Source organism: Paenibacillus sp. JT31N11, assembly GCF_056269285.1.
This window is the reverse complement of sequence record NZ_JBWDNQ010000001.1, coordinates 1,326,442-1,441,784: the sequence shown is the minus strand read 5'-3', so window position 1 is coordinate 1,441,784 and position 115,343 is coordinate 1,326,442. Positions and strand designations below refer to the sequence as shown.

Below are 115,343 nucleotides of genomic sequence, written 5' to 3'. Positions count from 1 at the left end.
CCCCCAGTTTCCCGGAGCACCCGGCTCCCATGGACGACCTTTACTCCACTATCCAGGAGCAAACGCTCCAATTTCAATCCAACCTTGGCAGGGCCCTCCGGAAAAAGCCTTTTATTCGTATTGTATAAGTTGATTTTCACCTTATAAAGATCAAGTCCGAGCTGCTCGGCATCTTTACGAACATAATAAGCCATCTCAGAGGCCGTCTCCATACCGCTTATACCTGCTCCCGCGATGGCAACGGTCATCAATCGATCACGCTCTCCCGGATTGGCTTCCGTCGCAGCCAGTTTCAAATTTGCACGCCAAACGTCCCGGATTTTCAGCGCGCTGTCCATTGTCGCAAGCGGCAGCCCCCCTTGCTCGGGGTCGGGCTGCCGGACGATGCTGCCGGCAGCTACGACGAGCATGTCATAGTTCATTGCATGCTCTGTTCCGGCTGCATTGCGCAGCAGCAGCTTTTTCTCTCCCGCTTCGATCTTCACAACTGCAGCCTGTACAATTTCTACCCCTTCGGGAAACATTTTTGCAAAAGGGATCTTGATGTCTTCATTCGTCACAGCTGGCCTGAACAGCAGTACCTTGCGCAGATGATAGGGATTCTTGTCGATCAGGACGAGCCGTAGCTGATGTTTTCCTGATTCATCCCTGAATGCTTTGCGAATCTCCTTCACCGCATGAATGCCCGCATGTCCGCCGCCAACGACGACGCATGTCAATTCTTTCATCCTAATCACTCCTTAAATGCGTTTGCAGATAAAACGATACAGGAGTAATTTTTGTGACATCCATGACGATAGATTTTAAATAAAATAATAACGCGAAATATTTGGTATATAATGGGAGTTTATATGTACAGGAGAATAAAAAGTGAGGGAGTATGCTGAGCGTTCGATGCTGAGGAGGCAGGGATACGGCTAAAAAGATTGGCGCCCTGCAATTTAGAGCTGCAGAACACCAATCATTTGAATCTCGTCTACTTGCTGAAAACCCGTTTCATAAAAGCCAGGCTTGCTGCAAACTCTGTGTCGGGATCATTGACCTTGCATTCCGCCGAGATCATGCCGCTGTAACCGGCAGCATGCAGGGAAGCTTCAAATTCGGCGTAAGGATATTGACCCGTCCCCGGAGAGAGACGCCCCGTATCGGCCAGATGGATATGGGCGAGCCAATCCTTGTTATCGATGAGCGTACCGAGCGGCTCATTCTCCTCATCCATATGATAAAAATCAGCCAACACCCGAATGGAGGGATGATTCACCTGTTTGGCGAACATGACCGCTTCGGATACGCTGCCCACAATGTTGGACTCCTTCGAATTCAGCGGTTCAATAGCAAGCGTGACGCCGGTTCCGGCAAATTCTGCGGCAATCCATTCCAGCAATTGCACAAACTGCTCCTCCGCTTGCTGGCGCTCCCAGCCGTCGGGGATATTGCGGGAGCGTCCGCTGCCGAGTACGGCGATTTCCGCGCCGACTCTGTTCATGGCAGATGCGGCTTTATGGATATAACGCTGAATGCGGTTTACGTCCACTTCCGGACCTACGACTTTAATATCGCCTGGAAAAAAAACATTGAATGCCCGGACCGGAATCGGACTGTCCGCATAGACGGGAATCTTCTCGGCCGCTGCAGCCTCATTTTCCAAATCAAGCGATACAAGCGCGCATTCGATATAATCGAAGCCCAGCCGCTTAAGTCTCTCCCCTTCCTCAATACCACTGCACCAACCAAATGTGTACATATTTTCCCTCCTATTATGAAAGCGTTTCAGTATAAGCTTACTGCGAAATGTCCAGGTTAACAAGTAAATCTCCAACCGTTAACTGCAGATTTTCGCAGCTCGGTTGTCAGTAATACTGCAACCGGTAGCTGCAGGTTTTCGCAGCTCGGTTGTCAGTAATACTGCAACCGGTAGCTGCAGGTTTTCGCAGCTCGGTTGTCAGTATCTCCAACCGGTAACCGCATGGCAAAAAATACTTTGCAAAAACTAATAATAAATGTTAATATACTAATATCATTAGTTTCAGAAAAGGAAGTGTTGATTCATGCGGATCCTTAAGTATAGTACGGTTTATCAATTAACATTTTTACCCCGTGCATTTCCTGTTAATTGTTATTTGGTGGAGGAAGAAACGGAGCTGACTTTAGTCGATGCCGGAATGCCTTTCAGCATCAAAGGCATTCTGGAAGCAGCGGCAGGGATCGGCAAGCCTCTCACCCGGATTGTCCTTACGCATGGGCACGGAGATCATGTCGGCGCTCTCGATGGCTTGAAACAAGCCTTGCCCGAAGCCAAGGTGTATATATCTGCACGCGATGCCCAGTTATTGGCCGGGAATAAATCCTTGCTGCCCGGAGAACCACAATCGCCGATTCGCGGAAGTGTTCCCAAATCCATCCGGACGAAACCCGATGTCCTGCTCGAAGAAGGCGACCGCATTGGGTCGCTTCAAGCCATTGCGACACCCGGGCATACCCCCGGACATATGGCCTTCATTGATGTGAGGAATAATGCGCTCATTGCCGGCGATTCCATGCAGACCCGTGGCGGCGTCGCTGTCTCCGGCAAAGTAAAATGGCGATTCCCCTTCCCGGCCATGGCAACCTGGAACAAGCAGGCTGCCCTGGACAGCGCAAGAAAAATGCGGGCATTAACTCCATCTCTTCTGGCTGTAGGCCATGGCAATGTCATTGTGAATCCTGCTTCAGAGCTGGATCAGGCGATACAACAAGCCGAGAAAGCATGGAGGTGATAGGATGGCTGCCCGCCCTGGCATCAATAAAATGGTTGTGCTGCAAGCTGCAATAGAGCTTGCAGATGAAATGAGTCTCGAACAAATTACATTGGCGCTTATCGCCCAAAAATTAAAAATAAAGACCCCCTCGCTTTATAATCACGTGGAGGGCATGCCCGGCCTTCGCCGGGATCTGGCGCACTGGAGTCTCGGCCAAATGAAGGAATATCTTGCGGACGCGGCTATTGGCGTATCCGGCGAGGATGCATTGATGGCGATGGGACTTGCTTATCTGGCTTTTGCCCGCAAGCATCCCGGCCTGTATGAGGCCTCCTTTTGGGGACCTGAGCGCAATGATGCTCATGCAGTACAACTGGGAGAGGAGATCATCCATTTAATCCTCCGTGTTATGGAGGTGTATGAGCTGTCCGAGGATGAAGCGCTTCATGCGGTTCGGGGACTGCGAAGCATTTTTCACGGATTTGTTTCCCTGGAGATCAATAAAGGCTTCGGTCTCGCCCTGGACCGTGATCAAAGCTTTCGCTATATCCTCCGAACCTTCCTTAGCGGATTAAAGCGTCAGAAGCCATAAATCGTCATGCCTCCATCGACGTAAAGCGTCTGTCCTGTCATGTAGGCCGCTGCGTCGGAAACAAGAAAGACGGCGGGGCCAACCAAATCCGGCAGCTCGCCGATCCGCTTCATCGGCGTACGGGACAGCACGTCCTGCAAGAAGACTTCATCGGACAGAATTTTTTCTGTGAGCGGCGTTTTAAAGTACCAGGGACCGATGGCATTGATGCGAATGCCATATTTCCCCCACTCCAGCGCGAGGATTTTGGTCATTTGGATCAGGGCAGCCTTCGTTGAGCCGTAGACGACCCCCGTGCGCAGCGCAACATGGCCGGCGACGGATGAAATATTGACGATCGATCCGCCTCCGGCCGCCTTCATATGCTCCCCAACCATCTGCGAGAGAAAAAACGCCGATTTTAAATTGGTTTGCATGATCGTATCCCATTCATCCTCGGTTACTTCCAGCGCGGGGGTGCGGATATTCATACCGGCATTATTGATCAGAATATCGATTTTTCCTGCCCAGGCTTCCGCTTCCCTAACGGCTTCCCTCAGATTCGGCTGGTCCTTCAAATCAACCGGCAGCGTCAATGCCCGACGTCCAAGCGATTCAATGATTTTCGCCGTACGCTTCAAATCCTCCGGCGTACGCGCCATCAGCGCCACATCCGCTCCAGCCTCTGCCAGCCCGACGGCCAGGGCTCTTCCGATGCCGCGGCCTGCTCCCGTAACGATTGCTTTTTTTCCCTCTAATTGAAAAGACGGCAAATACATATGATTTCCTCCTATTCTCTCTCCAACAGGCGTTCCTTGATTAATGCGGATGCATACTCAATATCATCGATGGTCGTATAGCGGCCAATCGAGAATCGTACCGTACCGGCCGCGATATCCCGAGACACATTCATAGCTTTTAGAACAGGAGACATATTCTCATCTCCCGTATGGCAGGCTGAACCCGTAGTAGCGGCAATTTCCGGTACCCGATCTAACACCTCTTGACCTGTTTTCCCGATAAAACTGACATTCAACGTATTGGGCAGCCGTTCCTCCGGATGTCCATTCAGAACGATTTGATCATGAAATGCATCTGATAATTTCCTCCAGAGCAGGTCATTCAATTCCTTGATTCGAATCTGATCGTAAAGTGCCGCAGCAAGCTCTGCCGCTTTGCCCAAGCCGACAATATAAGGAACATTCTCGGTACCTGCCCGTCTGCCGGATTCGTGATTCGCGCCGTGGATATGAGGTGTGAGTTCAGTGCCTTCTTTTACGAATAACGCACCGATTCCTTTTGGCGCATACATCTTATGACCTGCAATTGTGATGAGATCAGCCTGAAGTGCATCCGCTTTGACAGCAATCTTCCCTGCAGATTGTGCAGCATCCGAATGGAGCAGAATGCCCCTGCTGCGAGTGATTTTGGCAATCTCATGGAGAGGTTGAATGGTTCCCGTTTCATTATTCGCATGCATCACGGAAACAAGAATCGTGTCTGCTGCTATGGCGGCAGCGATATCGTCCTGATGGACGCGCCCGTATTGATCCACGTCTACATAGGTAACGCGTGCCCCGATGGATTCCAGGAAGGCGCACGGACTCAGCACCGAAGGATGTTCGATTTTCGTTGTGACAATATGATTCCCGCGGTGGCGGTTGGCAAAATAAGCCCCTTTGATAGCAAAATTATTCGATTCGCTGCCGCCGCTCGTAAAAACGATCTCCTGCGGCTTGCATCCGAGCAGGCCCGCTACCCGGCTTCTGGCAAGATCGACGGCATCTTTGATTGTATGCGTTGCCCAATGAGAAGAAGAAGGGTTCCCGTAATGGTTCTGTAAATACGGGAGCATTTCATCCAGCACTTCCTGATCGATTGGCGTGCTTGCGTTATAGTCGAAATAATAGCGGTTCTGTCCGGTCCCGTTTTGCACGACTGCCGTCATTCCTATCCCCCTCCTCAATTCGAAAAGCCCAGCCCGATTACCCCGTTCTTCAGGATTCGGGCTAGGCTCTGTCCAGGCTGCCCACTACCTTCTTACTTTTCATACAATTGCAATTGAACACTCATTGCTTCGCTTATAATCCCTTCAATTTGGGTCATAGCGTCATCTACCGATGCAGCCTTCACGTAAGAAGTGACTTCTTCCTCATGAGTGCTCGAGGAATGGGAATACATAGGATCATAGTAATGAACAAGAAGCAGTTCCACTGCCGCTGCATACTGCTCATTCATCAGGCAGGATTCAATCTCCGCTGCGATGGGTGTATGGATTCTCGATTTTATTTGCTTGAAGGCCCTCATACATGCCTCAGCATTCTCCCAAGGCATATAGTCTTCGATAATTTGCCGTACACGTGCTTCAAGCGGGAGCTCGATTTGAATGTGGTGCCCGCTTGCACGCCTGTCCATAATGAGATCCGGGAGGGTAATTTTCCCGATTCGTCTGCTCTCCGCTTCGAACAGCATATAAGCAGGCTCGCAGTATGTGCGCAAATCATCCATAAGTAGCGCATCAAATGTTTTTTGATTATGGGCTTTTAATCCGATTTCCCCGAATATGGAGCCTCTGTGGCCGGCTAAACCCTCAAGATCGAGAACCGGATAGCCTTTCTCCTTTAATTTTCGCAGAATCGCGGTTTTTCCGCTGCCTGTATTCCCATGAATAACAAAAGCCTGCTGATCCAGCTGCAGCGTATTTAATTGCTCAACGACCCACTGCCGATAGGCGCGATAACCGCCTGTCAACCGATAGGCATGTATACCCATCAGAGACAGCAGCGTCGCCGTGGTTTTACTGCGCATCCCGCCCCGCCAGCAGAATACCGATTTATTCTGGGGAATTTCAGCAAATTGCTTAATGAAAGCAGGCAGTTTGGCAGAGACGATTTCCAGACCTCTTTCCTTTGCTGCCTGTACGCTGACCTGCTTATAAAGCGTACCGATTTCTGCGCGTTCCTGGTCGTCGAACAAAGGAATGTTCAGGCTGCCGGGAATCGTCGCGTCGGCATATTCCGAGGGAGATCTCACATCAATCATGACGAGCTCCTTCCGGTCCCGATACGCCGACCATTCCTCAATCGTGATGTCTTGAAACATGTTTTTAAGACCCCTTCATGCTGTTCGATTTGTACTTAATAGCATTAAATAACGACAATGCGGCCAGCGCCTTCGGCCCCTGCCTCTCCGATAATGCTCGCTTCGACCCCCGCTGCCATGAGCTCTTGCAGCATTTCCTCTGATTGTTCAGCCGCCACAGCGATCAGGAGGCCCCCCGATGTTACAGCATCGCAAAGGATCCAACGGTCGATTTGATCCATCGCTTCGGGAAATGCAACATCATTTTCGATATAGGCAAAATTATTTTTTGTGCCGCCCGGAACAAATCCGGCTTCAGCCAGCTCTCTGACCCGGGGAAGCAGAGGAACCGCTTCTTTTACGATGGTAATCCCTACTTCGCTGCCTTTTGCCATTTCCAGAGCGTGTCCGATCAGACCAAAACCCGTTACATCCGTACACGCACTTACGTCATATTTGCTCATGATCTCGGCTGAGGATTTATTCAGTGTGGCCATAACGCGGGTAACCCGCTCAACTTCTTCGGCACTCAACTGATCTTTCTTAATTGAAGTCGTCATGATGCCCACGCCAATCGGTTTGGTCAGAATCAGCTTGTTCCCAGGCTTTGCGCCTGTGTTCGTTTTGATCTGATCAGGATGGATAAGTCCGGTTACAGCAAGTCCGAATTTAGGCTCTTTATCATCAATTGAATGTCCGCCAACAAGCGTAGCGCCGGCTTCTTTCACTTTATCTGCAGCTCCGCGGAGGATCTCCGCCAGAATCTGTTTATCGAGCGTAGCAATCGGAAATGCAACGATATTTAACACCGTTAACGGTCTCCCGCCCATGGCATAGATGTCGCTTATTGCATTTGCCGCGGCAATTTGACCGAAGGAATAAGGGTCATCCACGATAGGAGTAAAAAAATCCACCGTTTGAACCAATGCCAATTCATCGCTTATTCGAAATACACCGGCGTCGTCGCTGGTCTCGATCCCAACAAGCAGATCAGGGTTGCGCTCTGCCAGGGGGAGGCTCCCGATGACTTGCTTCAAGTCAGCCGGTCCTATTTTGCAGCCGCACCCGCCCTTACTCGATAAGGAGGTTAATTTTACGGTATGATTGATATTCATTATATTCTTCCCTTCTCTGACATCTATTTGTGATGATCTGTATCATAAATGGTACCTGATTGCGCAAGAAAAACGCAAATGCAGATATCCTGCCCTCTCCTTATTATATGATATAATCCAGTGTAGTCATATGAACCTTATAGAATACTGGAGGATAACATGTCAACAATCAGGAATTCGAGTTTACGCACACCCGTCCACACCCGAAAAACATGGATGATGATTAGTTTATTTATCGTGATTACCATCGCCGGATTAACCTATGTAAAATGGGCGCCGTATTATCATAAGGCGATGTCAGCGGCAGATACACATTCGATCGGCTCATCCATTCTGAATGGCTTTCATGCGGATGACACTGTTTCGATATGGCAATCTGCCGCAACATACGCGATGACTTATTTTAAAGCGGTCTGGAAGGCGGCCCTGCTGGGAATGATCGTCGGATCGATGATCCAGGTGCTGCTGCCGGCGAATTGGCTGCTTAAGCTGCTGGGCCGGGCTTCTTTTAAAAGCACCTTGATTGGCGGGGCCTCGTCTCTACCCGGTATGATGTGCTCATGCTGCGCGGCTCCTATTGCATCAGGGATGCGCAAACAGCAAGTGTCCGTCGGAGCAAGTCTGGCTTTCTGGATGGGTAATCCCCTGCTTAACCCGGCTACACTCATTTTTATGACTTTCGTTTTATCCTGGAAATTTACTATTCTCCGTTTGGTTTTCGGTATTGTTATCACCTTCGGCATCAGCTATCTGGCAAACCGCTTCGCCAAACCTGATAACAAGACCGATGAATTGATTTCAAATCATCTGCCTTCAGTGGAAGCCGACAACCGCCCGCTTTGGTCGCGCTGGATTACTAGCTTCGGACGGATGCTCATTCAAGTTATTCCAGCCTATCTTATTTCGGTCTTTATCCTTGGCATTTTACAAAGCTTTATGTTTCCCGAGTGGTTGAATGCAGGCTTCGCAGCGATAATCTTCTTTGCTATCGCCGGGACGTTTTTTGTTATCCCCACTGCTGCCGAAATTCCAATCATCCAATCCTTTCTTTCTTTTGGAATAAGCTCAGGCGCCTCAGCGGCGCTGCTGATTACCCTGCCGGCAATCAGTTTGCCTTCATTGCTGCTCGTCTCCAGAGCTTTTCCGCAAAAAGTGCTCGTATTCGTAACGTCCTCGGTCATTGTTTTAGGGATCATTTGCGGGTGTGTCGGAGCTTTGTGGCTATAGCCGAGGCAGGTCAAGCTGTCGTATCTACGTTATCATAGTCCCCTGTCATACAAGGTGCAGTCCACTGATAGATTCAATATCCGCCCCTGCCGGAACAGAGGAGGACCGCCGCCTTATCAGCGGCGGTCCTCTTCTGCACACCGGCAAGCCAAGCATGCAGCTTCAGCTTAAACTAAGCAATCAACATTGCCCCGTTCACCATACGCTCACCGCTCCATCTGTTCTCGGTTCCGTACCTCCCACCAAAATACCCTCCGGCGTTCTCCAAATAATCTGTCCACGGCCGAATCCCAGGCTTGGAGCATATTGAATCCGATGACCCATCCGTCCCAAAGCACCCGCCATATGTTCGGGAAACGAATGCTCCAGATCCACCATATTGCCTTCCTTCCACTGCCATCTCGGAGCATCCAGGGCAGCCTGCGGATTCAGGTGAAAATCGATGGTGTTCATCACGACCTGCACATGCCCCTGCGGCTGCATGAATGCTCCCATGACCCCAAACGGCCCAACAGGCTGATTGCCTTTTGTCAGGAAACCGGGGATGATCGTATGATAGGTTTTTTTCCCGGGTGCCAGGCTGTTGTCATGCGCCGGGTTCAGCGAAAAAGTATGACCGCGATTCTGCAAGGCGATTCCCGTTCCCGGAATGACAATGCCTGAGCCGAATCCCATGTAATTGCTTTGGATAAAAGAAACCATGTTCCCTTCCCCGTCTGCGGTGGACAAATAAACCGTCCCGCCTTTGGGTGGGCTGCCCGGCTCCGGAAGCAAGGCTTGTCCGCCGATCAGCTTCCTTCTCTCATCCGCATAAGCGTCCGATAACAAAGCCTCGATCGGCATTTTCATTTTGGCGGGATCGGTTATATATTTCAGCCCGTCGGCAAAGGCAAGCTTGATGGCCTCGATCTGCTTGTGATACGTGTCCGGAGAATCCCTGGATGTGAATTCGAAGCCTTTTAATAAATTAAGAGCCATGAGTGCAACGATTCCCTGACCATTAGGCGGTATTTCCCATACATCGTATCCCCGGTAGTTTACTTTGACCGGTCGTACCCATTCAGCCTTGTAGCCCGCCAAATCTTCTTTCGTCAGATAACCGCCGTACTTCTTAAAGAAGGCATCGATCTTCTCGGCCAATTCGCCGCGGTAAAATGCTTCGGCCTTCGTTTCGGCAATCAACTGCAGGGTAGCCGCATGATCTTCCGATTTCCAGACTTCACCGATCCTTGGGGCTCTGCCCTCCGGCGCGAATGTCTGAAACCAGTTTGCATATTCTTCTCCCTTTACATTTCTACTGTAATTATTGAACCCATTGCTCCACCCTATCCCCAGAGTCGGGGTAACGGGGAAACCGTTTCGGGCATAATCAATGGCAGGCTGCATCACTTCGCTGAATGGAAGCCTTCCGAACCGCCCGGATAATTCCGCCCACGCGGCAGGCGCCCCGGGTACGGTTACCGGCACCACCCCATATGCAGGCATTTCCGAATACCCTGCCTTGAGCAGGGCTTGGATAGATATGCTGTCCGGGGCAGGTCCGCTCGCATTTAATCCGTGCAATTCGCCATTCGTCCAGACCAGAGCAAATGCGTCAGAACCGATTCCATTCGATGTAGGCTCAACCACCGTCAAGCAAACCGCGGTCGCTACAGCCGCATCGATGGCATTTCCCCCTTTTTTTAGAATGGCAAGCCCCGCCTCTGCCGCAAACGGCTGCGATGTAGCCACCATGCCATTCTTCGCAAACATGGCATTTCTTCGGGAAGGATACGGATAATAAGCTGAATCAAAATCCATCATTATGACATCTCCTTCTTTTTAGCCTTCATCGTGATCCACCGGAAAGGGCATTCGCTAGTTCTGCGGCCTGCTGCATATCCTCATGCTGACTGGACCAATGCCATGAACCGTAACGGCCGATGCTGTATATTCCGTGATCTTGAAGGTAACAGCGGATCGTCTCGATCACGCTGCTTTCGGCATAGCAATAATTATGTTCCAGGAAAAGCATGTTTTGCGCGACAATATCATCTTCATGCTCTACAAAACCTATTCGCTGTAAATCTTCCAGGATTTGAGGAATGAGCTGCTGTGCTTCCTCACGATTAGTGAAGAAGAGAGGCGAACACTCCACATACATGGAACTGTACCCTTCCGGGGCCAGCAGAGGCTGAATATTGCTATAGAAGCCGACTCTGTAAAAATGATAGCTCATATCCGGTACATAAACCCAGGAAATGTCCCCGTGATGCCGATTTCGCTTCACGCCTAAATTCAGGATCATGCCCTTGCTGGATCTCAGTTGTCCCGATAGCGCTGCGACAGACGGATCAATATCAGGAATGATCCTTATCAAAGAGGGGAGCGGGATCGTCGATATAATCGTTTCCCACTTCTCCAATCGGCCATTGACCCGCATGGTTTTTTTATTGATATCGATTTCCTCCACCACTGCTTCAAAATCAATGTTTACATTGCGTGCCAAAAAAAGTGGAATTCCCTTGGCGCCAACCGTTCCGGCAGGATACAGAAAGTCGCCATTATACCCATTCGGCTGATGATCCAGTCTGACATTCCTTATCCGTTCAAACTTTCCTGTTCGAATTTGCGACAGGTCGTCGAGGCCAAACATCTTTCGGTTGTAATTTTGGAAGAAGGCTCGGAATAGAGTCGGTCCGTAGGATTTCAATAATAAGTCATGATAATGACTGAAGCTCACATCCACATCCTGACCCGCTTCCACTAACTCCTTCTCCACTGCTTCAACAAAATCCTTGTTGGTATGAGCGCGAAAGCTTTGCTGAATAGGAAAATCCAACAGCTGCCCATCCAGCCACACATAGGCATGCCGCGTATGCCCTGCAAGTTCCATTCCCTTCAGGAGCTTCAGCGCCTCGGGAGCATTCTTATGATGAAACCAGTGTCCGCCGCAATCAAAGCGGAACGTTCCCGGACTTGCTTCGATCTGATAAGAGTGCGCTTTCCCGCCCAGATCAGAGGCGCCTTCCAGAATTTTAACCTGATCCTTACCGTATGCATTTGCAAATGCCAGCCCCGTTACTCCCGCCCCTATAACATACAGCTTGATTCACCTCCAACTGACAAAATTACGACGATAATGTCCTGCGGGATTTATGCCGGATTTGTTGCAAGTATAAAGCCGAGACAGCCTCTACCATCGCATCTGCACAAAACGCGGGATAAACCCGCTGTCTTCCTGCATCGCCCATCTGTTTGCTTTTCGAAGGATCCGCCAACAGTTCGCTCACATAGCCAGCCAGTCCCCTGTAATTCCTCGGCTCGGTCAGATAACCGTTGATGCCGTGTTCGACAGCTTCCGGGGCTCCGTCTACATTGGTTGCAACAATCGGGACGCTGCATGCCATTGCTTGAGCAAAAACCTGGGGCAAGCCTTCCCATAACGAGGATAGAACCATTACATCCATCATGGAAATCAACTCCGGTATATCCTGACGCCAGCCGGTTAATATCACTTTTCCGGTTAAATTATTTTGCTCGATGAAGCGTTCGATTTCCCCACGCAGCGGTCCGTCTCCGATTAATAGAAACTTGGTGCCCGGAAATAGCTTCTCCACAATAATGGCCATACGTAGAAAATCCAGCGGGTTTTTCTGTGGTTTGAAATTTCCGACCTGTCCGACTACGAACTCGCCTGCGCCGATGCCCAGTCGTTGCTTACTCAGAGGAGAGACCGCCGCATTCCTGAAGAGTGAAATGTCGATTCCGCTGTGAATGGTCATATATTTATCGCGATGGGCAATTTTATACGACAAGCCTTTTTCAATATTATAGGAGGATACGGCAATCAGTTTGTCCGTGAATACTGAGGCGAGCCTCTCCAGTTGGACATACAGCTGTCGAATGAGCGGAGCCTGATCATCATGAAAGCCGAAGCCGTGTATTGTATGAATGACGACTGGGGTATTTGCCAGTTTGGCTGCAAGTCTTCCAACGATACCCGCCTTTGAGCTGTGGGTATGAATAATATCGATATTATAGTTGTCCAACATACGGGAAAGTTTCCTTATAACCAGAGCGTCATAGAGAGGGTTGATTTCATGCTTCAATTCCGGGATCTCTATAAAAATAACGCCGTTTATCGACCGGGCGTATTCGTTCAGCATCCCTGTACAGGAGGAAGCCAAATATACATTGAACACGGATTTATCCAGCTTCTCCACGGTATGGATCGCCGTCTTCTGAGCCCCGCCCAATTCCAGCTTGGTAATTAAATGCAGAACATTATATTTTCTCATGTTCTCCTCCATACTTCGACTCTTTTGGCTATGGATCGGATCCTTATTTATCGTAATTATTCGCTTCCCGCAGGAGATTCCCTTTTTTTCTCTTTTTTATTTCATATATTCCTTATTGCAAGCTAATCTTGAAATGGGGATCAGGCATTCTTCCAATTTAAGATGGCTTAAAAGAAAAAAACGGCTGCCTTTTGCAGGCAGCCAGGTTCGTGAAGAGCGTCATTTTTTAACGGAATCAATAAATTTCTCCAGAAATGCAACATCCGTAATGCTGGTATTGCAGTGATGATTGTTCAGGCACAAATAATTGCCGAACGCCTTGTAATAATCCGGAGATGATTTCGCCGGTCTTGTTTTGACTGAATAAAAGGCAAGTTCTTCATAATTGTTGCATAAGAAGCAGTAACTCTTCTTATTGGTGGGCGTGAATCTGCCTTCGATACCAATGAATTGTCCATCTGCATGATAAACAATGAACAATTTATCCGTCGAAATGTCCGTCCAGCTCAGATAGGTCAAATACCGGAAATCAATCTGTGACAAATCAGGAAGCTTTAATTTTTTGTTCTTGGGAAACAGCTTCTGAATCTGCTTGTTCGTAATTTGCGGAAATTCTACTATATACGGTTCCAATGAACCCAGAAAATTCTGAAAATCCTCCGCTGTTGCTAGTGTCGGGAATTTCTCCAGCAGCTGTCTCTGGCTGTCGGTCAGGTCGGGAAACAGCTCGAATATTTTGGCTTCTGTACTGTCCCGTACCGATTTCAGCACTTTCAGATCAGAAACGGTTCGCAGAGCCTGCTTCAGCAGTCCGGCTTGCTTCTTGATCACGTTATATTGATGGTTTCTAATAAATGGTACACACATTGATGCTCAGCTCCTTATTTTATAGGGATTGAAAATAAGGTAGCAAAGCCCATTATTAGAAACGATATATGCTGGTTTGGGCGATGTTGTTATTCGTTATCGCGCCTCACGCAAAGTATCGCCCTGTAACAGGCTTTGCATGAGTGGAGCCAATCCGGCAATCTCTAATTGCCATCCATACCAACCCCCATCTCCTGAAGTTGATACCAGTATAAAGGAAAATCCGATTCAGCACAATTCATGGCGGTCGCGCTGATCCGTTGGCGATTCCCCTCTCCTATAAGGAGCGCAGAAGGTCCAATACTTCGCGAGGCTCCATCCGCGACCGGTAATCCGGGTTTACGCTCGCCATGCGGATTATGCCCTGTTGGTCGATCAAGTAGGTTGCGGGAACGGGAAGCTCCCAGGAATCGTCTCCGTTAAAGGCATCCGGAGAAAACCCGAGTGACCGATAAATGCCGCGCAGCTCCTCCGCAAGCTTGAATTTAAGCTGGTAATTCTCTGCCACCTGATTGCGCAGATCACTCAATATGTGAAAGCTTAATTCGTTCTTCTCCTGCATGCTTAACGAATGATCCGGAGTTTGCGGACTGACCGCAAGCAGCCGGGCGCCGGCTTCACGAATGCTGTCCATGATTCGCTGGTATGCCCTAAGCTCCAGATTGCAGAACGGGCACCATTCTCCGCGGTAAAAGGTAAGAATAACAGGACCCTTCGCGATTTCATCAGATAAGGTGACGCCGATGCCTGTCTGATTGCCCAAGGTGAAGTCAGGGGCCGCCGCCCCCACCGCCATGCCCTTAGCGATGCCCGATTCCCGGAGCTCCCGGACCGATTGCTCGAAAGCCTCCACGACCTCCTTCGGAAGAACCTCGATGCCATGTCTGGCCATGGCTTCCAGCTCATTTTGCAATTTCTGCTCCTGTTGGTTCGTCATTGTTCATCTCTCCAATCCACTTAATATGCTTTCAAGCGTACCAGTCCTCCCAATCAAGCCTCTACCGCTGGACGGAGCCAGGTGCTGGTTAGCGGGATTATCCGCAGCCCATACGAAAAAAACCACTCCGAAGAGTGGTTGGAGACAAGCGGTTTATGAACGCCGGACGAATTCGCCGGGGTTGACGCCATATTTTTCCCGAAATGCTTCTGCAAAATAGCTGGGATTCGAATACCCCACCTCGCAAGACACCTCAATCACGCTGGTGCTGCCACTGCGGAGCAGCCGGTACGCTTTCTCCAGGCGTTGCTCCCGCAGGTAACCGAACACCGTGCTGCCGTACATTTCTTTGAAGCCGGTTTTTAATTTATAATCATTCAGGCCGATCAGCCGCGACAGCTCCATAAGCGAGGGAGGCTCCGCCATCCGCTCCAGAATGATCTCCCGGGCATGTTCAATCTTTGATCTGTCGGTCTTGGACAGTTTGGTTGAAGGCGGTTTGCCGTCCAGTAAGAAAGAGCCGAACGCCGAAGACATCAGCTCAAGCATTCTGCACTCCAGCTCAATATTGCGTACAGCCTGACCTCTGGCGGCTTGCAGCATATGCCTCAGGAGGATAATCGTCGCCGGATCTATGGTCTGCTGGAACATACGGTACGGCTTATCCCCGATGATCCGGTCAAATTCGAATGCCCGCGCACCGCCAGCCTCTTCCATAAAGTGATGAAAGGTTGAAACAGGGATCCCGATGCTTAACATTTGAAAAGCTTGATCCCCGCCAAAATGCATGCTGGCCTTTGCAGGATTGACAAACTGCAGAGTGTAGCTGCCGGGGGCTACCTCAAACTCCGCGCCGGAGACCCGTATTTCTCTGGCGCCCTGCAGGCAGTAGCTCAACTCCACCATTGCTGTTTCCGTATGAAGATCCACGGTATGATTGCGGTTCAGCCTGAACTCCGCGATAGCCACTCCCAGGTCGTTGCGCGGCACCAAGCGATGAACGGAGCCCTCTCCCATCTGCGGATGGAGCTTCATCCGCTCCGTCCGGTTATCCGTCTGCCTGTACAATTCAAATCCGTCGAAGAAATGATTGAAATTATGATGAAAGTCGGTACTGCCCATAGCTCCCCCACCCTCATGAAAATAATAATCAATTATACGCGTTTGCTGTCCGGAAGACCACACAGGTTAAAGGATTCCAGTCCATTAGGATGTTCATGGAATTTCCCGGTTCCAGTCGTCAGATCTGTATCCGTCCTGAAGCTTTTTCGGCGCACAGCTCCTCCATGCCTGTTCGAGAAGCTCTTGCAGCTCCGCCGGCTCGACAACCGGAAGGTTAACAAGAACGTATGGATAGCTGCGGTAATGATCCGTAATGTGAAAAACATCTGGATTTACCTGCATCAGAATATCCCTGGTTTCAAAGTCCGTTCTCAGAACCAGCGTTTCCCCGTCTTCAAGCAGCCGGGCAAGCAATTTTCCACGCACCCGGAATGCCGGAGTCCCGTAGGCTGAACCCCCCTCCACTCCAGGCAGTGCAAGAGCGGACGTGCGGACTGTCTTGAGATAAGCCGATTGATGAATAATGATCCCCTCCCAAAATAGAATTCATCAAGCCCTCCGGAACTATTTCTTTCCAATCAGGATGGTCAAGTCAATCGTGATCTCAGTCATATTCATTTCAGGAATTTGCTTCAATCGTTCCGCGGCAGTTCCCCATGACAGCGGGGTCATATGGAGCAGCGGCTCAATAAGAGTATGATCTAGGGGGAACCGATACCGGACCCGCTCCATGTCCATACGCGCAAAATGCTCCCTGAAACGCTCAATCGTGCTGTTGTTTGAATACGACTGTTTCTCCGGCTTATGGGACAGGAAGTCTCTCAATTCTTGAAGATATTCCCGTTCCGGGATTACCTTGATGACAAATCCGTCGTCCGACAGCATTCTCTTAAATTCGGCGTAATTGGATGGCGACAAGAGGTTCAGGATAAAATCGAATTGTTCATTGTCAAATGGACATTTCGCGATATCCGCCACGCACCAGACCAGATCCGGATATTCTCTCGAAGCGCTGGTGATTCCCTCTTTGGAAAGGTCCATGCCTACGCCCAATAGATCAACTGGGATGTTTCGTGCCAGCTTCCCCTGAATGCTGTGCAGATGAGAGCCTTCTCCGCATCCGGCGTCCAATACACGAACCTCTTTGTTTGCCGTATTGAGCACGGCTCCGATCCTGCTGCTTATCCGTTCATTCAATGGCTCGAAAAAGCCGCTTCTGCAAATCGTCCTTCTGGATTCAAACAGGCGTTTATTGTATTTTGTTTTGTAGCCTTGGAGAGCCAAATTTATATATCCCTGCTTCGATAGATCAAAACAATGCTGTTTGGAGCATATCAAGCTCCTGGATTGAACCATTCTCATCGGATTGTAACAAATCGGGCATCTGAAAATGCCTTCACAGGCTGAAATAAGGCCTGCATTTATACTGTTTTTGGACACAAAAAAGCACCCCGTTCATTCGTAGTCGGTGAATGAAAAAAGGTACAGTCAAACAAACCCAAACCATTTTCCTTAAAAATGGCTGAGATTCACTGATCTGCACCTCACATTACCGATAACGAATGAATTGGATTATCATAAAGGTTAATCTCCTGTCAAGTTATGTGGGGACTTTCCCCGCCATTTATTATAACAGATTTATGCCGCCGCCCGGAATGCTTGTCCATCAAGCACTGCTTCTGCCGGAATCTCCCGGGGTACAAGCATTGACGGGAAAAATATTCAGTACTAGTATAAAAGAATTGAGAAAAAAATTATGAAACGAAGGAGTCCGTATCTTGTCAGAGAACCTTGAATATCCAGGACCGCTGCAAGGCGGTAACCGTCTTCATCTGCAAGCGGACTGCGAGAACTGCTTTGGCTTATGCTGCGCGGCGCTGCCCTTCGCAGCTTCCGTAGATTTTGCGATAGACAAAGACGCCGGGCAGCCCTGCCCGAATCTGCAAAGCGACTTCCGCTGCGGCGTCCACAAGAACCTGAGGCAGCTGGGCTTTCGCGGCTGTACGGTTTATGACTGCTTCGGCGCGGGGCAAAAGGTTTCCCAAGTCACCTACCGCGGACGTGACTGGCGGCAAGCACCGGAATCCGCGCAGCAAATGTTCGAAGTGCTGCCGATTATGCGGCATCTCCATGAGCTGCTCTGGTATCTGACCGAAGCGCTGACGCTGCAGCCGGCCCGCTCGATCCGCGGCGAACTCAGCTCCGCGCTCGGCGAGACCGAACGCCTCACGCTTCTTAGTCCCGACTCGCTTTTGGAGCTGAATGTGGCGGCACACCGGGCAGACGTGAATGCTCTGCTCCTGCAGACCAGCGAGCTGGTGCGCACAGAAGCCAGCCGCCAGCAGAAGAACCCGCCAAAACGCCAGAAGGCCTATGGACGGGGCGCCGACCTGATCGGGGCGAAGCTTAGAGGAGCCGATCTCAGAGCAGCCAACCTGCGCGGCGCCTACCTTATTGCCGCTGATCTACGAGAAGCTGACCTGAGGGCTGCCGACCTGATCGGCGCTGACTTCCGGGACGCTGACCTGAGGGGAGCCAACCTCACCGGGAGTATCTTTCTCACCCAGTCCCAGCTTAATGCGGCGAAGGGCGATGCCAATACCAAGCTGCCTCCGCTGCTCACATACCCCGCGCACTGGTAAGCTTGCAATGGATCAAGCGGCCGAAGGCAGCAGCAGTACCCCGGACAGTAACGGATTGGACATGTCCATCCCCGTCAACCATTGATCTAGAGATTCCCATCCCCGTCAAACAGCAGCCTGCATTGATCGACCGCAAATTCTACGAATTCCCGTGTTTGCAGCAGTGCTGCCCCCTCTTCCGCCTCAGGGGATTTCCGCCATACAAGAGCTTGCTCGACAAACGGTTTCCACTGCGGCCATTCCTCCTGAGCCCATAACGCCGCCTGTTTCTTGGAAGCGTGCTCTCCTGTCTGCAGCGTATAGCAGGAGCGGCACATGGTCAGGATTGCATAGGCTTGTGCCCCGCGGTGGGACTCCAGATCCTTGATCCTGCTCCGCCAAGCCATTGCGTTCATGTAGATGTTGGACAGAAATTCTTCCCTGGAAACCGGTCCGATGATGGTTTCTGCCGGAGGTCCGATGATGACACGCCCATATTCACGCACCAGGTACCAGTTTACAAGCCATGACGCTCCCGCCTCTTTGAGGTGAAAAGGCTCACCCGGACTGATGATGCCAATCATGCTGGAGCGGGTGCGGAAGGTTTGCAGCGCGGCTAAACTAAGGTAAGCGACCTCAATCCGGTCATCCCAGCGGCCGTGGCTGCGGGCAAAGTCCTGATGCATCCGGCTTACTTTGTCCGCTTCAGCGTTCTCGAGCCCTGTGGAAATAACGGCCAGCAAATCAATATCGCTAATCTCGGCATCAAAATCCCCGCTGACCAGAGAGCCGTACAAATACAAACCGACGAGTTTATTGCCTAAGACGCGCTGCATTTCAGACAGGAGTTGTCCGATCACTTGATTAACCTCTGAATACGGTGTTGGAGCATGCACAGCCAGCCCTCCTTCATTTCCTCTGCTTCCAAAATAACGAGATAAATTATCTTTACGATAAAGGGCAACTGTAAGCGCAGCAGCGACAATACTGCTATTTTCCGTAAGCCGCCGGATCCATGCTGAATGCAAGACCCTGCCAATTGAAATCCCCGCGATCTCTTCCGAGGCGGTTTGCGTGAGCAATATCCCGATAACGCCGAAGCGCGGCGCGGTCGTCCAACTGCCCGGTATCCTGACCCAGATGCTCGGACAGAAGCTGGCAGCGCAGCTCGCGCACCACCTGCGGATCATGGAATGAAGCATTCATCTCCGTATGGCCGAATAGTGAATTGGAGTGAAGATTGCAGGACCCGATTGTCGCCCATTCATCGTCGACCAGCATGATTTTGGCATGTACGTAGATGCTGCTGCGGCCGCCCCGCCCATCGGGTCCGGCAATCCCGGCAAGCGCGAAATTCTCGTATCGGCCCAGTGCAGCGATCTGCTCGAAGAAGCTTTTGCTGTCGGGACGCTGGCGGTATTTGCGCACATGTTCCTCCGGCTCGGCCGGAACAAGCAGAACGATATCTACGCCCCGCTTCAGAGCCTCTTCCAGCCTCGCGGCGATTTCCGGTACCGGGATAGCTTGATTCTCGATGTAAATCGTGCGGCGAGCGGCGTTAATGGCCTGAACGTACTGGTCGAAAATGGTCCGCTCGCCGCCGGCTATATCGTAGGGACTGCCTCCGGGGGTCGGGCAGCCATCGCTGTAGCGGCCTGCATACACGTGCCGCTGGATTTGCAGCAAACTGCCGCCCCGCGAAGCGGATACGCTCGTCGGGAAGGGCATCTTCTCGTCGCCGTTGTTGCCCCATACACCGTCTTCTTCCGCACGCTCGCTGGCCTCATTCCATCGCTGGACAAAATTGTGATGCACGTCGGTCGCGGATGGTCCCGCCACTTCGACATAGACGTCATGACGCTGACCCTCCCCTGCATGGCCGGGTTCAACGGACCTGAATGTGGGATTAATCCCGCCGACAAATGCCGTCTCGTCAGGTTGGCCGGCATCAATCAGCCAGCTTTTTTGATGCTGGCAGTAGTACCCGTGAGCACGATCCCAGCGGATGCGTAAACGCGAACCACGCGCACCAAGCCCTTCTCGTTCAGCTTGAGATCCCCAGAACGCTTGACCGTAACCGCTGCTCTCCGGATTAGGGCGCCAGAAAATGACGCGAACATCCAGCCCCCGTGCCACCGCACGATCCAGTACGTCGAACAGGCTGCCGCGACCATCCGGCATCTGGAAGTCCGGTGCCATAAAGGTGACCGTAAGCCATACACTATGCCGCGCGGCTTCAACCGCCTCGCAAATCCGCCGGAAGGCAGGTCCGCTGTCCACAAGCGGTCGGATCATATTGCCATTCCGTAAAGGATAAGAGCCTGTGGCGATGAAAGGGATTTGCATTTGGGAACCGGTAGCTGTGACATCGGATTGATTCATAACGGCCTCCTTCTAATGTGCCTGCTTGCCAATTAACCGGCAGCTTGGCCGAATCTGATATTCTGCGGTTTTTTACATAACCCGATTCTCTCCCTATCATCTTATCCTATGAAATTGCAATATTTCTACCCTTCTATATGAGGGATTCCGGGAGCACTCCGGAGCTATCCAAAGTCCTGCATATAGATATTATCTATAATTATATCTATAAAATTAGATTTCTTTTTACACAAACAACCAAAATATTTAACACCTCTCATATAATTCGGCGTTAATCTAGGAAATAGGAACTACATAAGCAGATGAAAGTGAGGCTGTTCGCTCTATGCAATCCCAATTGCAATATAACGTATTCAGATCGGTTGGCGCCAAGCTGTTCCTTTTTCTGTTCTCAGGCATAATCATAAGCGTTCTGTCTGTAGGACTCGTGGCTTATGATATTTCCAAAGGGATCATTGAATCCCAGGTATACTCCGCCGGACAACAGACCCTTGAACAAACCTCCGATAAACTGAATGTCGTCCTTGGCCAATTCGAGGCATTGGCACAGCAGCTGGCCATCGATCAGGTCGTTCAGCAGCAGATGGATGTCCTTCTTAAGGACCAGCAAAGCTCCTATGCCGTGTTCCAGGTCTTCACCTCGCTTATTGAACGCCTGCAAACCTATGCCATGAACAATACAGCCATTACGGACAGCTACCTGATACCCGTCAACGATACGATTACCGGCAATCTGGCAGCAACCTCCTCTCCGATCATCGGTACCTCCTCTATCCTGCTGGATCACATCAAGGAGCAGCCCTGGTACCAATCTGTCATTGAGGCAAAAGGAAATCCGGTGTGGATTCCCGTTACCCCAAGCGTACCCGAAAATATATCAAATTCCTCGCAAGCAGGACATACGATTGGCGTCGCTATTCTGCTGCAAAGCTCGGCGAGCAAGAAGGACACCTTCATCCTGCTGATCGAGCTCAGGCTCAGCGACATCATAAAGTGGTTTGAATCGGTTTCGATTGGCAGCGGCGGCAAAATGATGATTGTGGATGCGGACAATCATTATGTGTACTCTCCCGCTGACCAGTTAATTGGACAACCATCCGATATCGGAACCGGCAATAATCAAACAGGAGTAACGTTTCATACAGAAGATGGCCGGAAGCTGGTCACCTATTCCGGATTGATCAAGCTGAACAACTGGCGTTTAATCGGAACCGTTCCCTATAAGGAATTGATGAAAGGAGCCGATCAGATTGCCTGGTTAACCTGGGGGATTGCGGGACTGGCCGCTCTTCTTGCAGTCGGAATGAGCTGGCTGGCCGTCAGGCTTATCGCGGCGCCTCTCGCCAAGCTTCGGGATCTGATGATTGAAGGGAAGAAAGGCAACTTAAGCGTGAACTCCACGATTCGCTCCCGTGATGAAATCGGTCAGCTTGCCCAAAGCTTCAACGATATGATGTCCCAAATCGGCGGCCTCGTAGGAGAAATGAAAGTCTCCGCACAGGAAGTATTCGATTCCTCCGCTTCTCTTGTGGAGGTGGCGGACAGAACATCCCATTCCGCTAATGAAATTGCGGTACTGACGGGAGAGATAGCCGCCGGCTCAGTTAACCTCGCCTCCGAAGCGGAATCCGGCAGCAATCTGGCCCAAAATCTTCAGAAGCAGATGACGCTTCTTCTGGAATCCAAAACACAGATGGAAGCAGCCGCTTCGGATGTGTCGGCAAAAAGCGAGCAAGGCTCCTCCTTCATGATCGCCTTGATGGCAAATACAGATATTTCGGAGAATAAAATCCGCATTATGGCTGACAAAGTGACTCAACTGGAAAAAAGCACCCTCACTATTCGCAGCATTCTCACATTTCTGAATCAGATCACGAGTCAAACCACGATATTGGCCCTTAATGCGTCAATCGAGGCATCCCGTGCCGGAGCTTCAGGAAACGCGTTTCGGGTTGTAGCGGGCGAAGTGGGTAAGCTTGCGGAGAGCTCAAAGCGATTTATTGAGCAGGCGAACGAAACGACAGACGGGATCGAACAGGAAATACTTCAAACGGTCAGACTGTTCGCGGAAATCTACCCCCTGTTCACCGAGCAGGTCGATTCAGTGAAAGAGGCCGCCCGCAGATTTCTGGAGGTTCGAACGCTGATCGGGGAGCTGTCCCAGCAGCTCCACAAGGTAACCTCTTACATTGAATCCCTGGATCTGACCCAGTCTCAATTAACGGAAACTGTGGGTAATGTTAGCACGGTAGCCGAACAATCATCAGCAGCAACGGAGCAGGTCGCATCTGCCAGTACGGGTCAGAGCGTTGTGAGCGAAAGCTTGTCGTCACAGTCCGTCAAGCTGCAGCAGGTGTCGCAGCGGCTGGAGAAGGCGCTGTCCCAATTTTACTAGGATTCACGGGCTGCTTTATTCAGGGCAACCGCTTCAACGCAAATAAGGAGTCCTGTTGACCCCTTATTTGATCCTATTGTTCTAACCTATCTTAGACGGCAGGAATGGAAAATCGGTCAGGAAATGCGGATGACGATTTTACCGAAAGCTCCGCTGCTCAAATGCCTGTAAGCCTCAATCGCTTCCTCAAATGGATAAACGGTGTCAATCACCGGCTTGATTTTGTACTCATCGAATGCCAGATTCATCTTCTCCAGCGCTTGACGATGTCCGACCAGAATGCCCTGCACCTTGGCCTGCTTGGACAGCAGCGAGAACAGGTTGACCTCGGCCATCATGCTTTTCAGAAATCCGATAATATAGATATATCCCTGCGGAGTAAGAGCGTCGATCGAACGATTGATGCTGTCGCCGCCCACGACCTCGAGGATATGCTGAGCGCCTTTGCCATCCGTTAGCTTCAGCACTTCCTTTTCCCAATCCGGCGTCGTCACATAATTGATAATATCCGATGCGCCCAAAGCTTTTACCCGCTCACCCTTCGCATCGCTGCTGGTGGTGGCAATAACCCGCGCACCCAAAGCCGCGGCGATTTGCACGCCAAAAATCGATACGCCGCCAGTGCCTTGTATCAGCACGGTTTCGCCCGCCTGCAAATTGCCGTACTCCACCAAAGAAAACCAGGCGGTGAGCGCGGCAATCGGCAGCGTCGACGCTTCTTCGTCTGTCAGGTTGGAAGGCGTCAATACGGCGGCGTCCTCTTCCAAAATCATATATTCCGCGAGACCGCCATCATTCGGCCCACCAATCGCATAGGGGGCATCATTATCGTTCGGAGCCCCTTCGATCCATTTGGTGTACAGATGGGATATGACCCGGTCGCCAGCCTGAAACCGTGTCACCTCCGAGCCAACCTCCTCTATAACCCCGGCCGCATCGGACACGGGCACAAATTTCTTGCTCATCATATCCGGCAAATAAATACCGTCGATAATGGCTTTATCTCTGAAGTTGAGCGATACGGCTTTCACCCGCACCAGCAGCTGTTTTGGGCCCGGCTTAGGGGTGCCGATATCCACCAGCTTAAGATTTTCCAAACCGATGCCTTGCTTTTGCCATGCTTTCATTTTATAATTCCTCATTTCTTTTATAGAGTTAATATACTTATTATCGTACCATATTGCCAAGACGCAGCACAAAACAAATAAGCCCGCCATTTAGGCGGACTTGAATTGGATCTGAATCCATAGCGGGAGCTTACATGCAATCAATCGGACTTCTCTTTCTTCTCCACTTTCTTCTCCTCTTCGTCTTCCATTAATTCTTTTGTCCCTTTGCGGAACTCGGAGAAGGTGGAGCCGATCGCTCTGCCGAGCTGCGGCAGTTTTTTGGGTCCGAACAGCAGGATTCCGACTACGATAATCAGTAGAAATCCCGTAACGCCAATACCAAAAGGCATATCATGACCTCCATTTCATATCTCCGATTAAAAATTCACCATCAGCGCCGTTGCATACATCAGCAGAATGCCGAGTGCCAGCCCTCCGAAATTCAGCCAGCTGACAGACGGCATTTCGAAGCGCTTGGCATCCCGGACGATCATTTTGCCGATGACGTAGATGACCTGCGCAATGGCCCCTGCGCCTATGCCGAAGAACAGCGCAGCCAGCGTATCATTGAAGACGAACCCGCCGGTCCACGTCCCGAGAATGGCTGGCGCGCCGGCGATGCAGGCTAAACTCACAAACGTCTTCCAGGTTGGCCGGGCTTTCAGCAGCGGCGCTGCAATTCCTATTCCCTCGGTTATGTTGTGAAGCGTAAATCCGATGACAAGAAACGTTCCAAGCGCCGACTCGCCTGCTGCGAAGGAAGCGCCGATCGCCAGCCCTTCGCCAAAGTTATGAAGGCCGATCCCTCCGGCTATTTTATAGGCGACCTGTTTGCCCCCATCCTCCGCGCTGAGATTTGTTTTACGTTTGCCCGACTGATCGACTGCCACCAGGAACAAGAAGCTGAGCAGCGCTCCGAACCAGACAAGTCCGGTTCCTTGAAATACTCCCGGTGCCTCGACCCCAAGCTCCAGCCCCTCCTGAATCGTATCCACGATAAGGAAGAACAGCAACCCTACTGTAAAAGCCATAACTGCCTGGATTCCCTTTGTTGAGAACCGGCGCATGAACGGGAACCACAACAGACCAAGGCCGACAGGCACGACGCCGACGTAAAAGCCGATCAGCGCATATTGGGTAAAGCGGCCGGCATCCGGTTCAGGCGTTTTCATCGCTGCCGCCACCTGACCGGCAAAAATTAATCCGTTCGAGGTTATGAATCTGATTTCGTGAGAATCCCCTTCCACCCAGGGATAAGGGATATGGACGGTTGCCTGGTCAAACCGGTCCAGAACCGGACCCGGCGTGAATTCCGCATTCCAGAATGCGTCGTCGACGACAACCTGGGCAATGGTCAACTCCTTGGGACCCGAGTTGAGAACAGTCACCTGGAAGCCGTCATCGTCAAGCACGATCCGCTCGATATTAAGAACCTCGATGGGCGCTGCCTGCTGCTCTTCCACTCCTGTTCCGACTTTTAAAATAATTGTGAGAATGATCGCCAGCAAGATCAGCGGGGCAGCTCCCCACAGCCACAATATCTTCTTATTCATCGTCTTTGGAAGCATCGGTTATCCTCCTTTCTATTCGGCCTCGAAGAAACCCATCCAGCCAAGCTCTGTAAACTCGCTTTGATGAGCATGGAACATGTACCTGCCGGGAGCAGGGAAGACGATTTCTACGAGTCCGCGTTCTCCCTGGCACTGCATAACCGTATCCGTAAAATAAGGACGCGCCTCCGGATCCGCTCCGGTCGCATAATAATTAAAGTAACTGGCATGCAGATGAAAGGAGTTAATTAAATCAAATTCCGTCATGTTGCTGATGTAAATCCGAATAAGCTCCCCCGCTTTTACCTTAATGGGACGGGCCATATAAGCAAAAGCAAATCCGTTCACCGTATATACCTCGTTTTCTCCGTCGAGATCCAGATCAAACGCGTTCATCACCATGCTGAATTCCTTGGCCGGTTTCCTTGGCACCTTCGGATCAATAATGAAATTTCCGTATAACCCTTTGTGAATATGCCGCGTGAACGGCTGGACATGGCAATGATAGACCTGCATGCCGGCCGGTTTGGCTTCAAATTCATAAATGAACGTCTCTCCCAGCGCAACAGGCTCAAGCCCATCCATATTCGTCGGGTGAATCCCATGGAAATGGATCGAGTGCGGATGTGCGGAGGCGTTGCGAAAGGTAACGCGGACGATATCCCCTTCCGTACAGCGAAGCGTCGGCCCGGGTATCGTGCCGTTGTAGGCCCATCCCGGAAACTTGATGCCTTTGGCGATCTCCAGATCCCAATCTACCGCAATCATCTCGTAATCGCGTACCGTTCTGCCGTCCGCGCGTGTGCTTACTTTGCCATAATCAAACTGCGAAAGTGCTTTGACAGCACTTTCAAGACCGTCAGACGACCCGGTCCCGGGATCGTAGCCGTGAGACATGCTGTTATGCTTCTGCTCCTGGAGTTTATTATGGTTGTCATGCTTGGCGGCGGCGTCCACTGAATTCGAGAATACGGCAGCCTTGTTCAGGAGCGAGCTTCCCAGCACGCCCAATATGCCGGCAGCTCCAGCCTTCAATAAGCTGCGCCGGGATATTTTAGTCTTCGGATTCAACATCGGAACCCTCCTATATTTTTTGTGTAGGGGAAAATATATTTCCCGAAGGAAAATTTATGGACAAAAAAATATATTTTTCGTTAGGGACAATAAGTTTCCTCCGGGAAACATTATTGATTTAACTATAGGGCATCTTTCGAGCGTTGTAAATCATTTTTTACATCTCCTTGTCCAGGAAGAACCGGCTTTGCCGGTCCTTTGGCGGCAAAGTTAGTTTCTTCCCTCAGAAATAGAAGCAAAGTATGGTGTACAGTTAAAATATACTTAGTTCTATTTCAGGCAGTAATGGCTGCGCCCGTCCTTTGGCGGAACAACAAAAAAACTCCTTGCTGGTACAAGGAGTAAATGGTTTCGCCGGCGGCCAAAATGATGATCGCTGCTTTTTATCCTATTGCCCGTCCTCAATTAGCTTGACCAAAGTATCATAATCAAACGGATTCTGCAGCTTCACATTATTTACGATAATGGTCGGGGTCTGCTCGATCTGAAAGTCTTGCACGAGCTCCTGGTCCCTGCCCACCTGCGGCAATGTCGCCTGCATGTCCAAATCTTGCTGCAGCTTGGCGACATCGATCGGCGGCTCAATCTTATTTGCGATCTCCAATATTTTGTCCGGCGTTATCCAGGGCGCGTCATGATTGTCGGTCGGCTGCGCCTGAAACAGGGCTTTGTGAAACGGCCAGAAGCTTTCCGGATTTTCGGACCATACCGACTCGCCCGCCATGGCTCCTAATTGCGATTCCTCTCCATGGAACAGGACATTGATATAGGAGAATTTCACGATTCCCGTATCGATATAGTCTTTTTTCAGCTTCGGATAGATTTGATCCGACCATGCTTTGCAGGATGGACATTTATAATCTCCGAATTCCATGATGGCAACCTTGGCATCCACGCTGCCTTCAACGGGTTGATTGGCTATATCCGGAGCGGAAGCCAAAGATTCCGTCACTTCAGCCTTCTTGGAGGCTTGATTGAGCATAACCAGCAGAACACATAAAACTACAATGATTAGTGTAAACAGAACCAGATTTTTTGGTCCTTTCTTGGCTTGAGCCATATAAACATTCCTCTCCTTGAATATAAAGTGCAAAAACTTGATATGTACCGGTTCCTTTCCTATTATTCTACGAACTGTAGTTTAATTCGAGACGGTTTACCTTTTTCCTTTTGCCTATGAATAAAATCCAATAATCTGTCATTTTTTAAATCAATGCGGTGAACGGCCCGGCTTGGATGCCTTCAGATACATGGTCCGGTCCCTAACATTGCCAGCATCAGCACCATGATCACGATGGAAATCGATAATGCCCTTTTGTGTACGACGGGGATAACAAGATCTCCCTCCGGGTTGAGAATTTGTTGAATACGGTAGTTGACAGCCCCATCTGCAAACTGGACGCCGATCCGGGGCATTGGCTCGTGTTTAAGCTTAAGCATGGACAATAAGGCGCTTCCCAATGGAGCGGCCCCGTTCATCCGGCTGATCGCGTACCGGTCTGCCAACAGCTCCATCCAGACGGTATAATAACGGGTTAGACCCTTAATCAGGGGCACATATGCAAAACCCCGGCTGGCTATCGTTAAAACCAGCATTTGCAGAGGGTGGCGCTGCTTGCAATGGTAAATCTCATGAAACAGGATGGCTTCCATTTCCGCCGTTGTGAACTTTTCGATGGCGCCCGAGGACAGCAGAATTGCCGGCCTCAACACTCCAAAGGACATTGCCGCAAAAGCAGGCGAATGAATAACATAGATCCGCGTATTTTCCCGCTGATAGTTCCGGTTCCATATAAGCGTCAAATCCCGATGGACATGCTTCCGGATATGTATCCGCAGACGAACATAAACCACCGCCTGGCTCATGCCAAGGTATAGGAGAACGGCCATCGAGTAAATGATGAAGCCGTTGTACAGCCTCTCATAGAACACATGATTATGAAGAACAGCTCTTACCGCGTTTGCAATCCATTGCGACAAATCAGAGCTGTATGCGACATCCCGGAGCTGATGGATCAGACTGTAGCCCATCTGCAATATAAGCCAGCCCGCCGTAAGAAAAATCGCAGCTAACGCCATCTTGGGTTGCATTGGCATCTTAATTCCCTTCATTTCGTTTCAATTCATCCAGTCTTTGTTGAAGTTTCTCAATCCATTCCGGGTCCGCTTTATCGAGCCGGTCAATAAAGTGATTGGCGACCAAGGAGCCGAAATCATCCAGCAGACCATCCGTAACATACTTCGTCTGCTCCATGATGAATTGTTCCCTGCTTTGCACCGGATAAAAAAAGGTAAGCCTGCTGCGTCCGCCGCCGCTCGTCTCCTTGCGCAGATGCCCTTTTTCGGACAAGCGGATCATAACGGTCATCACCGCGTTGAATGAAATCGGCTGCTCAACGCGGATCAGCTCATGTGCCTGCTTGATCGTCAGTTTTTCTTTTTCCCACATAGTATTCATGATTTTAGCCTCGAGGGAACCAAAAAACCGCAGCAGCCCTTCCTCGTTCAAATTCAGCCTGTTTATTCTCAATGATATGGATGCCTCCCGAACCTGCTATAACAATCTATCGATGTCTGACGTTCCTGACATATTCCTCCGGCGGCTGGCCGATCATCGTTTTGAAGTCCTTGATGAAATGGGCCTGGTCGTAAAACCCCAAATCCTGCGACAGCCTGGTCCAGTCTGTGACGCTGCCCTTCTCCATAAGCTCCGCCGCTTCCTGGAGCCGGTAGCGCTGAATCACCCATTTCGGGCTGACGCCGACATAACGGCTGAACAGACGCTGCAGCGTTCGCTTGTTCATGCCGAATAAAGACACGATATCCTCGACCCGCACCATCTCTCGATCCCCTATGATGGCGTCCACAATCCGGTTCACAAGCTCAACATTACCGTCCGGTTCCGGGAGCCGTTCGCGCAGAAATTCCCAGGCGATCCGGGCTTGCTCTTCCTCCTTCGCCTCGCTGAATAGCCGTTCCTCCAGCATCCCGGGGCCGGACCCGAAAATTTCGCGGAAGGGTATGACCTGGTTGGTAAGAGAAGATACAGGCTGGTTCCAGAACGGATAAAATCCTCCTATCCGGAATTTGATGCCGAGCACCTGCCCTTCTCCTTCCAGCACTCTGGTGAAGGTAGTGTCCGGAACACCATATAAGAGTGTTTCGATTTGTTGACCGGTCCTCTCGAACGCCAGCTGGATACTGGGGAATGATAAAACCGTCTGGCTGTGCGGGGCTTGTCCCCGCAGATCCCAGCGGAGGATCCAGAGATGCTCAATGTAAGGAGCCAGGTCCTGCCCAGGCAGCAGCCGCGACAGCGAAAAGCTGCGCATGCCCGATTCGGCATTCAGAATGCCCTTGTTTGACGGCGCTGTATCCGGTTTCAACATTATCGCTCACCTCTTTTGCCATTGTCGCGTTTTTACAATACAGTCTGATGCAGTCATCCTATTATAAAGTAGCAGTTAACCGTTGTTTCCGCAATGCGACAATACTGAAATGGAGAGTGTTATACCTATGGAACCGCTCAAATACGAATTCTATGTCGGGGCTAAGCCCGAGGACGTCTGGCAGATTTTCGTTTCGCCGGAAGGCACCACAGCCATATTTTTCGGCTGTATTCTGAACTCAACCTTCGAAATCGGGGCTCCCTATGAATATGTTGGACCTGGCAACGACGGGGAGAATACGGTGCATGTGTACGGCAAGGTGCTGGAGTTCGAGCAGAACCGGATAATGAGCTATACCGAGCATCCCGGCCCCTCATACCGCGAGAACCACGCCGAGCTTGAGACGAGGGTTACACTGACGCTCGAGACAGTGGGCAATTGCACGAAGATGACGCTGATTAACGACCTGTGGCCGGACAACCACCCTTCCTATGAAAGCACGAAGGGCAGCTGGGCGATGATTCTCAGCAATATCAAGACATACGCCGAAACGGGGAAGACCCTTGATTTTGGCTGGTAAATGGACAAATAACCCTCTCGCATGAGAGGGCACGAAGAGCAGCATCTCCGCTGCTCTTCTTTATGCTTTTATCATTCAATTTCCGTTTCCGGTTAATGCCCGCACCGCTGCGCATCGGAATAACCGGGAGGGCGAGAAGGCATAAATGAGGCCGATCACGGCGAACAGAAAAGCGCTGACCACGAAGGGAAGAGTGAGATGCCCCCCGCCTGCCAGCCAGCTTCCCAGCAGCGGTCCAAAGACGATCCCGAGTCCCTCCACGGACGAGAAAATCCCCCACCCCATTCCTTTGGAGTTCTCCGGCACGTAGCCCGCCAGCAATGAATTCCAGGCCGGAAGCAGCGCGGCATAGGCAATTCCAAGCCCGAGCGCAACCAATTCTGCGGCCAGGAATGTCTTCACTTGAGTCAAGCCATAGAGAGCAAGCGCGAAGGCTCCGAAGCTGCCCGACAGGAACCATTTGCCTCCGAGCTTGTCGTATACCCTGCCCAGCGGAATGAGCAAAACAATCACGCTTGCGCCGCCGGTCATTAACAGAATCGAAAATTGGGTATGGGAGAACGCGAGATGATCAACGGCAAAAGAAGATATAACGGGTACAAGCATGCCTCCGGCCAGCGTTTGGAGCAGCATTCCGGGCAGCAGGAACCCGCCCGTTCTCATTTTACGCCAAAGACCTGTCAATTGCTGACGGAGCGGAGCTTTGTCTTGAGCAGCTGCATTGATCTCTATCGCTGCAGTCCCGACCAGCGCCCAGCCCGCGATACAAAGGCAGAATATAACTGCGAAGGCCGTGCCATAGCCGATATCCATCACATATCCGATCAGGACGGGTCCCAGCCCCAGCCCTGCCAGCCAATAGATATAGAGCTTTCCCATCTGCGCCGCGCGGTTCTCTTCCTCAATCTGGCCAAGGCAGATGAGCCATAGAGGCGAGAAGCCTGCGCCGATCAAACACGCCCCGGCCAGGAACGCCCAGACGCCCGGTGCCGTCATCAGGAGTCCAATGCCCAATAAGGACATTAAGAACCCGACATTCAGGACCATCCGCGGCGGCAGCTTATCGAGCAAATATCCGACGAAGCCTTTTAGCAGAGAATCGATTAAATACTGCAAGGATACGGCCGTTCCGATGACGGAAAGAGAGAAACCGAGGCGGGATGAGCCGTAAGACGGAAGCAATACCACAAGTAAAGCTCCCCGGATGAGCTCCACGAGAAACAGCGCCAATACGAACCTGTGGAACAGGTTTTTCATGCCCGCGCCCAGTCTTGCCTGCCCGTTAACGATATCCATGGACCCGGACCGCCTTTCGGCTCGCCCGAACCGTAACTGCAGGAATAGGGAGATCAGTCTGCTGCGTTACCCGGATGACCTCGTCCGCTATCGTGCGGGCGGCCTCAGGGCGGTAGAGAGCTTGCATCGCTGCGCGGATCCGGTACCAATTCGGCAATTTCTGCATAAGCAGGAGTTCTTTTGTCAAGTCGCCTGGGCTATTCGCAATCCGAACGGCGCCCCTTGCGGATAGCGTCTCCGCATTGCCCTGCTCCTGCCCTGGCAGCGGACGGTAGACGATTGCGGGCAGGGACAGACTCAGGGCTTCAGACAACGTGAGTCCTCCGGCTTTGGTCAGCAGGCAGGTGGAAACGGCCATCAATTCTTCCATATAACTAACGTATCCCAGAATGATCACCCGGGGATCCTCTCCGAAGATGGCCATCAAATGGTCATGCAGCTTCTGGTTGCGCCCGCAAACGATGATTAAATGAAAGTCCGTGCTTCTGAGCGCCTCTTTGGTTACCCGCTCGACATCCGCCAAAACGCCAAAAGCCCCCGCACTGACTAACGCAAACTTCGAACGCGGATTCAGACCATGCTTTCGGAACAAATTTTCTTTGGACAGCGGTTTTTCGAAAGCCTCCCGGACAGGGATGCCGGAAACGATAATGCGGCTGCCTCCGATTCCAGCTGCGAGCAGCTCCTGCTTCAACGCTTCAGTCGCGACGAAATAACGGTCGGTATGCTCATGCAGCCATCTTGTATGGAGTACGAAATCGGTAATGACGGTAAACGTCGGAATGGTGAAAACTTCTTCATCCTTTAAAATCTCCGTCCCGAGGAATGGAAAAGTGTGGACAACCGCATCCGGCTTGATCCGCTTGATGATCTCCTTGAGCTTGCCCTTGCCGATCTGGTGAATCAGTTTGTTGTGAGTCTCATCCGCCTTGACCCGGTTCGTCCTGCTGTACATATAGCCGTAAGCGCCGGGAAGCCAGGACATGCTTTTTATATAACAATACCGGGAGAAAGCGTTCCATACAGGGTGGGCCTCCGCGAGCGGATCAACCAGATGAACCTTGTGGACTCCCATGGATGCCAGCCGGTTCTTGATCGCTAGGGACGCCTGAATATGCCCTTCGCCGAAAGAAGAATAAAGAATTAAGATGCACGGATCTTTTTTCATGGGATCAGCTTCCTCTCGGGATAATCAGACTTCATATCCCTACTTTAATCCCCGATCATAACCCCTATGTGAACAAATTTTTAAATGATTGTTAAGCTTTGCTTTCATTTGCAGGAACAGCTTGGCCGGTTGGTCATATAAGAGACAATAATGCTCCAATGGCTCCACAATACTCGCCATTCTCAATAAACAAGGGTGAGGCCCCTCTCAGCTTCGTATACCGTTTTACAACATCCTGAAGAAGGTCATTCCCGATGAAGGTGGAGCCGATGAAAATAACAGATGAAACTCTGCATTGGCCGGCAGCAAGAACGCTGACTGTCGCTGCCGTTTCCCCCACCAGCCCCATTACGGAAGCCAGCCGTTCTTCCTCCGTCAAATCGTCTATGGATGCCAACTGCAGAACATGACCGAAATTACTTGCTGTCAAATCACCCGGAATTGGAGGCTCAGCCCCCTCGTAAATATGACTTACCTTCAGATCTATCCGTTCTCGGGCGCCCTTGGCTGCCAGCTGTACAATTTCTTCATAGTCTGATAAACCGGTTAACAGCCTCGATAATCCCAATATGGTTCCGCCCCCGACCCCCGTTCCGCCGATCCGCTGCTGCTTGTCGCCTTCCACATGGTGAATCGATGTGCCCGTACCCACATTGGTCAGGATGTAGGATTCCTCGGATATCGCGTTCCTGGCGAGAAGAAAACGCACCCCGCTGCAAGTTGCCTCGAACTCGACCATCTCTGCGGCCTTTTGATTTATTTTGGATTGTAATAACGCTGCTTTGCCTCCGGTCATGCATATCCTGGCGTTCCCCTGCTCGTTGATCCATGCGGCTGCCTCTTCCATCCGGGCTACGGGGAATTTTTTGAATTCGGGCGAGCCCTTCTTCATCCAGGCGACCTTGATCAGCGTGCCGCCGGCATCAATTCCAATATTCATCATGAAGTTCACTTCGCTTCCCTTTGCTCTGGCATGAATAGTATTCCCAATGCTGGATCCATAGCTTCATTGTAGCTCTTAGGGCGAGCTCTAAGTCAATAGGACCACGACAGCAAGAAAAAAAGCCGCTGATTCAGCGGCCCTTCATGAATTATATCCGTTTATTCGGGGGAATGCCAGCCGATCCGGTCAACCAGCCTATCTCACGGGATTATATCACTTCGCAGTCAACCATAACGTGAATGGTATCTCCTTTATGCTCATTCCTCAGCTGGAATGCCCGGGCGATCTCGGCAAGCGGAACGATGTGGGTAATCATTTCCCCCGTGTTGACAAGTCCGTTACGGACCAGCCGCAGTCCTTCATCGAAGTAGCGCCTGTTGTCTATGTCGCGCTTAGGTTCCGTAGACAGAATATCCAGCCGTTTTTTGTGGACCTTGAAGAAATCCACCGGTTTATGACAGGTGCCGATGCAGCCGTACATCACAATACGTCCGTTCTGCGCGGCTGCGTTAACCGCATCAACCATCCCTGCTCCTTCCAGCAGGCAAGGAATGACCACGTCAAAGCCGTCCGGAAAATCTGCCCCCACGATATCCATTGTATCCGCATGTTCATGAGGGATTTTATACGTATGAGTGGCGCCGTATTTGCGTGCAAGCGCCAATTTCTCCTCAAACAGATCCGTCACGACCAAATTCCTCGGGCTAAACATATGGATCACCTGCGTCATCACCAATCCGCTCACGCCCTGCCCTGTGATCAGCACATTCTTATTGGGGGAAATGTCCCCAAGTTCCGCCGCATGGATAATACCGGGAAGCACCTCGATCAGCGAGCCCTCGATCAAGGGCATGTCTGCGGGCAGAACCTTAAGGGAAAAAGGGGTGCAGCATACATATTCGGCGAATGCCCCCCAGACATACCGCAAAGCAGCATGATCTCCTTCCTTGACACCAATGACATGGGGTCCGACCTTATCTACAATCCCTGCAACTTCATGTCCCAGCCTGGTAGGGTACGAAATAAATTCAGGCTCTCGCGCACCGCGGAATACTTCAACATCGCTTCCGCAAATCCCGACCCACTTGACCTTGATGCGCACTTCGCCTTCCTTGGGTTCCGGGATCAAGGCCCGCCTGATGCTAATCTCACCAATCGCGTCCATAACGGCGCACATCTGAGTTCCGGGACCCTCGTATTCTACCAGTTCCATGGGAGGAACGGCCATTTTCGTTACCATCTGTATATGTCTCCTTCCGATAGGACAGAATGCTGTCATTCTGGAACTTCAGCCACTTCTCCGGCTTTTGCCGCCAATCAGGCCATCACTTCCCACATTTTTTCGGTTACTTCATAAGCTGTCTTTTCTCCGCGCTGGCTTCTGATGATATCCTCGACCACTTCCCCCATCAAAGCCAGATGTCCTTGAACCGAGGCTCCGGCAATATGGGGAGTCAGCAGTACATTCGGCAGCGACCGGATCGGATGATCCGCAGCGAGAGGCTCCTTCTCAAACACATCCAGTGCGGCAAAGAAACGCCCGCTTTGCAGCTCTTCCATAAAAGCTTGCTCATCCACCACAGGACCTCTGGACGAGTTGATGAAGACCGCGCCATCCGGAATAAGCGCCAATAATTCCCGGGTAAGCATTCTTTCCGTAGCGGGCAGCTTCGGCGCATGCACTGAAATAATCGGACAGCTCATGACCTCATCCAACGCTGCCTTTCTGGCGTTCAACCGGGCAGCCCCTTCTTCCGTCAAATAGGGATCATAGATAAGAACATTGACCTGAAACGGTGCAAGCAGCTTGATGAAGGCGCGAGCCGTCGAGCTGGCGGAAATAATCCCGACGGTACTGCCTGTAAGCTCGCTTCCCTTCATACCGGCGATCTTCCATTTCCCTTCCCGCATCGAAGAATCGAAGGCCGGCAAAAACCGCAGTGATGCAAGCAGCGCCGCCAGGCAGTATTCCCCCACACTTTGCGCGATCCTCGGGGCCGCCGAGAAGACTTTGACCCCCCGGGAGAAAATCTGCTTCGGGACAAGATTCTTCACCGTTCCGGCCGCATGGCCAATGACGCGGAGCTTGACGGCCTTCTCCAGCATTTCGTCTGTAAGACCGGGGGAGCCCCAACTGGTAATAATCGCTTCCGCATCGGCAACCAGCGCTGATAGCTCTTCCTGTGTATAATCGCGTCCTGTCTCATTCCATACCGGTTCGAAATATTCATACAGTCTCGCACGGCAATCCTCCGAGCAGACTTCATCCAGACGTGATTGCGGTGAAAGCACCAATGTTTTCAACTTCATGGCAATAGTCCTCCTTCATTTTCCCCTCAAGGATTAAAGCTGCACGACCTGACCGGTCCGCATCGATTCAAAGCAGCCATCCATGATCTTCATGACCTGGATCATTTCCCGGCCTGAAGCCAGCGGCTCACGTTCCTCTTGTATGGCATCGGCGAATTCCTCCAGCTGCCATCTGAAATTAGAGAAGGTGCTCTCACAGGCTTCCAGCAGTTCTCCGTTCAAACGCAGCTCATATTCGTCCTTCAGGTGCAAGAGGCCGTTCGAGCCGATTAAATATCGGTCATAGATGCTGTTCTGCGTAGACCAGATACGCTGTCCTGTCAAACCGACTTCATCGGTAGGCCGGCTGCCCGCATTGAATGACATCAGCACATTCGCCATCCGGCCTTCGCCAAAATTCAGGGAAATGGCAACCTCATCCTCCCCCTTCCAATTCGGGTTGTTGGAGTGACCCTGAGCATAGACCGATTGCGGAACTCTGCCATAAGCCCATTGAATGTAATCAAGAATATGGCTTCCCCAAAGCGGGATGATAAAGCCGCCGATTTTCGATTCATCCTTCCACCAATCGGCTGCAGGCTTATCCATATGTGCCAGAAGCAGCGCATTGATATTGATCAGATCACCTATTGCTTTCTCTCTCACCTGGCGGATCGACTCCATTACCGGTTTATAAAAACGGCGGCTTTGCCCGATCATTAAGGTGACGTTATTGGCTTTTGCGGCCTCAACCATCTCCTTGGCTTCCTGCACATTCATCGCCATCGGCTTCTCGACCAGCACATGCTTGCCAGCCTGGAGCGCCTTAATTGAATACTCCGCGTGCATATCATGCGGCAGAAGCAGCAGGAAAGCATCGATATCCGGATCGCTTATCGCATCGTCATAGGACGTGTACGTCTTTACCCCCTCCCACTGATTCGCTTCCTGCCGCAGTTTACCTTCATCACGGGTTACCAGCGCAGCCAAATCAATTATGTCAGCCAGCTCCCTGACCGCCGGAAGATGGGATTTTGATACACGCCCCAATCCGACAACGGCCAATCGCAGTTTTTGCAGCATATGCCTTTCGACTCCTTCAGATTTGTTTATTTGCCGTTTTTCCTATTCTGGTAAGCCTCGTTGAACTCATCGATCATCTTCATGTAATTCGCATCCGCTTTGAACGAATTAACCAGAGCATCCCATGATTCGATCGGCTCTTTGCCCATGATCACTTTAATTTTCATATCGTCCATCTTCTTCTTAAAGTCCGGACCTAATGTCAAATCGATGTCGGACAACAGACCGATTGATACATCCGCTATTCCGTAGTTCGCGCGATCGTCAATGATTTTTTTGTTGCGCTCAAACATCTCCTTCGGCATGCCCACGCGGTAAGCCCACAGGTACGGATCGTACCTAGTGAAGATTTTACCGAACGAGCTTTGCGATGCACTGTCTTTAACCGCTTGTTCGGTTGCCGTTTTGAAGCCGTCGATGATCGTGAAGTGAATATCCTTAAGACCGTAGCAGGCCAATTCAAAGCCTTCCTCGGATGCCCCATAATCCATTAAAGCCAGTATTTTTTTCATTTTAGCTTCAGGGACCGTTTTCGGAATCACATAAAGGCCGGCATATCCGCTGCCTGTCGAAACCATTTTACCTGCCGGGCTTTCAAGATATGTCATCGCCACGAAATCAGCCTTCGGATCAAGCTCTCGCGCCCCTTCCGTAGCACGGTAAACGCCTTCTGTCGTGTCCATTTGGACGCCGGCCTTGCCCGCCTTGGCCATATTCTCAAAATCGGTCGTCTTCAGAACAGCGAAGTCTTCAGGAATTATTTTTTCCTTGTACATTTTGTTGAGATAAATAAGTCCGTCTCTCGTCCCCTGCTCCAGATCGGTGTCAATCAGCTTGCCCCCTGATTCTTTCCACTTCCCGTTGCTGTTGTTGAAAATATCGATGACTTCCTCCCAGCCCTTGCCGTTATATCCGTATGTGTCGGCTTTGCCGTTCTTGTCGGGGTCTTGCTCAACAAATGCCTTTAAGGCCGTATAGAACTCATCCATGGTATGGGGCATTTTCAACCCTACATTATCCAGCCAATCCTGGCGGATATTGAAGAAGCTGCTTCCCTGAAGCGGACGCACGGACGGCAGGATATACTGCTTGCCATCGACTTTTACGCGGTCCATTATTTCCTGCGGGTATTCCGACAGGTTTTTGTAATCCTTCAAATATGGCGTCAAATCCCAAAATGCGCCCTGCTTGATCATGGTGATCGCCTGCGTTTGCTTCATGTCCTTGAGCTTCATCAGATCGGGCATATCGCCCGAGGCCAGCATCACGTTCTGCTTCTCTTCCCATGCGTTTGGCGATGCCCAGGTAATATTGAGCTTGGTGTTCGTGCGTTTCTCGAATTCCCTCGTGACCGGGTTGTCTGCCGCCGGAGGCTCAGGCGTATTGAACTCGGTAAAAATACTGATCTCCGTCGGTTTTTCTTTGTCTGCGGGAGCATTCGCTCCGGAATCCGGGCTGGCGGTACCGCCACTGCAGCCTGACAGGAACGACGCAATCATGACGAATGCCAGCGCTGCAGGCACCGCTTTACGCTTAATGAACTTCCCTTTTCCATTCATACCAAACCCTCCTATTAAATATTCATAGATTATCCCTTCACCGAACCCAGCATTACACCTTTGGCAAAATGCTTTTGCAGGAACGGATAAACACACATGATCGGAATGGTCGCGATGACGACCGCAGCCATTTTCAATGTTTCCGTAGGGATATTTTGTTCAGCCATCATTTCCGCCGCAGAGGCTCCCCCGGCCTGGGTGGAGGAATCGATCAGCATATTGCGCAGGACGAGCTGAAGAGGCCACTTGGTGTAATCGTTAATGTATAAGATCGCGTTGAAGAACGTGTTCCAGTAAGCCACCGCGTAAAATAATCCAAACGCGGCAAGCGCGGGAAGCGACAGCGGAAGCACGATCCGAAAAAAAACGCCGATATCGGTGGAACCGTCGATAACAGCGGATTCCTCCAGCTCCACCGGAATGCTGTCGAAAAAGCTTTTCATCAGGATGACATACCATCCGCTGGTAAGCACCGGCAAAATTAATGACCAAATGCTGTTGATCAGTCCCAAATCGCGGACCAGCAGGTAAGGAGGGATTATGCCCGGACTGAACAAAAGCGTAATGAGAATCATCAGCAAAATGACTCTTCTGCCCTGCAGCCGCTTGCGCGACAAGCCGTAGGCCAGCGCAGCTGTCACTACCAGACTGAGCGCGGTACCGACAACAGCCAGAAACCCGCTGACTAAAGTCGCGTTCTGGAAAGAGGAGGTGGACAACAAGTATTGGTAAGAATCCAATGTCCATTTTTCCGGAAACAGGACATATCCTTGCTTCCGGATGTACTCCGCCGGATCCGTAAAAGATACGGCAAATACATAATAAAGCGGAAAAAGCATGATGATGGAGATGACAGCCAGCACCAAAATATTGGCTGAATCGAATAAACGATCTCCTATGCTTCGTTTCATAATCTCACCCCCGCTGTTTAGCGATTAATAAACGCCTTCTTCACCGAAGCGTTTGGCTATCTTATTGGCTCCTATAACCAGAAGCAGTCCAACCAGGGATTTGAATAAGCCGACAGCGGTACTGAAGCTGAACTGTCCTTGCTGGATGCCCGTTCGATAAACATAGGTTTCAAACACATCCGCGACATCGGACACCGCACCGTTCATCATCAGAAATACTTGCTCGAATCCGACATCCATGATGTGCCCAAGCTTCAATATGAACAAAATGATAATCACACTGCGAATAGCTGGCAGGGTTACGTGCCAAGCCTGACGCAGCCGGTTGGCCCCGTCCATTTTGGCCGCTTCATACTGCTGGGGATCCACGCCGGCGATGGCGGCAAGAAAAATGATCGTCCCCCATCCCGCTTCTTTCCAAATATTCTGAATGGTGAGGAGCAGCCAGAAATTGTTTTCATTGGTGAGAAAGTCATACTTGGCAAACCCTAAGCTGACAAACATCTTATTGATAATGCCCGACGATTGCGACAGGAGCAGGAATGTTATTCCCGCGATAATGACCCACGAAAGAAAGTGAGGCATATACACGACCGATTGAATCCACTTTTTGTAGACCTCACTGCGCAGTTCGTTGAGCAAAAGAGAAAGTAAGATCGGCAGCGGGAAAAAGAACACCAGGTTCAGCAAGCTGATCGCCATCGTGTTTCGGAACAGCAGATAAAAATCCTGGTTGGAAAAAAAGCGGACAAAATGATCAAACCCGACCCATGGGCTATTCATAACACCCATGAAAGGGGAATAATTCTGAAAGGCGATGACTACTCCCCACATGGGAATGTACTTGAATATCACAAAAAACAAGACTCCGGGAGCAATCAGCAAATAAAGAAATTTGTCTCGTTTAAATCCGTTTCTCCTATGCTTCCATCTGCTGACCGGCACGGATTTGGCAGTAGTGCCTAATTGCCATTCATTTTGGGCTGCCACGGTAATTAACCTCCTTTTTAAGAGACTCTGGAGCTTTGGGAATATATTGATTTATGACTCAAAAAGCGACTTCGCGTAAGCAAGATCTTCCGCGATATAACGGTCCTTGTTCTCCAGATCCGTGTACTCCGCAGTCAGGCAGACAACGCCCTTGTAGTTTCGCTGTTTCACATAGCTCGCAATTCGCGGCCAATGCGCCATACCATGCCGGCCGGTAGTGAAATGACGCTTCCACTGGGCTGTTTCGGCTTCAGGTCCATTGCTGCGGTAATAATAACCGTTTTTCAGGTTCACCATTGCCAGATGCGGCCAAACAATCTCCAATCCATATTCAGGCTGCTGGCCTGCGAACGCGTCGTGCGCCGCATCCCAGACGACGCCGACATGGTCGGAGCTAAGCTTATCCATCAAGCGCATAATACCGTTGGAATCGATCACAAAGTTTCCGTAATGCTGCTGGACGCCAACCTTCACGCCATACTTGCCGCATAGCGGGACAAGCTTCTCCAGCTTTCGCCGGGTTCGGTCCTCCGCTGCCTTATATCCGTCCTGATCGATATTGACCATAATCCGGATGACCGGCACTCCAGCCTCCGCACATGCGGCAAAGACAGATTCATCGGTTGAGGCGGCAACGCTGAATATTTTGACGCCGTGTCCACCGAGCAGCCTGGCAAATTCCGGCAGCGTTCTCTGGACGGTTTCAGGCTCAACCTGAAACCCGGCTCGCACGGGAAGCTCGATGCCGTCAAAGCCGATACTGCTTACGAAGCGGGCCAGCTCTTCAGGCGGTTTGTCTTTCCAATGCTTGACAAAGAGTGAGAATGAGAATGGTTTTTCCGGATTTTCCACAGTAGAGCTGCACCTCCTTCGGCCGATTTTTTAAACGCCGATATTTGATTTGGCAATACTGAGCAAATGCTGCACATCATTGTAGCAATGCTGCGCCAGCACAGCGTGTACGGGGAGATCGGAGCCAGGTTTGCTGACACTTTCAACCGTCAGATAACCGCTGTACCCGATTTGCTCCAGACCATGGAACACTTCGTGCCAGTCGATGCCGCCCTGATTAATGAGCCGGTGACAAAAATATTGTTCTTCATACTCGCCTTCTCTCGGTATAACTCTGTGATATCGGCCGATATGCGGAACATAATCGCTATATTCGAATGACCAGGGATACTGCCTTCCTTTCAACAACACGATATCTTTGATATGAACATTAAAGAGGTATGGCTTCAAACGTTTGATCGTTCCTGTACCGTAATCGGCCGGCACCTGATACAGGTTGACCGGGTCCAATATCAGCCCCACATTGCTGCGCCCCACCGCTTCAATAAAGGCGATCGATGAATCCGCATGATCACATAAGGTTCCATGGTGCATTTCAATAACCGTCCGGATATTCCGCTGGCTTGCGGCATCGGCGCATCGTTGAAACCACTTCACCGCTTTTGCATAATCATCCCTGGAAACCTCACTGGAATGCTGGAATCCCGGATTCAATCTCATCATGCCGCAGCCAATCGTTGATGCAAAATTGAGGTAGCGCTCCCATTTCTGAACCTCCGCATGATTCTCCTCCTCTGTGTTACAGGCGAAATTCCCTGCAAATAAAGACAGATTGACAGGTTTGAGACGATTGCCCTCAAGCAGCTCTTTAATCTGCTCGGCCCGTTCTTGCGGAATATGTCCGTCTGCTAGTTCGCCTACACCGCGAATCTCGACGCCTTCATAGCCAATCGCAGCCGCATCCTTCAAAAAATGTTCGATAGTGGAGTCATCATACATATTACCGCCCAATACGATCATCGCTTTCATCCTATCCCCTCCGTAATAGCGCTTACATTTCTGAAGGTATCATAATTTATTCCAGATACTTATGTCAATATATAAATTAAGTTTTGGTTATGAGCGAAATATTGAGACCGATATGGCGAGTAAAGGCAATTTCGCCTTGATCTTTGTTTTGTTTTTTATTAAACTAAACATTAGGTTCAATTAAACCACATAATGATATAGCGATGGTGACGTTCATGATAATTCCTAACAAAAGCGATCAAAAAGGCAGCAAGACCAGCATCATCCAGGCCTTGCGCATGCACGGATCCATGCCCCGGATTAAATTGACCAAAGTAACTGAACTGAGCAGAGCCACCATTTCTTCTACGATTTCCGAGCTTATGGATTGGAATCTTGTAAAAGAAACGGAGAAAGCCCCCTCCACAGGGGGACGCCCTGCCATTTCACTGGAGCTCGTCCCGGGGTCCCATGCTATTATGGGCGCCGATTTAAATGATCAGGTATGGACGCTTGGCGTATTCGATTTACTCGGCAATGTCCTGCATACGACGAAAATACCGGTCAGCTCGTCTCAGCCTGAAGCCGCGATTGATGAATTGACTGATCAAACTTCAAATTTTGTGAAGGAATTCGACAAAGAGGTCATTAAATTGTTCGGTCTGGGTGTGCCAGGCCTTGTTGATACAAGACGAGGTATTATCAGGAGCGCATCGGATTTGGGCTGGTCTAACGTGGACATTGAGGAAATGGTAAATAAAAAGCTTGGTTGGCCTACCGTGGCCATAAACAGGCATCATGCCCGCGGGCTTTCCGAATGCCGGTTTGGCTCTGGAAGCAGCTACAAGCATATGATTTATGTCGGGGTCGGCTCCGGCATAGCTGCCGGAATCTTTAATGACCGGCAGTTGGTGTCCGGTTCCTTCGGCGGGGCCGGCGAGCTCGGACATATTACAGTTGAACCTGATGGACCCGTATGTCCGTGCGGGAATAACGGTTGTCTGCACCTCTATTCTACGGCTTCCGCAATCGAACAGGAAGCCCGCAAACAGCTTCGCTCCGGTCAATATGAAAGCTTGCTGAACGGCGTCATTCCAGGTTACGACCTCCAGCTGCTTCAGGCAAAGGACGTTTGCCTGGCCGCCGACCAGGGCGATGAATTGGCGATGAGAGTCGTGAATCATGCCGCCACCTATCTGGGCATTGCACTGGCTAATCTGGTCAATTTGCTGAATCCCGAAGCTATCATTCTTGGGGGCTCCATACCCAGTATGTGCAGCACTTATGTCCAAACCGCCACAAAAGTTATGAAGCAGCGGTCCATGACGGCTCTCTCTGCCGGAATCGCGGTGGACACCGCCATATTGACAGAGGTCGGCGGCGCTCTCGGCGCAATCAATTATGCGCTTGATCGGCATTTCTCATTTACAATGATCCAGTAAAGACATCCCGTATTATAGCGGCTTCCACACTCTCCTATGTCACGGGCAGCCTTGGACAATGATGGAGCTTACACGAATCGTATCATATCGGCCAGGTCTTGCAGATATGCCAGCTGCAGGGCTCTTTGGTCATCAACAAGATCGTTTGAATAACCGGAGCCAGCATCTTCTTCCGCAATAGACATATATCTATAAGACCAGGCTATTATCGTTGACCACTTGCGGGAGGTTATATTGATGCAATCCCAACTCAGTCCTATAGGGCAATATCGAATGATCTTTCATTGGAGCCGATTGGATTGGAATTTTCCCGACCCTGCCATGAAGCAGGACTTTGAAGCCAATCAATATTGGAAAAAAGCGCCGGCTTGCGGAGTAAAGGTGGATCAGCAAGGGCGCTATTATGTTTCGGTGCCGCGCTGGGCCGCGGGTATTCCCGCCACCATGAACCGAATCGTGATCAAGGACGGAAAACCGCTCCTCGACGCTTTTCCAAGCTGGGAGTGGAATCAGGCGGGGAATGTCCATGCACTTCAATCCGTACTGGGTTACGAGATTGATGAGTTTAACCGGATTTGGCTGCTGGATCAAGGAAAGATCGCTTACGAGCCGTCTCCCGAAGGGTCGCAAAAACTGGTCGTCTGGGATTTGAATACCAATCGGATGATCGATTCCATTAACATCCCGGATGAGATCGCATCTTACCGGACTTCTTTCCTGAATGATCTGGTCGTGGATAACAAGAACGGCTTTGTCTATATAACCGATTCCGGCAGCGGGTGGCCCGATCACCCGCTGGACGGGGGAATCATTGTGTACAACATGAGGACGAGAACGCTCAGACGGGTGCTTGACCGGCATTACAGCACACAGGATTATCCCGGTTTTCAATTTCAAATTGACGACAAACCGATATACAAAAATCAGCCTGTACGAATCGGTGCAGACGGCATCGCTTTATCCGCGGACCGCTCCACCTTGTATTACTGCCCGCTCACAGGTCGCAATCTGTATGCGATTGATACCTCGCGATTAAGAAATTACAATACGCCCTTGGCGGAAATCAGCCAGGCTGTGCGGTCCATCGGCAGCAAGCGAACAACCTCCGGAGGAATTCACGCGGATAATAGAGGTAATGTGTTCTACAGCATGCTTGAAGGCAAGGGAGCAGGCGCCTACAGCCCTTTCAGCAATACCTTCCAGGATTTTGTGTCCGATGACCGAATGCTTTGGGTGGACGGGGTTGCTTTTGACCAGAAAGGCTCTCTTCTCTTCAACAGCAACCGGATTTACGGGATGTTTGGGGGCTATGAAATGGATTGGACCTATCCCTATAACCTGGTCATCTGGAAAGCCTTTGTCGGAAATGGCGTAAAGTCGTATCTGTATGCCCATTGATAACGTAACTTCCGTAGAAGTTAATCAATCAAATCATGCTTCTTCAACGCCGCCTCCTCATCACCCGCGATGTAAGCAAAGATTCTGGGGGTATCCCCGATAAATTGAAGCAGGTAGGTCTCATCAAAATCGATGCTGATCTCCTTCCCATCCTTTTGACGGCAATAGACGGCTCTCCAGTGGATAGCAGCGGCCGCATGCAAATCATCCATCTTGAAGGTATGGATTGACGTGATGCTCATTGACTTTGTCCCGATACGCCGTTGATTCTCGAACGCGGGCTTCAGTGCTTCCGCATATTGTTCATCATTCTGGAAAACTTGAACCCCTTTGGGATTGGCCTCCAGGAAGCTTTCTGTATAAGCGGCAGTCATGGCCGGCACTTCTATGCTTTCGGGGTCTGCAAGGGCATCATTAATTCGCTGCTCATACGCGCGGAAGAACTGTGTTACCGTTTGAGTTCGCATGTTTCGGTCCTCCTCTTGAAATAATTCATTCCTGACTTATTACCCATTATCCCAGGGATAAGGATCCTATCATTAAAAAATCATATCGAAGACCGCCCTTTGGACAGAGCGGTCTGATTCGGGCTGCGTTAGTAAAGGCAGACTCGCTTTTTCGAAATTGTTCAATATTTTTGCAAGAAACGGATCCCCGATATTCATGCGCCTTCATCCTGCCAAGTCCATCCTCCCCTTCGAATCTTCAATACTCGGTTCACCAGCCGAAGAATGCCCTGCATTACCTCTAATTGATGAAATATAAATTAAATATATTTCACAACCCATTGACTTCTTTATCCTGCAGATCTATCATAATTTATGTAATAATAAAGTAAAATAATTTCATAATTTAGTTCGAGGTGAGCGATGCATGTTGATTGTGGAGGGACTGACCAAGGTTTTTGCCAATGGCAAAGGAATAGCGGATGTATCATTCACGGTGAACAGAGGCGAAGTATTCGGATTTCTCGGACCTAACGGTGCGGGCAAATCGACAACTATCCGTCATATTATGGGATTCATGAAGCCGGAACGGGGAAAAGTGTCCATCAAGGGGCTCGACACCTGGACGAAGCAGGGAGTTGTACAGAAGCTGGTCGGTTACCTGCCGGGAGAGATCGCTTTTATCGAAGGCATGACAGGAAAGGATTTTCTTGAATTCATGTCCAGGATGCAAAGAGTCAATAACTCGGCCAAGCGGAGCCGTCTGATCAAAAGACTGCAATTCGACGTCAATACGCCAATCCGCAAGATGTCCAAAGGAATGAAACAAAAGGTCGGTATCGTGGCGGCGTTCATGCATGATCCCGAATTGATCATTCTGGACGAACCGACTTCCGGCCTCGATCCGCTGATGCAGCAAATATTCATTGAGCTTGTGCTTGAAGAGAAAGCGCAAGGGACCACGTTCCTCATGTCCTCCCACAGCTTCCCCGAGGTTGAGCGAACCTGCAACCGCGCCGCCATAATCAAGGATGGCAGGATCATAGCGGTTAAAAACATTCATGAGCTTCAATCCATGCAGCGCAAGCTGGTCGAGATCGTGTTTGAGCATGAGGAGGATGCCGGGAAGTTTGCGTCAGCGGGCAATATGCCGGTCGAATCGCATGACGGCCGCCGAATCACCGTCGCCGTGCAAGGCAATTATAACGATCTGATCCAGGAAACAGCCAAATACCCGGTTCGCAGCCTTGATGTCAAAGCGCAAAATCTTGAGGATGTTTTTATGCATTATTATGACCGGAAGGAGTGCGTTCGATGAACCTCCCTCTTTTCAAGCAAATGATGAAAATCAATCTCAAAGGCATCAGCAATTACGCCTTCGGCTCGGCATTCTATATTCTGCTCATGTTCTGGCTTTATCCCGGAATCGCTGAGAATACAGGTGCTCTCAATGACCTGATGGAAGCGATGCCCGATGGTCTGGTGAACGCGTTCGGCATTCAGGGCGGTTTCGGAAGCATGGAAGCTTTCATCTCCGGGGAGTATTACGGGCTCATCCTCCCCCTCCTGCTTGCTATATTCAGCGTTATGCTTTCGACACAGCTTATGGCAAGGCTGGTTGATCAAGGCTCCATGGCGTATCTGCTGTCAACCCCGACGACCCGGCAGCGCATTGCCGCGACCCAGGCAGGCGTGCTGGCTGCGGGACTTCTGCTGATTATGGTCGTTGCTACAGCGGCGGGCTTTCTTGGATATGCCTGGTTTATCGGCGATCAGTTCGAATTTGACGGCTCCCGTTTCATACTGATGAATGCGGTCGCTTGGACGCTGTTTATTGCGGTCAGCGGGATCTCCTTCCTCGTCTCCTCGCTTGCCAACGATGAGAAGAAAGCATTGGGAATTTCGGGTGTTCTCACCTTCGGCATGTTCGGCCTGGATATGCTCGGCAAAATAAGCGACAGCGTCGAATGGCTCAGGTTCGTTTCAGTCTTTTCTCTATACAAGCCAGGCGAAATTGTAAATGGCGGCGGCGACCCGCTGTTGGCCTCGATTATTCTGCTTGTGATCGGCATAGCCGGCTTCGCCGCCGGTATCGCTGCATTCAGCAAACGGGATCTGCCGCTCTAATTAAAATCCCCCCAGACTGACGATGCCGGGAGTCTTATTATAGACTCCTTGAAGCATTGTCCGTCTTGAGGGGATTTTCCGGGTTTGAGAAGGCCCGGTCCTTCCGCTCTATTTTGTTAATCCGCAGCTTGTCAGCTGCTTGTGGATAGCAGCATCGGCTGCATGCCCGGCCAGTGCCGCCACATATCGATAAGCGGCGCCTTCCAGTCATTCTTGCGGTCGATATGATCGACCCGGAAGTACAGGGAATAGCGGATGCGCTCGGATACGTTCATGCCCCCCGCGTGGATAAGCTGATAATGCGTTAGGATCAAATCCCCGGGCTCCCCCGTAATCTGCACCGGCTTGGGTAGAGGCACATTGGTTGACCGGTGGATCGTCTGAAACCCTTCATCCTGGAATAAAATCTCGGGGCCATGCTCGCGGAAATAAGCCTCATAGGCCCGATGGGTTCCCGGATACACAGTAAAATTCCCTTGGTGCTGCCCGGTTTGATCGCTGAGGATAAGTCCGACAAGGGCAGTGAAGTTCTGCGCAATGCCATCTTTGACGCGAAGAACGCCGTCCAGATGCGCACCATGATGATCATCCGCAGGATGATCCGGATAATCAGGGAAGCGAAGCGCAATCTGTCCGAGCTGAACAGGATGATAGCTGTCTTCCCCGACAAGTGAATCGACAAGCGCTTTGGCTGGTGTTTTATTAAACAAATCCGTAATGATCTGCTCCGTCTCCAGTTCTCTGCAGTAGTTGGCCCCGCGATGATCAGCCGGAATGCCTTTGCCGATCGAATGATTAATCGCCTTCATGGCCTGCTCTACCATGATCCTGGGCACCACACCCGGCACCTTGACATAGCCCTGCTCCAGAAGCTGCTTCTTCTGCTTATACATTAACTGCATTTGATTGCCTCCTTGGAATTTAGGATCATCATTTCATGGTCATGAGCCGAACGGATAGCTCGGCAGCCCTTGTACCCCTGGCTTCAAGCGGAAAATTCCGCCTGACAGCGGCCGCTGTCGAAGCTCCTCTTCGGGCAGCCCCGTCCTTGCCGTCGTAATGTAGAGCTCATCAAGCAGGTCTCCGCCGAAAATGCAAGAGGTTACCCGCGCGGCAGGCACCTCCACTTTAAGCAGCCGCTCTCCGGTTTCCGGATTGAAGCGGGATACGCAGTAACCGTCCCACTGCGCGATCCAGAGCATGCCCTCCATGTCCGTTGTCATGCCGTCCGGCGATCCCTCGCCCTCCGGAATCGTGATGATGACGCGCCCTTCTCCAAGCCGCCCGGTATCGAGGTCAAAGGGATAGGCCTTGACCTGCTTCGTCGGTGAATCGATATAATACATCGTCGTGTGATCAGGGCTCCACGTGATTCCGTTGGAGCATGTAATGCCAGACACCTTCTTCTCGATCTCGCCATTCGGATATAGGCAGTATAAGGCGCCGCCCGGACTCCGCTCGGTCAGCTCCATCGTACCTGCCCAGAACCTTCCCTTTGCGTCGCATTTTCCATCGTTAAACCGGTTGGCCGCTATCCCCGCCTCCGGGTCGCCAATCGGATGCAGCAGGCCGCTTGCGGGATCGAACCGGAAGAATCCGTCCCTGGCGGCAATAACAAATCCGTTATTCCGGTCAGGCACGACCGCCCCGACATACTGGCCAATCTCGTATTTCAGGTCCGTTCCCGACTTGGGATCGAAGATATGGATCTGCGATTCCATAATGTCCACCCAGTAGAGCAGCCCTTTGCCGGCATCCCAGCTAGGTCCTTCGCCAAGCGTCGCCCTGGCGTCCAACACCAATTCCAAATTGTCCATGCCGCATCCCCTTCTCAAATACAGATAATTATTGCACTGCGCGGTCATCACGAAAATGCTGCGGTGTCATCCCGTAATGATTCTTGAACACCTTGGAGAAATATGTGGCGTTCTGATAACCGAGCGAATAAGCGACATCCATGATTTTATGGTCGCTGCTTTTCAGCAGCTGGGCGGCTTTCTCCATCCGCAGCTTCAGCAGATAATGACCGATGCTCTGGCCGGTTTCAAGCTTATAGACTCTGGATAGATATGCGGGATGCAGAAAAATATGATCGGCAATGGATTGAATCGACACATCCTCCGATAGCTTCCGGTTGATGAAAGCATGGATGCGTTCAACGATCCCTGAACGATTGTCTTTCATTTCCCGCTCCAAATGATTCTGGATCCGCTCGAAGACCCGTACTGCCCAGCATTGCAGATTGGGCGGTGCGCGGTGCAGCGGATTACAAATGGGCATGGCGTCTTCCCCGAGGAGCTCGGCTAATGAGAGGCCGCTCTTATGTACGATATAGGCTGCAGAGCTGGACAACAACAGAAAAACCTCCAGATAATGCTCGGCGGACACTTCCTGAAGCTGTTCCAATTCCTCGAATATTGCCCGAAGCTTCACCTGTACCGCATCCCAGCGCCCGGCATCCAGCAAATGCTGCAGGAGAGGCGGCTCATACAGGCTGGATAATGATTGCATCCGGGTCCTTGCATCGCATTCGCGGGCAGCCATGATCATAATGATCTCCCGGTCCCGGCCCAGACGCTCGCGGACCATGGCGAGCAGCTGCTGGTAAAGACCAGCCATATCCGCCGGGAAAATCGCCCATTCTCCAACGACGATCGAGATCCCTCCTTTGAGATAAACCTTCACTTTGCCCTGGATCTGTATGGCAAACTGTTCGAGCAGTTTCTGCCGGACTTCTTCCCCGTTTGCCAGCCCAGTAAGTTCACCGTATTTTGCGGCAGTCAACTTTACGCAGAACACCAGGTGATCGTTAACGTCCTTGCACGACCACAGCTCAAACACGCCTTGGCTGAGCTCCTCCGCAATATTGCCGATCGCATATTCCAGCAGCGACAAGCTCTGAAAGTCATGGCGGGCGAACTCCTCTTCCAACCGCACCAGTATCATGGAGAAAGCATCGCCCGATCCGAACGATAATTCAAACAGCTCCAGTTTTTCATGCAAAGCGTCAGATGTCATCCTCTTGCCCTGCAGAAGCTCGCTGAGCAGATTACCCTTAAGCAGGGGAAGATGGTCACGAAGCGCCGATTGCGCCCGCTGGAATGAACTGATGCTTTCCCATTCACTCTGGATTTGCCCGATAACGTGTTCCACCGCCTGCATGAGATCGCTCTCGCGTATGGGCTTAAGCAAGTAGTCCACGGTATGATTTTGAAGCGCCTGCTTGGCGTAATCGAAATCCGCGAATCCGGATAGAATAAGGCACTTGACCCTGCTCCACCGTTCTGCAATCCTTTTTACGAGTTCCAGACCAGACATGCCGGGCATGCGGATATCGGTGATGACAATATGAATCGGGTGTGCCTCCAGAAGCGTCAGTGCTTCGGGAGCGGAGCAGGCTTTATGAATTTCTGCGATCTGAAGCGTCTCCCACGGCATAGTCAGCATCAAATTATCCACGACCGCTTCTTCGTCATCCACAATAAGCAGCTGATACATCGCTCTCCCCCTCCGCTTGATATCTCCTCCAGGCAAGGACGACCCTGACCCCTCCGGTCGGCAATACATTGATATCCAGACCGGAACCCTCGCCGTATTGGTAGCCAAGCCGTTGATGGACATTCCACATGCCGCATCCCATCTCTTCGTCCATGCTCCGTTTCAAGCTCCCTTTGAGCTCGCGTAAAACCTCCTGCGTCAGGCCAACTCCGTTATCCTCCACGATTACATAATGATAATCGGCATCCTGCCGGCAATGAATCCGGATCGTCCCGCTGCCGGGTTTATTTTCTATGCCGTGGACAACTGCATTTTCCACAATGGGCTGGATAATCAGCCGGGGTACTGTCAGCTCCATCATATGCGGCGGAACATGAATCTCATAGTTGAACCGTTTCATCCGCATTTGCTGAATTTCCAGGTAATTCTCTACGAATCCCAGCTCGCCGCGAAGCGAAACGCTCTGCTTCTCGACACGGGTAGTATAACGGTAATACTCGCCAAGATTCAGCGCCATAGTCTCGGCAAGATCAAGCACGCCCAGCCGGATCATGCTTTGAATATAAAACAGGCAGTTATACAGAAAATGGGGATTGATCTGTGACTGCAGCTGCTTCAGCGTTGCCTCGCGCGTCTGGATCTTCTCCAAATATACTTTTTCCACCAGCACCTGAATCTCCTGCGCCATCTCATTGAATCTGGAGAACACGAATGAAAATTCGCTTGCCCGGCGAGGGTACATCCGTATGGAGAAATTGCCCCGCTTCATCTCCCTGAGGCTGTGTATAAGCTGTTTTATCGGAATCTGGACATTGCGATACAGCATCAGCAGCGCAAGTATGCTCAGGATGAGAAGCAGGCAGACGGACATGTAAAATAAGTTCCGCACCTCATGAATCGGACTCAGAATCTGCTCAATGGGCACGTAATCGACGACATACCAATTCAGGCGCGAAATGAGCGCAACACTGATCATATAATTCTGACCGTCAAGCGTTATCGTCTCGGCCTCTGCATCCCGAAAAGTCCTGCCCACCAGGGCTTGCTTCAGCGCATGGACGAGCTTCTCATCCGATGAGCGGTTCGTTATCAGCCCCTGGGAGGGGTTGAACAGGAACGGATCGTCGCCGCCATTGCGCTTGAAATCATCCATCATCTTGCGAAGATTATCCACGGGGAAGGTGGTCTGAATGATGACATTGGCTTCCCCGGGATGAAGGTACATGGAGAATGGCTCTACGGTATACCTGCTGAAATAATCGTTATTCTGCCCAAGCTCCCTGCTTTTCGGGTGCAGCTTCCAGTCCGTCGTCGACACGTCCTGCATGAAAGCCTTGCGGTCGAAGGGAGCCTCCGAGCCGGTTGTGATCGCCAGATCGCTCGCAGGCAAGTACAACGTGATCCGGTTCTGATAGCTCGATGAGATGCTGCCGAGCAGGAGCTTCTCATAAATGGTGTTGATCGTTTTATCCCGGTCATACCCGCTGCTTGCGTTTATTGCGTTTTGAAATTCAAGCACATCGGAATCCCGCATAAGCTGCATGGAATACATCGACAGCTGCTCGATCTGTGTATTCACCTGATTCATGAAGACGGAGAGCTGCTTCAGCTTGGATTTGCGGATTTCATCCTCGACCAGCCGTGTGCTCCGGTTATTCACATACGTGAATATGATAAGAATCGGGATGAGCAAGCAGCAAATGAGAATGGCGATTTTTCCGAAGATGCTGAACTTGATCCGCATGCCCGCAGCCACCCTTCCGTTGAAAGTGCTTTCACGTCCAATTGTACCAAGCTATCCTTGCCTTCGTATAGACCCTTTATTACTCTTTGACCGAACCAAGCGTCATTCCGTGTACGAAATATTTCTGCAGAAACGGATAAACCACCAGGACCGGCAGAGCGGAAATGAAAATCAGCGACGCTTTGAGCGTCCGGTCGGATAAATTCGAGAATTCCCGCGGGTCCATACTGAGCTTCGTGAAATCCGTTGCGGCAACGACCGTCTGCAGGAAGGTGGACATCGGGTAGTTCCGGAAGTCGGACATATAAATTAATCCGTCGAACCAGGAATTCCAATTCCCAACGATCGTAAACAAACCGATTGTAGCCAGAGACGGCAGGGATATGGGCAGGTAGATTTTGAGAAGGGTCATAAAATGTCCGGCACCATCAATCAGCGCCGCTTCCTCCAGCTCCTTCGGTATGCCGCGGAAAAAGTTCATCATCAGCACGATATTGAAAACATTCACAGCCGACGGAAGAATCAGCGCCGCAAGCGTGTTGTTTAACCCCAGATGGTAGACGACGAGATAAGACGGAATCAGCCCTCCGTTGAACAGCATGGTAAATACAATGATCCAGGCATACAGCGAACGTCCGCGGAATACACGGTCTTCTTTGGAAAGCGCATAGGCCGCCGTGCAGGTAAGCGTCATAGTCAGCAATGTGCTTAACGTTGTCCGTTCCACCGCGATCCAGAACGACCGGATAAAATTCGCATTGTCGAAGGTTTTCGCATAGGCGCTCAGGGTGAATTTCACCGGCCAGAACGTAACCATTCCCGCATCGGCCGGCTCCTTGGAACTGAAGGAAATAGCCAGTACATTGAGCAGCGGCGCAATACAAAGAAGGGCGAGGAATGCAAGAAAGACCATGTTAAGCCAGGTGAATATGCGATAGGATGGCGTGCTGTGCATGGTATCCTCCTTAGAAAATTCTGTAGTTGGCCACTTTCTTGGCTGCCCCGTAGGTCATCACGATCAGGATGAAACCGACCACGGACTTGAAGAGCCCCACAGCAGTCGCAAAGCTGTAATTGGAACCCTGCAAACCCACCCGATAAACGAAGGTGTCGATGATATCCCCCTTTTCATAAACGAGCGGGGAATATAGGTTGAAGATTTGATCAAAGCCTGCATTTAGTATATTGCCCAGAGATAGCGTCGCCAGGACGACGGTAATCGGCAGCAAAGATGGTATGGTAATCCGAATGGTCTGCTGCCAACGGTTCGCCCCGTCAATGCTTGATGCCTCATAAAGAGACGGGTTTATCCCTGTGAGCGCGGCCAGATATACAATCGTCGAGAATCCGAATTCCTTCCAGATATCGCTGATCACCACAGTCGCCCGGAACCAGTTGCCATCACTGAGAAACATGACCGGTTCCACGCCGAACACGGATCCGAGAAGACGGTTAACCAGTCCTTGCATCGAGAGAATATCGGTCAGTATTCCGCCTAATATGACCCAAGAGAGGAAATGCGGCAGATACACCAATGACTGGATGGTGCGTTTGAAGACCATCTTCCTGACTTCATTGAGCAATAGAGCAAACACAAAAGGCACGAACAGGCCGCCAACGATTTTCATAAAAGAAATCACGAAGGTATTCCAGATAACCTGAACGCTGTCCCTGTAAGTAAACATATATACGAAGTGGTCAAAGCCGACCCAAGGTGAGCCCGTAAAGCCAAGCCATGGCTTATAATCCTGGAATGAAATAACCAACCCCAGTATCGGCACATAGTTGAAAATGATCAGGAATACAAGCGTTGGCAGCAGAAGGATGTGCAGCTGCCATGTTTTTTGCAGATAAACCTTCATCAGCGTCAGCACCTTATCCTTTAAATATTCTTACTTCACACTTACCGCCTGCCACCATTCATTGACTTCTTTCGTGATCTCGTCCCCGCCCCCGGCTTTCCATTCCTGAACAAAACGGTCAAACTCATCGACCGGCGCTTTGCCGTATACGATTTTGATGAATGTCTCCTTCTCATTCTTTTCCAGGAGCTCCGCCTTCGAGCTCATCGTCTTGGTGCTGGCGCCTGTAAAGTTATTCGCAATACTCTTCCCGATCAGATCGTCGTTGATGACCAGTCCCTCCAGTACCGGTTTGGGATCCTGCGCCCTCGATTGCAAGTATGGCGTGGAGACATCACCTGCAAGTACCTTTTTCACCAAATCGTCTTTGGAGAATTGTCCCGCGGATACGCCGCCAACGATCGGAACAGGCGCATTCTTGCCCGGCAGCGATTCCTTCGGCAGGAGCTTGCCATCCTGCAATTTGTAGTCGTAATCCTCCGAATACCCGTATTTAAAAGGGGAATCCGGGTCAAGGAACGCCGGTCCGTATAGGACGTCAAAGTAACTGAAGAAGGCTTCATATTCCTTGAATTCTTTGCTGAATACCATAAAACCGTTTGCGCCTGCGGTTGATTTGCGGGCAACTTGGCCGCCGGCGCCTTCTGGCAATTTGATAGGCGCATAGGTGGCTCCCTTCACATTGGCTGTCACGTCCTGCAGCGGCCAGCCGCCCATCCATGCAGGTCCGGCAATGATGCCTGCCTTGCCCTTCTGCCACCATTCGGCTGCTTTGTAGGCGTCATTCAATGACAAATCCTGAGCCAGGTAGCCTTTGGCATACCAGTCATGCAGCTTGGCAAGTCCTTGCTTGATTGATGGCTGCACGGACGAATACTGAAGCGAGCCGTCGGAACCCTTCGTCCAGATGCCTGGAATCTCATTGCCGAAGGAACCAAATACCCAATCCGTCGAGGCCATCCAATCAAAGAGTGAATCCTTGCCGGCCACTGCGAGCGCGATCGTATCCTTCTTGCCATTGCCGTCCGGGTCCCGGGTTACGAACGCCTCCATCACCTTCTCCAGCTCATCGAACGTTTGTGGAATTTCCATCCCGACCTTCTGCAGCCAATCTGTCCGGATCCACAATATATTATCGAACTGATGGGTCCAGATGAACGGAATGCCATACCGCTTTCCATTAATCGTAACGGAGTTCCATACATCGCTGTTCTCCGCGTACAGATTCTTGAGCCGCTCGGAGGCGTATTTATCGAACATATCGTCAACAGGCTGGATATTGCCGGAATCGACGAGATCCTTCAGAAGCACCTTGTCGCCGAAGTTCAGCACATCCGGCATCGTCTCGCCGCTTGACATGGCCAGCTTGATCTTATTTTCCAGTGTTTCACCCTGCTTGGCGACAACCCACTGGTATTTCAAATCGATTCCAAGATTGTCGTGGGCCCAGCGGATCATCGGGGTATTGTCAATCGAATCCCCATTCACGAACTTCGTGTCTCCGCCGATCCATGCACCAGTAGTAATCGTTACCGGCGGACTGAATCTGCCGTCCTTCATCGTGGAGCCCCCCTCATTGGACGGCAAGTTCTCCGCATCTCCGGCAGCATTCCCATCTGCCGCAGGAATGCTCTCTGCTCCCGGCGGTTCCCCCTTCGCACAACCGGCCAGCAGCAAAATACCGCTTAATAAGAGAACCGAGGCAATTGTAAAGACTTTTCCCTTCCATCCCTTCACGCTGATTCCTCCAATTCAGTTTTTTCTATCGAATCTATTCTGAATTGTAAGTAAACGCTATCGGTTTGTAACCTATAAAAAAACTGACCTGGGTGTAAAAATCATGACTTCTTAGTGTTGAGGCGCTTCCCGTTTCAATAAGAAGAGTCCCGAAGTTTTATATAGTAGTTCCGCGATGCAATGTGCCACTATTAATAAAGTTTCCTTTTAGACGCCTATTGACACCGGAAGCTTTACAAGTTATATTCTGATTAATCGATCAAATTTTTATTTTAATGATCAAATAATTTATCAAAGAATGGATGGTGCTCCACATGAATGAAGAAAACGGGGAACAGCGGGGAACCGGGGAGCCGGACTGGAATGCAAAGCTGCTGCCGCTCATTAGTGCGTTGGCCGGTATTGTCGTCTTGTGGGCGACCTGGTTTTTCTACAATAATGCGCTGGACGATCCCGGATTTCCCTGGTATCGTTGGATACAGCCGGTCCTGATGCTGCTTGGCGGCGTTATGTGCCTTATTGCGGCGGTATTATTGCTGATGCGCAGGGATTCCGGCCGGGATCTACTGCGTATGGCCGTTGTCATCATTCCGGCTATACTCGCTATAAGATTGCTGATTGTCGGCATTCTCTTCCTCGTGAAGCTTGTCAGCAAGCTTTTCGACGGGACAGTAAATGACTGGTTTAGCGGTACAAATGATTTGAATCCGGTCAAAATTGGCATTAACATTGCTGTAGTGGCGGTCGTTATCCTGTTTGTCTTATGGGGTAAGGCCGCCTCTAAAGCCAAACAGACAACCAAGGAGAAATAGCATGACCAAAAAAGCGGACGAAAAACAATCATTCATCACTGAGGCGAGACGCACACAAATTGTCGATGCAGCGATCACCACGCTGGATGAGATCGGCTACGTCCATGCAAGTCTCGCCCAAATCGCCAAAAGAGCCGGAATCAGCACCGCTTTGATCTCTTACCATTTTAAAGACAAAAACGATCTGATGGACCAGACGCTGATCATGCTGGTCACCGATGCCGCAGCTTATGTATTGGAAAGAACCCGGGCTGCAGCAACCGCCCGGGAAAAGCTGCACAGCTTTATCGCCGCAAGTCTCGCTTATCAGGCTACGCGTCCCAAGCACAACACCGCGTTGATCGAGATTGTTTTTCATGCCCAGACGCCTGATAATATTCCCTACTATAAGCTGAGCGACGATGAAGAGGAGCCGCTTCTTCATGAGCTTCATCAGATCTTGTACGATGGGCAATCGAGCGGGGAATTTCGTGAATTCAATGTTCATGTCATGGCGAGCGCTATTCAGGGGGCCATTGGAGAATATATGGCGCATTCGGGCATTGCCGGCAAAGTCGACCTGGAGTCGTATAACGCGGAGCTGGCAGTTCTATTCGATAAAGCGGTTCTTGGCAATAAATAAGGACCGCCAACCAGGAAGGTCAGCGGACCTGACTGTAAATCATACAGCGATCAGGCTGTCGGGCGGGCTGCGGCCACTTCCATGACCGGAACGTACCTGAGCTTCATCTCGCGGGCGACCGCTTCGTGGGTAATGGAGCCGCAGGCGGTATTGATGCCGCGGGCCAGCGATTCGTCAGACGCCGCGGCTGCAGCGATTCCCTGACCGGCGATCTTCAGCGCGTAAGGCAGCGTCGCATTCTCCAACGCGAGCGCCGAGGTGCGCGGAACGGCGCCCGGCATGTTCGCCACGGCATAATGAACAACTCCGTGCTTCACATATGTCGGATCGGAGTGGGTCGTAATCCGGTCGACGGTCTCGATGGAGCCGCCTTGATCGATAGCCACATCGACGATGACTGAACCGGGCGCCATCCTCTTGACCATTTCCTCGCTGACCAGCCTCGGAGCCCTTGCGCCTGGAATGAGAACCGCTCCGATCAGCAGGTCAGCCTTGTGAACCGCCCGTTCCAGCTCGTATGGATTTGACATCAGCGTCGTGACCTGGCCAGTGAACAGATCGTCGATCGTCCGCAGCCGTTCCGCGCTCACATCCAGCACCGTGACGCGAGCTCCCGCTCCCAATGCCCGTTTGGCGGCATTCATTCCGACCATACCTCCTCCCACGATCACGACTTCGCCCGGCTGAACTCCGGGTACGCTTCCCAGCAGGATCCCCTTGCCTCCATGCGTCTTCTCCAGAAATTGCGCGCCGATCTGCACCGCCATGCGTCCCGCCACTTCGCTCATTGGCGAAAGTAGTGGCAGCGAGCGGTTGTCCAGCTGAACCGTCTCGAATGCGACGCCCCATACTTCCCGATCCAGCAACGCACGGGTCAATTCCGGTTCCGGAGCCAGGTGCAGATAAGCGAAGAGAATCAAATTTTTCCGAAAATAACCGTATTCCTCCGGCAGCGGTTCCTTGACCTTCATGATCATATCCGCGTGGCCCCATACCTCTGCAGCCTTGTCCAGAATCCTCGCTCCCCGGGTTATGTATTCCGCATCGGCAAAGCCGCTGCCGGTACCGGCCGAACTTTCCAGCAGTACCTGATGTCCTTGCCGGGTCAATGCACTCACACCTGCGGGCGTTAAAGCTACCCTGTTCTCGTTATTCTTGATCTCTCTCGGTACGCCAATTATCATTTGAATCATCCTCCAACTGGTAAGTTATAATGATTTGAACCCAGTATATAGGAGAAGAAATTTTTCCACATCGTGGCGCACATAGAAAATGCCGGACGGTTTTTGTGAAATTCCACAAACCTTCGCCCGGCATAGCCGTCTGATTGAATGATCTTCAACCGCCGCTCTGCAAATACAGGAAAGCGGCGACCTTGTCCGCCATGCTTTTCAGATTGATGCCGCTTATTTCATTCATCCGCACCATCCGGTAGCCAAGCGTATTCGGATGGATATGCAGCCTCTCGGCCGCTTCGCGGACGCCGCAGTCGCAGTCAAGCAGCACAGAGAGCGTATGGGTCAAATCCGCCTGATGCTCGCGGTCATATTCACGCAGAAGCTTGACGTGGGAATTCACGATAGCTTCCGCTTCAATCGTCTCCGCTACAGCGGGCAGGTAATGCCGGTAGCCCAGCTCTTCATAGACGAGCTCCTGGACTGAAGCCCGCGGAAACCTTCTGCGGATGCCGATCACCTTGAGCGCTTCCGCATAGCTGCGCGGGGCCAGGCTGTACTCCCTTGCCGCCAATCCGCCGGCTCCGACCGTTGCCTGCACATCCGGAAACGCCCTGGCAAGCCGGTCGGCCAAATGTTCCAGCGATGCCTTCCATTCTCCCGGGCTGCTGAGCATCTTCGCATCACCGGCAAGGAACACTACGCGCTCCCCGACTGCTGCATAGGCAAGACTGTAGAGGCCTGTCTCCTCCTCAATCACTCCGGCGGCCTGATTAAGGAGCGGCCATACGGCCGAAGCGTCGAGATTGAAGTCGACTGCAACAATGCGGTAATATTCGGGCAGCGGTCGCTTCAGGCAGCCGGATTGGTGCCGGATCTCGGCCTCCGTAGCAAAATACCCTTCAACGAGCCGGCTCAGGAACATATCCTGGCTCAGATCGGAGCGCCAGCGCGATTCCGTCTGACGCTGCAGCTCGCCCGCGATGGAACCGGCTGCCCGGCGCAGCTTCTCCATATCTGACTCTGACAGAGGCTGGTCTGTCTCAGCCGCCCAAATATAGCCGATGACGCGTTTGCCGCTTCTAACGGCGATGGCCACGCGGGAACCCAGGCCAATCTCTTCATTCGCCTCGATACGCTGCGGACCTTCTTCCTTCTGTAATCTCCGGATGACTCCGCCCTCATGGAAGCTGCGGATGACATGCTCGGGCACCCTCCGGCTCATAATCGTCGCGATCCGGATCGCATCCGTGCTTCCGCTGTGCATGCTGTATGCCAGCACGCGGTGCTCCGCATCCTCGATTGTAACCGGGCATTGCAGCATATGGCTGATCTCGTCGGCCCGGCGCTCCAGCCAGCCGATGTTGCCTGCCGGAGATTCTGCAGATGTCATCGCCCTCACCTTTCCTCTCGCTGAATGTTTCTTGCTGCTTATGACCTGAGGCTGATTCCATGCTCCGACAGATGCGCGCGCAAAAAGGAGAAGACGAATACCTGGGTAGGACGTCCTCTCCCCGCTTTGCGCACTTCCGCCTGCTCTGCCAGACCGGCGTCCGCCCATTGCACCAGCAGACGGTTCGCGCTGCGGGTCGTCAAATCCAGCAGTCCCGCCAGCTCGCCGGCGGTATAGTCCAGCTTGCCATGCCGCGATGCAGAGGCGAACAGGCGGCTTAAGTACGCTGTCGTCAGTCCCGCCTCCTCCGCCGTCTTCAATAACGACGAGTCGCCAAAGCTGAGATCGTACTGAATCGGCTCGGACATTTCGAGCGGCCCGATGAAGGTTTGATCCTCACGGACGATGAAACAGGTGCCTCCACCCGCATCTTTCGTGCTGCGCAGAGCGGCCCGGGCGTTCGTTCCTGCCGCATTGGCCGATACGCCGAAGCCGATGCCTACGCTAAGCGACAGGCCGAACCGTTTCTGGGCTTTCGAAGCAAGCGAGATATATTTGTACCCGCCTGTTTCCCGTTCGAACAGTCCGCGGGTCGTGAAGAACAGGAATTCATTGGGACCAAGCGGCGTCAGGCAGCCGTCCAGCTGTTCGATAAAATCGAGCATGGTCCGCTCCACGTCGAGCCGCAGCTTCTGTACCTCGTGCTCGGAGCTGCAGCTGCGTATGACAGCGTCGAAGTTGTCGATGACAACCATGCCGACAACGATTTGCGATTCCTTGCTTCTCCTGGTTTCCGTGGACAACAGGGCACGCTCCAGGGCAACGACGATATCGTTGTCGGCCGGCTCCATATAGGCACAGGGAATACCGATCGTCTCCAGACGCTCGGCAACGCGGCGGTTCGCCGTCAATGCCGCCGAGCTTGTCCCATCCTGATAATGCCGGAGGTGGAACTGGTACATCTCATCTGCCGAGGACCCGTCTGTCTGGCGAATGCTTATCATTCGCATCGAACCAGGTTCGGTCCCATTGATCATGTGCCTGATCATGTCCTCCGGGAAGGTATCGACCGTCACGCCTTCAAGCACGGCCGATCCTTGCGCAGCCTGCATCAGCAGCCGGCACAGCGCCTTGAAGAAGCCCGCGCCCGATAACGGCAAATAATGCATCGGTATGGCCGATGGCAGTCTCTCCTTCACAAGCCTGAAAGTATCCGGGTCGGTCATGAAAAGCACCTCCACTTCGCCAAGCAGCCCGGCTGCGCTGCGGATCATATCCTCGACATGCTCTGTCTGACGAACAATGGGCCGGAACGATGGAAAAGACCGCAGAACGCGGAGAATGGGTTCCATCAGCTCGTGAGCGCCTATGAGGCCGATTGGAATATCTTTGTTATTATGAAGCTCCAGCATGAAGAGGGCTCCTCCAGTCGAAAGCGGTAGTGCGCTTTTTTCTATATCATAAGTGGCACAGCCGCTCCAGTGCAACTGCCCGCCGCATAATATTTCCTGAATTGGATAATGATAAACAAAACCGCAAGCTGGCTGGTTAGGAGGGCATCATCCTGATTCTCAAAGACACGGGCAGACAGGTCGTCGATCAAATTAAGGAACGGCTCGGACAATCGCCGGATTTGTCAGCCATGAATTCGAGCTGATTTCCGGTTTGAGCTTATCCTGCCTCTATATCTCAACAATCGTATCCTCGGAACAGATTGACGAATTCATCTTAAAGCCTGTAATGGTACGAAGTCAGGGGGCGGAACCGCCGCATGACCCTATCGAGTGGTTGAAATCTTTCATACCCAGGGTGCAATCGAGAGAATGCTCGGGAGCCTCTGAAGGCATCCGCAATCTTCTTGAAGGACACTGCCTGCTTATTCCTGCCTTCGGCGAGTACTATCTTAGCTACGATGTAGCCCAGGCACAGGCGCGAAGCGTATCCGAACCTGCAACAGAGGCCTCCATTCGCGGTCCGCGGGAAGGCTTCGTCGAAGATATCGAGCGGAATGTCGCATTAATCCGAAAAAGATTGAAATCCGAGCATCTGGTGTTTGAGCAATTGGTGATCGGAACTGAAACCCAGACCCAGGTCTATCTGACCTACATCGACAACATCGCTTCGGTGCAAACCGTGGATGAATTCCGCAGACGGCTCAAGTCCATTCATACGGACAGTATTCTGGAGAGTTCTTATATCGAAGAATGGATTCAAGACACGGCGTTGTCGCCGTTTCCCCAGCTCATCAGCACGGAGCGTCCGGATTCGCTCACAGCCAAGCTGCTGGAGGGCCAGATCGGAGTCGTTACGGATGGCACGCCGATTGTGCTTATCGGACCGATTACCTTTTTTCAGCTCTTTACTTCACCCGAAGACTATTATCAGCGGGCGGATATCGCTACGCTGTCGCGCTGGCTGCGGATGCTTGCCTTCCTGCTCTCCATATTCGTGCCTGCTCTCTACATCGCGGTGGTAAGCTATCATCAGGAGCTGCTTCCTACTTCACTGCTAATCAGCTTGGCCGCGCAGCGCGAGGAAGTGCCCTTCCCAGCTTTTGTCGAAGCTACGATCATGATCATTACCTTCGAGATTTTACGCGAAGCGGGACTGCGCATGCCGCGGATTGCCGGACAATCCATATCGATCGTGGGAGCGCTTGTGCTGGGCCAGGCTGCGGTGGAAGCGGGACTTGTCTCTGCTGCAATGGTTATTGTCGTTTCTCTGACTGCCATCTCCAATTTCGTCTCCCCCAACTACAGCTTCGGGATTTCCCAGAGACTCGTACAGTTCGCATTTATGAATCTGGCCGGATTAATGGGTTTATTCGGTTTAATGTGCGGCGTTTTTTTTCTCCTGGTGCATCTCGCTTCATTGCGGTCGTTTGGCGTGAAATATCTCACCCCACTGGCCCCCGTCGTCTTCTCTGACTGGAAAGATACGCTGGTTCGGGTTCCACGGTTTATGATGAAGCGATTTCCCAAAAAACGGATGGTCGATAAATAAGAAGGTGCCTTGATATGAGAGTTATATTCATCGCTGTGCTCATGCTGGTGTTGTGTACCGGCTGCTGGGATTTGAAAGAAATCAATTCACTTGCGATTGCAAGCCTGGCCGGAGTCGATAAGGATCCGGAGTCTGGTGACCTTCTCGCCTATTACCAGGTCATTAATCCGACCGGTCTGTCAACCAGACAAAGCGCTGCGACGAAAGCTGCTGTATACACCTATCACTTTAGGGATTTTAGCCACGGAAGATTCACAGAGCAGACAGGCACCTCTATGCCAAGGCGCTTTTTTACGGCCCATCTGCAGAGCTACCTGATATCCGAACGCTATGCCCGGGAAGGGATACTGGATCTGATCAATTTTATCGAACTTAACCCCGAACGCCGGTCAAGTCTGATTGTTTTTATTACGGATAGTCCAATGCACACGGTCATGAACAGCTTCACTCCTTTGGACAGAGTACCGGGCCGGTTTATCCGCGCCTTGTCGAATCAATATAAACCCAACTTCAGTATGAGTGTTTATCCAATCCGGTTTAAAGACTTGGCCAAGGATATCAATCTTCATACGCCGACTATCCTGCCCATCATTCATTATCATGGAGAGAAGCCTTCCTCCAACAGCGACAGAGTGGAAGAAATCGATGCAAGCGAAGACGGAATCAGCTTCAAAGTAGGAGCCGTGCTCATCCATTCCCGTATGGTTGGCCGTATCGACGAGCAATCAAAGATCCTGTTCTTCATCATGAATAAAAAGTACAGAGAACTGACAGAAACTGTGGAAATCAAGGGCAAGCACGTAGATGTCACGGCGAAGAATTTAAATGTTAAACGCAAATGGATCAAGCCCGCATCGGAGCTTTCTTTCCAAATTACTGGCGACCTGAAAATATTGAACAACCAGCAAACGAGCAAGATGACCGTACAGAATCTGCATTTAATCGAGGAGGCATTTAACCGGAAGCTGGAAGAAAGGGTGCTCGCATTGGATCAGATGGGCAAAACAAAAGGCTGGGATATGCTCGGCATCCAGGAAAAGACATGGCGTCAGACCAAGGTCACGATTAAGGTCAGCTCCAGGATGACAACGACCGGGAACACCAGTACACCATATCTTGAAGAATAGAGGGAGCCAATAGATGGAGAACGCTCAATTGAGTGGGTGGCAGTTATTTAATCTGACCTTTGTATACATCATCGGCACCTCGTTTATCCTGCTGCCGGGGAGCCTCATTGCGAGTGGCAAACAGTACGGCTGGCTTATAATTGTCTGGGCTGCTCTGTACGGCCTGATATTGTCCTGCTTCTGGCTGTATTTGTCCAGCCGGTTTCCCGGGATGAGCATTGTTCAAATCGCAGTCCAAGTGCTTGGCAAATGGGCCGGGGGATTGGTTTCCCTCCTGTACATCCTTTTCTTCATCCAAGTCGCCTCCTGGGTAACGCGCAACCTCAGTGATTTCATGCATATCAATCTGATGCCCCGGACACCGCTGTCGATCTTCAATATCATGATCCTGCTCGTATGTGCGTATGCGGTTGTGAAAGGAATCGAAACCATCGCTATGGTGAGCGAGTTTTTGGCTCCAATTGTTAATCTGGCATTCTGGATTCCCTTCTCGGTGATGATCAGAGAATGGGATTGGCAGAATTTCAACGTTCCTGGCGTCTTTCATCCTTGGGACACGCTCATCCATACCCGCTATGCGCTTGCGTTTCCCTTTATGGAGACTGTCATTTTTATGATGATATTTCCATTTGCCCAGCGCCGGTTAAAAGTTATATTCCTGTCGGGAATCGGGGGTGCGGGACTCCTTCTCAGCATGTGTTTTTTTTTTACGATTGGCATTCTTGGAGTAGAGCGGAGTTCTCACCTTATCTATCCCGTATTTATCATCTTTCGCGAAATGCAGTTTACGAATTTCGTCGAGCACTTGGAATCGATTATTTCCGTGAACATCCTTCTTATTGTCTGCCTTAAATTAAGCCTGCTGTTTTACTGCGCGGTACTTGCCATATGCCAGCTGTTCCAGATTAAAGAGCGAGCCGTTGTAGCCTATCCGCTGGTATGGATCATTTCCGCCTATTCCCTGTTGTTCAAAAACATTGTCGAGAACGTCGATTGGATCCAGAAGTACTTATTCAATTACTACACGCTATATGCGATCGCGTTCCCCGCCATTCTCATTGTATGCTCATGGCTGAGGAAGACAAATCATTCGCAGGGAAGTGAAACGGCGACATGAGCCTGATGATTTTTTTATTCATCTTGTTTCTGGCAGCCGGTATATGGATGATGCGGTCCAATCAATCAGGCAAGAAGGATAAAGCGCTTTTTGTCAGCATTACGACGCTTGGTGCCGCTCTCTGGGGGAGCATCATCGTCCGTCATCCGTTCGATTTGAATAAGTTGATCGCCTGGATGTTTTATTGGCAGTGAAACAAGAAAAAGAACATCCTCACGTTATGCTGCCGCAGAGGATGTTCTTTTTTGCCATCTATCTGATCATTAATTCAAGTGCTGCATGACGCCTTGTGGATAAGTTTCTTCATTTACCGTCTTCTGTTCATAGAGATTGTACCAGGCTTCAGCTACGTAATCAGGATCAAAATTGGTTCCTCGTCTTATTAACGGGCTGATAGAGAGATGGCCTACATAAATCCCCTTCGGTGACAGCTTGTCGTGAAGATTCAGAACATAATTCCGCAGGCCAGCCATCGCGATCCCCACATTGCCGAAGATAGGACTGGGATTCATCGCCGACAGATCGGTTGTGAACAATAAAGCCCCGCTTCCTCTCTCAAGCATACCGGGTATGACTTGTCTTGCACTGTTGACAGCCCCGAGAACCAGATTGTTGTAAGCTTGAATAACCGACTCGTCTGTCGTGTCCAGGATCGAGGTGACCGGCATATTACCGCTGTGAGGGCTGTATTCCAGGACATCAATGGAACCATATGTATGATGAATACGCTGAAAAGCTTGAAGGAGCTGATTCTTATTGGTTATATCGGCTGCGAATCCTGCTGCCTCAATTCCCATTTCCTTTAACTGCTCACAGTATTGATAGAGCTTCTCCTGTGTTCGCGACACCAGCGCAACTTGAAAACCATGATTGCCGAATTTCTTGGCCAATGAAAGTCCAAGACCTGGACCTGCTCCGATGATTGCCAGAGTTTGCAAAATGAATCACTCCTCCCGATGACTTTTTTTCTGGGTTAATTTACCATTATTCAAGACTATTATATCATTTATGTACCTTAAGGTAAATAATTATTTTTTATCTTAGTAATCCAGAAGGCGTCCGTTATCATGCCATTGACCGTACATTTTGTTTTCTTTAGTATTTGTTATGAATTTATCTAATCTGCTCTCAAATAATACCGGCTGATTTATATTGCTTTGTATCGTGTCGATCCGAACTCTTTTATAAAGATCTGAGAATGCCATAAAATTCTCATATCCTTGCTTATCCTCTTTTAGCCTTTGCTCTATAACCCTGTCTATTTTAAAAGAATCGCTGCCCATGTCAGGAAGCACCTTTCTTCCTTCGTCCTGCATTAATCCCAGCTTTTCGAGGCGGCGGACACGTTCTTTATTCAATTCGGTCCATGAACTCTTTTTACTTCTGGGAGACAGTCTCTGCGCAAGCCCCGTTTCAGATATTTTCTTTTTGACTCCATCGATCCATCCAAAGCATAAAGATTCCTCGACCGCGTCCAGATATAACAGACTATCGGGGTTCGGCGTCATACTGACGACTACCCAACAAAATTTTTCAGTCTTACAATTCTCCTGTAACCAATTCCTCAAATCTTCTCTCGATTTTACTGTAATTAGCTTTTCAATTTCCATAGATAACATATGCTCCTTTCCAGGTCGCCCTCCTCTTTGACAGGCTAAGTATGTGAATCACTACTGAGAACATGATATAAGAAGAAGTATGACAACAGACTGTCATACTTCCTCACACAACTGGCACCCGAAAACCATATCGCTCACCTGATATGATTTAACGAATCCTGCAGGTATTGCGTCCAAGCAGTTGATTGATGGCGCATCTTTGCGTGAGTCCCGTGAACAGGAACGGCAGCGAAACAAGACCGGTCAGCTTCCAGTAACCGGGCATAAAATAAAACAGCGACAATAATGCGATACCCAGCAATATGCGAATCAAACGATCTGCTCCTCCAACATTTTTCATGACCAGCGGCTCCTCTCATTTCGATTTGTTTATCTCGCTTCCACAAGACGATAATAACAAATTGAACAAGAGCCATCCGTAACAATGTCACATAACGAGCCAATTACTCTACATACACTTTAAGCCCTTCCCGTCTGATATCGGAAATTCTCCCCCGGGACACGTTAAGGAGACCTTCCTTCTGCAAGGATTTCAAGGTCCGGCTGATCACTTCCCTGGCCGTTCCCAGCTCTACGGACAAGATATCATGGGTTATGGCAAGACTGTCGCTCCCATCCTCTGTCATCAGGACAAGGTATTCGGCAACCCGTCCGCGGATGGATTTGAAATTGATGCTGTCCAGAAGATTGGACATAATGAATAACCGCTTGGCGAACATTTTGAAAATAAACTGTCTGAAGCTTTGTACCGGTCCATCCAATCTCTGAATATCTGTACCGGAATGGCGAGCACAACGCTCGGGCTCTCCACACAGGCCGAGGCTTCATATTCGCTCTCGCCCAGGATGCTGGCCATCATGAGGGGGCAGCACTCGCCGCCGTTGATTCTGTAGAGAGTGATCTCTCTTCCGCTGCTGCTGATTTTATACATTCTTACCGTGCCTTCGAGAATGAGAACCGCATACTCCAGAAACCGGCCTTCGTCAATGACATGATTGGGCTGTATCTCCATGATAGCGATCCCCTCTTCGCTCCAATCCTGAATGGAAATATCGGCTAAGCTCGGGAAAAGCGCGGTTATATGAGAAACATGCTGCAGGATATCGGAAGACATGGATTCCATCCTTTCAAAAATCAGATGTAATAATTCCATCATTATCGAAATTAGCAATATAGCATGTCTCCTGAGAAATTGCAATCGAAAGAACGCTTCGATTCCCCGGGGATTCCGGGGAATGAATGTCAAAAACCCGGGAATCCCTCCCGGGCTACATGTTGATTTGCGTTTTCTTCTTTAACAGCTCAAGCAAATAGGCCTTTACATCAACCATCCGCAAATATTGCGGCTGCTTATTGGTTCCGCTGATGATCAGGGGGACAAGCGATTCCCTTTTGCGGATTGAGCCGTGACCCCCGCCCCCCATATGCGTCGGAGAGCTTCTGTCCGCAAGTTCGTAACCCGGCTTGGCCGTGACCACCAGAAACTCGCCTTGATGCGAATTCAGCGCGCCTGACAGCCGTTTCAGCACATCGGGGTATTCACCGTAAGCCAAGGAATGATCGGCAGCATTCACCTTCAGGTCCAGCACCTCATTGTCCTGCTCGACCTTCCAGGATTGATGATAAGGATCGGTTAGATTTCCGTTTGCTTTGAATCGGAGCTGTTTGGCGGTTGCCCCTTGCTGCGCGTATATCCAGCCCTCTTCCTTCCAGGCAATCAGATCGATGCGCGGATCTTTTTGTAGTCCCTTGGCCACGTCTCTTATCGGACGGTCTGCATGTACGGCATACACATAAGCCATTGTTTCATTGACGGCGAGGACAATGTCGATCCCCTTGTCCACGGTTTCTCCGGGATTTAACACACTCGCGTCTTCAAACATATTGTGGATATTGATTACCGGATTCTGCGCATCCGGCAGGATCTGGGTCATTCCGCTGTCGCCGGCAATGATAATGACCGCGTCCTTCAAGGCTTGTTCCGGCGAGCCGAATGCCTGAAGCAAGGATTGAAGCTGCTGATCCACCTTAATGACCCCATTCTGCTCGGAAGGACCGTTGCGGTGAAGCTTGCGGTCCAAGTCAGGCAGGTATACATACAAAAAATCCGGCAGTTTATTGGATGTAATCAAATATTTGACGGCTTCTACAGCAAAGTCATTATTGAACCCCATTTTATTGATCAGACCATCGGGCAGATCGATGGAGCCTTCAAAGGGATTGGACAATGAACCCAGGGCCAATAAATCCGGTCCCTTCACCTTAATTTCCCTGGGCAAAGAGGTTGGGCCCTGCACCCATGCCGGAATTGATATTGTATGATTAGACATTCCCCGGTAGATCAGCCCGTTGATTGACCCGGATGTCAGCCCCTGTCCGGCCAAATCCTCATAGATCGTGGGCAGCTTGCTGTTTAAGTGACTCCCGTTTAAATGGATCAACGCATCGGCCAGTACCGGGTTGATTCCCTGTCTGGCCACTTCCATCGGCCCGGTCCCGTAATTGATCAGTTTCTTGAGGTCGGCTGAGTACCAGGTGAGACCCGGCACATGATGAGCATCGGGGTATTTTCCGGTAATGAGCGAGCTGTCGATCGTGATGGACATCGTGGGAAAAGAGCTGACAAGCTCTCGGTAATATTGACCATGTTCGATTAGAAATTCAATAGCCGGAAGCTTGTGCTGACGGATTCCCCGGTCGATTGCTTCAGGCATCAAGGAATCCACCAGGAGCAAAATGACCTTTTTCGGATTGTCTTTGTCTGCGGATTTGATCCTCATCAAATCCTGTTCTTCCGGCTTCGGATTGCGGCATCCGATTATCAAGAGCAGCATTAGGATCGCCAGTACGATTCGGTTCTCTTTTTTCAGCAAGGCCATACACCCACTTTATGTATATTTTGCCGCTGGGCTCTGGATGTTATACAGGGCATTTTAGGTCACGGTCTGTTTGAATCGGATAAATTGGCGACAATTTTGCACTGTGCAGAAGACCGTTTTCGCGGTACGCTCCACACCCAACTTTGATACCTTAATGGGTGAAGGGGGTGAAGGCGCTTATTGAATAAAAATCCGCTCATTAAGGAGGATTTTAATGCTCAAAAAGTACATGGTCATGCTGATAGTCTTCATGCTTTTTTCAATGACGCTATATCAAGGCGGTCCAGTCGCGGAGGCGGCTGCGATCACAACCAACACTCCTTCTGCCGATACGGATACACAAAGTGACGGTACTGCCGGCACAAATGCGAATTTGTACACCAGTCAATGGAACAGCATTTTCACAAAATTCAGTTTGACGGGCTTATCCGGAACGGTAACGAATGCGAAGGTCCGAATTTATCATTCCTCACATGTCCTCAACCATACCCTGATCGTCAGCGGCGCGTCGACGGAAAGCTGGAACGAAGGCGGAGCGAAGCCAAGTCTCGGAACGCAAATCGCCAGTCAATCGGTTACAGGCACCGGCTACTATGAATTCGATGTCACCTCTGCCGTTCAAAACAAGCTCAGCGCATCGCAATCTTCCTTGACGCTGGGCTTCAGCACCAATATCGGAACGTGGGAACAATACCAGTCCCGGGAAAGCGGGAATAAGCCGCAGCTTGTCATCACAACAGACAACAATGGCGGCGGCGGTACTGGCTCGATGAAGATCGGCACCAATTTCTGGTTCCTTGCTTCATGGAGTGGAGAAACACCATTCAAAACCAGCGTGAACTGGTCGACCGCGTATGCAAGCGGGACGGATATTTGGAATCCGGTCTTTATCAGCGAGTTGGCTCCGTATTCGACCCTCCGGTTCATGGATTGGGGCGGAACGAATAACTCCAAAATCCAGACCTGGTCGCAGCGGAGGCTGCCGACAGATCCCGGAAACAGCGATATCGGTTATATCGGGTCGGGTGATCCGATGAAAGCGGGTCTCGCCTACGAATGGATGATCGATCTATGCAACAGGACGAATAAGGATATGTGGATCAATCTGCCTCATCTGACAGACGATTCGTATGCACAGCAGCTCGCAACGCTCATCAAGCAGAAGCTCAACGCCAATCTGAAAGTGTATGTCGAATATTCCAATGAGACCTGGAACGGGGGATTCACGCAGTTCCAGTATACCCTCGACCAAGGCGTCATCAATGGTCTGCCGGGCTCCAATCAATGGTATCAGGGCGGCGCATTCAGTCTGTACCGCTCAGTTCATATCTGGCAGCAGTTCGCCAATGTCTTCGGCAGCCAATTGTCTTCAAGAGTCGTGAGAGTAGCCTCGTTCAGCGGCAACTATGATATTTTCGATCAGAGCTACAACAGCGTCATCAACAGCACCGCCTGGAACCCGACTAGTCAAAAAGCGGATTTATTTGCCATTGCGCCATATGTCGGCAGCGGTCTTGACGGGGCAAGCCCGAATATTCAAAGCGCGTTCCATCAGGATATTGATGCAACGTTCAACGACCGGGTACTGCCTGCCGTGACGATCGCTCAAAAATATAATGTCCCGCTTGGCACCTATGAGGGCGGACAGCATCTGCTGGTCAATGCCGACCAGTGGAGCGGCAATCCGGACATTTATAACGAGTACACCTACATGCTGAATAAATTCGCACCTTATTTCATTCTCTTCAGCCACTACACGAATGCTGGAACCTGGTCGACGGGCGGAGCTTGGGGCGCCAAGCAATTTACGGGGCAACCGGCAGCGAATGCGCCTAAATACCGGGCAATTGCCGATTGGATCGCGGCCCATCCATGAGATGAAAGCAGCTGCTTTATGGAAAAAAAGCGGTTGAGGAGGATGTAGCCCTGCTCAGCCGCTTTTCGCTTTTATGTCTGCAAGCCCCCCGCACGGAGATTGCGGTTCATCCAAACTATATGGATTAATTACGGTGTCTGACCTGATATGTTTGCAGAGCTTCCTATTTGCTGCAGGTTTTTGTTCGGCAAATAATGGATCGCCTTGATAAAACGAATGGTTCTCGTTTTGGCGCGCATAACCATCGAATTAGTTTCCGCATGTTGATCAGGGAGGTATCGTACACCCTTGAGAAACTCGCCATCCGTCACGCCGGTGGCCGAGAAAATCACATCATCGTCCCCGACCAAATCCTCCATAGACAGGACTTTGAGCGGATCCAGAATCCCCATCTCGATGCAGCGGTCGTATTGCGCTTGATTCTCGGGCATCAATCTGCCCTGGAATTCACCGCCTAAGCATTTCAATGCTGCTGCAGCCAGCACACCCTCTGGCGCGCCGCCAGAGCCCAGATAAATATCGATCCCAGTCTCCGCGAATGCAGGCGCAATAGCCCCTGCCACATCGCCATCCGACAGGAATTTGATCCGTACTCCGATATCGCGCAAGGTATGAATCAGATCTTGATGCCGTTCGCGGTCCAATATCATAACGCTCAAATCGCAAACCTGTTTATTCAGTATGTCAGCCGCTTTTCTTAAAGTGGTCTCTGCAGGGTCGAGCAGACTGAGCTGCCCGGCCAATGCTGGTCCGACGGCAAGCTTCTCCATATACATATCCGGAGCGTGCAGCAAATTCCCTTTATTGGCGATCGCAATGACAGCCAGGGCATTGTTCAAGCCATTGGCCACGAGTGTCGTGCCTTCCAGGGGATCGACTGCGACATCTACCTCCGGCCCATGCCCGTTACCCAGCTTCTCGCCGATGTACAGCATCGGCGCCTCATCCATTTCGCCTTCTCCGATTACAACGGTTCCTGCCATGGATACAGAATCAAACATAAGCCGCATCGCTGAAGTTGCCGCGTCATCTGCGTTCATCTTATCCCCCCGGCCCATCCAGGGTGCGGATGCCAGCGCTGCTAACTCCGTCACACGAACAACCTCCAACGCTAATTCACGTTCCACTTCTGTAAAGTTTCCTGGATTCTTATTAGTCCATCCTTTGATATTCCGGTCCAGACGTAACCATCCTTGATATTTTGCAGGAATGCTGCCCGAATCATACATCCCCGCATAAAATCATTGCAATTCTGCCATAGCTCTTATTAACAGATGTGTTCGTCCGAGTGTCAGGCATACGCTTCTCTTGGTATCCTTTGAGCGAGGGAAACGGGCTTGCTGTCAAACCACCAATGATTGCCATCCTCCGCGAGCAGAAGATCGGAAGCGTCCGGCCCGTAAGTGCCTGCCGGATAGTGATGAAGAGGAACAAGATCCTCATCGAATGCTTCCAGGATGGGCTGAACCCATTTCCAGGCTAATTCGACCTCATCCCAGTGGGCAAAGAACGTCGGGTCTCCCTGCAGAGCGTCATAAATCAGATTCTCATAAGCTTCAGGCTTGCCGCTCTGATTGAAATGAAGATCCACTGGGATGGTGGAGGTTACACCTTTATTTGGCAGATCTTTATGGTTTATTTGCAAAGTAACGCCTTCGTTCGGGCTAATTTCAAAAATCAGCAGATTCGGTGCCGTCTGCTCCTGCGCTGAATAGCTGCGCTTGAATGGCTTTTTGAATTCAATCACGATACGCGTTGATTTTTCCTTCATTCTTTTTCCTGTACGAATATAAATGGGAATATCCCGCCAGAAAACATCGTCGATTCGTAAACGGACCGCTACGAAGGTATCGTTCGTCGAACACGGATCAATGCCGGGTTCATCCTTATAACCGGCTGCAGGCTTTCCTTGAATGCTGCCGGCAGTGTACTGGCCGCGAACCACATCATTAACAACGTTTTCCTTTAGTAAAGGTTCTACGGATTCCATCACTTGACGTTTGCTGATTCGCCCGTCATTCTTTCCTAGCGTCATTAATAACTGCAGCATATGGTTCTGAAACATATCGCGGATCGCGCCGACATGATCGTAATAGCCGGCCCTCTCCTCAACGCCGACCGTTTCACTGGCTGTTATTTGAACATTGGCAATATATTGATTTGTCCATATGTCCTGAAGGGCAGGATTGGATTGCTCCAGAACATCAAGCTTCTGCACCATAGGCTTGCCGAGGTAATGATCAATACGGAAGATTTCTTCTTCTTTGAACGCTTTGCCCAATTCCTGATTCAATTCCTGGGCCGACTTCAAATCATGTCCAAAAGGCTTTTCGATGATGAGCCGTTTCCAGCCTTTTGCCGAACCAAGCCCGCTTTCCTGGATGCTTGCTGCTATTTTCCCGAAGAATTCAGGACCAACCGACAAGTAGAACATCCGATTGCCCGGCAAATGCAATTCCTGCTCACGCTGCTCGACGACCTGCAGAAGCTTGTGGTAATCTTCAATGCGTTCCACATCCATTACGCTGTAGCGGAAAGCTTTGACAAAAGCCTTGATTGACGCGGAATCGTCAGCTGATCTTCTGGAGAACGTATGCAGCGACTGCTCGACTTGTGCCTGAAAAGCTTCATCAGACCATTCTCTTCTTCCGAGACCAATGATGGTGAATGACTTGCTTAACTTATCATCAAGGAACAAATTATATAATGCAGGATAAATTTTGCGCTTGGCCAAATCTCCTGTGGCTCCAAACAAGACAAATGTTGTTGCCTCCATTTTTATCACTCCTTATGAGAATCATTACGGGTACAACGTAATTAACTAACATTTATATAGTAACACAATTTATTTCATTGTCTAGACTAAAGATATTTTTAGCATTTCTTATGGAGGAGGCTGGAAGAAGGAGCACCAATTCCATACTCATGCTTCCCGGATATGAAGAACTAAATCGAATGTTCGTTCTACTCTGTCCTATCGATTCATCGCAATAAAAATCAGGTTGAAAACCCTGATTTTCGCTCTTTTTACTTGAGAACCGAATTCCAGCAGGATTGAATGATCCTGTGTATATCATCATCTGTCAGCTCGAGATAGTTTTGCAGATGCCCTTTAATCGTGTAAACTGCGGTGCCGATATGCATCTGAACCATCAGCCTGGGTTCGAGATCAATAAACAATTGCTGTTGAACAGCTTCCGCATAAATTTTCGTCATGGGCCCGCACCAGCCGCCCTTATAGGCTTCATCCTTTGAGGACTGATAAATATATGGCGAGAAAGAATACTGCTCAATAAACTGAAAGCCCAGCGGGTATTCCAGGCTGAGCCGAAAATAATTTATCCATGCCCGTTGAAATTTCTCCTGAACGCTATCAAGCTCATGGACACCCTTCATTACGGCTTCCCCGTTAAACATGACAATGCCTTTAAATAATTCATTGATGATATCTTCCTTGCTGCTGAAATAGTGATAAATACTTCCGGTCGATACCCCTGATTCTTTGGCAATGAGAGACATCGAGGTCGCCTGCAGCTCTTTTTCATTAATAATTCGCAGGGTTGTCTCCAGAACAGCTTTCTGCACCTTATTATATCTCTCAAACATATCGCGTTCCTCCATAAAAAATCATTTGCAAAATAAAAGACCGAACGTTCAATCTGAGTATAGTCAGGGCAATTCTTATTGTCAAGATCCCTTTATTCCGTCAAATTTGAGGGCCATGAATATCTGGAACAGCTCTCAAATTATCCCTTGTATATTCTCAGCTCGGTTAAAAACCGGGTGGGTGTGACACTCGTCACTTTTTTGAAAATACGATTGAAATAAGCCTGATCGCAAAAACCGGTCAATTCGGCAACCTCTCTGATCAGGATGGACGGATCGGACAGCATCAAATCCTTTGACTTCGAGATCCTTATATAATGAAGGTATTCAATGGGAGCAGCTCCCGTCACCTCTTTGAACAAGTTGGTGATATAGCTCGGAGAGCGGTCGATCACATGCGAAAGCTCGGTTAACGTAATGGCCTTCCTGTAGTTGTGCTGTATATATTTTTTGAGCTCCTCGACAAGCATGAGCTTTTTGACCGGAATCTGCCTGCGCTCGTGGTCCTGATTCATAATGATCAGCATTTCCAGCAGGATGGCGTGACATAGCAATTCCTGATAAGCTCCCTCCATCAGCGAATGATGGTTCAGAAGCGAGAACCGCTGCTTGAAATAGTCCTCTCCATGTACCCTGGTCTTTAGCCACTTCCCGCTTTTGAGCAAAGGCAGCAGTTCACTATTGTCATCCCCGCTCAGGCTGAAATGGGTTGCAAACCGCTGATGGCCTGCACCGGATGCCGCTTCCCCGCCACGCACCGACCCGGCCGGAATAAACAACACATCGCCTTTCTTCAGATGGATCGTGTCCCCATTGACCCAATAGGTCAAGCTGCCTTCCGAAATATAAATCAGTACGTTCAGCGCGACCTGGGAAGGCTCCATATGCCAGTCTTGTTGATTATCCTGAAAAATGTAGCAAGTATGCAGCTTGAACACGAACAACGCCTCCTGAAAACTCTTTATCTAGTATAACGCAATCATTCATCGGCCGCTATAAATGCTGACTCCATAGCCAGCATTGAATTATACAAAAAATAGCTTGATCGTTAATAGATATTCCCCTATTTCCGATTTAAAATAAAGGGTGAAAGCGAATTCAAATCAATTCCTACAAATTCCAAATCATTGATTTGTACAAGCGGACTCGAAAGGACGGATGACCATGACAATGGAAAACAATAAGCAGACAATGCCCGATGCAAAAAAGCCTTGGTATGAGCGCACTCTTAGATGGGGACAAACGAACCTGACGGAAATGGACCCTGTCAACTGGGACAAGGAGTGGTGGAAGGAATACTGGGAGCAAACGAGCGTACAGGGCGTTATTGTCAATGCAGGCGGCATCGTCGCTTATTATCCCAGCTCCTTCACTCTTCAATATCGGGCTCAAGGTCTCGGAGACCGCGATTTATTGGGAGAATTCGTCGCGGAGGCCAGACAAGCCGGTCTGGCCGTGCTGGCCAGAATGGATATTAACCGGGCTACCCAGGATTTCTATGACGCCCATCCGGACTGGTTTGTCGTCAACGACAAGGGAGAGCCGGTGCAATCAAACGGGCGTTACATCTCCTGTGTGAACAGCGGTTATTACAAGGACTATATCCCTGAGGTATTGAAGGAGATTATAGCAAACTATCGTCCCGACGGTTTCACCGACAACAGCTGGACCGGAGCGTCCCGCAAAATCATTTGCCGCTGCGGCAGCTGCAAGACGAAATTTAAAGCGGAGACGGGACTTGACCTTCCTTCCGCATCCGATTACAACGATCCCGCATACCGGCAGTGGATCAGATGGAGTTATAATTGCCGCATCGAGAACTGGGATTTGTTCAACAGGATCACACATGAGTTTGGCGGACCCGATTGCTTGTGGCTGGGCATGTTCAATGCCGATCCGTTCAACCCTCATACTGCTTTCTGCGATCTGAAGGAGGTAGGAAAGCGCTCGAAAATCATCATGTGCGACCACCAGTCCCGGGATGGGAATACGGGATTCGAGCAGAACGGCCTCAATGGCCATTTGCTTCATAACCTTGCGGGCTGGGATACCGTCATTCCCGAGAGCATGTCCAATTATGTTCGCGGGGTCCGTACGTTCCGTCAGGGCAGCAATCCGCCGGCGGAATCCCGCTTGTGGATGATCGATGGAATTGCAGGGGGCATTTCTCCCTGGTACCATCACGTCGGCGCCCTGCAGGAGGACAGACGCCAGTTCGAGAACGCACCTCCTGTCATGCAATGGCATAAGGATAATGAAGCATACCTGTACAACCGGCGTCCTTGTGCGAATATCGGCCTGGTCTGGAGCCAGGAAAATACGGAATTCTACGGTCGCGAACAGGTCGAGGAACGGGTCGCCCTGCCCTGGCATGGCTTCGTCCAGGCGATGACCCGCGCCAGACTGCCGTTCGTGCCTGTACATGCCGACCATATTGCCAGAGATGCGGATGGTCTGGATGTGTTGATCCTTCCCGATCTGGCGGTAATCACCGATTCGCAGTATGAGGCGATCAGGGATTTTGCGGCAGCCGGGGGCAGTCTGGTCATTACGGGCGCATCCGGCACGCTCGACGAATGGGGGGAACTGCGGGAATACTTCCCGCTGCAGGAGATTACCGGCGTTACGCTGCTGGATAAGGCCAAGGGCGGCGCGGGAAACCTGAGCGGCAGCTGGGAGTTTCATGAAGCGCATAATTATTTCCGGCTGCCGGAGGAACGCCATGCCGTGCTGAAGGGCTTCGAGAAGACAGCCATTCTCCCATTCGGAGGAACAATCCGGCGCGTAGAGTCGAACGGGATGCTGCAGGCGCTTGCGACTTATATCCCCTCCTATCCCATCTATCCGCCGGAGTTCAGCTGGATGAGGGAGCCGCGCACAGACATTCCGGCCATGCTGGCGGGGGAGCATCCCGCAGGCGGACGCATCTTCTATTTTGCCGGAGACGTAGATCGCATTTATGGTCTGTCGCGTCTGCCGGACCTTGGCGATCTGCTTGCCAATGCGGTGAAGTGGGCAGCCGGCGACAAAACTCCCTTCACAGTCGAAGGCCCGGGCTACCTGGACTGCAAGCTGTACAGCCAGGAAGGCAGGCGAATGCTCCATCTGGTTAATCTCAGCGGCAGCCGGAATCCAGGGTATCTGGAAGAAGTTCTGCCGGTTGGCCCCATAGAGGTTTCCATCAAATTGGCTGGCTTTACCCCGGTTCACGCTGCACTCAGGGTGAGCGGCATGATAATAAAGCCTGAAATCCGGAATGGCTGGGCGAAAATCCGAATCGATTCCCTGCATATGCATGAATTAATTGTATGGGAATAAGCCAAGAATCAGCAAAAGAGCTGTCCCCCAGCCGCTTCATGGCTGGGGGACAGCTCTTTGCAGTGAAATATGCGCCAAGGCTCAATCCAATATTATAAGTTCATGGTCGGTTATCGAATCGATTTGGAACGTAACCCAGGAATCCTTTATTTCGGGTTTTACACTTATATTCCGGACCTTCAAGCTTGCGCGGCCCGGAACGATATCATCAACTTTGATAGAAACCGAGATCGGACCTACAGGGAGGTTTTCCTCCAGATAGCCGAGCGTCTGATTAGTCCCGCTAAGATTGACCAGATGAAGGATCAATCTTTCATTCTGGCGATATAATTTGCAATCCAGATAACCGGGTCCCTCCACCTTGAGCGGAATAGTACCGGCTGCTGCCCATTTAACCGCATTGGACAAAAGATCGCCCAGGTCCGGTATTTGCAAGCGGCCGTAACAACGGTCCACATCTCCCGCGAAGTAAAACAGGCGTCCTCCCGCGGCATGCTCTCCGGCAAGCATGGCTGGAATATTGGATCCGGACTCCCTCATCCAGCTAAATTCAGGCGGGTAGATGGGGAAACCCGGGATATAGGCAGCGACGCTTTCCATTTGCGCACCTGTTTGTACAATATGGACTTTTCCGCCAAACGGGAGAATTGCCGTGTTTTCAAAGCTTTGGATCACCGGATGCCGGTCATCGGGCAATCTCAAATAATTATGACCGTCATAAACCTCCAGATTAAAAGGCTTGCTTGCTGAATTTCCCTCTATCTGATGGAGATGCTTCATCCCGGTTATGGATTCCAACGGAAATTCACTTCTTGTTTCACCCCACTGGTCCAGTGTCGCGGTGGCCCCGGTAAATACGAGGCTTCCGCCGGCTTCCACGAATTCCCGGACAGCTTGGCACTGCTCATCGGTCATTGCCGCTAAGTCCGGCAAAATCAGGACATCCAGGCCTTGCGCGTCCCTTGCGATATGATCGGCGTTAACCGGCACATAAGGAATCCTTGCGCGGGTCAGGGACTTCACGAATCCGCTCCATGGGAGCGCGATCTTCTCCTTAACGTCATCCCGGCCGTAGAAATCCGTATTGTCCTGACTCCAAACAAGCCCGATATTTGCTGCCGGCAGGCGGTTATATAAATATTCTTCATTCGCCTCATGCCATTGCATGACTGGAGGAGCATTGTCAAATTGGCGCTTGTCCTCATGGACAGCGCCGATGTGGTGATACCAGGGTGAAATGCCGCCGGAGATTCCCTCGATCATCCACATTCGGGTTTCTTTCGGCGGATTGCTTGCTTTTCGAAACATATGCGGTCCGCGCAAATAACTGGCCATGCTTTCCGTAACTACATTATCCCAGCCTGCAAGCGTGTGAAGAAGGTTACCGCTCAGTCCGTTCATTTCAAACCCGTTCAGAACATCCCGCGACTGATGGTCGCACATGACAATTCTGGATCGTTCCCCGATGACCTTCAAATCGCAGAAGGAATGAGAGTTGATCGGGCTGCCGTGAACCATCCCCAGCCATAAACAATGAGGGCCTCCCGCTTCCTGAGCGGCTTTATTGAACAGGTCCCAGTTTTCCGTCCGGCAGCTATAGCTCCACTTGACCCAGCTCCGGTAAACAGGATCATCCCAATCTTGCGACAGCGGAAGATCATGTCCATACTCCTTCTTGAATTTCTGTTTGCAATTATCGCAAAAACAAATAATCTGCCGGTTGACGCCGGTCCAGCTGTTATCGGCAAAGCCGTCAGGTTGATAAAGGCGGATAATCTCCCGCAGCACCTGAGGAATGTATTCCTTGTAATAAGCGCTGTTCACACAGGAAAAATAGCGGCCGTTGGAAGTATGAGGTTCACCCTGGGCATTCACCACAAACCAGTCGGGGTGCTTATCATAGAAGTCTTTAGTCGCCCTGTTTACATCCATTCTGGCCAGAACGGTCAATCCTTCTTTTCTGGCTGCAGATGTAAACTCGCCGAAAAAATCCCGGTCGCCCAGACCTTGAGCCCGGTACTGCAAGTCAAAGGAGCTGGGATAATAAGCGACAATGCCTCCCGCGTTGACAATAAGCCCCTGAACCCGCGTTTCACGCCAATATTCTTTCCACATGTCCATGTCGATGAGGCCGGGGTCCATTTCCGTAAAATTGGTCTGCCCCCACCGCAAGGTCCGCCGATACCAAGGAGTTTCCGTGGCCGTTTCATCTGTCATATTGGTTACATCTCCTTTATTTTCCAAAGCTGATCAGGTCATTCGACCCTGGCCCCAAGTTACGATACGATTACCACGATCCAACCCGAATCAACTTCGACCGGAAAGGTTTCCACGCCGGGACTTGTCTCGTCATCCTCCCCTGCAACCTCCACTGCATAGGTTTTGACCAGGCAGCGAAACGGATCGAATACGGATTTGCCATTCTTGATATCGAATTCCCAGCCGTGCCAAGGGCAGCGGACGATTTCGCCTTCCCTGCCATACAGATACTCGCCGGGATCTGAGGGCAGCATCATGCCCTGGATTTTCCCTTGGCACAATTCCGCGCCCTGATGAGGGCAGCTGTTGCGAATCGCGTAAAATTCGCCTTTTATATTGTATAACCCTATCGAGCGGTTTTCGATTCTCTCGATTCTGCTCATTCCCGAAGGCAGCTCCTTGACCAAGCACACCTTATGTCTTCCCATTGATCTCCCCCCTTATGGAGCCTGGCTTGTTTCTTTTCCGCTTACAAGCGGTACAATTGTTTTGCATTTTGGGCAAATATTTTGGGCTTGAACGTCTCGGGCAGAAAATGCAAATCCCGGGGAGATGCGCAGTATTGATGCGGATAATTGCTTGCATAGAGGAGCAGGTCCTCGCAATCCATCATGGCCAGCACATCCGTCAAATCCCCGTCCTTCTCGGGACGCTCCAGAGGATGCGTCGTAAAACGGACATGCTCCTTCAAATACAGGCTCGGCATTTGCTTCGTCCAGGGAATTTCCGATCGAAGCCCCTTATATTCCTGATCGAGACGCCACATCAATGCCGGAAGCCAGGCAATGCCGCCTTCTACAAATATCATCTTCAATTCAGGAAAACGCTCGAATACGCCTTCCGTCAGCAAACTGAGCAGATGCACCTGCATCGACAGCGAAAATCCTGCATACCACTCCAGAAAGTGGGATGGATATCCCTGTGATGCCAAAATGTTGACTCCCATGCCGTCTGTGCCTGGATGGACCGCAAGCGGCAGACGATATCGGGCGCATGCTTCATAAATGGGATAATAATGTCTTTGGCCGAACGGAGCGCGCGCTCCCGTATCCATGATGACCTGTACCATATGCGGATGGTCTGCCCATTTTTCAATCTCTTTCGCTGCAGCAGCGGGATCCTGATGCGCGATCGTGATCGAGCCCTTGAACACGCCATCCGGATTATGCGAAGTCAACCAGGTGTCGCTGAGCCAGTTATTATAAGCGCTTGCCTCCATGGCGGCCTGATCGGGATCGTGATGGATGGATACATTTGCCCGTGGCAGGAGAATGGCTTGTGCAACACCTTCCTCCTTGATTAGCTGCCGGATCAGATAATCCGGATCTGTTCCCGGTCCTGCACCATTCGGGGGTACCGTTCGGGTTGTTTCCACCTTCTCCGCATAGTAGGCGTTGTTCCATATATGAAACCGGTGTTTCCACGGCTGCGGCAAATATCGCTTGATTTCCTCCGCATTCCGCGGATAGACATGAACATCGCAATCTATGATTTCCATTGGCACTGCCTCCATTCGGTCCTATAATTTGTAGAACTCCTTGGCGTTTTCGTAGAAGATCCGCCGGTGCAGCGCCTCGGGAAGCTTGGGAAAGGCCAGGCGGGGACTGTCGAAATCCCAATGCGGATAATCGCTGGAAAACATCAGAATATGCTCGGCATCCGCCAGCTCCAGCATTCGAAGAAGATGCCGGTCGTCGTCGGGTCTCTCCAGCGGCTGGGAAGTGATGCGTACATGATCGCGGATATACTCGCTTGGTTTCCGCTTCAGCCATGGAACTTCATTGCGGTATTGCCGATACAGCGTATCCAGTCTCCAAAGCAAGGCGGGGAGCCACGATACTCCTCCTTCAACGAGCACTACCCGCAGACGGGGGAACCGTTCGAACACGCCCTCAATCAGCATGCTGATCAGATGGGTTTGGTAACCGATCGAGTGAGCGGTGCTCCATTCGATATAATGCGACGGATAACCGACGGATGCCTGAAGATTGATGCCCATGCCATCCGTCCCTACATGCGTCGCAAACGGCAAATCATATTTTTGGCAGGCCTCATAGATGGGATCGTACATCCGATTCCCGTATGGAGCCCGCGCTCCTGAATCAGACAGCACTTGCACCATATGGGGATGTCCCGCCCATCTCTCAATTTCCCGTGCGGATGCGGCCGGATCTTGATGGGATATTTGAATCGAGCCCTTGAATACGCCGTCGGCGTTGTATCTTCCGAGCCATGTTTCTGCGACCCAATCGTTATAGGCGCTTGCCTTGGCGGTCGCAAACTCCACGAAGGGCATCGGGTTGCCGAAAGAACGATGCAGCAGAATCGCATGGGTAATCCCGTATTCATCAATTAACTGCTTGCGCAGAAACTCCGGATCGGAACCTGTCGGCAGCCCGTTTGGAGGCGCTGCGTCCGTCCGGTCCACGTAAGTAGGATGGCGGAACAAATCCCGGCCGCCTGTCAGGGGCCGCCAATGCCATTTCGGATCGAGATGCTTTCGTATTTCACCCACATGCTGAGGAGCCACATGTACGTCGCAATCTATTATTTTTTTGCTGCGGGTGGTCATTTTTGTTTATTCCTCCTCTGCGCCAAGAGATTTCGGAGCTTTATGCTTCCATTGTGGAAACATGAATACATTCCCATGTCTTCAGAAGATCCACCTTTATCCTTACCCTGTTCCCCTCTTGTCTCCATTCAGCATCGCCTGCAGACAGAAGCTTCTTAACTTGCTTGGCCTCCCGGTCAAAGGGAAGAGCAAAGGAAACGGCTACATCATGAAGCTGAACACAAGAAGCCAACGGCCGCCGTCCGGTACCGTTCACCAAATGTATCAGGTAATCATTATGCTTTTGGAAGACGCTTGCCTGCACCCCTTCGGCATCCTGGATTTCAATGACCGGCTTATCCTTCAGCAGCATGATTAACGTGTTTGACAGCAAGGTATGGTGGTCAGGCAGCCCGTACTGCCTCAACAGCTGCCCCAGGGAAAATGGAAAGTACATGATGTTTCCCTGTCCGTATGGATTCAGCATCGCCAAGGGAATATCCGTTTTCTCCTCGGGCAGGGAAGCTCTCTCCGGCGGAGCGCCTACACTCTCCAAAGGAGAGAAAGGGGGGACCAGCGTCGCTAATACCTGCGTATTTCTGCCTGGCCGGCAGTACGTTACCCGGCCTCGAAGCGGGATTAGCGAGGTATCTTCCAGACCCCGTCTCAGGGGATTGGCAGTTCCGTCCAGACGGATATAGGCTGCTGCAAGCTCTTCGCTCATTTGCGAGCCCTGAAGACGCAGCATTTCCTTCCATTCATCCGGATGATGACCTTCCAGGACAAGATTTCCGCCCCCGGCTGCATAGCCGGACAGGTGTGCCGCTTGTTTCTCGGAGAGGCTCGTTCCTTCCGGAATAATGACCGCTGCATATTTCGACAAGCGGGCTTTGGAGATATGGCCGGGAATCAGCAGATCGAACAAGAAATGCTTCTGCATCAAGGCATCGGACCATCCTTCTCCAGATGGATCATCATTCCAGACCAGTGCCAGCTCGTAGAGCGGTTTGGCATCCTCCATGTATGGCTCAATGACGGCGGCTGCATGATTGATCGCAGCTACGGATTGAAGAATACGTTTGTCGGCAATGGTATCGGGAATTCCCGTCAAGGAATGCCAGATATGGCCGCCATTCGCCGGAACCTGCGACATCCAGAACCTGTGCTCGGCTGGCGGCAGGCCGGTATGACGCCAATCCATTCCGGGAGAGGTATGAATAATCCCGAATGGACTCGGCAGCCCTTCCATCGTCCTGCCCAGCTTTACCGAAAGCGCAGGATTACACCACTCGGGAAGGCTGCTCCTGCCGCGGGACAATACATCATGCGGTTCGGTGCACATGATGTCTGCCAAGGGTGACCGGTCGAGAATCGATTCCTCCCGGGATAGTTGATAATATAAAATAAGCGGCATTTCCGCGTTCTTGCTCTTAATCGCCGCACGTAACAAGGAAAGGTTATCGTGATAACAACGGGCAGCCCAATCCTGGGCAAACCGCGAAACATCATCAGGCAATTGTTCGCCGTATAGAGCAGTATATTTTTGCTTGCACTCATGGCAGTAACACGTCGTATAATTCGGTGCGTTCAGAAAAATCCCGTCTACCGCGTAATGATCCAGCACCTCCTGCAGGACCTGAACCGCAACCTCGTTACCTCTGTACCCGCCATTGATGCAGGTGTGCAGGAGCAGCGGCCATCCGCCCGGACGAAAAACACCGATATAATTTGGTTTTCCGTCCTGCTGCCTTGCAAACCATTCCGGTCTTTGCAAATAAACGCTGTCTTCCGCCTTGCCGAAGTCAAATCTGGCAACAAATCTCAACTCCTGCTCCCGGCAGGCATCGATTACCTCTTGAAGGAGGTCCCGGTCCTCACTCAAATATTCATTCCTTACATGATAACGAACCTGGCTGGGATACCAGGCATATATTCCCCCGACATTAAAAACAATGGCGTTTGCCCCCAGCTCCTTTAATTGACGGACCAGTTTTCCCGGGTCAATCCTCGCCGTATCTCTCACCTGCAGGTTGGGTTGGATGACTCTTATAGGCTTGCGCCACCACAAGCTGCTATCGGTTCCTTTCGACATATAAGACGCCTCCCCTATGCTATTTGCCAGTCCCTAAAAGAACGGATCGGCTTGTTCACTGCTCAGCAGCAGTCCTGATCAGTATCGCCGCGAAGTCGGTCAATGTCGGTAAATGAACCGTGGCTTCTCCGCCGGCTCCATTGTCGAAATAAACGGCAGCCTGGCCGGCCAGATTGGTCGTTTCAGAGATCGGGCCCATATTGGCAAGCTTCACATGCATGCCCGAAACAGGCAATGGATCGAAATAGGTGACGCCATTGAAGCCTGACAGATTCAATACATGCAAAATGCAGGTATGCGCATCCAAACGGTTGAAAAAAACTTCAACATTCTGCGGTGCGTTCGTTTCCAGTTCCCAAGGCGTTTCCGTCATATGGTCAAGAATATCCAGCACAATTTGCTTATGATCGGCGAACCCGTGATTATAGTAGAGCTGCCCCGGCTGCCAAGGGATATAAGCGGACTTGCGCAGCTCCTCTTTCTTCAGCCCTGCCCCGTAATATTGGCCTGTAATTTGGTGCCCGAATGCGCGTTCAGGCGGACCGAACGTGGAGGAATCCACATAAGGAAGCTGGCGGCCGACATCCGGTTCCAATTCGACCCGATAGAATTGCTCCCCCAGAAAAATCCAGTCGCGTTCCGTAAAGCGCTTGAACACTTGTTTATCCTCCGTAAACAGATAGGCCGATTCTTTCTGGATCAGTTGAAGGCTTTCGGGAATGACCCCAAATATCCGCCGCAAAAAAGCCCGGTTTTCATCGCCCTCGGTAAAGGAACCGCCGGTTGCAATCAGGCATACGCCCTGCAGATGCATATTCGTCAGCAGCTGCATTTCCAGTTCGGACATTTCGGAAATACCGGGGATGACAACCGCTTTGTAACGCTTCAGATCCTCCCCTCTTTCCGCTAATGCATGTTGATGGACCACATCGAACAGGATGTGGCGTTCCTTCAGCATCTTGAATAATCCCAAATACTCATTTCCGTTTTCCGGGGAATGCTTCCCCGGCTTTATCAAAGCAACGTCGGCGACGGACAAGAAACGCCCGTAGTACTGCTCGTTGTCCCGGTGATACTTGAAGATCTCCGCGACCGTATTCAGATTATGGCGGTCCGGATAATCCTCGAACGCGCCGATAATGCAGAAGTCCAATCCTGATCCGCTGCCGAGACTCTCTTTCAAACGAATATTGACCTCATGCGCGGATACGCCCGTAAATCTGTGCACCAGCCCGACAGCATTGATACAGCAGTTGCTGACCAGCTTGTCATCCCAGGAATCCTCGAGAGATTTGACGTTCTCGGAAGCGGAATACGGCCACAGTGGATAAGGTCGGCCAATTTCGGTATTCGATTCCTTGCGGACAATATCGACCTTATGCTCATGATAGGTTGATATGGCAATATCCCTATTCTTGCTTTGGACCAGATCGTAGATGCTGTTAAGCATCGACTTTGTCGTCATTTCCTGAAATTCCCGATATTTCAGATTTCCCGGATCATCCGGTGCAGACAGCTCCAATCCGTATAGATCCCTGAACCGCGATCGGCAATTGTCACAATAGCAGGCCCCATACTGCGTGCCGCTGTAATCCCATGTCTGATAGCCGAACATGTTGAAGAAGATGCCGTCCACCTCGTAATTGGATAGAACCTCGTCAAGAATCTTGAGCGAATATTCCCTTTGGTAGTAGCCGTTCACACAGGTATGGACGATACCGTGATAATTCACTGCCTCGCCTGCCCGCGTTCGGTAAAACCAGTCCGGCTGTCTCTCGTAAATCGTTTCATGCGCTTTGCTGAAATCGAAACGCGCGATGAATTTCATGCCGTTGGCATGGGTCTTCTCGATGGCTTCCCGGAGCAAATCCTTGTTCTGGCCGGCCGCGCGATAATGATACTCGAGCTGAGTCGGATAGAAAGCCACGATACCGCCTGCATTCAGCATGAGCACATTTGCCGATAAGCGGTTCAGATCATCCATTAATCGGTCGACATTCAAGTTGGCATCGGATTCCCGCAGGTTGTTTTGAATCATCCGCAAGTTATTGTTCTTCCACCAGGTCAATGGGACGAGCCCTCCTTCCACTTCTATTCTTTGACGGAGCCAAGTGTAATCCCGTGAATGAAGTAGCGCTGCAAAAACGGATAGACGATCAGGACGGGAATCATGGCGATAAAGATTTTTGAAGCATTCAGGGTGCGATTGGAGATTTGACTAAGCCTTCTGTATTGATCCTCCGTCATCGTGGACGGATCCAGCATGACGACCATCTGTTGAATATAGGTTTGCAGCGGATAGAACTGCTCCCGCGTCATGAATACCAGGCCGTATAGAAACTCATTCCAGTGCATGACAATGCTGAAGAGCGTCACCGTTGCAAGAACCGGAACGGATAAGGGAATAAATACTTTAAACAGTAAGGTCCACGGACCCGCCCCATCCACCAGCCCCGCCTCTTCCAGCTCCTTCGGCAGGTTGCGAAAGAAATTCACCACCAATATCACATTGAACACGAGCCCCTGCGCTCCCGCCACCAGCACAAGCGCCCAAATGCTGTTGATCAAGCCCAATTGCTTGACGGTCAAATATAAGGGAATCAATCCGCCGTTGAACAGCATGGTGAAAACCAGCACCCACATAAGCACATTCCGCTGACCAAAATCCCGGCTGCTCTTCGACAAGGGATAAGCAAGCAGCGCAACCACAAAAAAATTCAATACCGCGCCCAATGCCACGCGTTGTATGGAGATCCAGAAAGAATGAAAAAATTGGTTATCTTTCAAAATCTCATTGTAGGAATTGAAGTTGAATTCAACGGGCCATAGCCAAACCTGACCGGCGGCAGCCGCTGTCTTGGAGCTTAACGAGAGGGCCAATGTATACCAGATCGGCAGTATACATGTGATCGTAATTGCAAGTAAAATCAGAATCAGCAGCACATCAAACACTTTGGAACTGACCGTCGTATCTTTGACCATATCCCTCCACCATCCAATCTGTTCAGAAAATGCGGTAATTCGTAAATCGGTAAGCCAAAATATAAGAGACGGAGATTAAAAGGAATCCGGCGACCGATTTCAGCAAGCCGACAGCCGTAGCCAGGCCATACTGAAGATTCAGCAGACCTGTTCGGTACACCCAGGTGTCGATAATATCCCCGGATGTATAAACAAGAGGATTATACAGGTTGAAAATCTGGTCGAATCCGGCGTTCATGACGTTTCCGAGACTCAATACTGCCAGAAGCACAGTGGTTGTGCGTATGCCAGGCAAGGTCACATGCCAAAGCCGTCTCGCCCTGCTAGCCCCGTCTATGGCGGCTGCCTCATATTGGGACGGATTGATACCGGTCAAGGCTGCCAAATAAATAATGGTGTTAAAGCCGAAATCCTTCCACACGTCACTGCCGACAACCAGGTAAGGAAACAGATCCGCTCTGGCAAAAAACAGCACCGGATCCACGCCGAAAACAGCGAAGATCTGATTGACGGGTCCTTGAAACGAAAAAATGTCCAGAAAAATACCGCCAAGGATGACCCAGGATAAAAAGTGGGGTAAATAAACGACCGTCTGGATCCATCGCTTCATAACGGCGATACGCAGTTCATTCAGCATTAGTGCAAAAATGAGCGGCACAACCAAATTGCCGATGATTTTCAAGACAGCGATAAAGATGGTATTAAAAAAAATGGTCTTGGTATCATTAAGCGTAAACATATAACGGAACGTATCCAGTCCGATCCATTCGGACCCCAGCATGCCCTTGCCCGGAGTGAAATCCTGAAACGCAATGACGATTCCGAACATCGGAATGATGCTGAAGACGATAACCCACAGGTATCCGGGAAGCAGCATGAAATAATAGTGCTTGATAAATGATTTGGTGCTCATCTGTCCCTCTCCTTTCCCTGGACTTGTGCGGCAGAGGCGCTAGGTCAAACCTGCGCCGCTGCCTGGAGTCCGCTTGCTATTCCTTAATGAATTCTTCCACTTCTGCGGTAATTTGGTCGCCGCCTTGTTTTTTCCAATCCGCAACGAATTGATCGAAGGAATCAAGAGGTGTGAAACCCATAATGATATTCATGAACGTTTCGGATTCGAGCTTCTCCAGATTGGCCCATTTGCTTTCCATTGATTTGGTTTGAGAATAAATCAGGCTGCCTACTTTGTTCATCGGCTTGTCGATCAGCGGGGCTACGCCGATCAATCGGCAGTAGGCGCGGGCGAAAGCGCCCCAATCAGCCTCGGGATTCCAATATTCGATGCTGGGGTTGTCATACGGTTCCAGCTTGACTTTCAGAATCGCATCATATTCGTTCGGCAGATTCGGATCATAGGGCTGATCCGCCAAAACCTCCTTCGGCTTCTCGCCGGCAAGCACTTCCTGCAGGAGCTTTACGCTTCCTTCGAATTTATCGTATCTGGACATAACCAGGCGCAGCGGAGAAAGTCCCGGATCCAGACCCGTGTCGCTTTCCAATTTGTCGCTGTCCCGGAAAACCACATTATTAATTTTCGCGATCGCTTCAGGATGTTCGAACCCTTTGCGGACAACCAGGAATTCCGTTGTCGGCGCGTTGATATGCGGATTGTACTCCCCGTCTTTATCAAGCGGCAAGGTATAGGCCAGCATATTGGCATCCGGATTGGTTTTAACCATATCCACGATTGGACCGTAACCCATCCACCAAGGGGCGGAGAACATGCCTGCTTTGCCCGAAACAATGGGCTCGGCTGAATCTTTCCTTATGCCCATCTCCTTATCAATCCATCCTTTGGCATACCAGTCGCGCAGCTTTGCCAGTGCTTCTTTGGTTTCAGGAAGCGTGGAGCCGTACACGGGCTTGCCGTCCGCACCCTCCAGCCAGTAACCCGGATGGGAGTCGAAGGCGGAGAAGATCGGATCAAATCCATAGAGATTATTGCCGGATTCAAGGAATGTAGCATTCAATTTGCCGTCACCGCTTTGCGGACCGGATAAACCGAACGTATCGTTCTGACCGTTGCCATCCGGATCCTTCTCCGTCATCGCCTGAATGGCTTTTTCGAACTCATCTATCGTTTTCGGCGGTTCAAGACCCAGCTTGTCAAGCCAGTCTTTTCTCATATACATCAGGTGAACGCCGTCTGCGCCCCCTTTGGAGCCCGGGATCGCCATCAGTTTACCGTCAAACGTCGCCGCATTAATGCCAAAGCCTTCCGTTGCGTCAATGACATCCTTCACGCCTGGTGCAGCATATTTCTCATATACCTCTGTCATGTCCTCAAGCTGTCCGGCCTCCACCATTGCGCGAAGCGCTAATTGATTGACGACCATCGCATCGGGTAAATCTCCGCTTGCAATGGATATGCCCAATTTTTGATCCCAGTTGGCTCCGCAAGCGACACTCCATGCATACTCGATGTCTACATTGAGCACTTCTTCCACGTTTCTGGTGAATACGTTATCCTCCGGCGTATCCCCTTCCGGCAGACTGTTGTTCGTCGGATCGGTACATTGGCCAATCGAAACCTTGACGGTTTCTTCATACTTGCCGAACGGATCGGGCGCCTCCCCCGTATCTTCCGTATTGCCTGGCGTGGCCGTGGCCGCAGTGTTGCTGCTGCTTGGCGTATCCGACGTGCAAGCGCTTAACAAACTGATCGCAAAAACCATAAGAATGATGAACCCTTTTTTCGCCATCGTTGCAATCTCCCTTCTTGTCTCTGGTAGGAATATTGATTATTCTATCACTGTTGAAAGCGCTCTATATCTGAAGCATGATCATAAAAATGGGTGAACATTGGACGAATATCTCCGGCAGCCGGTCATCTTTCTACCCAATCTCAGCCATTCATCGCCCTGCTCTTGTTTTTTCGGTATTCACTGGGCGTCATGCCGGTAGATTCCCGGAATATGCGGCTGAAATATTTAACATCCACGTACCCCGTCCGCTCAGCGATCCATTGAACCGGTTTTCTTGACTGCAGCAAATATTCTTCGGCCCTTTTCATTCGCATCTGCCGCAAGTACTCGTTGAACGATTGACCGACAATGTCCTTGAAGCATTGATTGAAATAACTTCGGCTCATATTGACCCTTTTGGCAACATCAATGGCATACAGCTGCTGATCCAGCTCATCTTTCACAATCTTGACTGCCGTCATGATGCTATTGACAACTTCCCAGGAATATTCCGTGCCCTGCAGGAGACAAGCCGTTTCACGGACAAGCGCAAGCCAGCTTGCAGCCTCGCCCCAGCTTTTAAAAACGGCGGGAAGCTCGATGTTGGACTCCAATAGCTCGCCGTAGACCCGATTCCAATCCATGGCAATTTCATGAAGGAAGTGATTGAGCCGGGAAGAGGGCAGCCGCAGCCTGATAAGCTCTGACTTCAGACCTTCGAGACTTTCCTGTTGGGTCCAGTCAAAGGACAGCCAGCGAGCCTTTAGCGAGGTGAATTCCTCTTCCTCCAATGATTTTGGTTTGCTCGGCAGCTCATGAATGCTTTTGTGCAGCAGATCGTTACGGCTGTCATCAAAATCATAAAACAAATCCCCCATCCGGTAATTCCTAAGCAGGCTCAACACTTCCTTTTTGGACTTCCCGGCCAGCCCCTCCAGACGCATGACCAGCCATCCGCAGCGATCAAGAGCTTGATTTATGATGATCTCAAAAGATTTTCCACTATCCGGCTCATCCCCGGGAAGCCACAGCCATATATAATGATCAATTCCGTTCAGTACCCAATCGGAGATGCCGATGAGTTGGTATAACCATTCCACATCGTCAGGTTCACCTACTGGTAAAAGCGCAAAACCCGTATCGGTGGCAAAAGGATCCATGCCGGCTGCACTTGAAGAAACAACCGTTTTCTTCATTTGCTCCTGGAGAATGCGGTTGTGAATCCGACCCAGCACTTCCTCGAAACGTTCTTCTTCAAGCTGCACCTTCACAATAAAATCAATCGCTCCGAGCCGCAGGGCTTCCTGGATGTAATCAAAATCCTGGTGCAAAGTAAGGACCGCAATATGGATATCTGGAAACCGATTCCGTACAACCCGCATCAGCTCGAGCCCGTTCATAACGGGCATAGCCAGGTCCGTCAGCAATAAATGAATCCTGTGGGTTTCCAGAAGCTCCAGCGCTTTTTCTCCATTATTGGCTTCTCCAACCACCTTCATGTCGAACTCGTCCCACGGCATGGACGAAATCAAACCCTTGCGGACCAATTTGTCATCATCTACTACAAGCACATTAATCATTTCGCGCCTCCTCTTTCTGCACCGGAAGACTCAAACAAACCGTTGTGCCTTCTCCTGGCATGCTGTTGATGTCTAATCGTGCTCTGCCTTCGTAATGCGAATCTACCATGCGCTTCACATAATTGATGCCAATTCCCATACCGAGCTGCTCCTCTGCCGGGCTGTCCCGATCCAGCAGCTTGTCGATGGTTTCTTGTGACAGGCCGATTCCGTTGTCGAAAACCGAAATCAGGATTCCCTGATCGAATCTCACCTCCACCAGAATGCTGCCGTTATCCTTTATTCCATGATAGAGAGCGTTTTCAACCAAGGGCTGCAGAATAAATCTTGGTACAGGTTCACTCAATATTTTGTCATCCACATGGATTCTAACAACGAATTCAAAATCATAGCGAATTTGCTGCAGTATCAAATAATTTTTTAACGACTCGATTTCCTGAGAAATCGTGGAGACCACTCCCATTTTCCCAAGATTATAATGCAGCAATTTATTAAGCGACAGCACAAGCCGGTCAATTTCTTTCTGACCGTTCATAACGGCCAACCAATGGGCCGTATCCAATGTGTTCATAAGAAAATGAGGGTTAATTTGGTACCGTAGCTTTTCAATTTCCAGATCCATTCTTCGCTTTTCTTTTAGCTCTACTTCTACGAACAGCTCCCTGATCTGTTTTTTCATTTTTTGAAATTGAATGAGCAGAAAGTCGAATTCCGGAATCCTGGTTTCTTCATACCTGGAATCAAAATCGCTGTGAGCCATGCTGCGGATTTCCAGACTGAACCGGTTGAGCGGCTTATATACCATCTTCCATAACATCCAGGCAATCAACAGACTGATGATGGCGAACATAAGAGATAAAACAACCATTTGCGTGATCCAGTGTTGTTTTTCCTTGTTGTATTCGGAAATCGGGATCAGGGTCACGAATTCCCATCCCTGGTTGCTTTTTTTGCCGAACCAATAATAATCGCCAATCATACCGGATTGCTTCCCGGACATACTGCCCTGAAAACGGGAACTAACCGGAAATACCGATTCCAACTCGCTGTATCCGATTTTTCCGTTGTTGTCCATAATCAGGTTAAAGGTATTCTTAGCGCTCCGGTCTGCCTGCAATATGTTCTGGGTAAGCTTATAGCCGGATTCGATATAGATATAGAGGCTTTCTTTGCCGGGGATATCTACCTCCCGCGTAGCCGACAGCACGTATTCATTCGTGAACCGTTGATTGCTGATATGCGGTCCAAAATACGTAATTTTATAATACTTCGCCAGAGCAGGGAGATTCCCGATGTCAAACCTGTCTTTCAGGGGGAAATTTTCGAAAAGCACCTGGCCATTTTCCCGATAATACATGGTTAAACCGATACTGGGATTGGTGAACGTAGCATGATTGATTTCCTGTTTAATTTGATCGACCAAATTGCGGCGTATATTGGGGTTGTCGGTATCCAGATAGGTTTCCAGTTTGACCGCGATACTCCCTGGATAAGCAAGCTGCTGGGAGATATGATTGATATTGTCAATGGAATTTTCAAGCGACAGCACAATTTGATCAAGATTGCTCTCGATACCGGATTCGAGTCTGCTTGTCAGAATCGAATTGATTGCATTGTAGGAAATAACTGCCGTACAGAAAAACGGAATAAAGGTACTGGCGGCAAAAATGAAGACAATTCTTTTTTTCAAAGTGAGTTGGCTGTGGTGATTTAAGATGGATTGATAGAGGTTTACGAAATAGCCATAGATGTTCAATGAATCAGCTCCTGCTCATTGGCGTTGAAAAAACGATTGCCATCGACAATCGCATTGACCTGAGTTGTATGATGTTATCACGGTCTCAAACTCATCTTAAATGTCATCACTCCCTTCCCGGACAGCCGTTCATTATAATGAACGGTGTTTGATGCTATAGTTCAATGTATCACGCACGCTTTAAATTGACTATCTCTATTTGGTAATTATCATTTGAAATTCAGATTATTAGGAGACTATGCCATGCGTTGAAGAAAGCGTAATTGAATGTAGGAACTACTTCTGAATAACAGATTTATATCTATAATAATATGTAATATTATGTTTTTATTTCTTTTATTAGTTATTTATCTGCAAATGAAAGTGGGCAAAAAAAAAAGCCGGCGCTCGCGATCGAGCCCGGCTGCCGTACTTTATCTAAACCGCTTGTACCCATGAAACTCTGCTCAATTTCCCGAAACGGCCCTTTCTTAGAAAGCAATTTTGAAAAGGCCGCACCAGGATTTACGTTACTCGACTTCTTATTCCCAGTGACGTTTCCCGCCTACACGGGATTTTGGCGGAATCGCCGCATCGATACGGTCGAGATCGTCTTGATTCAATTCGACATTAAGCGCACCAAGATTATCGTTCAATTGCTCCATGGTTCTTGGCCCGATAATCGGCGCAGTAACGCCAGGCTGTTGAATCAGCCAGGCCAGAGCCAGTTGGCTTAAAGTAATTCCCTTCTCTTGCGCAATTGGCATCAACGCCTCGATCGCGTTCAGACGATCCACGATGTAGCCCGAATTCAAATCTACATTTTTGCGGGAAACCCGCGTATCCTGCGGGAAAGGCTGATCCTTGCGGTATCTGCCTGTCAGCCAGCCTTCAGCCAATGGCCCCCATGGCATAATGCCAAGTCCGTATTTTTGGCAAACCGGGACCACTTCCTCCTCCACACTGCGGTCAAACAGGTTGTATGGCGGCTGTTCGGCCACAAACTGCTCCAGATTCATTTGCTTGCTGATCATAATGGATTCCATCGTCTGCCAGGCCGGGAACGTGGAAAGACCGATGTAGCGGACTTTTCCCTGACGCACCAGATCATCAAGCGTTTTCAACGTTTCATCAATAGGCGTGTTCAAGTCGGGACGATGAATCCAGTACAAATCGATATAATCGGTTTGCAATCTGCTCAGGCTTTCTTCCACCTGCTTCAAAATATGGACGCGGCTGTTCCCTTGGTCATTGGGCTTCTCGCCCATCCTGCCATGCACTTTGGTTGCCAGAAAAACCTCATCGCGGCGGCCCTTGATCGCTTTGCCGACGAAGCTTTCGGATACTCCCTTGGAGTAGACGTTAGCCGTATCGATGAAATTCAAGCCCTCATCCAAAAAGCGGTGAATGATCTCGACAGATTCCTTTTCTTCCGTTCGCGAACCAAAATTCATCGCACCCAGACAGAGATTCGAAACTCTGGCTCCGGTACGGCCTAATTGACGAAAATCTACCTTATACGTTCCTGCCATTTTGTCATTCCTCCCGAAATATAATGAAAATGCCTGCATAAAGCGCCCAATTCGAGTCTTCTTCCGCCGTAGTTAAGCAGGGAAAGCGTCGCTTAGAAGCTTCATATGTTCCTCGGAAAGCTTCCAGTCAACCGCACCGACATTCTCCTGCAGCTGTTCCAATCGGCTCACGCCCATAATGGCCGAGGACACGGCAGGTCGATTGATGATCCAGTTCAAACTGACCTGCGCCGGTGTTTTGTCCAGCTGCTCCGCTATGTCCTTCAACTGGTTGACCCCATTCTGAAATCTCTGTGCCTTCTCGGCAACCGCAGGCTCGTCAGCGCCTCTGCTTCCTTCCGGAACGCTGCCCTCATATTTCCCCGACAGAATGCCTCCGCCCATCGGGCTGTATAAAATCATCCCGATCCCCTGGTCAACGCACAGCGGCTGCAGCTCCTTCTCCACCGCACGGTTGGTCAGGCTGTAATTGGGCTGCACCGAAACAAAGCTTGACAGCTTGTTCACATCGCTGACCCAAAGCGACTTGGCCAGCACCCAAGCGGGAAAATTCGAGCAGCCGATATACCGCACTTTCCCTTGACGGACCAAATCATCATAGGCGCGCAGCGACTCCTCGAGCGGCGTATCCCAATCTACGTTATGAGCCTGATACAAATCGATATAATCGGTGCCCAGCCGGCGCAGGCTGTTTTCGACTTCCTTCATGATATGGGCCCGGGACTGGCCTTTATCGTTAGGACCTGGACCGACCTCTCCGTGAACCTTCGTAGCTACAATAACCTCATCCCGTTTGCCTTTGATCGCTTTGCCGAGAATTTCCTCAGCTTCTCCGCCTGTGTACCGGTTGGCGTTATCGATCAGATTGATCCCCATGTCGATGGCGGCATGTATAATTTGTATCGAATCCTCGGGAGTGACCTTGCCCGCTTTCCCCCAGGGCGGGTTCGGGCTTCCGAAATTCCAGCAGCCAAGGCTGATTCTCGAAACTTTAAGTCCGGACTTTCCTAATCTGACATATTCCATGATCCGTATTCTCCTCTCTTGAATCCGCGTTAACAGTCTCTTGAAAATGCTTTCAATCTTCTATGCGTTTTTTGCAGCTCAGACTAAGCATCCAAGATTTGCCCTGCCTGTCCCATTATAAATCACATGGAAGCAGGTGGAAATGACTGAATTGTTTGAAACTTAGTAACATTCAGTATAGTGAGTGAAGGCCGGTTTGTGCTTCTTCCTGGATAGCCGTGCAAATGGCCAGTCAAAAAGCCCTTGAAAAGCAAGGGCTTTAACGCAACCTTTTTTGTCATCCGACTGATGCCATCAGATCGAACTTGCGGGTATCTTGCTGCTTTTCGAGTATCGGTCTGCATAAGAAGATGCTCCGAAAGAGTCAGGCTTGATGACGGGCAACCAGCCCAGTGATTCCACACGATCCACCATTTCGGCAACAAAGAACGCAGTTTTGCTGATGAATTTGTCACTGCCGGCATCGATATGGATCGACACCTCGAAAGAGGCTCCCTGATAGACATAGGGCAGGATGATATCCTCCAGTTGACTCCTTTTGCGATTATCAAAATAGCATGCAATTTCCTCGCTCAGGCTGGTCTCCGTGGAAAGTTTGTTGCGCACGGATCGGATCTCCCGCGGTATAATGACCTGCCGGTAGCATGCCCATGCTCCCCTGCTTTCACGGCGGATAATGATCCCCGTGATCAGTTTTGTAAATCCCCGATGCACTTGGCCGTCCGAACCGATGATCAGATTGTAATTGGCATGAGGCTCCTTCTTCATGAAGGACTCAATTCGCGAGAAGACCGTATTCAAGTCCATGCACCGCTCCGTGGTGTTCATAAATTCCATGCTGTGAATCCAGGGTATTTTCGGGTTACTTTTCATATCATCACCTATACCTCAACGGGTCTATCTTCCTTTCCGTGGTTTAATGAAGACGCCGCGTTACCGCCTTTGCTACACCCATATGGTATGACGAAGCCTCCGAACCTATGCGTTTTTTTACAGATACAAGGGTAAGCGGGTTTATGTAATTGGTGCAGAGGGATGGAATTTAACCATCTATGATGCAGGGTGACTGTCTGTCCACCTGCACTCTGCTTCGCACGGGAGAACAATATTCGAACCCGCGCTTGCCAACTGAAAGTTGGCTGCCCCTCTTGGAATCGAACCAAGGATCACGGTGTCAAAGACCGTTGCCTTGCCACTTGGCTAAGGAGCAATATGATTCGTGACGGATAAAGAATGGTCGGAGCAGCAGGACTTGAACCTGCGGCCGCGTACTCCCAACATACGCGCTCTACCAAACTGAGCTATGCCCCGATGGAGGATAGGAGCGGACATGACCCGCAAATCTGTCAGCCGCCGTTTTGAAGCGTCAGCCTATCTGATCATTTCCCATCCGTATGAAAAATTGGGGAGACCAGCGGGAATCGAACCCGCGTTTAACGGTGCCACAAACCGTCGTGTTGCCATTTCACCATGGTCTCCATGGACGATGGATCCGAAAATGGAAGCTTTAATTCCGGGCTTTAATTCCGGGCTTTCACTCTCCGCGTAAACTTCTCATGACTTTATACCGATAGAAGAACATTTGTTCGTTCAAAAGGGTATAATAAAAAGCTACCTTCAACGCTCCTTTCTTCATCTGGGCATGAAGAAAGGCCACCTTGGAGAGCAGCCTTTACGCTTGAAGATATCTTGTTGTCACGAGAGTATCATCCACGGCTGAAATGAAGCGGGACAACCTCATGAAACGAAAGATTTCTACGAAATGCAGCGTAAAAGGCAAATCTGTAAAATTGGGATATATTGAACCAATGCTCGAACGGATTAATATTTTCCTCAGAAAACTGCTGGTTCTGGTTATCCGGATGAATCTTGATCCCGTAGGCATTCATGCTTGTTTCCCTCCTTCATTCTTTTCTTGTGACCGATCTTATCACAGGATATTTTTTACTGTCAACCCTTATTTTTCAATATTATAATTATGTTCTCGAGTTCGTCTCTGAACATAAAAAGGGCCGCCGGGATCGTCTGTTGAACGATCCTGGCAGCCCTCTGGCGTGTTAAAGCGGAGGCAGCTACACCTCGTTAAACTTCCGCTTATATAGGGAGGTCGGGATCGCGATATGCCGGAATAAGGGTTGCTCAAATTGCCCGCATCCGTTCGGCTGATTGTTCTGATGCTGTTCAATGCCGTATCGGTTCCACATACCGTTCTCACTCCCTCTATCCGTTTGGTTTGTTGAAGCCAATGATAATTGAAAGTATTTCTATATGTCAAGAAATTTTTAAAAAAGCCAAAAAATCCCTGGTGCCATGTTCAACTATAGAAAGTATAAATTCCCCACACGTGCTTATAATTCTGAAACAAAAATCTTGCCGTGCCACCAGAGGACGGCGGCATGCGCTTCTTTTTGCTTAACCAAAAAAAAATAATCCCGGCTGCCCATGCTCGCGGGTTAAGCATCTGCCGCTCGAACGGCAGGCTCCCTCTCGTCCATCTGCAGCAGTGATCTCTTCTGCCACGCCCTGCTTCGCCATCGCAGGTAGAGGATGATGCCCCGCATCCATTCGTCGACGATGAAGGCAGACCAGATCCCGATCAAACCGTACCCCATATGTATCCCGAGCAAATATATAACAGGCATGCTGAACAGCCACGATACCGAGATGGACGCCACCATAGCAAAGCGCGCATCACCTGCTGCCTGCAGCGACCGCTCAATGATAATGTTGAAGTTGCGGCCCGGCTCCAGAATAAAGCCGAGCAGCAGCAGCGATGCGCCAATCTGAATAATGGATGCTTCATGTGTGAACAGCCCCATTAACTCTTTGCGGAACGGACTGATCAGGGCAACGGCAGCGAGTGTGATCAGCATGCTTGACCACAAATTGCGGAATACCTGGCGGTAAGCCGTTTCGCTCTCGCCCGCACCTATCAGATGGCCGATAATGATCTGCCCGCCCCGTCCGATGGATATCGCCAGCACCATGATAAGGAACATGATGTTCTGGGTATACACACGGGTTGTGAGCGCCGTCGCGCCAAGCGACGAGATGAATGCCGTCGTCACAAACTGGCTTGCGGAATAGGAGCAATTGACGGCAGATGAAGGCAAACCGACCCGCAGCACTTTGTTCACATGCTCACGCTTCCAATGCAGCAGATGCGACCACTGAATCTGGGCGCCAACGACCTTGCGAAGAATAATCAGATTGACGAGAAGCCCGACCAGCTGTGCAATCGTCGTCGACATCGCCACACCTGCCACGCCAAGCTTGGGGAAGCCGAACGGCCCGTAGATGACGAGATAGTTGCCGCATACATTGAGTATGTTCATGCCAATTGTAACCATCATCGTCTGCCGCGTGAACCCATGCGCTTGAATGATTGCGATGACGGCCGTCAGCACCCCTTGCACGACCAGAGCGCCGCCGGCAATGTAGAGAAAATGCTGCGCCTGCCGGAACAAATCCGGCGTTAGACCGAAAATATCAAGCAATATGCCGCTAAAGCCGACAACCAGCACACTGACCACAAGACCGAACAGGAAGTTGATCGCGATCGAGGATGAGACGAGTCTGCCGATCTCTGAATATCGTTTGGCTCCCAGATATTGCGTGATGACGACGGCGGAGCCGACGGCAATCACATTGAACATCAGGACGGCGAACATGATGATCTGATTGGCGACTCCGACCGATGCCACAGCGTCATCCGATACCTTGCTGAGCATAAAGGTGTCCGAGATCCGCAGCAGCATCTGCAGAGCCGATTCCACGAAGATCGGCCACGTAATCGTGAACAGAGACAGCCTGGCAACGGTTTTGGTGACCATATATATCTCCTTCTTCCAGATGGTTGCTGGCCGTTACAAGCTATAGACGGATTTCACTTTGGCGAGTCCCTGCTTCGCGACTTCCAGCGCAGACAGGCTGCCGAAGTCTTCGATGAAAAGCTCCAGCGACAGGAATCCTCTGTATCCGGATGCATGCAGCAGCTTCGCAAGATTTGCGGAGGGGGCAATCCCCTCCCCCGGGAATACGCGTTGGCTGTCGGCAATCAGTTCACGCGACGGCTCGACTGGATAATCGTTGACATGAACGATGCCGATACTGTCCCCGCTCAGGGAACCGATCCACCCTGCTGCACTGCCGCCCGTGTACATGTGGAAGGGATCAAGGAGGATTTTGGCGTCCTGCACACCGCTCTCCATCGCGACGTACACCGCTTCACTGAGCCGCGACAGCTTTTGCGCCCGGCCCCAGAACTCCAGATAAGGCTCTACCCCTATACTGCGGGCGATTGCCGCAAGCTTGCCGAACTGTTCCGCGATACCGCCCAGCGTCATGGATGCGACATTGCCGAAAGGCGGCGCTGCTGCGGCGACGCAGCCGAGCTCGGCGAGCAGCTCAAGCTCCCGCTTCGCATGCTCGAAGCCCTTCTCACGCTCCGCCGCGTCAGAGTCCGCCCACTTCCAGAACGCGATGGCATTGGCGAAGGTGAGGCCGGATTGTTCGATGCGCTGACGCAAATTGTTCCGTGATCCGCCAGCCGCAAGGTAAGTGTCGATATCGCGGACCCACAGCTCGATGCCTTCATAGCCAGCTTCGGCGGCAACGTCAATCTGCCGGATGACATCAAGTTTGAATGGGAATAACGTCGACATATTCAAGGATGTTTTGAATGGAAATGACATATGGAAGCCTCCTTATTTTCTGCTGAATTAGTGATCAAAACATCGGAAGCTCTGACACCCCGCGGGGTCAGAGCTTCCAACACATCGCATACCGCGCAGACAGCCTGGAACTGCCTTAATTCAATCGTACATATTTCAATTTGCTCCCGCATTATACAGAATCCGGTTCGGCGGATACAGCGAGTCGCCCTCGTTGACGGGAACAAGATCATGATAGATGGGGTTGTAATATTTCTTTCTGTACTTCGTCGCCGTAATGCCCTTCACCGTCTTGAATACGCGGGAGAAATAATTCTCATCGGCGAAGCCGACCGCGTACGCAACATGCTTGACGCTCTGCTCCTCATAGAGCAGCAGCTGGCAGGCTCGTTCGATCCGCCGCTGGATAATCGCTTCGCGCGGCGTACGGCCCATAAAGCGGACGAATGAACGGGAAAAATGCTCATGCGTCCAGCCCACTTTATTGGCAATCTTCTCAACTGACAGCGGCTGTTCCATATGCTTCTCAATGAAATCAAGCGCCTTTACGATCTGCGGCGGAATATGGCTTGATTGCGAAGCGTGCGGCTGATCGACGATATGGCCGTTGATCTCCTCAAGCAGCGCGAGCAGCAGAGAGCTTCCCCGCTGTTGAAGCTTTTCGGGAAACGAATAGGAAATATACAGAATCTGCTTCATCATGCCGACCAGCAGGTCGCTGTCGATCGGGATGCAGGAAGGACCGCCCGGCTGCATAATCTCCAGAGTCGGGATCAGACCGGGATTTCGTTCGAAGCCGAAATGAATGAACATATGCCGCGAATGCTGGTAAGGATCGTATTCATAACGATGATGCTCGCCCGGACGGGTGACGATGAAGCAGGGCTCCTTCAGCATATAGGCTTCGTCTCCGATATGATACATGCTTTTGGACCCGTCGGGAAAGTACAGCAGCTCGTAATCGTGAATTTCACGCGGCCCGAGTCCCGTTCCGGCTTTCTTGACAACATCGCCGGCGACATGGATCGAAGGCAGACAAACATATGGCAGCTGGCTGTCAGTGACGTCCGGAAGGTTCATGAAGGATCCCGCCTTTCTCTTATTGCTCCATGAAGCCAAGCTTCTTCAGATTGGCATAGCTGATGCGAAGGCTGTCGAACGGATCGCGTCGGCTAAGGTCCTGCTCTACGACCATCCACTGAACACCGATCTCTTCGGCAACCCGGGCAATCGCCGGAAAATCGAGAATGCCCTCGCCGATCTCCGCGAAAAATTGCTCCTCTCCCGCTTCTACATCCTTAATATGCAGCATTGGCGCACGGCCCTTGAGCTTGCTGAGATAGGTGACGGGATCCTCTCCGCCCTTCTTGATCCAGAATGTATCCAGTTCCGTCTGCACAAGCTCCGGATCGGTCTCGCGCAGGAGAATGTCCAGCGCGTATTCGCCGTCGAATTTCTCAAATTCCCAGTTATGATTGTGATACAGGAAGGTGATGCCTCTTTTTTTGAACAATTCGCCAATCCGGTTCATTTTCTTCGCTTTCTCCAGCAGGTCTTCCCTGGAATTGAACTTCATCGAAATCGCGACGAATTTGCCGCCATCCACTTCTTCCAGGTAGTCGGCGATCCGGTCGGTGTCGAATTCCAGCGTGTCGAACCCGGCGTGGGTACCGACGACCTTCAGACCCAGGCGGTCCAGCAGCGCCTTCTGCTGAGCAATGGTCATGCCTTCCGGCGGACGGCCGAGCTCAATGCCCTTGAAGCCGATTTCGGCGACTTTCTCCAGCGCGCCGGCATAGTCCTGCGACAGCGCCTCGCGAATGGTGTAAGGTTGAATGGCAACCGGAAATTTCTTCATAAACGGGATTCACCTGTCCTCTCTTATTTGCAGCGGTATGGAATGCTAATGGTTGTTGCGGAATGGTTACGGATTGCTTGCCCTGCTCTGTGGAATCGGCCATATGCAGTATTTCTCCGTAATCGGCCTCAGGCGTCGAGTGTGTTGTACTTCAAGCCGAGCGGCAGCGGCTTCGGACGGTCCACCGTCGATTGAAGATGAACATGCTTCTCTGATGAGGAAGCCTCGAAAATACCGAGCGAAATGTCCAGAACATGACGCGCCAGCTGTCCGCTGGCGCGGTTGGCGCGGCCGGACTGGATGGCATAAGCCATATCGGCGACGCCCATGCCGCGGCCTTCCTCCGCATAAGCATGCGAATGCGGGATTTCCTTCGTCTCGCCGCTGGGAAACTTGATGTAAACAGCGCCGCCGAAGAAGTTTGGATCGGGCACAATCAGATTGCCTTCGGTCCCGAATACTTCAAGCCGCGGCGAATAGCCGAAGCTTTCTTTGGCTGCCTGGAGGCTTGCCACAGCGCCGCTTGCGAAGTCGAGAACGGCGTGTACATTCGTTGGCGCCTCAAGCGGGAAAGTCTGGCCGAACGCATGGGATTGCGGGTTGAGGATGGTTATTTCCCCGTTCAGCTGCTGCGCGGAGCCTGTGACGCGACGGACTGGACCCAGAAGTGCAATGAGTGCGGTCAAATAATAAGGGCCCATATCCATGATGGGATCGCCGCCGAACTTCAGGAAATTCTGGAAATTCGGATGCATCCCTCCTGAGGAATTGCCCATGATAATGGTGCCATTGGCCGAATATGGCGTGCCGATCCAACCGTCGTCGATCAGCTTGATGCAGGTCTGGATGCCTGCTCCAAGGAAGGTATCCGGCGCGCAGCCGACGAGCAGCCCTTTCTGCTGCGCCAGGGCCAGCACCTGATCGGCATCCTCCCGGTTCAGTGCAAAAGGCTTTTCCGTATAGACATGCTTTCCGGCTTCCAGCGCTCTGAGATTAAGCGGCGCGTGCGCGACAGGAGCTGTCAAATTGAGAACGATTTCGATTTCGGAATCCGCCAACAGCTCGTCAACCGTGTAAACATGAGGAATGTTGTACTCGTCCGCGCGCTTGCGCGCGAGCTCCTGCACCAGATCGGCGACGGCTTTGACTTCCACGATATTGCTGAACATGCCGGTCAGGTTTTTGAGATAAATATTGCTGATGACACCTGCACCGATCACACCTGCTTTTATTTTACGCACATTAATCATCCCTTTCCGGTCTGGTCTCTTGCCTGCTCTAATTATGCCGTAATATGTAAGCGATCTCAATGGATCATTCCGACAATAAACTGGACAAACTTGATATTTTGCATATTTCCATCATCTTGAAATTCCGGCAATATGAATTTCTTGTCTTCGATTTGAGTTCTTTTACTCGTTTCCATTTACGGCCAAATAAAAAAAAGAGCTGCCGGAAATCCGACAGCCCTGCAGCTTTGGCTATTTATTGCACTTTGCTTTGCGCCATCGCTTTGTCATACGTTTCAACATAATAATCGAACACTTCCTTGGCTCCTTTGGCCTCGTAATCCTTCAGGAACTTGTCTTTCGCCTTGGCATAATCCGCATCGTTCTTCTGGAAAATAACTTTCGCGATGTTCGCAATCAAGTAGGCGTCAAGCTGCTGCTCCTTTGCCTGAAGCGCCGATCCGGCGGGTGTCGTTATTGAGCCCAGCACGGATGTGTCATACACATACGTCGGCACTTTGGTGAAGGCTTCCGTCACGGTCTTGTAGCCGTAGTGCTCCATGATCCAGCTCGCTCTCATAAACCCGCTCCGGATTCAAATAATTGTTCAGCGTCTGGTCGACGCTGAGCCGATTCACGATGTCCACATAACTGCTTAGCAGCGTCTGAATGTTTCTCGCGGTCTGAACGGAGCTGCCCTGCGTAATATTCGTCGTTTGCTCGATGATTTTCTTGCCTGACATCGACAGAATCACTTGACCGGTCACCAGCAGCGGAATGAAGATCGTCAGGAAATAGAGAATGATGAGCTTGGCGCGCAAATTCAAACGGACATTCTGAAAAAAAACCATCATCGGCAGCCTCCGGTAGCCCGTCATTATCGGGATATGAAAAGCAAAAGCCGCCTGTCCGACGGCGGAAGGGGGCTTTGAACGTTAAGCTAATTGTATGTCAAAATCGTCGGTACGGAAAGGCGCAGCCGGTATTCCATTATTTCCCTTGACGCTGGCTGCCGGCATATTGCTCCAGGCGTATCTGACTGCGACTGGTGCGTCCACTTCCGGGCTGCTGACTTCCACCCGGTTGCCCGAAAATCGGGCATCTGCCGGCACAAAACGGCGATCATCCCCGCAGATTGTAAAACCGGATAACGCGCCGGATGAAGCGCAAGGCTGCACACTGTCCGGATCGAAGGCAATTATAGCCTTCTGCCCTTCCACAGCCATGTCCAGGTATCGGGGACCGCTATAGCTGGCGTCTTCGCCATAGGCCTTCGCGAGAGCCGCCATAGCAAGCCGCTCCGCTACTGTCCGCTTGTCGATAGGGTGGATATCGTCCCGCTCGCCGCAATCGATGGTTACGATCAATGCGGTTTGCGGCACATCATTGGCCACGGCCTCCTGCGCTTCGCGGATGACGGGCCAGATTTCCCCGTCCGGATTGCCAAGCCACGCGAAGGAGCTCAACTGCACGATCAGAAAAGGCAGCTCCGGGCTAGCCCAAGCCTCTCGCCAGTTAGCGATCAAGCTTGTAAGCAGCTCGCGGTACAAAACGGCTTCAGCCCGGTTGGCATTGGCTTCTCCCTGGTACCAGAGAACGCCGCGGACTGCGTAAGGCACAACCGTCTGCAGCATCGTTTCGTACAGTCCGGAAGGACGCTCGGGCGATTTGGGGCCGTAGATCTGATCTGGCCAAACTAACGGATGCGCAGAGACCCATCTTCGATATCCTTCCAGACCGAGCTCTCTGACCTTCCCCACGATATCTCCGCGTTCCTCAATGAGACGGTACATATCCTCAACGTATCGGTCATATTCCCGATCGTATTCATTATTATCGAGGGCAGCCGTATGTTCTGTGAACGCATCCGACAAGGGTTTCAATCGCGGACTGCGTTTAAGCCAGGATTCGCTCATCCAGGCCTGGGCAGGCGTTGCGCCCCAGCTGCAGCTGATGATTCCGACCGGAACATCACGGGCCTGCTGCAGAAATTCAGCAAAATAGTAACCAATCCCTGTAACATGCAGAGCGGTTTCCGGCGTACACACCTGCCAGTCCGCATCTTCCGAGAGCGTCCCGATGAAGTCCCATCCCGGAACGACTGCTCCATGATAAGGCCGCCGCGGCGTGGTGAAGAAGCGTATGCACGGATAGTTTGCCTTCGCTGCTGCCTCAATACCCCCCTCCACGACCAGCAGCGGCTGCACCATATTGGATTGCCCTCCTGCCAGCCAGAGCTCGCCGATCCAGATGTCGGATAATCGTATATTTGAATAGGCGTTTTGATCCGTATCCGCAAACGTATCCGTATCCTTACATCCGGCCGCCGGATTATCGAAGCTTATCGTCATCTCATAGGGTCCGCCGGCCTGCATGGACGCAAGCCGAACAATCCAGTCTCCGCCGCTCACTACGGCCGTTTCCTTCTGTCCTGGCAGGGAAACCGTCACTCTCCCGCCTTCCGGACCGCGTCCCCATACCGGAATTGGCGTCTGCTGCTGCAGGACCATATGATCCGTAAACATCGATGCAATCGTGAACGATTCGCTCATGCCGCCACTCCTCATCCTGTTTCCTCAATCCGCATGAACGGACAGAGTTTGTTCATGATTCGACCGGCAGATTGACCTCCGCGTTCTCCAACAAGGCAGCTCGCGGTTCGCCGCCTTCGAAGCGGTTTCCGGCAATGACCGTATTCCTGGCCGCCCGGAGCTCAATCGTATACGGTCTGCCCCCATGCATCGGATAATTACCGCTTCGCCGGACGACATTGCCTGTAAAAGTGAATCCGTCGATGGAATGGCCATAAACAAGGGGAGATTCGAAGGTGTCAAACACATTTTCTTGAATTCGGATATTCCGGTGGTAGCACTCCCCATACGATTCGGGATTCTCAATCTCCGGATCAATATCGATCACCGCGCGGCCCCAGTCGGGGTAACAATAATTGCAATCCAGAAATGTGTTATGCCGGATCGTTACATCCTGAACCGCACCTGATTCATACCAGGAATTGGCATCTCCCGAAATTTTGATCCCGGCTCCGGGTGCACTGATCGTATTGTGCTCCAGCAGCACACGGCCTGGAGTCGTGATAAGAAACCCCCTCGCCCGGTTCGCTCTGACGGTGCACCGGCGCACCGTCAGATCGGGGTTCCATGTAACATTCTCGATCACATGATATTCTCCGACGGCAGCAGGCAGAGGCTGATCGAAGGTAATCAGCATATATTCCTTATTAACAAGCTCTGCACTGCGGACGCTTGCCTCCGCATAGGGCAGCAGGGAGTGGTTATTCACGAAACGGACAACATCGCCCGCTCCTGCAAAATCGATTCCAACCGTCATATCGTGCATGAACCGGACCAGCAGCGTATCCTCTGATATCCGCTCCGCTACCCGGACATAGATGCCATGAACATTGCACGGATCGTCCAGTTGATTCTCGAACAGACAATCTTCGATCAGGATCGTACCGCGGCAGTTCGTGAAATGCGTTGCATCCGCTGTCGCGGTCACCATCCGGCCGGAATCCGGGTTCAGCTTGACGTCGAAGCGGCGCAGCGTAATATCGGATGATCGCTGAGCTACCAGCCCCATACCGGGTGCATGATACAGCGTTACGTTCTCGATTTCTACCTTATCGCTGCCTTTAATGAAGATGCCCGGATTTTCACGTCTCCCGAAGCGCATCGCAATCATATTGCCGGCACGGGGAATATGTTTGATGTCGCCGGCCACGCGGATCAGACCCGGCCCCGCCTCGCTCAGCTTCAGCTTTCTGAACGAGTCCCAGCTGATCCGGTCTCCGCTCTGATGAGCATGGGTGCGGTTGATCGGATCGATATCGTGAAACCCCCAAACAGGAAGACGACCCCCGCCGAATTCGAAGTAAAGGCCGTCTGATCTCATCTCATAACCGGCATTGGCCGCTAATTGAATATCAAATGACGTCTCCGAAGCCGCCGTTACGATGCCCTGCTCGAACATCGGCCTTGCCCAATCGATCGTGAAATTGCGCAGCGTAATATTTGCGCTATTATCAAGGATAAATGGGATTACAGGACCATGAAAGATAAATTCGGAGCCTTGTCCATCTATAATGAGACCGTTCCGGTTAAGAATGGGAAACGCTGTCCTGCGGGTTCCTCCCTGATCGTGATTGGTTATATAATAGCTTCCCTCAGCCGCTCTCTCGGGGAAAAAGTGATAGCTCCCCTTCGGAAATACGAGCTCCGGATTGTCCGCTGTCCTGCTCGCCGCAAGCGCCCGGAACACGGCCAGCGCCGCATCCGCTTCTTGTCCCGCTTGCAGTCCGAACTCGGAAATATCGATTCTCATTGTTCCTTCCTCCTGCCCTGTCAAACAAAATAGCCCTCGTACCGTCCATTATACAGACGATGCGAGGGCAAAGAACTCCATAAACTTAAGAAAGAAATTGGATAAAATAAAGAACGTGAATCTGCATGTATCTGCTTAGCGCACACCGGTTCCCGCCCCGCCGCCGATCAGAGCGGCCAGCCGGTCCGGATAATCCGTAATGATGCCGGCAACGCCCATATCGATCAGCGTCTGCATCGTCGCTATATCGTTGACAGTGTATGGATGATAGACAGTTCCACGCTTGCCTGCTTCTTTTACCCATTCTGCGGTTACCGCACGATATGGCGGATGAAGCGCATCAGCGCCGATCGAAGCCGCATAAGTCCAGGGTTCATGGAGAATTGCCGAATATAAAATAGCGCTTCTCACATCCGGAGCCAGCTTCTTGAAGTGGGCCAGCGAATAATGATTGAAACTGGAAACAATAACCTGGCTCTCCAGTCCAAATTCCCTGATGCTGCGCACCAAGGCTTCCTCCATCCCGGGATAGGGATACAGGCTGTTCTTCAGCTCCACATTCAAGATGACATCCCTGTCCTTCGCAAGCTCGAACAGCTCTTCAATGACAGGTACAGACGAACCGTGAAACTCAGATCCGAACCATGAGCCGGCGTCCTTTGTTCTGATTTCGTCCCAGCTGAGGTCCATGACCCTGCCTGCTCCATTCGTCGTCCGGTCCAGCGTTTCGTCATGAATCAGCACCAGCCTGCCGTCAGCAGTCATTTGAACATCCGTCTCGATGCCGTTTGCTCCAAGCTCCAGCCCTTTCTCAAAGGCGGCCATCGTATTCTCCGGACAATAACCGGAAGCCCCTCTGTGTGCAAAGTTCAAAAACGTCTTGCCATTACTTTCTTGGTTCATTGGAATCTCCCTTCAACATAAATGAAAATAAATATTGGGAAGCGTCTTCACTATATCATCCGCTTTCTCTCCCGGGCAATCCATAAATTCAAGTATCGGCAGCGGTATTTTCAATACTTCATCAAAAGCCGAAGAAGAAATGACTGCTGCACAATTTTGAGTAAAAAAAGAAACCCGGTCACTAAGCCCGGATTTCTGCTGAATATGAAATATACAAATGCGTTAACTAGCCTTCTACTATAATGCTTTAGCCGCCTTAATCACGGCTGACACAATATACTGATCTATCTGAGCGCCAGGAATCCAATTTCGAATGAACGCCTTTGATTCGTCTTTTGGCTCAATAACGATATCAACAAATCCGCTGTTCTCAAGGATGGTCTGTATTTCATCAATAGAAGAGGCTCCAGAGATGCACCCTGCCAACGAGTCCATATCCTGTTTGATCTCTTCCGGCAGTGCAGCAGTCGTCACGATATCCGAAATGGCCAGCCGTCCGCCTGGTTTCAATACACGAATGGCCTCATTGAACACCTGCTGCTTATCGGGAGAGAGATTAATGACGCAATTCGAGATGATTACATTCACGCTATCATCGGAAATGGGCAAATGCTCAATCTCGCCCAGCCGGAATGCTGTATTCGTATACCCGCCTCTCAGGGCATTGCCACGGGCCCGGCTGATCATCTCTGGCGTCATATCAACTCCGATGACCTTTCCGCTATCACCTACCTGCTTTGCGGCAAGGAAGCTGTCGAATCCGCCCCCGCTGCCCAAATCAACCACGACTTCTCCTGCTTGCAAGGATGCGATCGCTTGCGGATTCCCGCAGCCAAGCCCCAGGTTTGCCCCTTCGGGAACGCTGGTAAGCTCATCATTCGAATAACCCAGTTTCGACGAGACATCGTTGAAATCACCAGGTGTGTCACAGCAGCTGATTGCAGGTGCGCAGCAGCCTGCGTCTGATTCGTTTTCGTTGTACAAGGCAATTTGTTTGTAGCGGCTGCGGACATGCTGGCGGATTTCATCGTTTTGAACCTGATTCATGTTTTTTCGCTCCTTTTGGTTTCAATTAACAACACCCGCTTTTAGTTGCATCAGCATTACGGAACATGCAGCACAACGCTGGAGACAGCAAGTTATTAACCTCCTCCTGATTCAGCTCATAGTAGCTCCAGGTCCCTTTGGTCTCGCGGAGAATTAATCCGGCATCCAGCAGGATCTTCAGATGATAGGACAGCTTTGATTGCGGCATGTTTAAGATCTCAACCAGATCACAGACGCATGTATTTCCTCTTTGGGTAAGCTCATACATGATTTGCAGTCTTTTCTGGTCGGCCAAAGCCTTGAATTTGTTCTCATACGGCGTGAAATCAGGGGTCTTTGCTTCTGAAAAGATTATGGGAAGTTCTTTAATCATGTCGATTCTCCTTAGCAGTAAACGGGTTGGCAGCATCCCGCATATATGTGATTCTGGAACATCAGATACCCGGCAGAAAATAGTTCGGTCATATTCGCCACGCTCCATTAATCAAATTATTTTGATGTATTCATCCTACCACGAAACATTTTCCAATTCAATACTAAATCAAAATAATTTGATTTAATGCCAACAACCATCATTCTGTGACTCATATTATTCCGGACTAATATAATCATTTACTTATATACTAGAGTGTGTATAATTATGATGGGCTCATGTGTGAGGTACTGAGGTACTTGAAAGGAGTTGAACGAGATGACCAATGTTGGAGAGATGCTGGAATCCCTCAAGCTGCTCTCGGATAAAAGCAGGTTGACCATCCTGACCCTTCTCAGGGAACAGGAACTGTGCGTCTGCGATATTGTGGAGATCCTCGAGACCACGCAGCCAAATGTAAGCCAGCATCTGAAGAAATTAAAAACAGGAGGTCTCATTAACGAAACCAAACGCCGGCAGTGGGTTTATTATTCATTGAATTTGGCTGACAAGCCTTATCTGAATGATCTTCTGGCCCATCTCCCTTCTATGAAAGACAGAATAAATGCGTTAAATACGCAAAGCTGCGACTGAACCTGGAGGATTTATGCTGACGATTGCTTCGCTCATATTCTTGATTACCCTGATTTTTGTGATTTGGCAGCCAAAAGGCCTCAATATCGGCTGGTCCGCATGCGGAGGCGCCATTATTGCCCTGCTTTTTGGAGTCGTCAGCTTTTACGATGTATGGGAAGTCACCCAGATCGTCTGGAATGCTACGCTAACGTTTGTCGCCATCATATTGATCTCGCTCATCCTCGATGAAATAGGCTTCTTTGAATGGGCTGCTCTGCACATGGCCCGTATTGCCAGAGGAAACGGCAAACTAATGTTCGTTTATGTCATCCTGCTCGGAGCCGCGGTCGCCGCCTTTTTCGCCAATGACGGAGCTGCGCTGATCCTGACCCCGATTGTCCTCGCCATGGTGAGAGCCTTAAAGTTTGACTCAAGGATGATTCTGCCCTTCATTATGGCGAGCGGATTTATCTCGGATACGGCTTCCCTGCCACTTGTGGTAAGCAATCTGGTGAATATTATATCCTCGGATTATTTCGGCATCGGATTTGCCGAATATGCCGGTCGAATGATTGTGCCTACCCTCTTCGCTATCGCCTCGAGCCTGCTGGTCCTGTACCTCATGTTCGGGAGGAACATTCCAAAGAGCTATGATCTTGATCAATTAAAGAAACCAGGCGAAGCCATTAAAGACTACAAGATGTTTCGGATTTCCTGGGTAATCCTGGCTGTGCTGCTGATTGCCTATTTGACAAGTGAATTCATCCATGTGCCGGTATCGATTATTGCAGGTACTGCAGCAATTGTGTTTCTCTTCCTCGCCAGACAAAGCAAGGAAATTCATACATGGAGCCTGGTAAAAGGAGCTCCTTGGGCTGTCGTAGCATTCTCGATCGGCATGTACGTTGTCGTTTACGGGCTGCGGAATGTCGGGCTTACCGATGAGCTGGGAGCGGTGTTCGATTGGGCCGGAGATCAAGGATTGTTCATTGCCACGGTTGTCGCCGGTTTTATAGCCGCTATTCTCTCTTCCATTATGAACAACCTGCCCACTGTCATGATTGATGCTCTGGCTATCCAGGGAACGGATACCACCGGTGTCGTAAGGGAAGCGTTCATCTATGCCAATGTCATCGGTTCCGATTTGGGTCCCAAAATCACTCCGATCGGATCCCTCGCAACTCTTCTATGGCTCCATGTATTGTCTGCCAAGGGAGTTAAAATAAGCTGGGGATATTACTTCAAAGTTGGCATTGTTCTGACGCTTCCCGTCTTGTTGATTACGCTGATCAGCCTATATCTCTGGTTATTAATCGTGGGCTGAATCCATTATAGCTAAAGGGGATTTTATTCATGGATAAGAAACTCGTCTATTTCCTTTGTACAGGCAATTCATGCCGAAGTCAGATGGCGGATGGATTTTTGAATGCTATCGGCGGTCATCTTTATGAAGTGAAAAGCGCAGGCTTGGAAGCACATGGCTTGAATCCCCGCGCCGTAACTGTCATGGCCGAGACTGGTGTCGACATATCGGCTAACAAGTCGAAAACCATTGATCCCGAAACGTTAAACCGCGCTGCCTATGTCATTACCTTATGCGGACATGCTGATGAGCATTGTCCCGTGATCTCCAACCCTAATGTTATGAAATGGCACTGGGGTTTCGACGATCCTGCGAAAGCGACCGGTACAGAAGAAGAAATCATGAACCAGTTCCGTGCGGTCCGTGATGCCATAAAGTCTCGAATCGAGAAATTTGTCCTGAATGGCGAATAATCAAACCAAGTCAGCGATCACGTTGTGATATGAAAATCCAATATTTTGAGGAGTGTTACCTATGTCCGGAAATTATCAAGCCCTTGTAGGGGACCAAATCTTTTTCGGCGGAGCGGCAGATGCGGAAGAAATGATTTCGGAAGCGCATTGCGAGGTCATTATTGATTTGCGCGCCGAAGCCGCTGAAGACGACTATCCGTATAAGAATATTACTAGAATCCAGGTTCCGATCGGGGATCATTCCGACACCCCGCAGTCCGAGCTGA

At 50.8% G+C, this 115,343-nt stretch carries 105 protein-coding genes and 3 tRNA genes (2 of these 108 only partly in view); 22 read left to right on the top strand and 86 right to left on the bottom strand.

Features of this window, described 5'->3' with window-relative positions; all coding sequences use genetic code 11:
- Both AC0YNV_RS06345 and AC0YNV_RS06340 read right to left on the bottom strand, forming a co-directional pair.
- Positions 1 to 728, bottom strand: the 5' portion of a protein-coding gene (locus AC0YNV_RS06345; protein WP_475766772.1) for an NAD(P)/FAD-dependent oxidoreductase. Its footprint begins 457 nt before the window's first position; 728 of the gene's 1,185 nt are visible here — the first part of the coding sequence; the start codon lies at positions 726 to 728; the stop codon falls past the left edge of the window.
- Positions 729 to 976: 248 nt separating this feature from the next.
- The gene (locus AC0YNV_RS06340) at positions 977 to 1,744 is read right to left on the bottom strand and encodes a sugar phosphate isomerase/epimerase family protein (protein WP_475766770.1); all 768 of its coding nucleotides are present in this window, start codon (positions 1,742 to 1,744) and stop codon (positions 977 to 979) included.
- 304 nt (positions 1,745 to 2,048) lie between these two features.
- Here AC0YNV_RS06340 and AC0YNV_RS06335 point away from each other — a divergent pair, with 304 nt between their 5' ends.
- Together AC0YNV_RS06335 and AC0YNV_RS06330 are read left to right on the top strand one after the other, a co-directional pair.
- Positions 2,049 to 2,756 (top strand): MBL fold metallo-hydrolase, encoded by a 708-nt coding sequence (locus tag AC0YNV_RS06335; protein WP_475766769.1) that lies wholly within the window; start codon positions 2,049 to 2,051, stop codon positions 2,754 to 2,756.
- Positions 2,757 to 2,760: 4 nt separating this feature from the next.
- A complete protein-coding gene (locus AC0YNV_RS06330) occupies positions 2,761 to 3,330 on the top strand; it encodes a TetR/AcrR family transcriptional regulator (RefSeq protein ID WP_210045983.1) in 570 nt (189 codons plus the stop codon).
- Here the strand turns inward: AC0YNV_RS06330 and AC0YNV_RS06325 are convergent.
- From AC0YNV_RS06325 to selD, 4 genes are all read right to left on the bottom strand, one after another.
- Positions 3,318 to 4,088 (bottom strand): SDR family NAD(P)-dependent oxidoreductase, encoded by a 771-nt coding sequence (locus AC0YNV_RS06325; RefSeq protein ID WP_475766767.1) that lies wholly within the window; start codon positions 4,086 to 4,088, stop codon positions 3,318 to 3,320. The two genes, AC0YNV_RS06330 and AC0YNV_RS06325, sit on opposite strands and share 13 nt — an antisense overlap.
- Positions 4,089 to 4,099: 11 nt before the next feature.
- Positions 4,100 to 5,257: a cysteine desulfurase family protein gene (locus tag AC0YNV_RS06320; RefSeq protein WP_475766765.1), complete on the bottom strand. Its 1,158-nt coding sequence runs from the start codon at positions 5,255 to 5,257 to the stop codon at positions 4,100 to 4,102.
- A gap of 92 nt (positions 5,258 to 5,349) precedes the next feature.
- A complete protein-coding gene (gene mnmH / locus AC0YNV_RS06315; RefSeq protein WP_475766763.1) occupies positions 5,350 to 6,411 on the bottom strand; it encodes a tRNA 2-selenouridine(34) synthase MnmH in 1,062 nt (353 codons plus the stop codon).
- A 44-nt stretch (positions 6,412 to 6,455) separates the two neighbouring features.
- On the bottom strand, positions 6,456 to 7,505 hold the full coding sequence (selD, locus tag AC0YNV_RS06310) for a selenide, water dikinase SelD (protein ID WP_475766761.1): 1,050 nt from the start codon (positions 7,503 to 7,505) through the stop codon (positions 6,456 to 6,458).
- 159 nt (positions 7,506 to 7,664) lie between these two features.
- On the opposite strand from selD, the gene AC0YNV_RS06305 reads away from it, so the two are divergent.
- Positions 7,665 to 8,732, top strand: coding sequence for a permease (locus tag AC0YNV_RS06305; RefSeq protein WP_475766760.1), 1,068 nt, complete (start codon positions 7,665 to 7,667; stop codon positions 8,730 to 8,732).
- Positions 8,733 to 8,927: 195 nt separating this feature from the next.
- Here AC0YNV_RS06305 and AC0YNV_RS06300 read toward each other — a convergent pair whose 3' ends face one another.
- The 8 genes from AC0YNV_RS06300 to AC0YNV_RS06265 all read right to left on the bottom strand — a co-directional run bounded on the left by AC0YNV_RS06300 (position 8,928) and on the right by AC0YNV_RS06265 (position 17,318).
- Positions 8,928 to 10,535: a gamma-glutamyltransferase family protein gene (locus AC0YNV_RS06300; protein WP_475766758.1), complete on the bottom strand. Its 1,608-nt coding sequence runs from the start codon at positions 10,533 to 10,535 to the stop codon at positions 8,928 to 8,930.
- Between the two features lie 25 nt (positions 10,536 to 10,560).
- Positions 10,561 to 11,808, bottom strand: a complete 1,248-nt coding sequence (locus AC0YNV_RS06295) for a protoporphyrinogen/coproporphyrinogen oxidase (protein WP_475767316.1) — start codon at positions 11,806 to 11,808, stop codon at positions 10,561 to 10,563.
- A 34-nt stretch (positions 11,809 to 11,842) separates the two neighbouring features.
- Positions 11,843 to 13,012 carry a glycosyltransferase family 4 protein gene (locus AC0YNV_RS06290; RefSeq protein WP_475766756.1) on the bottom strand — a complete coding sequence of 390 codons (1,170 nt, stop codon included), beginning with the start codon at positions 13,010 to 13,012 and terminating at the stop codon, positions 11,843 to 11,845.
- 219 nt (positions 13,013 to 13,231) lie between these two features.
- A complete protein-coding gene (locus AC0YNV_RS06285; protein WP_475766754.1) occupies positions 13,232 to 13,879 on the bottom strand; it encodes a FusB/FusC family EF-G-binding protein in 648 nt (215 codons plus the stop codon).
- A gap of 277 nt (positions 13,880 to 14,156) precedes the next feature.
- A complete protein-coding gene (locus tag AC0YNV_RS06280; RefSeq protein WP_475766752.1) occupies positions 14,157 to 14,816 on the bottom strand; it encodes a peroxiredoxin-like family protein in 660 nt (219 codons plus the stop codon).
- A gap of 153 nt (positions 14,817 to 14,969) precedes the next feature.
- Positions 14,970 to 15,938 carry a helix-turn-helix domain-containing protein gene (locus tag AC0YNV_RS06275; protein WP_475766750.1) on the bottom strand — a complete coding sequence of 323 codons (969 nt, stop codon included), beginning with the start codon at positions 15,936 to 15,938 and terminating at the stop codon, positions 14,970 to 14,972.
- 93 nt (positions 15,939 to 16,031) lie between these two features.
- Positions 16,032 to 16,352, bottom strand: a complete 321-nt coding sequence (locus AC0YNV_RS06270) for an MmcQ/YjbR family DNA-binding protein (RefSeq protein WP_475767315.1) — start codon at positions 16,350 to 16,352, stop codon at positions 16,032 to 16,034.
- Positions 16,353 to 16,442: 90 nt separating this feature from the next.
- The gene (locus tag AC0YNV_RS06265; protein WP_475766748.1) at positions 16,443 to 17,318 is read right to left on the bottom strand and encodes a putative RNA methyltransferase; all 876 of its coding nucleotides are present in this window, start codon (positions 17,316 to 17,318) and stop codon (positions 16,443 to 16,445) included.
- A gap of 338 nt (positions 17,319 to 17,656) precedes the next feature.
- Between AC0YNV_RS06265 and AC0YNV_RS06260 the strand changes: the two genes are divergently transcribed.
- A complete protein-coding gene (locus tag AC0YNV_RS06260) occupies positions 17,657 to 18,520 on the top strand; it encodes a pentapeptide repeat-containing protein (protein WP_475766746.1) in 864 nt (287 codons plus the stop codon).
- An 86-nt stretch (positions 18,521 to 18,606) separates the two neighbouring features.
- On the opposite strand, the gene AC0YNV_RS06255 is transcribed toward AC0YNV_RS06260, so the two are convergent.
- Together AC0YNV_RS06255 and AC0YNV_RS06250 are read right to left on the bottom strand one after the other, a co-directional pair.
- Positions 18,607 to 19,395, bottom strand: a complete 789-nt coding sequence (locus tag AC0YNV_RS06255) for an aminoglycoside adenylyltransferase domain-containing protein (protein ID WP_475766744.1) — start codon at positions 19,393 to 19,395, stop codon at positions 18,607 to 18,609.
- A gap of 94 nt (positions 19,396 to 19,489) precedes the next feature.
- A complete protein-coding gene (locus tag AC0YNV_RS06250; RefSeq protein WP_475766743.1) occupies positions 19,490 to 20,881 on the bottom strand; it encodes a phospholipase D-like domain-containing protein in 1,392 nt (463 codons plus the stop codon).
- 325 nt (positions 20,882 to 21,206) lie between these two features.
- On the opposite strand from AC0YNV_RS06250, the gene AC0YNV_RS06245 reads away from it, so the two are divergent.
- Positions 21,207 to 23,276 carry a methyl-accepting chemotaxis protein gene (locus AC0YNV_RS06245; RefSeq protein ID WP_475766741.1) on the top strand — a complete coding sequence of 690 codons (2,070 nt, stop codon included), beginning with the start codon at positions 21,207 to 21,209 and terminating at the stop codon, positions 23,274 to 23,276.
- 116 nt (positions 23,277 to 23,392) lie between these two features.
- Here the strand turns inward: AC0YNV_RS06245 and AC0YNV_RS06240 are convergent, their stop codons facing one another.
- From AC0YNV_RS06240 to AC0YNV_RS06205, 8 genes are all read right to left on the bottom strand, one after another.
- On the bottom strand, positions 23,393 to 24,403 hold the full coding sequence (locus tag AC0YNV_RS06240) for a zinc-dependent alcohol dehydrogenase family protein (RefSeq protein ID WP_475766739.1): 1,011 nt from the start codon (positions 24,401 to 24,403) through the stop codon (positions 23,393 to 23,395).
- Between the two features lie 140 nt (positions 24,404 to 24,543).
- Positions 24,544 to 24,735, bottom strand: a complete 192-nt coding sequence (locus tag AC0YNV_RS06235; RefSeq protein ID WP_475766737.1) for a twin-arginine translocase TatA/TatE family subunit — start codon at positions 24,733 to 24,735, stop codon at positions 24,544 to 24,546.
- Between the two features lie 27 nt (positions 24,736 to 24,762).
- Positions 24,763 to 25,953, bottom strand: coding sequence for a ZIP family metal transporter (locus AC0YNV_RS06230; RefSeq protein ID WP_475766735.1), 1,191 nt, complete (start codon positions 25,951 to 25,953; stop codon positions 24,763 to 24,765).
- Positions 25,954 to 25,968: 15 nt separating this feature from the next.
- Positions 25,969 to 27,009 (bottom strand): multicopper oxidase domain-containing protein, encoded by a 1,041-nt coding sequence (locus AC0YNV_RS06225; protein ID WP_475766733.1) that lies wholly within the window; start codon positions 27,007 to 27,009, stop codon positions 25,969 to 25,971.
- Between the two features lie 388 nt (positions 27,010 to 27,397).
- A complete protein-coding gene (locus tag AC0YNV_RS06220) occupies positions 27,398 to 28,069 on the bottom strand; it encodes a DsbA family protein (RefSeq protein WP_475766731.1) in 672 nt (223 codons plus the stop codon).
- A 182-nt stretch (positions 28,070 to 28,251) separates the two neighbouring features.
- Complete coding sequence (locus tag AC0YNV_RS06215) at positions 28,252 to 29,106, bottom strand: M56 family metallopeptidase (RefSeq protein ID WP_475766729.1); 855 nt, start codon at positions 29,104 to 29,106, stop codon at positions 28,252 to 28,254.
- Between the two features lies 1 nt (position 29,107).
- Positions 29,108 to 29,539: a BlaI/MecI/CopY family transcriptional regulator gene (locus tag AC0YNV_RS06210; protein ID WP_475766727.1), complete on the bottom strand. Its 432-nt coding sequence runs from the start codon at positions 29,537 to 29,539 to the stop codon at positions 29,108 to 29,110.
- A gap of 34 nt (positions 29,540 to 29,573) precedes the next feature.
- Positions 29,574 to 30,398, bottom strand: a complete 825-nt coding sequence (locus AC0YNV_RS06205; protein ID WP_475766725.1) for a DUF6597 domain-containing transcriptional factor — start codon at positions 30,396 to 30,398, stop codon at positions 29,574 to 29,576.
- 127 nt (positions 30,399 to 30,525) lie between these two features.
- Here AC0YNV_RS06205 and AC0YNV_RS06200 point away from each other — a divergent pair, with 127 nt between their 5' ends.
- Complete coding sequence (locus AC0YNV_RS06200; protein ID WP_475766723.1) at positions 30,526 to 30,978, top strand: SRPBCC family protein; 453 nt, start codon at positions 30,526 to 30,528, stop codon at positions 30,976 to 30,978.
- Positions 30,979 to 31,053: 75 nt separating this feature from the next.
- Here the strand turns inward: AC0YNV_RS06200 and AC0YNV_RS06195 are convergent, their stop codons facing one another.
- The 11 genes from AC0YNV_RS06195 to AC0YNV_RS06145 all read right to left on the bottom strand — a co-directional run bounded on the left by AC0YNV_RS06195 (position 31,054) and on the right by AC0YNV_RS06145 (position 43,038).
- Complete coding sequence (locus tag AC0YNV_RS06195) at positions 31,054 to 32,274, bottom strand: MFS transporter (RefSeq protein WP_475766721.1); 1,221 nt, start codon at positions 32,272 to 32,274, stop codon at positions 31,054 to 31,056.
- Positions 32,261 to 33,442 (bottom strand): MGDG synthase family glycosyltransferase, encoded by a 1,182-nt coding sequence (locus AC0YNV_RS06190; RefSeq protein WP_475766719.1) that lies wholly within the window; start codon positions 33,440 to 33,442, stop codon positions 32,261 to 32,263. Before AC0YNV_RS06190 ends, AC0YNV_RS06195 begins: the two co-directional genes overlap by 14 nt.
- Before the next feature lie 133 nt (positions 33,443 to 33,575).
- Positions 33,576 to 34,385, bottom strand: a complete 810-nt coding sequence (coaW, locus tag AC0YNV_RS06185) for a type II pantothenate kinase (protein WP_475766717.1) — start codon at positions 34,383 to 34,385, stop codon at positions 33,576 to 33,578.
- Between the two features lie 208 nt (positions 34,386 to 34,593).
- Positions 34,594 to 35,625: a zinc-dependent alcohol dehydrogenase gene (locus AC0YNV_RS06180; RefSeq protein ID WP_475766715.1), complete on the bottom strand. Its 1,032-nt coding sequence runs from the start codon at positions 35,623 to 35,625 to the stop codon at positions 34,594 to 34,596.
- Positions 35,626 to 35,702: 77 nt separating this feature from the next.
- Positions 35,703 to 36,695, bottom strand: a complete 993-nt coding sequence (locus AC0YNV_RS06175) for a hydroxyacid dehydrogenase (protein ID WP_475766713.1) — start codon at positions 36,693 to 36,695, stop codon at positions 35,703 to 35,705.
- A gap of 33 nt (positions 36,696 to 36,728) precedes the next feature.
- Positions 36,729 to 37,757, bottom strand: coding sequence for a Gfo/Idh/MocA family protein (locus tag AC0YNV_RS06170; protein WP_475766711.1), 1,029 nt, complete (start codon positions 37,755 to 37,757; stop codon positions 36,729 to 36,731).
- 26 nt (positions 37,758 to 37,783) lie between these two features.
- Complete coding sequence (locus AC0YNV_RS06165) at positions 37,784 to 39,316, bottom strand: type 2 periplasmic-binding domain-containing protein (protein WP_475766709.1); 1,533 nt, start codon at positions 39,314 to 39,316, stop codon at positions 37,784 to 37,786.
- A gap of 29 nt (positions 39,317 to 39,345) precedes the next feature.
- Complete coding sequence (locus AC0YNV_RS06160) at positions 39,346 to 40,227, bottom strand: carbohydrate ABC transporter permease (protein WP_210046010.1); 882 nt, start codon at positions 40,225 to 40,227, stop codon at positions 39,346 to 39,348.
- Positions 40,228 to 40,251: 24 nt separating this feature from the next.
- Complete coding sequence (locus AC0YNV_RS06155; protein ID WP_475767313.1) at positions 40,252 to 41,172, bottom strand: ABC transporter permease; 921 nt, start codon at positions 41,170 to 41,172, stop codon at positions 40,252 to 40,254.
- A gap of 96 nt (positions 41,173 to 41,268) precedes the next feature.
- Positions 41,269 to 42,069 (bottom strand): sugar phosphate isomerase/epimerase family protein, encoded by an 801-nt coding sequence (locus AC0YNV_RS06150; protein WP_475766707.1) that lies wholly within the window; start codon positions 42,067 to 42,069, stop codon positions 41,269 to 41,271.
- A 30-nt stretch (positions 42,070 to 42,099) separates the two neighbouring features.
- Positions 42,100 to 43,038, bottom strand: coding sequence for a sugar phosphate isomerase/epimerase family protein (locus AC0YNV_RS06145; RefSeq protein ID WP_475766705.1), 939 nt, complete (start codon positions 43,036 to 43,038; stop codon positions 42,100 to 42,102).
- 215 nt (positions 43,039 to 43,253) lie between these two features.
- On the opposite strand from AC0YNV_RS06145, the gene AC0YNV_RS06140 reads away from it, so the two are divergent.
- Both AC0YNV_RS06140 and AC0YNV_RS06135 read left to right on the top strand, forming a co-directional pair.
- Entirely contained in the window at positions 43,254 to 44,459 is a 1,206-nt protein-coding gene (locus tag AC0YNV_RS06140) for an ROK family protein (RefSeq protein ID WP_475766703.1), read from the top strand.
- 237 nt (positions 44,460 to 44,696) lie between these two features.
- On the top strand, positions 44,697 to 45,857 hold the full coding sequence (locus tag AC0YNV_RS06135; protein ID WP_475766701.1) for an L-dopachrome tautomerase-related protein: 1,161 nt from the start codon (positions 44,697 to 44,699) through the stop codon (positions 45,855 to 45,857).
- A 20-nt stretch (positions 45,858 to 45,877) separates the two neighbouring features.
- Here the strand turns inward: AC0YNV_RS06135 and AC0YNV_RS06130 are convergent, their stop codons facing one another.
- Positions 45,878 to 46,324 carry a hypothetical protein gene (locus AC0YNV_RS06130; RefSeq protein WP_475766699.1) on the bottom strand — a complete coding sequence of 149 codons (447 nt, stop codon included), beginning with the start codon at positions 46,322 to 46,324 and terminating at the stop codon, positions 45,878 to 45,880.
- 406 nt (positions 46,325 to 46,730) lie between these two features.
- On the opposite strand from AC0YNV_RS06130, the gene AC0YNV_RS06125 reads away from it, so the two are divergent.
- Entirely contained in the window at positions 46,731 to 47,621 is an 891-nt protein-coding gene (locus AC0YNV_RS06125) for an ABC transporter ATP-binding protein (RefSeq protein ID WP_475766697.1), read from the top strand.
- Positions 47,618 to 48,430, top strand: coding sequence for an ABC transporter permease subunit (locus tag AC0YNV_RS06120; RefSeq protein ID WP_475766695.1), 813 nt, complete (start codon positions 47,618 to 47,620; stop codon positions 48,428 to 48,430). The genes AC0YNV_RS06125 and AC0YNV_RS06120 overlap by 4 nt, the downstream gene beginning before the upstream one ends.
- A 131-nt stretch (positions 48,431 to 48,561) precedes the next feature.
- On the opposite strand, the gene AC0YNV_RS06115 is transcribed toward AC0YNV_RS06120, so the two are convergent.
- The 7 genes from AC0YNV_RS06115 to AC0YNV_RS06085 form a co-directional block, all read right to left on the bottom strand.
- Complete coding sequence (locus tag AC0YNV_RS06115; RefSeq protein ID WP_475766693.1) at positions 48,562 to 49,332, bottom strand: phytanoyl-CoA dioxygenase family protein; 771 nt, start codon at positions 49,330 to 49,332, stop codon at positions 48,562 to 48,564.
- A gap of 39 nt (positions 49,333 to 49,371) precedes the next feature.
- Positions 49,372 to 50,247, bottom strand: a complete 876-nt coding sequence (locus tag AC0YNV_RS06110; protein WP_475766691.1) for an SMP-30/gluconolactonase/LRE family protein — start codon at positions 50,245 to 50,247, stop codon at positions 49,372 to 49,374.
- Between the two features lie 28 nt (positions 50,248 to 50,275).
- A complete protein-coding gene (locus tag AC0YNV_RS06105; RefSeq protein ID WP_475766689.1) occupies positions 50,276 to 51,928 on the bottom strand; it encodes a response regulator transcription factor in 1,653 nt (550 codons plus the stop codon).
- Positions 51,903 to 53,672: a sensor histidine kinase gene (locus tag AC0YNV_RS06100; RefSeq protein WP_475766687.1), complete on the bottom strand. Its 1,770-nt coding sequence runs from the start codon at positions 53,670 to 53,672 to the stop codon at positions 51,903 to 51,905. The genes AC0YNV_RS06105 and AC0YNV_RS06100 overlap by 26 nt, the downstream gene beginning before the upstream one ends.
- Positions 53,673 to 53,751: 79 nt before the next feature.
- On the bottom strand, positions 53,752 to 54,627 hold the full coding sequence (locus AC0YNV_RS06095) for a carbohydrate ABC transporter permease (protein WP_475766685.1): 876 nt from the start codon (positions 54,625 to 54,627) through the stop codon (positions 53,752 to 53,754).
- Between the two features lie 10 nt (positions 54,628 to 54,637).
- Entirely contained in the window at positions 54,638 to 55,534 is an 897-nt protein-coding gene (locus AC0YNV_RS06090) for an ABC transporter permease (protein ID WP_475766683.1), read from the bottom strand.
- A gap of 30 nt (positions 55,535 to 55,564) precedes the next feature.
- Complete coding sequence (locus AC0YNV_RS06085) at positions 55,565 to 57,271, bottom strand: extracellular solute-binding protein (RefSeq protein WP_475766681.1); 1,707 nt, start codon at positions 57,269 to 57,271, stop codon at positions 55,565 to 55,567.
- Between the two features lie 314 nt (positions 57,272 to 57,585).
- On the opposite strand from AC0YNV_RS06085, the gene AC0YNV_RS06080 reads away from it, so the two are divergent.
- On the top strand, positions 57,586 to 58,083 hold the full coding sequence (locus AC0YNV_RS06080) for a hypothetical protein (RefSeq protein ID WP_475766679.1): 498 nt from the start codon (positions 57,586 to 57,588) through the stop codon (positions 58,081 to 58,083).
- Between the two features lies 1 nt (position 58,084).
- A complete protein-coding gene (locus AC0YNV_RS06075; protein WP_475766678.1) occupies positions 58,085 to 58,705 on the top strand; it encodes a TetR family transcriptional regulator in 621 nt (206 codons plus the stop codon).
- Positions 58,706 to 58,755: 50 nt separating this feature from the next.
- On the opposite strand, the gene ald is transcribed toward AC0YNV_RS06075, so the two are convergent.
- The 3 genes from ald to AC0YNV_RS06060 form a co-directional block, all read right to left on the bottom strand.
- A complete protein-coding gene (gene ald / locus AC0YNV_RS06070) occupies positions 58,756 to 59,889 on the bottom strand; it encodes an alanine dehydrogenase (RefSeq protein WP_475766676.1) in 1,134 nt (377 codons plus the stop codon).
- A 154-nt stretch (positions 59,890 to 60,043) separates the two neighbouring features.
- Positions 60,044 to 61,273: a PucR family transcriptional regulator gene (locus tag AC0YNV_RS06065; protein ID WP_475766675.1), complete on the bottom strand. Its 1,230-nt coding sequence runs from the start codon at positions 61,271 to 61,273 to the stop codon at positions 60,044 to 60,046.
- A gap of 38 nt (positions 61,274 to 61,311) precedes the next feature.
- Positions 61,312 to 62,685 carry a hypothetical protein gene (locus tag AC0YNV_RS06060; RefSeq protein WP_475766673.1) on the bottom strand — a complete coding sequence of 458 codons (1,374 nt, stop codon included), beginning with the start codon at positions 62,683 to 62,685 and terminating at the stop codon, positions 61,312 to 61,314.
- Positions 62,686 to 62,896: 211 nt separating this feature from the next.
- Here AC0YNV_RS06060 and AC0YNV_RS06055 point away from each other — a divergent pair, with 211 nt between their 5' ends.
- The 4 genes from AC0YNV_RS06055 to AC0YNV_RS06040 are packed head-to-tail and all read left to right on the top strand — an operon-like array spanning position 62,897 to position 66,714.
- Positions 62,897 to 64,276: a spore germination protein gene (locus AC0YNV_RS06055; RefSeq protein WP_475767311.1), complete on the top strand. Its 1,380-nt coding sequence runs from the start codon at positions 62,897 to 62,899 to the stop codon at positions 64,274 to 64,276.
- 14 nt (positions 64,277 to 64,290) lie between these two features.
- The gene (locus tag AC0YNV_RS06050) at positions 64,291 to 65,403 is read left to right on the top strand and encodes a Ger(x)C family spore germination protein (protein WP_475766671.1); all 1,113 of its coding nucleotides are present in this window, start codon (positions 64,291 to 64,293) and stop codon (positions 65,401 to 65,403) included.
- A 13-nt stretch (positions 65,404 to 65,416) separates the two neighbouring features.
- Positions 65,417 to 66,520: a GerAB/ArcD/ProY family transporter gene (locus AC0YNV_RS06045; protein WP_475766669.1), complete on the top strand. Its 1,104-nt coding sequence runs from the start codon at positions 65,417 to 65,419 to the stop codon at positions 66,518 to 66,520.
- Entirely contained in the window at positions 66,517 to 66,714 is a 198-nt protein-coding gene (locus AC0YNV_RS06040; protein WP_475766667.1) for a hypothetical protein, read from the top strand. Before AC0YNV_RS06045 ends, AC0YNV_RS06040 begins: the two co-directional genes overlap by 4 nt.
- A 69-nt stretch (positions 66,715 to 66,783) precedes the next feature.
- Here AC0YNV_RS06040 and AC0YNV_RS06035 read toward each other — a convergent pair whose 3' ends face one another.
- From AC0YNV_RS06035 to AC0YNV_RS06010, 6 genes are all read right to left on the bottom strand, one after another.
- The gene (locus tag AC0YNV_RS06035; RefSeq protein ID WP_475766665.1) at positions 66,784 to 67,458 is read right to left on the bottom strand and encodes an SDR family NAD(P)-dependent oxidoreductase; all 675 of its coding nucleotides are present in this window, start codon (positions 67,456 to 67,458) and stop codon (positions 66,784 to 66,786) included.
- 102 nt (positions 67,459 to 67,560) lie between these two features.
- Complete coding sequence (locus AC0YNV_RS06030; RefSeq protein WP_475766663.1) at positions 67,561 to 68,130, bottom strand: YdeI/OmpD-associated family protein; 570 nt, start codon at positions 68,128 to 68,130, stop codon at positions 67,561 to 67,563.
- 157 nt (positions 68,131 to 68,287) lie between these two features.
- Positions 68,288 to 68,479, bottom strand: coding sequence for a YgaP family membrane protein (locus AC0YNV_RS06025; RefSeq protein ID WP_475766661.1), 192 nt, complete (start codon positions 68,477 to 68,479; stop codon positions 68,288 to 68,290).
- 103 nt (positions 68,480 to 68,582) lie between these two features.
- The gene (locus AC0YNV_RS06020) at positions 68,583 to 68,765 is read right to left on the bottom strand and encodes a helix-turn-helix domain-containing protein (RefSeq protein ID WP_475766659.1); all 183 of its coding nucleotides are present in this window, start codon (positions 68,763 to 68,765) and stop codon (positions 68,583 to 68,585) included.
- The gene (locus AC0YNV_RS06015; RefSeq protein WP_475766657.1) at positions 68,765 to 69,253 is read right to left on the bottom strand and encodes a Crp/Fnr family transcriptional regulator; all 489 of its coding nucleotides are present in this window, start codon (positions 69,251 to 69,253) and stop codon (positions 68,765 to 68,767) included. Before AC0YNV_RS06015 ends, AC0YNV_RS06020 begins: the two co-directional genes overlap by 1 nt.
- A gap of 154 nt (positions 69,254 to 69,407) precedes the next feature.
- Positions 69,408 to 71,018, bottom strand: a complete 1,611-nt coding sequence (locus AC0YNV_RS06010; RefSeq protein WP_475766655.1) for an alkaline phosphatase family protein — start codon at positions 71,016 to 71,018, stop codon at positions 69,408 to 69,410.
- A 214-nt stretch (positions 71,019 to 71,232) separates the two neighbouring features.
- On the opposite strand from AC0YNV_RS06010, the gene AC0YNV_RS06005 reads away from it, so the two are divergent.
- Positions 71,233 to 72,894 (top strand): CBM96 family carbohydrate-binding protein, encoded by a 1,662-nt coding sequence (locus tag AC0YNV_RS06005; protein ID WP_475766654.1) that lies wholly within the window; start codon positions 71,233 to 71,235, stop codon positions 72,892 to 72,894.
- Between the two features lie 128 nt (positions 72,895 to 73,022).
- Here the strand turns inward: AC0YNV_RS06005 and glpX are convergent, their stop codons facing one another.
- The 4 genes from glpX to AC0YNV_RS05985 all read right to left on the bottom strand — a co-directional run bounded on the left by glpX (position 73,023) and on the right by AC0YNV_RS05985 (position 77,438).
- On the bottom strand, positions 73,023 to 74,021 hold the full coding sequence (gene glpX / locus AC0YNV_RS06000; protein ID WP_475766652.1) for a class II fructose-bisphosphatase: 999 nt from the start codon (positions 74,019 to 74,021) through the stop codon (positions 73,023 to 73,025).
- 164 nt (positions 74,022 to 74,185) lie between these two features.
- Complete coding sequence (zwf, locus tag AC0YNV_RS05995; RefSeq protein ID WP_475766650.1) at positions 74,186 to 75,670, bottom strand: glucose-6-phosphate dehydrogenase; 1,485 nt, start codon at positions 75,668 to 75,670, stop codon at positions 74,186 to 74,188.
- Between the two features lie 251 nt (positions 75,671 to 75,921).
- Positions 75,922 to 76,500 (bottom strand): TetR/AcrR family transcriptional regulator, encoded by a 579-nt coding sequence (locus AC0YNV_RS05990; RefSeq protein ID WP_210045305.1) that lies wholly within the window; start codon positions 76,498 to 76,500, stop codon positions 75,922 to 75,924.
- 140 nt (positions 76,501 to 76,640) lie between these two features.
- On the bottom strand, positions 76,641 to 77,438 hold the full coding sequence (locus AC0YNV_RS05985; protein WP_475766647.1) for a helix-turn-helix domain-containing protein: 798 nt from the start codon (positions 77,436 to 77,438) through the stop codon (positions 76,641 to 76,643).
- Positions 77,439 to 77,664: 226 nt separating this feature from the next.
- Here AC0YNV_RS05985 and AC0YNV_RS05980 point away from each other — a divergent pair, with 226 nt between their 5' ends.
- A complete protein-coding gene (locus AC0YNV_RS05980; protein WP_475766645.1) occupies positions 77,665 to 79,818 on the top strand; it encodes an alpha-amylase family protein in 2,154 nt (717 codons plus the stop codon).
- 81 nt (positions 79,819 to 79,899) lie between these two features.
- Here the strand turns inward: AC0YNV_RS05980 and AC0YNV_RS05975 are convergent, their stop codons facing one another.
- The 30 genes from AC0YNV_RS05975 to AC0YNV_RS05830 all read right to left on the bottom strand — a co-directional run bounded on the left by AC0YNV_RS05975 (position 79,900) and on the right by AC0YNV_RS05830 (position 112,686).
- Positions 79,900 to 82,035: an alpha-amylase family protein gene (locus AC0YNV_RS05975; RefSeq protein ID WP_475766643.1), complete on the bottom strand. Its 2,136-nt coding sequence runs from the start codon at positions 82,033 to 82,035 to the stop codon at positions 79,900 to 79,902.
- 59 nt (positions 82,036 to 82,094) lie between these two features.
- Positions 82,095 to 82,505, bottom strand: a complete 411-nt coding sequence (locus AC0YNV_RS05970; protein ID WP_475766641.1) for a Rieske (2Fe-2S) protein — start codon at positions 82,503 to 82,505, stop codon at positions 82,095 to 82,097.
- Positions 82,506 to 82,546: 41 nt separating this feature from the next.
- The gene (locus tag AC0YNV_RS05965) at positions 82,547 to 83,575 is read right to left on the bottom strand and encodes an amidohydrolase family protein (protein ID WP_475766639.1); all 1,029 of its coding nucleotides are present in this window, start codon (positions 83,573 to 83,575) and stop codon (positions 82,547 to 82,549) included.
- A 21-nt stretch (positions 83,576 to 83,596) separates the two neighbouring features.
- Positions 83,597 to 84,649 (bottom strand): amidohydrolase family protein, encoded by a 1,053-nt coding sequence (locus AC0YNV_RS05960; RefSeq protein ID WP_475766637.1) that lies wholly within the window; start codon positions 84,647 to 84,649, stop codon positions 83,597 to 83,599.
- Between the two features lie 40 nt (positions 84,650 to 84,689).
- A complete protein-coding gene (locus AC0YNV_RS05955; protein WP_475766635.1) occupies positions 84,690 to 86,720 on the bottom strand; it encodes a family 10 glycosylhydrolase in 2,031 nt (676 codons plus the stop codon).
- A 55-nt stretch (positions 86,721 to 86,775) separates the two neighbouring features.
- A complete protein-coding gene (locus AC0YNV_RS05950) occupies positions 86,776 to 88,788 on the bottom strand; it encodes an alpha-amylase family protein (RefSeq protein WP_475766633.1) in 2,013 nt (670 codons plus the stop codon).
- A 23-nt stretch (positions 88,789 to 88,811) separates the two neighbouring features.
- Positions 88,812 to 89,702, bottom strand: coding sequence for a carbohydrate ABC transporter permease (locus AC0YNV_RS05945; RefSeq protein ID WP_210045314.1), 891 nt, complete (start codon positions 89,700 to 89,702; stop codon positions 88,812 to 88,814).
- Positions 89,703 to 89,724: 22 nt separating this feature from the next.
- Positions 89,725 to 90,615, bottom strand: coding sequence for an ABC transporter permease (locus AC0YNV_RS05940; protein WP_210045315.1), 891 nt, complete (start codon positions 90,613 to 90,615; stop codon positions 89,725 to 89,727).
- Between the two features lie 76 nt (positions 90,616 to 90,691).
- Positions 90,692 to 92,407 carry an extracellular solute-binding protein gene (locus tag AC0YNV_RS05935; RefSeq protein ID WP_475766630.1) on the bottom strand — a complete coding sequence of 572 codons (1,716 nt, stop codon included), beginning with the start codon at positions 92,405 to 92,407 and terminating at the stop codon, positions 90,692 to 90,694.
- A 143-nt stretch (positions 92,408 to 92,550) separates the two neighbouring features.
- Positions 92,551 to 93,969: a response regulator transcription factor gene (locus tag AC0YNV_RS05930; protein WP_475766628.1), complete on the bottom strand. Its 1,419-nt coding sequence runs from the start codon at positions 93,967 to 93,969 to the stop codon at positions 92,551 to 92,553.
- Positions 93,962 to 95,725 carry a sensor histidine kinase gene (locus AC0YNV_RS05925; protein ID WP_475766626.1) on the bottom strand — a complete coding sequence of 588 codons (1,764 nt, stop codon included), beginning with the start codon at positions 95,723 to 95,725 and terminating at the stop codon, positions 93,962 to 93,964. The genes AC0YNV_RS05930 and AC0YNV_RS05925 overlap by 8 nt, the downstream gene beginning before the upstream one ends.
- A 521-nt stretch (positions 95,726 to 96,246) precedes the next feature.
- Positions 96,247 to 97,236 carry an aldo/keto reductase gene (locus AC0YNV_RS05920; protein ID WP_475766624.1) on the bottom strand — a complete coding sequence of 330 codons (990 nt, stop codon included), beginning with the start codon at positions 97,234 to 97,236 and terminating at the stop codon, positions 96,247 to 96,249.
- Positions 97,237 to 97,308: 72 nt separating this feature from the next.
- Entirely contained in the window at positions 97,309 to 98,262 is a 954-nt protein-coding gene (locus tag AC0YNV_RS05915; RefSeq protein ID WP_475766622.1) for an aldo/keto reductase, read from the bottom strand.
- 294 nt (positions 98,263 to 98,556) lie between these two features.
- On the bottom strand, positions 98,557 to 99,135 hold the full coding sequence (locus AC0YNV_RS05910; RefSeq protein WP_210045320.1) for a ribonuclease H-like YkuK family protein: 579 nt from the start codon (positions 99,133 to 99,135) through the stop codon (positions 98,557 to 98,559).
- A gap of 263 nt (positions 99,136 to 99,398) precedes the next feature.
- Positions 99,399 to 99,472, bottom strand: a tRNA-Gln gene (locus AC0YNV_RS05905).
- Between the two features lie 24 nt (positions 99,473 to 99,496).
- A tRNA-Pro gene (locus AC0YNV_RS05900) sits at positions 99,497 to 99,573 on the bottom strand.
- Between the two features lie 92 nt (positions 99,574 to 99,665).
- Positions 99,666 to 99,740, bottom strand: a tRNA-His gene (locus AC0YNV_RS05895).
- Between the two features lie 228 nt (positions 99,741 to 99,968).
- Positions 99,969 to 100,151 carry a hypothetical protein gene (locus AC0YNV_RS05890; protein ID WP_475766620.1) on the bottom strand — a complete coding sequence of 61 codons (183 nt, stop codon included), beginning with the start codon at positions 100,149 to 100,151 and terminating at the stop codon, positions 99,969 to 99,971.
- Positions 100,152 to 100,715: 564 nt separating this feature from the next.
- Positions 100,716 to 102,095, bottom strand: coding sequence for an MATE family efflux transporter (locus AC0YNV_RS05885; RefSeq protein ID WP_475766618.1), 1,380 nt, complete (start codon positions 102,093 to 102,095; stop codon positions 100,716 to 100,718).
- A gap of 33 nt (positions 102,096 to 102,128) precedes the next feature.
- Positions 102,129 to 102,956 carry a sugar phosphate isomerase/epimerase family protein gene (locus tag AC0YNV_RS05880; protein WP_475766616.1) on the bottom strand — a complete coding sequence of 276 codons (828 nt, stop codon included), beginning with the start codon at positions 102,954 to 102,956 and terminating at the stop codon, positions 102,129 to 102,131.
- Between the two features lie 135 nt (positions 102,957 to 103,091).
- Positions 103,092 to 104,015, bottom strand: a complete 924-nt coding sequence (locus tag AC0YNV_RS05875; protein ID WP_475766614.1) for an AraC family transcriptional regulator — start codon at positions 104,013 to 104,015, stop codon at positions 103,092 to 103,094.
- Positions 104,016 to 104,034: 19 nt separating this feature from the next.
- Positions 104,035 to 104,793 (bottom strand): sugar phosphate isomerase/epimerase family protein, encoded by a 759-nt coding sequence (locus AC0YNV_RS05870; protein ID WP_475766612.1) that lies wholly within the window; start codon positions 104,791 to 104,793, stop codon positions 104,035 to 104,037.
- A 128-nt stretch (positions 104,794 to 104,921) separates the two neighbouring features.
- A complete protein-coding gene (locus AC0YNV_RS05865) occupies positions 104,922 to 106,034 on the bottom strand; it encodes a Gfo/Idh/MocA family protein (protein WP_475766610.1) in 1,113 nt (370 codons plus the stop codon).
- A 244-nt stretch (positions 106,035 to 106,278) separates the two neighbouring features.
- Positions 106,279 to 106,539, bottom strand: coding sequence for a hypothetical protein (locus tag AC0YNV_RS05860; protein ID WP_475766608.1), 261 nt, complete (start codon positions 106,537 to 106,539; stop codon positions 106,279 to 106,281).
- Entirely contained in the window at positions 106,520 to 106,876 is a 357-nt protein-coding gene (locus AC0YNV_RS05855) for a hypothetical protein (RefSeq protein WP_475766606.1), read from the bottom strand. The genes AC0YNV_RS05860 and AC0YNV_RS05855 overlap by 20 nt, the downstream gene beginning before the upstream one ends.
- Positions 106,877 to 106,957: 81 nt before the next feature.
- Positions 106,958 to 108,574, bottom strand: a complete 1,617-nt coding sequence (locus AC0YNV_RS05850; RefSeq protein WP_475766604.1) for a sialate O-acetylesterase — start codon at positions 108,572 to 108,574, stop codon at positions 106,958 to 106,960.
- A gap of 52 nt (positions 108,575 to 108,626) precedes the next feature.
- Positions 108,627 to 110,363 (bottom strand): alpha-1,3-galactosidase-related protein, encoded by a 1,737-nt coding sequence (locus tag AC0YNV_RS05845; RefSeq protein WP_475766602.1) that lies wholly within the window; start codon positions 110,361 to 110,363, stop codon positions 108,627 to 108,629.
- A 135-nt stretch (positions 110,364 to 110,498) separates the two neighbouring features.
- The gene (locus AC0YNV_RS05840; protein ID WP_475766600.1) at positions 110,499 to 111,266 is read right to left on the bottom strand and encodes a glycerophosphodiester phosphodiesterase; all 768 of its coding nucleotides are present in this window, start codon (positions 111,264 to 111,266) and stop codon (positions 110,499 to 110,501) included.
- A gap of 237 nt (positions 111,267 to 111,503) precedes the next feature.
- On the bottom strand, positions 111,504 to 112,313 hold the full coding sequence (locus tag AC0YNV_RS05835; protein WP_475766598.1) for an arsenite methyltransferase: 810 nt from the start codon (positions 112,311 to 112,313) through the stop codon (positions 111,504 to 111,506).
- 25 nt (positions 112,314 to 112,338) lie between these two features.
- A complete protein-coding gene (locus AC0YNV_RS05830) occupies positions 112,339 to 112,686 on the bottom strand; it encodes an ArsR/SmtB family transcription factor (protein WP_475766596.1) in 348 nt (115 codons plus the stop codon).
- 318 nt (positions 112,687 to 113,004) lie between these two features.
- Here AC0YNV_RS05830 and AC0YNV_RS05825 point away from each other — a divergent pair, with 318 nt between their 5' ends.
- The 4 genes from AC0YNV_RS05825 to AC0YNV_RS05810 all read left to right on the top strand — a co-directional run.
- Entirely contained in the window at positions 113,005 to 113,319 is a 315-nt protein-coding gene (locus AC0YNV_RS05825; RefSeq protein WP_210045335.1) for an ArsR/SmtB family transcription factor, read from the top strand.
- Positions 113,320 to 113,332: 13 nt separating this feature from the next.
- Positions 113,333 to 114,625 (top strand): arsenic transporter, encoded by a 1,293-nt coding sequence (locus tag AC0YNV_RS05820; protein WP_475766594.1) that lies wholly within the window; start codon positions 113,333 to 113,335, stop codon positions 114,623 to 114,625.
- A gap of 29 nt (positions 114,626 to 114,654) precedes the next feature.
- Positions 114,655 to 115,077: an arsenate reductase (thioredoxin) gene (gene arsC / locus AC0YNV_RS05815; protein WP_210045336.1), complete on the top strand. Its 423-nt coding sequence runs from the start codon at positions 114,655 to 114,657 to the stop codon at positions 115,075 to 115,077.
- 61 nt (positions 115,078 to 115,138) lie between these two features.
- A protein-coding gene (locus AC0YNV_RS05810) for a protein-tyrosine phosphatase family protein (protein ID WP_475766591.1) crosses the window boundary here: on the top strand, positions 115,139 to 115,343 show its beginning. The gene runs 230 nt beyond the window's last position; only the first 205 of its 435 coding nucleotides appear in the window; it begins with the start codon at positions 115,139 to 115,141; the stop codon falls past the right edge of the window.

Coding starts and splice junctions, on each gene's coding strand:
- AC0YNV_RS06340 (WP_475766770.1), bottom strand. CDS start 1,744: ATGTACACATTTGGTTGGTGCAGTGGTATTGAGGAAGGGGAGAGACTT.
- AC0YNV_RS06335 (WP_475766769.1), top strand. CDS start 2,049: ATGCGGATCCTTAAGTATAGTACGGTTTATCAATTAACATTTTTACCC.
- AC0YNV_RS06330 (WP_210045983.1), top strand. CDS start 2,761: ATGGCTGCCCGCCCTGGCATCAATAAAATGGTTGTGCTGCAAGCTGCA.
- AC0YNV_RS06325 (WP_475766767.1), bottom strand. CDS start 4,088: ATGTATTTGCCGTCTTTTCAATTAGAGGGAAAAAAAGCAATCGTTACG.
- AC0YNV_RS06320 (WP_475766765.1), bottom strand. CDS start 5,257: ATGACGGCAGTCGTGCAAAACGGGACCGGACAGAACCGCTATTATTTC.
- mnmH (WP_475766763.1), bottom strand. CDS start 6,411: ATGTTTCAAGACATCACGATTGAGGAATGGTCGGCGTATCGGGACCGG.
- selD (WP_475766761.1), bottom strand. CDS start 7,505: ATGAATATCAATCATACCGTAAAATTAACCTCCTTATCGAGTAAGGGC.
- AC0YNV_RS06305 (WP_475766760.1), top strand. CDS start 7,665: ATGTCAACAATCAGGAATTCGAGTTTACGCACACCCGTCCACACCCGA.
- AC0YNV_RS06300 (WP_475766758.1), bottom strand. CDS start 10,535: ATGATGGATTTTGATTCAGCTTATTATCCGTATCCTTCCCGAAGAAAT.
- AC0YNV_RS06290 (WP_475766756.1), bottom strand. CDS start 13,012: ATGAGAAAATATAATGTTCTGCATTTAATTACCAAGCTGGAATTGGGC.
- AC0YNV_RS06285 (WP_475766754.1), bottom strand. CDS start 13,879: ATGTGTGTACCATTTATTAGAAACCATCAATATAACGTGATCAAGAAG.
- AC0YNV_RS06280 (WP_475766752.1), bottom strand. CDS start 14,816: ATGACGAACCAACAGGAGCAGAAATTGCAAAATGAGCTGGAAGCCATG.
- AC0YNV_RS06275 (WP_475766750.1), bottom strand. CDS start 15,938: ATGGGCAGTACCGACTTTCATCATAATTTCAATCATTTCTTCGACGGA.
- AC0YNV_RS06250 (WP_475766743.1), bottom strand. CDS start 20,881: ATGAATCAATCCGATGTCACAGCTACCGGTTCCCAAATGCAAATCCCT.
- AC0YNV_RS06245 (WP_475766741.1), top strand. CDS start 21,207: ATGCAATCCCAATTGCAATATAACGTATTCAGATCGGTTGGCGCCAAG.
- AC0YNV_RS06240 (WP_475766739.1), bottom strand. CDS start 24,403: ATGAAAGCATGGCAAAAGCAAGGCATCGGTTTGGAAAATCTTAAGCTG.
- AC0YNV_RS06235 (WP_475766737.1), bottom strand. CDS start 24,735: ATGCCTTTTGGTATTGGCGTTACGGGATTTCTACTGATTATCGTAGTC.
- AC0YNV_RS06230 (WP_475766735.1), bottom strand. CDS start 25,953: ATGCTTCCAAAGACGATGAATAAGAAGATATTGTGGCTGTGGGGAGCT.
- AC0YNV_RS06225 (WP_475766733.1), bottom strand. CDS start 27,009: ATGTTGAATCCGAAGACTAAAATATCCCGGCGCAGCTTATTGAAGGCT.
- AC0YNV_RS06220 (WP_475766731.1), bottom strand. CDS start 28,069: ATGGCTCAAGCCAAGAAAGGACCAAAAAATCTGGTTCTGTTTACACTA.
- AC0YNV_RS06215 (WP_475766729.1), bottom strand. CDS start 29,106: ATGCCAATGCAACCCAAGATGGCGTTAGCTGCGATTTTTCTTACGGCG.
- AC0YNV_RS06205 (WP_475766725.1), bottom strand. CDS start 30,398: ATGTTGAAACCGGATACAGCGCCGTCAAACAAGGGCATTCTGAATGCC.
- AC0YNV_RS06200 (WP_475766723.1), top strand. CDS start 30,526: ATGGAACCGCTCAAATACGAATTCTATGTCGGGGCTAAGCCCGAGGAC.
- AC0YNV_RS06195 (WP_475766721.1), bottom strand. CDS start 32,274: ATGGATATCGTTAACGGGCAGGCAAGACTGGGCGCGGGCATGAAAAAC.
- AC0YNV_RS06190 (WP_475766719.1), bottom strand. CDS start 33,442: ATGAAAAAAGATCCGTGCATCTTAATTCTTTATTCTTCTTTCGGCGAA.
- coaW (WP_475766717.1), bottom strand. CDS start 34,385: ATGATGAATATTGGAATTGATGCCGGCGGCACGCTGATCAAGGTCGCC.
- AC0YNV_RS06180 (WP_475766715.1), bottom strand. CDS start 35,625: ATGGTAACGAAAATGGCCGTTCCTCCCATGGAACTGGTAGAATACGAG.
- AC0YNV_RS06175 (WP_475766713.1), bottom strand. CDS start 36,695: ATGAAGTTGAAAACATTGGTGCTTTCACCGCAATCACGTCTGGATGAA.
- AC0YNV_RS06170 (WP_475766711.1), bottom strand. CDS start 37,757: ATGCTGCAAAAACTGCGATTGGCCGTTGTCGGATTGGGGCGTGTATCA.
- AC0YNV_RS06165 (WP_475766709.1), bottom strand. CDS start 39,316: ATGAATGGAAAAGGGAAGTTCATTAAGCGTAAAGCGGTGCCTGCAGCG.
- AC0YNV_RS06160 (WP_210046010.1), bottom strand. CDS start 40,227: ATGAAACGAAGCATAGGAGATCGTTTATTCGATTCAGCCAATATTTTG.
- AC0YNV_RS06145 (WP_475766705.1), bottom strand. CDS start 43,038: ATGAAAGCGATGATCGTATTGGGCGGTAATATGTATGATGACTCCACT.
- AC0YNV_RS06140 (WP_475766703.1), top strand. CDS start 43,254: ATGATAATTCCTAACAAAAGCGATCAAAAAGGCAGCAAGACCAGCATC.
- AC0YNV_RS06135 (WP_475766701.1), top strand. CDS start 44,697: ATGCAATCCCAACTCAGTCCTATAGGGCAATATCGAATGATCTTTCAT.
- AC0YNV_RS06130 (WP_475766699.1), bottom strand. CDS start 46,324: ATGCGAACTCAAACGGTAACACAGTTCTTCCGCGCGTATGAGCAGCGA.
- AC0YNV_RS06125 (WP_475766697.1), top strand. CDS start 46,731: ATGTTGATTGTGGAGGGACTGACCAAGGTTTTTGCCAATGGCAAAGGA.
- AC0YNV_RS06120 (WP_475766695.1), top strand. CDS start 47,618: ATGAACCTCCCTCTTTTCAAGCAAATGATGAAAATCAATCTCAAAGGC.
- AC0YNV_RS06115 (WP_475766693.1), bottom strand. CDS start 49,332: ATGCAGTTAATGTATAAGCAGAAGAAGCAGCTTCTGGAGCAGGGCTAT.
- AC0YNV_RS06110 (WP_475766691.1), bottom strand. CDS start 50,247: ATGGACAATTTGGAATTGGTGTTGGACGCCAGGGCGACGCTTGGCGAA.
- AC0YNV_RS06105 (WP_475766689.1), bottom strand. CDS start 51,928: ATGTATCAGCTGCTTATTGTGGATGACGAAGAAGCGGTCGTGGATAAT.
- AC0YNV_RS06100 (WP_475766687.1), bottom strand. CDS start 53,672: ATGCGGATCAAGTTCAGCATCTTCGGAAAAATCGCCATTCTCATTTGC.
- AC0YNV_RS06095 (WP_475766685.1), bottom strand. CDS start 54,627: ATGCACAGCACGCCATCCTATCGCATATTCACCTGGCTTAACATGGTC.
- AC0YNV_RS06090 (WP_475766683.1), bottom strand. CDS start 55,534: ATGAAGGTTTATCTGCAAAAAACATGGCAGCTGCACATCCTTCTGCTG.
- AC0YNV_RS06080 (WP_475766679.1), top strand. CDS start 57,586: ATGAATGAAGAAAACGGGGAACAGCGGGGAACCGGGGAGCCGGACTGG.
- AC0YNV_RS06075 (WP_475766678.1), top strand. CDS start 58,085: ATGACCAAAAAAGCGGACGAAAAACAATCATTCATCACTGAGGCGAGA.
- ald (WP_475766676.1), bottom strand. CDS start 59,889: ATGATAATTGGCGTACCGAGAGAGATCAAGAATAACGAGAACAGGGTA.
- AC0YNV_RS06065 (WP_475766675.1), bottom strand. CDS start 61,273: ATGACATCTGCAGAATCTCCGGCAGGCAACATCGGCTGGCTGGAGCGC.
- AC0YNV_RS06060 (WP_475766673.1), bottom strand. CDS start 62,685: ATGCTGGAGCTTCATAATAACAAAGATATTCCAATCGGCCTCATAGGC.
- AC0YNV_RS06050 (WP_475766671.1), top strand. CDS start 64,291: ATGAGAGTTATATTCATCGCTGTGCTCATGCTGGTGTTGTGTACCGGC.
- AC0YNV_RS06045 (WP_475766669.1), top strand. CDS start 65,417: ATGGAGAACGCTCAATTGAGTGGGTGGCAGTTATTTAATCTGACCTTT.
- AC0YNV_RS06040 (WP_475766667.1), top strand. CDS start 66,517: ATGAGCCTGATGATTTTTTTATTCATCTTGTTTCTGGCAGCCGGTATA.
- AC0YNV_RS06030 (WP_475766663.1), bottom strand. CDS start 68,130: ATGGAAATTGAAAAGCTAATTACAGTAAAATCGAGAGAAGATTTGAGG.
- AC0YNV_RS06025 (WP_475766661.1), bottom strand. CDS start 68,479: ATGAAAAATGTTGGAGGAGCAGATCGTTTGATTCGCATATTGCTGGGT.
- AC0YNV_RS06020 (WP_475766659.1), bottom strand. CDS start 68,765: ATGACAGAGGATGGGAGCGACAGTCTTGCCATAACCCATGATATCTTG.
- AC0YNV_RS06015 (WP_475766657.1), bottom strand. CDS start 69,253: ATGTCTTCCGATATCCTGCAGCATGTTTCTCATATAACCGCGCTTTTC.
- AC0YNV_RS06010 (WP_475766655.1), bottom strand. CDS start 71,018: ATGGCCTTGCTGAAAAAAGAGAACCGAATCGTACTGGCGATCCTAATG.
- AC0YNV_RS06005 (WP_475766654.1), top strand. CDS start 71,233: ATGCTCAAAAAGTACATGGTCATGCTGATAGTCTTCATGCTTTTTTCA.
- zwf (WP_475766650.1), bottom strand. CDS start 75,670: ATGGAGGCAACAACATTTGTCTTGTTTGGAGCCACAGGAGATTTGGCC.
- AC0YNV_RS05990 (WP_210045305.1), bottom strand. CDS start 76,500: ATGTTTGAGAGATATAATAAGGTGCAGAAAGCTGTTCTGGAGACAACC.
- AC0YNV_RS05980 (WP_475766645.1), top strand. CDS start 77,665: ATGACAATGGAAAACAATAAGCAGACAATGCCCGATGCAAAAAAGCCT.
- AC0YNV_RS05975 (WP_475766643.1), bottom strand. CDS start 82,035: ATGACAGATGAAACGGCCACGGAAACTCCTTGGTATCGGCGGACCTTG.
- AC0YNV_RS05970 (WP_475766641.1), bottom strand. CDS start 82,505: ATGGGAAGACATAAGGTGTGCTTGGTCAAGGAGCTGCCTTCGGGAATG.
- AC0YNV_RS05965 (WP_475766639.1), bottom strand. CDS start 83,575: ATGGAAATCATAGATTGCGATGTTCATGTCTATCCGCGGAATGCGGAG.
- AC0YNV_RS05960 (WP_475766637.1), bottom strand. CDS start 84,649: ATGACCACCCGCAGCAAAAAAATAATAGATTGCGACGTACATGTGGCT.
- AC0YNV_RS05955 (WP_475766635.1), bottom strand. CDS start 86,720: ATGTCGAAAGGAACCGATAGCAGCTTGTGGTGGCGCAAGCCTATAAGA.
- AC0YNV_RS05945 (WP_210045314.1), bottom strand. CDS start 89,702: ATGGTCAAAGATACGACGGTCAGTTCCAAAGTGTTTGATGTGCTGCTG.
- AC0YNV_RS05940 (WP_210045315.1), bottom strand. CDS start 90,615: ATGAGCACCAAATCATTTATCAAGCACTATTATTTCATGCTGCTTCCC.
- AC0YNV_RS05935 (WP_475766630.1), bottom strand. CDS start 92,407: ATGGCGAAAAAAGGGTTCATCATTCTTATGGTTTTTGCGATCAGTTTG.
- AC0YNV_RS05930 (WP_475766628.1), bottom strand. CDS start 93,969: ATGATTAATGTGCTTGTAGTAGATGATGACAAATTGGTCCGCAAGGGT.
- AC0YNV_RS05920 (WP_475766624.1), bottom strand. CDS start 97,236: ATGGCAGGAACGTATAAGGTAGATTTTCGTCAATTAGGCCGTACCGGA.
- AC0YNV_RS05915 (WP_475766622.1), bottom strand. CDS start 98,262: ATGGAATATGTCAGATTAGGAAAGTCCGGACTTAAAGTTTCGAGAATC.
- AC0YNV_RS05910 (WP_210045320.1), bottom strand. CDS start 99,135: ATGAAAAGTAACCCGAAAATACCCTGGATTCACAGCATGGAATTTATG.
- AC0YNV_RS05890 (WP_475766620.1), bottom strand. CDS start 100,151: ATGAATGCCTACGGGATCAAGATTCATCCGGATAACCAGAACCAGCAG.
- AC0YNV_RS05885 (WP_475766618.1), bottom strand. CDS start 102,095: ATGGTCACCAAAACCGTTGCCAGGCTGTCTCTGTTCACGATTACGTGG.
- AC0YNV_RS05880 (WP_475766616.1), bottom strand. CDS start 102,956: ATGTCATTTCCATTCAAAACATCCTTGAATATGTCGACGTTATTCCCA.
- AC0YNV_RS05875 (WP_475766614.1), bottom strand. CDS start 104,015: ATGAACCTTCCGGACGTCACTGACAGCCAGCTGCCATATGTTTGTCTG.
- AC0YNV_RS05870 (WP_475766612.1), bottom strand. CDS start 104,793: ATGAAGAAATTTCCGGTTGCCATTCAACCTTACACCATTCGCGAGGCG.
- AC0YNV_RS05855 (WP_475766606.1), bottom strand. CDS start 106,876: ATGATGGTTTTTTTTCAGAATGTCCGTTTGAATTTGCGCGCCAAGCTC.
- AC0YNV_RS05850 (WP_475766604.1), bottom strand. CDS start 108,574: ATGAGCGAATCGTTCACGATTGCATCGATGTTTACGGATCATATGGTC.
- AC0YNV_RS05845 (WP_475766602.1), bottom strand. CDS start 110,363: ATGAGAATCGATATTTCCGAGTTCGGACTGCAAGCGGGACAAGAAGCG.
- AC0YNV_RS05840 (WP_475766600.1), bottom strand. CDS start 111,266: ATGAACCAAGAAAGTAATGGCAAGACGTTTTTGAACTTTGCACACAGA.
- AC0YNV_RS05835 (WP_475766598.1), bottom strand. CDS start 112,313: ATGAATCAGGTTCAAAACGATGAAATCCGCCAGCATGTCCGCAGCCGC.
- AC0YNV_RS05830 (WP_475766596.1), bottom strand. CDS start 112,686: ATGATTAAAGAACTTCCCATAATCTTTTCAGAAGCAAAGACCCCTGAT.
- AC0YNV_RS05825 (WP_210045335.1), top strand. CDS start 113,005: ATGACCAATGTTGGAGAGATGCTGGAATCCCTCAAGCTGCTCTCGGAT.
- AC0YNV_RS05820 (WP_475766594.1), top strand. CDS start 113,333: ATGCTGACGATTGCTTCGCTCATATTCTTGATTACCCTGATTTTTGTG.
- arsC (WP_210045336.1), top strand. CDS start 114,655: ATGGATAAGAAACTCGTCTATTTCCTTTGTACAGGCAATTCATGCCGA.